Source organism: Proteiniphilum sp. X52 (assembly GCF_003712195.1).
Taxonomy (GTDB): Bacteria; Bacteroidota; Bacteroidia; order Bacteroidales; family Dysgonomonadaceae; genus Proteiniphilum.
The window spans coordinates 1-115,343 of the sequence record NZ_RDSD01000010.1 but is presented as its reverse complement, the minus strand read 5'-3'; the positions used below and the strand labels follow the sequence as shown (position 1 = coordinate 115,343).

The 115,343-nt window shown below is 44.3% G+C and carries 105 protein-coding genes, 5 tRNA genes and 6 pseudogenes (1 of these 116 running past the window's edge); 56 read left to right on the top strand and 60 right to left on the bottom strand.

Features of this window, described 5'->3' with window-relative positions; genetic code table 11:
* From D7D25_RS09885 to D7D25_RS09875, 3 genes are all read right to left on the bottom strand, one after another.
* A protein-coding gene (locus D7D25_RS09885) for a ligase-associated DNA damage response exonuclease (RefSeq protein ID WP_221407992.1) crosses the window boundary here: on the bottom strand, window positions 1–74 show its 5' end (the start). 964 nt of this gene lie to the left of the window's left edge; only the first 74 of its 1,038 coding nucleotides appear in the window; its start codon is at window positions 72–74; its stop codon lies beyond the left edge, outside the window.
* Window positions 75–342: 268 nt separating this feature from the next.
* Window positions 343–415 (bottom strand) — tRNA-Lys (locus D7D25_RS09880).
* Between the two features lie 177 nt (window positions 416–592).
* On the bottom strand, window positions 593–859 hold the full coding sequence (locus tag D7D25_RS09875; RefSeq protein WP_122968790.1) for an HU family DNA-binding protein: 267 nt from the start codon (window positions 857–859) through the stop codon (window positions 593–595).
* 196 nt (window positions 860–1,055) lie between these two features.
* On the opposite strand from D7D25_RS09875, the gene D7D25_RS09870 reads away from it, so the two are divergent.
* From D7D25_RS09870 to D7D25_RS09830, 9 genes are all read left to right on the top strand, one after another.
* The gene (locus D7D25_RS09870; protein WP_122968813.1) at window positions 1,056–1,742 is read left to right on the top strand and encodes a rhomboid family intramembrane serine protease; all 687 of its coding nucleotides are present in this window, start codon (window positions 1,056–1,058) and stop codon (window positions 1,740–1,742) included.
* Window positions 1,726–2,613 (top strand): rhomboid family intramembrane serine protease, encoded by an 888-nt coding sequence (locus D7D25_RS09865; protein WP_122968789.1) that lies wholly within the window; start codon window positions 1,726–1,728, stop codon window positions 2,611–2,613. Before D7D25_RS09870 ends, D7D25_RS09865 begins: the two co-directional genes overlap by 17 nt.
* Window positions 2,597–3,718: an endonuclease/exonuclease/phosphatase family protein gene (locus D7D25_RS09860; RefSeq protein ID WP_122968788.1), complete on the top strand. Its 1,122-nt coding sequence runs from the start codon at window positions 2,597–2,599 to the stop codon at window positions 3,716–3,718. The genes D7D25_RS09865 and D7D25_RS09860 overlap by 17 nt, the downstream gene beginning before the upstream one ends.
* A 106-nt stretch (window positions 3,719–3,824) precedes the next feature.
* Complete coding sequence (gene queD / locus D7D25_RS09855) at window positions 3,825–4,190, top strand: 6-carboxytetrahydropterin synthase QueD (protein ID WP_122968787.1); 366 nt, start codon at window positions 3,825–3,827, stop codon at window positions 4,188–4,190.
* On the top strand, window positions 4,171–4,752 hold the full coding sequence (locus tag D7D25_RS09850; RefSeq protein ID WP_122968786.1) for a 7-carboxy-7-deazaguanine synthase QueE: 582 nt from the start codon (window positions 4,171–4,173) through the stop codon (window positions 4,750–4,752). Before queD ends, D7D25_RS09850 begins: the two co-directional genes overlap by 20 nt.
* A 1-nt stretch (window position 4,753) precedes the next feature.
* Window positions 4,754–5,668 (top strand): ribonuclease Z, encoded by a 915-nt coding sequence (locus D7D25_RS09845; protein WP_122968785.1) that lies wholly within the window; start codon window positions 4,754–4,756, stop codon window positions 5,666–5,668.
* Between the two features lie 332 nt (window positions 5,669–6,000).
* The gene (locus D7D25_RS09840) at window positions 6,001–6,882 is read left to right on the top strand and encodes a carbohydrate kinase (RefSeq protein ID WP_122968812.1); all 882 of its coding nucleotides are present in this window, start codon (window positions 6,001–6,003) and stop codon (window positions 6,880–6,882) included.
* A gap of 125 nt (window positions 6,883–7,007) precedes the next feature.
* Window positions 7,008–7,448: a T9SS type A sorting domain-containing protein gene (locus D7D25_RS09835; protein WP_122968784.1), complete on the top strand. Its 441-nt coding sequence runs from the start codon at window positions 7,008–7,010 to the stop codon at window positions 7,446–7,448.
* Between the two features lie 125 nt (window positions 7,449–7,573).
* Window positions 7,574–8,575 (top strand): aspartate-semialdehyde dehydrogenase, encoded by a 1,002-nt coding sequence (locus D7D25_RS09830; RefSeq protein WP_122968783.1) that lies wholly within the window; start codon window positions 7,574–7,576, stop codon window positions 8,573–8,575.
* A 52-nt stretch (window positions 8,576–8,627) separates the two neighbouring features.
* Here the strand turns inward: D7D25_RS09830 and D7D25_RS09825 are convergent, their stop codons facing one another.
* Complete coding sequence (locus tag D7D25_RS09825; RefSeq protein WP_122968782.1) at window positions 8,628–9,419, bottom strand: metal ABC transporter ATP-binding protein; 792 nt, start codon at window positions 9,417–9,419, stop codon at window positions 8,628–8,630.
* Window positions 9,412–10,338, bottom strand: coding sequence for a metal ABC transporter solute-binding protein, Zn/Mn family (locus tag D7D25_RS09820; protein WP_122968781.1), 927 nt, complete (start codon window positions 10,336–10,338; stop codon window positions 9,412–9,414). The genes D7D25_RS09825 and D7D25_RS09820 overlap by 8 nt, the downstream gene beginning before the upstream one ends.
* Window positions 10,339–10,483: 145 nt before the next feature.
* Between D7D25_RS09820 and mnmD the strand changes: the two genes are divergently transcribed.
* From mnmD to D7D25_RS18285, 5 genes are all read left to right on the top strand, one after another.
* Window positions 10,484–11,149 carry a tRNA (5-methylaminomethyl-2-thiouridine)(34)-methyltransferase MnmD gene (mnmD, locus tag D7D25_RS09815; protein ID WP_122968780.1) on the top strand — a complete coding sequence of 222 codons (666 nt, stop codon included), beginning with the start codon at window positions 10,484–10,486 and terminating at the stop codon, window positions 11,147–11,149.
* Between the two features lie 136 nt (window positions 11,150–11,285).
* Entirely contained in the window at window positions 11,286–11,924 is a 639-nt protein-coding gene (locus D7D25_RS09810) for a hypothetical protein (protein ID WP_122968779.1), read from the top strand.
* Window positions 11,925–12,284: 360 nt separating this feature from the next.
* Window positions 12,285–13,889: a ribosomal protection-like ABC-F family protein gene (abc-f, locus tag D7D25_RS09805; protein WP_122968778.1), complete on the top strand. Its 1,605-nt coding sequence runs from the start codon at window positions 12,285–12,287 to the stop codon at window positions 13,887–13,889.
* Between the two features lie 120 nt (window positions 13,890–14,009).
* On the top strand, window positions 14,010–14,450 hold the full coding sequence (locus D7D25_RS09800) for an SRPBCC domain-containing protein (protein WP_122968777.1): 441 nt from the start codon (window positions 14,010–14,012) through the stop codon (window positions 14,448–14,450).
* A 103-nt stretch (window positions 14,451–14,553) separates the two neighbouring features.
* A complete protein-coding gene (locus D7D25_RS18285; RefSeq protein ID WP_019540137.1) occupies window positions 14,554–14,775 on the top strand; it encodes a hypothetical protein in 222 nt (73 codons plus the stop codon).
* 223 nt (window positions 14,776–14,998) lie between these two features.
* Here D7D25_RS18285 and catB read toward each other — a convergent pair.
* Window positions 14,999–15,606, bottom strand: a pseudogene (gene catB, locus D7D25_RS09790) (type B chloramphenicol O-acetyltransferase).
* A 295-nt stretch (window positions 15,607–15,901) separates the two neighbouring features.
* On the opposite strand from catB, the gene D7D25_RS09785 reads away from it, so the two are divergent.
* From D7D25_RS09785 to D7D25_RS09760, 6 genes are all read left to right on the top strand, one after another.
* Complete coding sequence (locus D7D25_RS09785; RefSeq protein ID WP_122968776.1) at window positions 15,902–16,957, top strand: NAD(P)-dependent alcohol dehydrogenase; 1,056 nt, start codon at window positions 15,902–15,904, stop codon at window positions 16,955–16,957.
* A 77-nt stretch (window positions 16,958–17,034) separates the two neighbouring features.
* The gene (locus D7D25_RS09780; protein ID WP_026327420.1) at window positions 17,035–17,598 is read left to right on the top strand and encodes an AraC family transcriptional regulator; all 564 of its coding nucleotides are present in this window, start codon (window positions 17,035–17,037) and stop codon (window positions 17,596–17,598) included.
* A gap of 57 nt (window positions 17,599–17,655) precedes the next feature.
* Window positions 17,656–18,087: a DUF3795 domain-containing protein gene (locus tag D7D25_RS18820; RefSeq protein WP_081624377.1), complete on the top strand. Its 432-nt coding sequence runs from the start codon at window positions 17,656–17,658 to the stop codon at window positions 18,085–18,087.
* A 72-nt stretch (window positions 18,088–18,159) separates the two neighbouring features.
* The gene (locus tag D7D25_RS09770; protein ID WP_122968775.1) at window positions 18,160–18,663 is read left to right on the top strand and encodes a GNAT family N-acetyltransferase; all 504 of its coding nucleotides are present in this window, start codon (window positions 18,160–18,162) and stop codon (window positions 18,661–18,663) included.
* A gap of 173 nt (window positions 18,664–18,836) precedes the next feature.
* A complete protein-coding gene (locus tag D7D25_RS09765; RefSeq protein ID WP_122968774.1) occupies window positions 18,837–19,640 on the top strand; it encodes a DNA alkylation repair protein in 804 nt (267 codons plus the stop codon).
* 163 nt (window positions 19,641–19,803) lie between these two features.
* Window positions 19,804–22,221, top strand: coding sequence for a heavy metal translocating P-type ATPase (locus D7D25_RS09760; protein WP_122968773.1), 2,418 nt, complete (start codon window positions 19,804–19,806; stop codon window positions 22,219–22,221).
* Window positions 22,222–22,477: 256 nt separating this feature from the next.
* Here the strand turns inward: D7D25_RS09760 and D7D25_RS09755 are convergent, their stop codons facing one another.
* The gene (locus D7D25_RS09755) at window positions 22,478–23,026 is read right to left on the bottom strand and encodes a DUF1697 domain-containing protein (RefSeq protein WP_122968772.1); all 549 of its coding nucleotides are present in this window, start codon (window positions 23,024–23,026) and stop codon (window positions 22,478–22,480) included.
* 517 nt (window positions 23,027–23,543) lie between these two features.
* On the opposite strand from D7D25_RS09755, the pseudogene D7D25_RS18815 reads away from it, so the two are divergent.
* The 8 genes and pseudogenes from D7D25_RS18815 to D7D25_RS09710 all read left to right on the top strand — a co-directional run.
* Window positions 23,544–23,639 (top strand): annotated as a pseudogene (locus tag D7D25_RS18815) (MIT C-terminal domain-containing protein); the annotation flags it as partial.
* A 191-nt stretch (window positions 23,640–23,830) separates the two neighbouring features.
* Window positions 23,831–24,268: a DUF6769 family protein gene (locus D7D25_RS09740; RefSeq protein ID WP_122968770.1), complete on the top strand. Its 438-nt coding sequence runs from the start codon at window positions 23,831–23,833 to the stop codon at window positions 24,266–24,268.
* A 104-nt stretch (window positions 24,269–24,372) separates the two neighbouring features.
* Window positions 24,373–25,572 carry an efflux RND transporter periplasmic adaptor subunit gene (locus D7D25_RS09735; protein ID WP_122968769.1) on the top strand — a complete coding sequence of 400 codons (1,200 nt, stop codon included), beginning with the start codon at window positions 24,373–24,375 and terminating at the stop codon, window positions 25,570–25,572.
* An 18-nt stretch (window positions 25,573–25,590) separates the two neighbouring features.
* Window positions 25,591–28,707, top strand: a complete 3,117-nt coding sequence (locus D7D25_RS09730; RefSeq protein ID WP_122968768.1) for an efflux RND transporter permease subunit — start codon at window positions 25,591–25,593, stop codon at window positions 28,705–28,707.
* A gap of 103 nt (window positions 28,708–28,810) precedes the next feature.
* Window positions 28,811–29,989 carry a TolC family protein gene (locus tag D7D25_RS09725; protein WP_122968767.1) on the top strand — a complete coding sequence of 393 codons (1,179 nt, stop codon included), beginning with the start codon at window positions 28,811–28,813 and terminating at the stop codon, window positions 29,987–29,989.
* Window positions 29,990–30,267: 278 nt separating this feature from the next.
* Window positions 30,268–30,642 carry a DUF3127 domain-containing protein gene (locus D7D25_RS09720; RefSeq protein WP_122968766.1) on the top strand — a complete coding sequence of 125 codons (375 nt, stop codon included), beginning with the start codon at window positions 30,268–30,270 and terminating at the stop codon, window positions 30,640–30,642.
* Window positions 30,643–30,658: 16 nt separating this feature from the next.
* Window positions 30,659–31,081 (top strand): DDE-type integrase/transposase/recombinase, encoded by a 423-nt coding sequence (locus D7D25_RS09715; RefSeq protein WP_158602590.1) that lies wholly within the window; start codon window positions 30,659–30,661, stop codon window positions 31,079–31,081.
* Between the two features lie 97 nt (window positions 31,082–31,178).
* The gene (locus D7D25_RS09710) at window positions 31,179–31,703 is read left to right on the top strand and encodes a PH domain-containing protein (protein ID WP_122968764.1); all 525 of its coding nucleotides are present in this window, start codon (window positions 31,179–31,181) and stop codon (window positions 31,701–31,703) included.
* Window positions 31,704–32,086: 383 nt separating this feature from the next.
* Here D7D25_RS09710 and D7D25_RS09705 read toward each other — a convergent pair.
* A tRNA-Ser gene (locus D7D25_RS09705) sits at window positions 32,087–32,173 on the bottom strand.
* Between the two features lie 135 nt (window positions 32,174–32,308).
* Window positions 32,309–34,375 carry a hypothetical protein gene (locus D7D25_RS09700; protein ID WP_122968763.1) on the bottom strand — a complete coding sequence of 689 codons (2,067 nt, stop codon included), beginning with the start codon at window positions 34,373–34,375 and terminating at the stop codon, window positions 32,309–32,311.
* 229 nt (window positions 34,376–34,604) lie between these two features.
* Between D7D25_RS09700 and D7D25_RS09695 the strand changes: the two genes are divergently transcribed.
* Window positions 34,605–35,975 (top strand): dipeptidase, encoded by a 1,371-nt coding sequence (locus D7D25_RS09695; protein ID WP_122968810.1) that lies wholly within the window; start codon window positions 34,605–34,607, stop codon window positions 35,973–35,975.
* A gap of 135 nt (window positions 35,976–36,110) precedes the next feature.
* Here D7D25_RS09695 and D7D25_RS09690 read toward each other — a convergent pair whose 3' ends face one another.
* From D7D25_RS09690 to D7D25_RS09660, 7 genes are all read right to left on the bottom strand, one after another.
* Entirely contained in the window at window positions 36,111–37,310 is a 1,200-nt protein-coding gene (locus D7D25_RS09690; protein ID WP_122968762.1) for a hypothetical protein, read from the bottom strand.
* Window positions 37,311–37,359: 49 nt separating this feature from the next.
* Window positions 37,360–38,439: a butyrate kinase gene (gene buk / locus D7D25_RS09685; RefSeq protein ID WP_122968761.1), complete on the bottom strand. Its 1,080-nt coding sequence runs from the start codon at window positions 38,437–38,439 to the stop codon at window positions 37,360–37,362.
* Between the two features lie 104 nt (window positions 38,440–38,543).
* The gene (locus D7D25_RS09680; RefSeq protein ID WP_122968760.1) at window positions 38,544–39,443 is read right to left on the bottom strand and encodes a bifunctional enoyl-CoA hydratase/phosphate acetyltransferase; all 900 of its coding nucleotides are present in this window, start codon (window positions 39,441–39,443) and stop codon (window positions 38,544–38,546) included.
* Window positions 39,444–40,047: 604 nt separating this feature from the next.
* Complete coding sequence (locus tag D7D25_RS09675) at window positions 40,048–41,016, bottom strand: IS5 family transposase (RefSeq protein ID WP_122968759.1); 969 nt, start codon at window positions 41,014–41,016, stop codon at window positions 40,048–40,050.
* A 112-nt stretch (window positions 41,017–41,128) separates the two neighbouring features.
* Window positions 41,129–41,740: a hypothetical protein gene (locus D7D25_RS09670; RefSeq protein WP_122968758.1), complete on the bottom strand. Its 612-nt coding sequence runs from the start codon at window positions 41,738–41,740 to the stop codon at window positions 41,129–41,131.
* On the bottom strand, window positions 41,737–42,150 hold the full coding sequence (locus tag D7D25_RS09665) for a hypothetical protein (protein ID WP_122968757.1): 414 nt from the start codon (window positions 42,148–42,150) through the stop codon (window positions 41,737–41,739). Before D7D25_RS09665 ends, D7D25_RS09670 begins: the two co-directional genes overlap by 4 nt.
* Before the next feature lie 86 nt (window positions 42,151–42,236).
* Entirely contained in the window at window positions 42,237–43,919 is a 1,683-nt protein-coding gene (locus tag D7D25_RS09660) for a hypothetical protein (protein ID WP_122968756.1), read from the bottom strand.
* A gap of 313 nt (window positions 43,920–44,232) precedes the next feature.
* On the opposite strand from D7D25_RS09660, the gene D7D25_RS09655 reads away from it, so the two are divergent.
* From D7D25_RS09655 to D7D25_RS18530, 3 genes are all read left to right on the top strand, one after another.
* Window positions 44,233–44,799 (top strand): ORF6N domain-containing protein, encoded by a 567-nt coding sequence (locus D7D25_RS09655; protein WP_122968755.1) that lies wholly within the window; start codon window positions 44,233–44,235, stop codon window positions 44,797–44,799.
* A 302-nt stretch (window positions 44,800–45,101) separates the two neighbouring features.
* A complete protein-coding gene (locus tag D7D25_RS09650; protein ID WP_122968754.1) occupies window positions 45,102–45,866 on the top strand; it encodes a type IV toxin-antitoxin system AbiEi family antitoxin in 765 nt (254 codons plus the stop codon).
* 68 nt (window positions 45,867–45,934) lie between these two features.
* The gene (locus D7D25_RS18530; protein WP_122968753.1) at window positions 45,935–46,342 is read left to right on the top strand and encodes a hypothetical protein; all 408 of its coding nucleotides are present in this window, start codon (window positions 45,935–45,937) and stop codon (window positions 46,340–46,342) included.
* Between the two features lie 92 nt (window positions 46,343–46,434).
* Here D7D25_RS18530 and D7D25_RS18525 read toward each other — a convergent pair.
* Window positions 46,435–46,671, bottom strand: a pseudogene (locus D7D25_RS18525) (DUF6266 family protein); the annotation flags it as partial.
* Window positions 46,672–46,969: 298 nt separating this feature from the next.
* Window positions 46,970–48,049, bottom strand: coding sequence for a Fic family protein (locus tag D7D25_RS09640; protein WP_122968752.1), 1,080 nt, complete (start codon window positions 48,047–48,049; stop codon window positions 46,970–46,972).
* A gap of 157 nt (window positions 48,050–48,206) precedes the next feature.
* On the opposite strand from D7D25_RS09640, the pseudogene D7D25_RS09635 reads away from it, so the two are divergent.
* Window positions 48,207–48,521 (top strand): annotated as a pseudogene (locus tag D7D25_RS09635) (DDE-type integrase/transposase/recombinase); the annotation flags it as partial.
* On the opposite strand, the gene D7D25_RS09630 reads toward D7D25_RS09635, so the two are convergent.
* Together D7D25_RS09630 and D7D25_RS09625 are read right to left on the bottom strand one after the other, a co-directional pair.
* Window positions 48,518–49,447, bottom strand: a complete 930-nt coding sequence (locus D7D25_RS09630; protein ID WP_122968750.1) for an alpha/beta hydrolase-fold protein — start codon at window positions 49,445–49,447, stop codon at window positions 48,518–48,520. The pseudogene D7D25_RS09635 and the gene D7D25_RS09630 overlap by 4 nt on opposite strands.
* 183 nt (window positions 49,448–49,630) lie before the next feature.
* Window positions 49,631–50,842, bottom strand: coding sequence for a transposase (locus D7D25_RS09625; protein ID WP_122968809.1), 1,212 nt, complete (start codon window positions 50,840–50,842; stop codon window positions 49,631–49,633).
* A 104-nt stretch (window positions 50,843–50,946) separates the two neighbouring features.
* On the opposite strand from D7D25_RS09625, the gene D7D25_RS09620 reads away from it, so the two are divergent.
* From D7D25_RS09620 to D7D25_RS09610, 3 genes are all read left to right on the top strand, one after another.
* The gene (locus D7D25_RS09620; protein WP_370453851.1) at window positions 50,947–51,915 is read left to right on the top strand and encodes a tyrosine-type recombinase/integrase; all 969 of its coding nucleotides are present in this window, start codon (window positions 50,947–50,949) and stop codon (window positions 51,913–51,915) included.
* A gap of 267 nt (window positions 51,916–52,182) precedes the next feature.
* Window positions 52,183–52,875: a hypothetical protein gene (locus D7D25_RS09615; RefSeq protein WP_122968748.1), complete on the top strand. Its 693-nt coding sequence runs from the start codon at window positions 52,183–52,185 to the stop codon at window positions 52,873–52,875.
* 75 nt (window positions 52,876–52,950) lie between these two features.
* Entirely contained in the window at window positions 52,951–54,009 is a 1,059-nt protein-coding gene (locus tag D7D25_RS09610) for an ImmA/IrrE family metallo-endopeptidase (RefSeq protein WP_122968747.1), read from the top strand.
* A gap of 258 nt (window positions 54,010–54,267) precedes the next feature.
* Here D7D25_RS09610 and D7D25_RS09605 read toward each other — a convergent pair.
* The 4 genes and pseudogenes from D7D25_RS09605 to D7D25_RS09585 form a co-directional block, all read right to left on the bottom strand.
* Window positions 54,268–55,296: pseudogene (locus D7D25_RS09605) on the bottom strand (IS481 family transposase); the annotation flags it as partial.
* A 332-nt stretch (window positions 55,297–55,628) separates the two neighbouring features.
* Window positions 55,629–56,009: a hypothetical protein gene (locus D7D25_RS09600; protein ID WP_122968746.1), complete on the bottom strand. Its 381-nt coding sequence runs from the start codon at window positions 56,007–56,009 to the stop codon at window positions 55,629–55,631.
* 78 nt (window positions 56,010–56,087) lie between these two features.
* Window positions 56,088–57,146, bottom strand: coding sequence for an RNA-binding domain-containing protein (locus D7D25_RS09595; RefSeq protein ID WP_255417254.1), 1,059 nt, complete (start codon window positions 57,144–57,146; stop codon window positions 56,088–56,090).
* A gap of 338 nt (window positions 57,147–57,484) precedes the next feature.
* Window positions 57,485–57,557: transfer RNA gene (locus D7D25_RS09585), tRNA-Gly, on the bottom strand.
* Window positions 57,558–57,641: 84 nt separating this feature from the next.
* Between D7D25_RS09585 and D7D25_RS09580 the strand changes: the two genes are divergently transcribed.
* A tRNA-Pro gene (locus tag D7D25_RS09580) sits at window positions 57,642–57,715 on the top strand.
* A gap of 98 nt (window positions 57,716–57,813) precedes the next feature.
* On the opposite strand, the gene D7D25_RS09575 is transcribed toward D7D25_RS09580, so the two are convergent.
* The 11 genes from D7D25_RS09575 to D7D25_RS09525 all read right to left on the bottom strand — a co-directional run bounded on the left by D7D25_RS09575 (window position 57,814) and on the right by D7D25_RS09525 (window position 66,839).
* On the bottom strand, window positions 57,814–58,119 hold the full coding sequence (locus tag D7D25_RS09575) for a transcriptional regulator (protein WP_122968743.1): 306 nt from the start codon (window positions 58,117–58,119) through the stop codon (window positions 57,814–57,816).
* The gene (locus D7D25_RS09570; RefSeq protein WP_122968742.1) at window positions 58,112–58,693 is read right to left on the bottom strand and encodes a hypothetical protein; all 582 of its coding nucleotides are present in this window, start codon (window positions 58,691–58,693) and stop codon (window positions 58,112–58,114) included. Before D7D25_RS09570 ends, D7D25_RS09575 begins: the two co-directional genes overlap by 8 nt.
* Before the next feature lie 478 nt (window positions 58,694–59,171).
* Window positions 59,172–59,645 (bottom strand): Lrp/AsnC family transcriptional regulator, encoded by a 474-nt coding sequence (locus D7D25_RS09565; protein ID WP_122968741.1) that lies wholly within the window; start codon window positions 59,643–59,645, stop codon window positions 59,172–59,174.
* 124 nt (window positions 59,646–59,769) lie between these two features.
* On the bottom strand, window positions 59,770–60,462 hold the full coding sequence (locus tag D7D25_RS09560) for a 2-C-methyl-D-erythritol 4-phosphate cytidylyltransferase (protein WP_122968740.1): 693 nt from the start codon (window positions 60,460–60,462) through the stop codon (window positions 59,770–59,772).
* Window positions 60,459–60,650 carry an exodeoxyribonuclease VII small subunit gene (xseB, locus tag D7D25_RS09555; RefSeq protein ID WP_122968739.1) on the bottom strand — a complete coding sequence of 64 codons (192 nt, stop codon included), beginning with the start codon at window positions 60,648–60,650 and terminating at the stop codon, window positions 60,459–60,461. The genes D7D25_RS09560 and xseB overlap by 4 nt, the downstream gene beginning before the upstream one ends.
* Before the next feature lie 90 nt (window positions 60,651–60,740).
* On the bottom strand, window positions 60,741–62,009 hold the full coding sequence (gene xseA, locus D7D25_RS09550; RefSeq protein ID WP_122968808.1) for an exodeoxyribonuclease VII large subunit: 1,269 nt from the start codon (window positions 62,007–62,009) through the stop codon (window positions 60,741–60,743).
* A gap of 2 nt (window positions 62,010–62,011) precedes the next feature.
* Complete coding sequence (locus D7D25_RS09545; protein ID WP_122968738.1) at window positions 62,012–63,661, bottom strand: S8 family serine peptidase; 1,650 nt, start codon at window positions 63,659–63,661, stop codon at window positions 62,012–62,014.
* Entirely contained in the window at window positions 63,658–63,885 is a 228-nt protein-coding gene (locus D7D25_RS09540) for an LPXTG cell wall anchor domain-containing protein (RefSeq protein WP_122968737.1), read from the bottom strand. The genes D7D25_RS09545 and D7D25_RS09540 overlap by 4 nt, the downstream gene beginning before the upstream one ends.
* Complete coding sequence (locus tag D7D25_RS09535) at window positions 63,866–64,369, bottom strand: flavodoxin domain-containing protein (protein WP_122968736.1); 504 nt, start codon at window positions 64,367–64,369, stop codon at window positions 63,866–63,868. Before D7D25_RS09535 ends, D7D25_RS09540 begins: the two co-directional genes overlap by 20 nt.
* A gap of 6 nt (window positions 64,370–64,375) precedes the next feature.
* Window positions 64,376–65,839, bottom strand: coding sequence for an aminoacyl-histidine dipeptidase (locus tag D7D25_RS09530; protein ID WP_122968735.1), 1,464 nt, complete (start codon window positions 65,837–65,839; stop codon window positions 64,376–64,378).
* A 4-nt stretch (window positions 65,840–65,843) separates the two neighbouring features.
* Entirely contained in the window at window positions 65,844–66,839 is a 996-nt protein-coding gene (locus D7D25_RS09525) for a lysylphosphatidylglycerol synthase transmembrane domain-containing protein (protein ID WP_148038901.1), read from the bottom strand.
* 172 nt (window positions 66,840–67,011) lie between these two features.
* Here D7D25_RS09525 and rsmA point away from each other — a divergent pair, with 172 nt between their 5' ends.
* Both rsmA and corA read left to right on the top strand, forming a co-directional pair.
* Entirely contained in the window at window positions 67,012–67,812 is an 801-nt protein-coding gene (gene rsmA / locus D7D25_RS09520) for a 16S rRNA (adenine(1518)-N(6)/adenine(1519)-N(6))-dimethyltransferase RsmA (protein WP_122968807.1), read from the top strand.
* Between the two features lie 44 nt (window positions 67,813–67,856).
* A complete protein-coding gene (gene corA / locus D7D25_RS09515; protein WP_122968733.1) occupies window positions 67,857–68,801 on the top strand; it encodes a magnesium/cobalt transporter CorA in 945 nt (314 codons plus the stop codon).
* 197 nt (window positions 68,802–68,998) lie between these two features.
* On the opposite strand, the gene D7D25_RS09505 is transcribed toward corA, so the two are convergent.
* From D7D25_RS09505 to trpS, 3 genes are all read right to left on the bottom strand, one after another.
* A complete protein-coding gene (locus D7D25_RS09505; protein ID WP_122968732.1) occupies window positions 68,999–69,931 on the bottom strand; it encodes a GNAT family N-acetyltransferase in 933 nt (310 codons plus the stop codon).
* A 209-nt stretch (window positions 69,932–70,140) separates the two neighbouring features.
* The gene (locus tag D7D25_RS09500; RefSeq protein WP_122968731.1) at window positions 70,141–71,037 is read right to left on the bottom strand and encodes a DUF2156 domain-containing protein; all 897 of its coding nucleotides are present in this window, start codon (window positions 71,035–71,037) and stop codon (window positions 70,141–70,143) included.
* A gap of 213 nt (window positions 71,038–71,250) precedes the next feature.
* Window positions 71,251–72,240 (bottom strand): tryptophan--tRNA ligase, encoded by a 990-nt coding sequence (gene trpS, locus D7D25_RS09495; RefSeq protein ID WP_122968730.1) that lies wholly within the window; start codon window positions 72,238–72,240, stop codon window positions 71,251–71,253.
* Window positions 72,241–72,604: 364 nt separating this feature from the next.
* On the opposite strand from trpS, the gene D7D25_RS09490 reads away from it, so the two are divergent.
* The 5 genes from D7D25_RS09490 (at window position 72,605) to priA (ending at window position 79,154) form a co-directional block, all read left to right on the top strand.
* Window positions 72,605–73,279 (top strand): succinate dehydrogenase/fumarate reductase cytochrome b subunit, encoded by a 675-nt coding sequence (locus D7D25_RS09490; protein WP_122968729.1) that lies wholly within the window; start codon window positions 72,605–72,607, stop codon window positions 73,277–73,279.
* 19 nt (window positions 73,280–73,298) lie between these two features.
* Window positions 73,299–75,242, top strand: coding sequence for a fumarate reductase/succinate dehydrogenase flavoprotein subunit (locus D7D25_RS09485; RefSeq protein ID WP_122968728.1), 1,944 nt, complete (start codon window positions 73,299–73,301; stop codon window positions 75,240–75,242).
* Window positions 75,243–75,286: 44 nt separating this feature from the next.
* Window positions 75,287–76,042, top strand: a complete 756-nt coding sequence (locus tag D7D25_RS09480) for a succinate dehydrogenase/fumarate reductase iron-sulfur subunit (RefSeq protein ID WP_122968727.1) — start codon at window positions 75,287–75,289, stop codon at window positions 76,040–76,042.
* A gap of 247 nt (window positions 76,043–76,289) precedes the next feature.
* The gene (locus tag D7D25_RS09475) at window positions 76,290–76,916 is read left to right on the top strand and encodes a porin family protein (protein ID WP_122968726.1); all 627 of its coding nucleotides are present in this window, start codon (window positions 76,290–76,292) and stop codon (window positions 76,914–76,916) included.
* 3 nt (window positions 76,917–76,919) lie between these two features.
* On the top strand, window positions 76,920–79,154 hold the full coding sequence (gene priA / locus D7D25_RS09470; protein WP_122968725.1) for a primosomal protein N': 2,235 nt from the start codon (window positions 76,920–76,922) through the stop codon (window positions 79,152–79,154).
* 73 nt (window positions 79,155–79,227) lie between these two features.
* On the opposite strand, the gene D7D25_RS09465 is transcribed toward priA, so the two are convergent.
* Both D7D25_RS09465 and D7D25_RS09460 read right to left on the bottom strand, forming a co-directional pair.
* Window positions 79,228–80,796, bottom strand: a complete 1,569-nt coding sequence (locus D7D25_RS09465) for an Rne/Rng family ribonuclease (RefSeq protein WP_122968724.1) — start codon at window positions 80,794–80,796, stop codon at window positions 79,228–79,230.
* Window positions 80,797–81,088: 292 nt separating this feature from the next.
* Entirely contained in the window at window positions 81,089–81,370 is a 282-nt protein-coding gene (locus D7D25_RS09460; RefSeq protein WP_019538449.1) for an HU family DNA-binding protein, read from the bottom strand.
* A gap of 307 nt (window positions 81,371–81,677) precedes the next feature.
* Here D7D25_RS09460 and mutY point away from each other — a divergent pair, with 307 nt between their 5' ends.
* From mutY to D7D25_RS09435, 4 genes are all read left to right on the top strand, one after another.
* Complete coding sequence (gene mutY, locus D7D25_RS09450) at window positions 81,678–82,748, top strand: A/G-specific adenine glycosylase (RefSeq protein WP_122968722.1); 1,071 nt, start codon at window positions 81,678–81,680, stop codon at window positions 82,746–82,748.
* 82 nt (window positions 82,749–82,830) lie between these two features.
* A complete protein-coding gene (locus D7D25_RS09445) occupies window positions 82,831–83,289 on the top strand; it encodes a single-stranded DNA-binding protein (protein WP_122968721.1) in 459 nt (152 codons plus the stop codon).
* Window positions 83,290–83,386: 97 nt separating this feature from the next.
* On the top strand, window positions 83,387–84,718 hold the full coding sequence (gldE, locus tag D7D25_RS09440) for a gliding motility-associated protein GldE (protein WP_158602588.1): 1,332 nt from the start codon (window positions 83,387–83,389) through the stop codon (window positions 84,716–84,718).
* Window positions 84,718–85,368 carry a 4'-phosphopantetheinyl transferase superfamily protein gene (locus D7D25_RS09435; protein ID WP_122968719.1) on the top strand — a complete coding sequence of 217 codons (651 nt, stop codon included), beginning with the start codon at window positions 84,718–84,720 and terminating at the stop codon, window positions 85,366–85,368. Before gldE ends, D7D25_RS09435 begins: the two co-directional genes overlap by 1 nt.
* A gap of 107 nt (window positions 85,369–85,475) precedes the next feature.
* Here the strand turns inward: D7D25_RS09435 and tsf are convergent, their stop codons facing one another.
* The 4 genes from tsf to rplM form a co-directional block, all read right to left on the bottom strand.
* Window positions 85,476–86,297 (bottom strand): translation elongation factor Ts, encoded by an 822-nt coding sequence (gene tsf, locus D7D25_RS09430; RefSeq protein WP_122968718.1) that lies wholly within the window; start codon window positions 86,295–86,297, stop codon window positions 85,476–85,478.
* Window positions 86,298–86,327: 30 nt separating this feature from the next.
* Window positions 86,328–87,185: a 30S ribosomal protein S2 gene (rpsB, locus tag D7D25_RS09425; RefSeq protein ID WP_122968717.1), complete on the bottom strand. Its 858-nt coding sequence runs from the start codon at window positions 87,183–87,185 to the stop codon at window positions 86,328–86,330.
* 198 nt (window positions 87,186–87,383) lie between these two features.
* Window positions 87,384–87,770: a 30S ribosomal protein S9 gene (gene rpsI / locus D7D25_RS09420; protein WP_122968716.1), complete on the bottom strand. Its 387-nt coding sequence runs from the start codon at window positions 87,768–87,770 to the stop codon at window positions 87,384–87,386.
* A 1-nt stretch (window position 87,771) separates the two neighbouring features.
* Window positions 87,772–88,227: a 50S ribosomal protein L13 gene (gene rplM, locus D7D25_RS09415; protein WP_122968715.1), complete on the bottom strand. Its 456-nt coding sequence runs from the start codon at window positions 88,225–88,227 to the stop codon at window positions 87,772–87,774.
* Between the two features lie 356 nt (window positions 88,228–88,583).
* Here rplM and D7D25_RS09410 point away from each other — a divergent pair.
* Window positions 88,584–88,657, top strand: a tRNA-Arg gene (locus D7D25_RS09410).
* 172 nt (window positions 88,658–88,829) lie between these two features.
* Here the strand turns inward: D7D25_RS09410 and D7D25_RS09405 are convergent.
* The 5 genes from D7D25_RS09405 to recJ all read right to left on the bottom strand — a co-directional run bounded on the left by D7D25_RS09405 (window position 88,830) and on the right by recJ (window position 96,450).
* Window positions 88,830–90,275: an aldo/keto reductase gene (locus D7D25_RS09405; RefSeq protein WP_122968714.1), complete on the bottom strand. Its 1,446-nt coding sequence runs from the start codon at window positions 90,273–90,275 to the stop codon at window positions 88,830–88,832.
* Between the two features lie 10 nt (window positions 90,276–90,285).
* On the bottom strand, window positions 90,286–91,827 hold the full coding sequence (locus D7D25_RS09400) for a 4Fe-4S binding protein (protein ID WP_122968713.1): 1,542 nt from the start codon (window positions 91,825–91,827) through the stop codon (window positions 90,286–90,288).
* 327 nt (window positions 91,828–92,154) lie between these two features.
* Entirely contained in the window at window positions 92,155–92,727 is a 573-nt protein-coding gene (locus D7D25_RS09395) for an AAA family ATPase (RefSeq protein ID WP_122968712.1), read from the bottom strand.
* Window positions 92,728–92,764: 37 nt separating this feature from the next.
* Window positions 92,765–94,714, bottom strand: coding sequence for an ATP-dependent DNA helicase RecQ (locus D7D25_RS09390; RefSeq protein ID WP_122968711.1), 1,950 nt, complete (start codon window positions 94,712–94,714; stop codon window positions 92,765–92,767).
* A 20-nt stretch (window positions 94,715–94,734) separates the two neighbouring features.
* On the bottom strand, window positions 94,735–96,450 hold the full coding sequence (gene recJ, locus D7D25_RS09385) for a single-stranded-DNA-specific exonuclease RecJ (protein ID WP_122968710.1): 1,716 nt from the start codon (window positions 96,448–96,450) through the stop codon (window positions 94,735–94,737).
* A 328-nt stretch (window positions 96,451–96,778) separates the two neighbouring features.
* Between recJ and mnmA the strand changes: the two genes are divergently transcribed.
* From mnmA to hflX, 3 genes are all read left to right on the top strand, one after another.
* On the top strand, window positions 96,779–97,843 hold the full coding sequence (gene mnmA / locus D7D25_RS09380) for a tRNA 2-thiouridine(34) synthase MnmA (protein WP_122968709.1): 1,065 nt from the start codon (window positions 96,779–96,781) through the stop codon (window positions 97,841–97,843).
* A 211-nt stretch (window positions 97,844–98,054) separates the two neighbouring features.
* Entirely contained in the window at window positions 98,055–98,555 is a 501-nt protein-coding gene (locus D7D25_RS09375; protein ID WP_122968708.1) for an outer membrane beta-barrel protein, read from the top strand.
* Window positions 98,556–98,740: 185 nt separating this feature from the next.
* Window positions 98,741–99,964 carry a GTPase HflX gene (gene hflX / locus D7D25_RS09370; protein WP_122968707.1) on the top strand — a complete coding sequence of 408 codons (1,224 nt, stop codon included), beginning with the start codon at window positions 98,741–98,743 and terminating at the stop codon, window positions 99,962–99,964.
* Window positions 99,965–100,034: 70 nt separating this feature from the next.
* Here hflX and D7D25_RS09365 read toward each other — a convergent pair whose 3' ends face one another.
* Window positions 100,035–101,498, bottom strand: a complete 1,464-nt coding sequence (locus D7D25_RS09365) for a hypothetical protein (protein ID WP_122968706.1) — start codon at window positions 101,496–101,498, stop codon at window positions 100,035–100,037.
* Between D7D25_RS09365 and D7D25_RS09360 the strand changes: the two genes are divergently transcribed.
* Window positions 101,472–101,786 (top strand): hypothetical protein, encoded by a 315-nt coding sequence (locus D7D25_RS09360; protein ID WP_158602587.1) that lies wholly within the window; start codon window positions 101,472–101,474, stop codon window positions 101,784–101,786. The genes D7D25_RS09365 and D7D25_RS09360 overlap by 27 nt on opposite strands.
* Window positions 101,787–101,829: 43 nt before the next feature.
* Here D7D25_RS09360 and D7D25_RS09355 read toward each other — a convergent pair whose 3' ends face one another.
* The 9 genes from D7D25_RS09355 to D7D25_RS09315 form a co-directional block, all read right to left on the bottom strand.
* On the bottom strand, window positions 101,830–102,300 hold the full coding sequence (locus tag D7D25_RS09355) for a CYTH domain-containing protein (protein WP_122968704.1): 471 nt from the start codon (window positions 102,298–102,300) through the stop codon (window positions 101,830–101,832).
* Between the two features lie 13 nt (window positions 102,301–102,313).
* Entirely contained in the window at window positions 102,314–102,958 is a 645-nt protein-coding gene (locus D7D25_RS09350; RefSeq protein ID WP_122968703.1) for a hypothetical protein, read from the bottom strand.
* Between the two features lie 406 nt (window positions 102,959–103,364).
* A complete protein-coding gene (gene creD, locus D7D25_RS09345) occupies window positions 103,365–104,804 on the bottom strand; it encodes a cell envelope integrity protein CreD (protein WP_122968806.1) in 1,440 nt (479 codons plus the stop codon).
* Between the two features lie 162 nt (window positions 104,805–104,966).
* On the bottom strand, window positions 104,967–106,346 hold the full coding sequence (locus D7D25_RS09340; protein WP_122968702.1) for an aspartate kinase: 1,380 nt from the start codon (window positions 106,344–106,346) through the stop codon (window positions 104,967–104,969).
* Between the two features lie 210 nt (window positions 106,347–106,556).
* On the bottom strand, window positions 106,557–107,138 hold the full coding sequence (locus D7D25_RS09335) for a Maf family nucleotide pyrophosphatase (protein WP_122968701.1): 582 nt from the start codon (window positions 107,136–107,138) through the stop codon (window positions 106,557–106,559).
* A gap of 31 nt (window positions 107,139–107,169) precedes the next feature.
* The gene (locus D7D25_RS09330; RefSeq protein WP_122968700.1) at window positions 107,170–107,568 is read right to left on the bottom strand and encodes an RNA-binding S4 domain-containing protein; all 399 of its coding nucleotides are present in this window, start codon (window positions 107,566–107,568) and stop codon (window positions 107,170–107,172) included.
* A gap of 87 nt (window positions 107,569–107,655) precedes the next feature.
* Entirely contained in the window at window positions 107,656–108,216 is a 561-nt protein-coding gene (gene pth, locus D7D25_RS09325) for an aminoacyl-tRNA hydrolase (protein WP_122968699.1), read from the bottom strand.
* A 14-nt stretch (window positions 108,217–108,230) separates the two neighbouring features.
* A complete protein-coding gene (locus D7D25_RS09320; protein ID WP_122968698.1) occupies window positions 108,231–108,809 on the bottom strand; it encodes a 50S ribosomal protein L25/general stress protein Ctc in 579 nt (192 codons plus the stop codon).
* 140 nt (window positions 108,810–108,949) lie between these two features.
* Window positions 108,950–110,863, bottom strand: coding sequence for a beta-N-acetylhexosaminidase (locus D7D25_RS09315; RefSeq protein ID WP_122968697.1), 1,914 nt, complete (start codon window positions 110,861–110,863; stop codon window positions 108,950–108,952).
* Window positions 110,864–111,387: 524 nt separating this feature from the next.
* On the opposite strand from D7D25_RS09315, the pseudogene D7D25_RS18810 reads away from it, so the two are divergent.
* The 3 genes and pseudogenes from D7D25_RS18810 to nusB form a co-directional block, all read left to right on the top strand.
* Window positions 111,388–111,618 (top strand): annotated as a pseudogene (locus tag D7D25_RS18810) (hypothetical protein); the annotation flags it as partial.
* A gap of 158 nt (window positions 111,619–111,776) precedes the next feature.
* Entirely contained in the window at window positions 111,777–112,679 is a 903-nt protein-coding gene (locus D7D25_RS09305; protein ID WP_122968696.1) for a glycerophosphodiester phosphodiesterase family protein, read from the top strand.
* 237 nt (window positions 112,680–112,916) lie between these two features.
* Window positions 112,917–113,843 (top strand): transcription antitermination factor NusB, encoded by a 927-nt coding sequence (gene nusB, locus D7D25_RS09300; RefSeq protein WP_122968695.1) that lies wholly within the window; start codon window positions 112,917–112,919, stop codon window positions 113,841–113,843.
* A 44-nt stretch (window positions 113,844–113,887) separates the two neighbouring features.
* On the opposite strand, the gene D7D25_RS09295 is transcribed toward nusB, so the two are convergent.
* Window positions 113,888–114,922: a helix-turn-helix domain-containing protein gene (locus D7D25_RS09295; RefSeq protein ID WP_122968694.1), complete on the bottom strand. Its 1,035-nt coding sequence runs from the start codon at window positions 114,920–114,922 to the stop codon at window positions 113,888–113,890.
* Between the last annotated feature and the right edge of the window lie 421 nt (window positions 114,923–115,343).

Below are 115,343 nucleotides of genomic sequence, written 5' to 3'. Positions count from 1 at the left end.
TCTACCGGCCTCCAGGGGTCAATGTAAAAATTACCCGCTTCACAATAGATGCCTTCCGGAAGAAATGTAATCATAGAGATATTATAACAAAAATGAGTCCACATCAAATCCCATCATATTTTGACCGGCAAAGGTGGATACCTTATAGACAAATGGGGTTGGCAAAATGTTCTATGGGGTGAGTAACAGACTCCCTGTTTTTAAGGTTTGTTGTGTTCATAGGGTTTTCCAGTTTAACTTTATACCCAACACCCACGAAAAAATAGGAGAACGGCTGCGATTTATAGAGACCTACATAAAAAGAAAAACGCCTAAATATCTATATTTAAGCGTTCGATGAAGTGACCCCGGAGGGGCTCGAACCCTCGACCCATTGATTAAGAGTCAATTGCTCTACCAACTGAGCTACGGAGTCATTTTTTTGGGAGGACAAAGGTAGGAATTTTTTCTTTTGCACAAACAACCTTTGGCGGAAATTTCGCAATTTCTTCCCCAAGGACTGCTCCATAGTATGATACTTGACAATCCGACCCCTAAAAAAGGAACAAATCCGTCAATTTGTTCCTTTTTTATTCTGCAATCAACCAATATCTTAGAGATTGGACAGCTCTGAACCAGCTTTGAATTTAGCTGTTTTTTTAGCCGGAATATTGATCGATTTTTTAGTACGAGGATTGATACCTTTTCTGGCACTTCTTTCAGAAACAGAGAATGTTCCGAATCCCACCAATACTACTTTACCGCCCGCTTTGACTTCTCCGGAGATAGTGTCAAGGGTAGCATCCAACGCTTTTTTTGCGTCCACTTTGCTAAGGCCCGATTTATCGGCGATAGCGCTAATTAGTTCTGATTTGTTCATAAGAAAACGTAAATAAAGAATTAAACATACACTAAGTCAAGGCTGAGCCTCATTTTGGCGTCAAATATAAGTGATAAATCGAAAACAATCAAGAAAAAAGGTAAAAAGTATTTGTTTTTAGTGAAAAAAATCCTTTTGTGGGGTAAAATTCCGCATTCTCAACGAAATAATGCGTAATTTTGCGCTTCAACAATTGATGACAAAGATGAATAACGCAAGAAATAGCTTTGCCGGGGTATTACCCATGGTGACAAAGAATATTATCATAATAAACGGGATTATTTGGCTGGCACAGTTCGTATTGTTCAGAAGAGCGAATATCGATCTGTCGCAGCAGTTCGGATTGCATTTTGTAGCTTCGGAACATTTTCGGATCTACCAGCTTGTGACCTATATGTTCCTGCATGATCCCTACTCCATCTCCCATGTCTTTTTTAATATGTTCGCCGTTTTTATGTTCGGCAGGACGCTGGAGCAGGTATGGGGATCGAAACGATTCCTCACCTACTACCTCGTGACCGGTGTCGGCGCAGGATTAATTCAGATGCTCGTCGTCTTTTTAAGAGTGGGGACAGTCTTGCCCGCGGAGATGTTTTCGATGGTGAATAGTGTTACCGTAGGCGCTTCGGGGGCTGTCTTCGGAATACTATTGGCCTTCGGGATGTTATTCCCCAATTCGCAACTATTCATCATCCCTTTTCCCTTTCCCATCAAAGCAAAGTGGTTTGTGACAGGGTATGGCTTGTTGGAACTGTTCTTCGGCGTTGCCAACCGTACGGGCGACAATGTAGCCCACTTTGCCCATCTGGGAGGAATGTTGTTCGGAATTTTCATGATCTTATATTGGAGAAAAAAGGACCGGAAATATGGCGGATTTTATTGAAAGGTTAAAACAGAGGTATAAGACGGGCAGCGTAATGACGAGGCTTATCTTTATCAACGTATTCGTTTTTATCATACTGAAGATTGTCACTGTCATTTTCACCCTGTTCAATATTTATGCTCTCGACCTGATAACTTTCCTTGGAGTGCCGTCTCATATACCATTATTGCTGGATAGAATATGGACGCCTGTCACCTATATGTTCGTGCATGAAGGCTTTCTCCATCTTCTTTTCAATATGCTCTGGCTCTATTGGTTCGGACAGATCTTCATGCAGTATTTCACGGGGCGGACACTCGGCAGTCTATACGTTTTAGGTGGATTGGCCGGCGCAATACTCTATGTGATTGCTTTCAACACCATCCCCTATTATACGGGAATGGAGAGGGGGTGGATGATCGGTGCATCGGCAGCGGTGATGGCCATCGTCATGGGTGCCGCTTTCTATCGTCCCGATGTGCAGTTGAACCTTCTGTTTGTAGGGACTGTGAAAATTGTCTATATTGCCATTTTCGCTTTCCTACTCGACTTCCTCTCACTGGGAAATCCCATGAATCCCGGTGGACACGTGGCACATATAGGCGGCGCATTGTTGGGCTATTTTTTCGCCATTCAGTATAAGAACGGAAACGACATTACCCGCTGGATGAGTAAAGTTATCGATTGGTTTGTCGGCCTGTTGAAGCCACGCAGACACCCTTCAAAAATGAAAGTGAAGCATGCGCGGCAGGAAACCGATTGGGAGTACAACAAACGTAAACATACAGAACAGGAAGAAATCGATGCTATCCTGGATAAGTTGAAACAATCGGGATACAGCAGTTTATCATCAGAAGAAAAAAGGAAACTTTTTGATGCGAGCAAGAAATAAAAAACTGAGATTTGCAGATATGATCAAATGGCTCATCTTCGCCACCAACGTAGTGGCGATCATTCTGCTTTTCTGCTCATTCCTATCCTGGCGGGTATCTCCCTTGAAAACCAACCTGTTCTCATATATAGGATTAGGATTTGGAGTGATCTTGATTGTCAATATGGGTTATCTGTTTTTCTGGATATTGTTTTCAAAATGGAAACTCGCCCTAATCTCCCTGTCGGCATTACTTCTCTGTTACAAACCTATCACCACATTTTTCCCGCTGCACTTCGTCACTAAAAAGGAACCGGAAGGGAGCATCAAACTACTCACCTATAATGTACAGGGATTTCCCCATGAAAGAGATAAAGATGCGTCCCAACATCCGATACTCGACTATATCGTCGAAACGGATGCGGATATTGTCTGCCTGCAGGAATATTTAGTCAGCAAAACAGGACAGTCTTTTTTTTCGCAAAGTGATGTGAACAAAATTCTCGAGCGATACCCCTATCGTTCGATTACCGGTTTGGAATCTTCCGGAAAATATCATATCTTCGGGCTGGCATGCTTCTCAAAATATCCGATTGAGGACACGCATGAGGTGGTGTTTGAGTCATCCTACAACGGAGCAGCAGTTTACACTATCAATATTGATGGAGAAAGATACACTGTAGCCAATATTCATCTGGAATCGAATAATATCAAGCCGGAAGACAAGAAGCTGTATAACGATTTTCTTCAGAATGCCGATTCGGTACGGCTTGAGCAGGTAACCAGCAATATCCGCACCCGGTTGGGAACTGCCTACCGGATACGGGCGCGGCAGGTTGAAAAAATGAAACAGTATATCGACAGGCAAGATACGCGCGGAACTATTATCTGCGGTGATTTTAATGATACACCTATATCATACGCCTATCACAGGATGAAGAAAGGATTAAGGGACGCATACGTCTCTACCGCTTTCGGGCCGGGTATCACCTATCACGAAGATCTTTTCCTTTTCCGTATCGATCATATTATGCACAGCGACAATATAAAGGCCTATCGGGCAAGAAGGGATAAAATAAAATATTCAGACCATTATCCGCTTAGAACCTATCTGAAATTGGAGTAAGAAAAGAATGATGTTCTAAGTTCCAAGTTCTCAGTTCTAAGTTCTCAGTTCCAAGTTCTCAGTTCTAAGTTCTCAGTTCTAATCAACCAATCAATAAATCAAAACGATGTACAAGATAAGTAAAGAATTTTCTTTTTCGGCGGCGCATTCCCTTTTCGGGATGCCCGACGATCATCCTTGCAGCCGGCTGCACGGGCACAATTATGTGGTGACCGTTCATCTCCGGTCAAAAGAGTTGAACAAACAAGGTTTTGTCCGCGATTATACCGAATTGAAAATAGTAAAGAAGTATATCGATAGCCGGTTAGACCACCGGAATCTCAATGATATCCTCTCACCGCTCAATTCATCTGCCGAGAACCTGGCAAAAATGTTGTACGACGAGTTCAAGCCCCAAATTCCGGAGCTTTACGCCGTAGAAGTAAGCGAGACTCCCAAAACATCCGCGATCTATGAACCTGAATGTGAATGAAATATTTTACTCACTCCAAGGTGAAGGCGGACGATCGGGGCAACCCTCCATCTTTATCCGGTTGGCCAAGTGTAACCTGAGCTGCAGCTTCTGCGATACCGATTTTGAACGGGGCGTGAAATTGACAACAGATGAGCTCCTCAGAGAAATTGAACAGTATGGTTGCAAATGGATTATCTGGACCGGTGGTGAACCTACGCTTCAACTCAATGATGCTGTTGTAGCTCTCTTTAAGGAAAAAGGATACCTCCAGGCCATAGAAACCAATGGCACCAGAAGAGTGCCTGAAGGGATCGACTACATCACCTGCAGCCCGAAGCAACAATTCGAGAAGGTCAGGGAATTGATCCCGGAAGTGGACGAATTGCGTTTTCCCATCCAGAAAGGGGATCCTCTGCCGGATATCTCTATCCTCCCCAAAGCAAGGTATCACTTTTTAAGTCCCATTTTCGACAATCACTGCATCATCCGGGAAAATATAGATTATTGCGTTTCGCTTGTGAAGGAAAATCCAATGTGGGCACTCAGCCTTCAGATACATAAACTCATCGGCATCCGTTAACATGAACAAATTCCAGGTAACTATATTAGGTTGCGGCTCTGCCATACCCACCACGATGCACAATCCGCCCTCGCAATTAGTGGTGCTGAATGAAAAATTATTTATGATCGATTGTGGAGAGGGAACACAGCTCCAGATGAGAAAATTCAAGGCTCGGATCAGTAAACTTCACAGCCTGTTCATTTCCCACCTGCATGGCGACCATATTTTCGGATTACCCGGACTACTTTCCACACTCAGCATGCTGGGCAGGACAGGTGACCTGCATATCTACGCACATAAAGAGATCAACTTAATGATAAAGCCGTTTTTGCTCTATATGGGAAAACACATGTCATTCAAGATAAAACTGTTTCCACTCAATCCTGAACGGCAGGAACTACTGTTCGAAAACAAGTCGATCAGGATATTTTCTTTCCCGCTAAAACATCGCATTGCCACAAACGGGTTTCTTTTCGAGGAGAAAGAATCATCCCGGCATATTATCCGCGAGATGATGGACCATTACCAAATCCCCCTGAAACAAATCCCGGAAATTAAAGAGGGTGCCGATTTTATCACGCCTGACGGTACTATCATCCGGAACAACATACTTACATCGCCGGGTAATCCCCCGCGCAGGTACGCTTACTGTTCCGATACCGCCTACGCACCCCAAATTGTCCCCTATATTAAAAATGTGGATCTGCTATATCACGAAGCTACCTTTGCCGAAAGCGAACTGGCACGTGCCAGCGAAACTTACCACTCAACGGCACGCCAGGCCGCGGAAATAGCGAGAGCAGCCCATGCAAGGCAATTGGTGATCGGCCATTACTCTTCCCGCTATAATGAGCTGGGAACCCTTTTGAAAGAGGCTGTCGCCGTGTTCCCCAACACTGAGCTCGCCACAGAAGGAAAAGTTTTTGACTTATAACAATTTATTTTTATAAATTTGTATCCCAACATACCAGGAGCAGTGTGAAACCAGCATATATGTCATTTTGTTTTAATCTGCCAATTATATGCATAAATTTAATAGCATAATTTCAGTTCTGTTTGTCCTGCTACTTTTACCTTCTTGCCAGGATAACACCGGAAAAAGGTATAGCACAGGTTTCTCTCAATGCATGATGGACGATGTATGGAGGCAAGCAATGATGGGTTTCCAACTCATTGAAAATCAATCTTCTTTTTGAGGGAAATTTGGGTAAAAAAGACTTTTCGGAGCAGACTCAACTTTTAATTTTTAATTATAATTGTGACAGTATGAACAAAACAATCGTAGGCCTCGGAGAAATATTGTGGGATGTATTTCCGGGACGGAAGATATTGGGCGGAGCACCCGCTAATTTCGCGTATCATGTTTCGCAGTTCGGATTTAATGGTTACGCTCTCAGCGCTGTGGGAAATGATCTCTTAGGAAAGGAAATACTCAATTCCCTGGAAGAGAAGAATCTGAACCATCTGATTGAAACTACCGATTATCCCACGGGAACAGTACAGGTTACCCTGAGTGGCGCAGGTATCCCTCAGTATGAGATCTGCGAGAACGTGGCATGGGACAATATCCCCTTTACCCGACGCGCCGAGAATCTGGCAAAGAGCACTGCCGCGGTTTGCTTCGGTTCCCTGGCTCAACGCAACAAAACATCGCGGGAGACCATAAGAAAATTCCTGAAAACCGTTCCTGACGGTTGCATAAAAATCTTCGACATCAATCTGCGTCAGCATTTCTACACCAAAAACATCATCGAGGAATCCTTAAAGATATCGAATGTGTTGAAGATAAACGACGATGAGATAAAAGTGGTAGCCGACCTGTACGGTTGGAAAGAGATGAATGAGCAGGAGCTATGCATGCAGTTGCTAAGGCGGTTTGCTCTCGATATTGTCATCCTCACCAAAGGTACTGAAGGTAGTTTCGTCTTCAATAACGAAGAAACATCCTATCAACCCACACCTAAAGTGCAGGTGGCCGACACGGTAGGTGCGGGCGACTCCTTCACCGCAGCGTTTGTGGCGGCATTTATTCATGGCAGGCCGATAGCCGAAGCTCACCGGTTCGCCGTCGAAGTCTCGGCGTATGTATGCCAACAACACGGTGCCATGCCTAAATTGGCCGACGCTCATATTGAATATTTTCGTTAAGCCACAGGAGGTGAGCGAGTTTACCTCCTGCCCTTGCTAAAAACTCGCGTGTTATAAAGATAAACAGATCAAAACATGTGAGGTTTTACATTTTTTTATATTTTTGCAGGACAAATGGGATCCTAATGAAAAGATGTTATTCCTTCCTTTTGATGATATACCTGATCTCGGGAACCGGTTTACCCTTGTCCGCACAGGGGAATTCAGGCGGGCCTGGCATGGAGGGACTGCAAAACAGACTTGTCTCCCCGGATACGGTGAAAACGCAAAACAGGGAAGGGTTTCAAAATACCGGAAAACTCCAGGATACTACGCGAATACAAAACCGACAGGGGTCTCAAAATAGGGAAGACCCGCAAGATAAAACTACAATCAAACTGACAGGGAACCAACTTCTCATTGAGAATCTTCCAGAAGATGGAGTGCTCGAAATATACAATATCATGGGAGTAAAAGTATATCACCGCCTGGTAAAAGCAGGCACCAACCAATATATTCTGTCCCTGTCAAGAGGCTATTATATCATAAAAATCGGTAAAATCACCCGGAAAGTCGCTGTCAAGTGAATTTTCACTATCGTTAAATATCTTCATTTTGCTGCATTTACATGCTTTTTTATATCTTTGTGGTTCAGATATTATAAAAGTGTGTTTTAGGTTTTGTGCTTTACTCTTTAAAAATTTACAACCATATGAAGATTGCTATTGTAGGTACCAGTGGAGCTGTAGGCCAGGAATTACTCCGCGTACTGGATGAAAGAAATTTCCCGTTGGACGAACTCCTGTTATTCGGTTCGTCGAGAAGTGCCGGAACATCCTATAACTTCAGAGGCAAACAGGTCGAAGTAAAAGAATTGCGACACAACGACGATTTCAAGGATGTCGATATCGCATTCGTCTCTGCAGGGGGAGGTACTTCACTGGAATTTGCCGAGACCATCACCAAACACGGAGCCATCATGATCGACAACTCCAGCGCATTCCGCATGCAGGATGATGTGCCTTTGGTCGTTCCGGAAGTGAATGCGGAGGATGCGCTGAGCAGGCCTCGCGGTATCATCGCCAATCCCAACTGTACTACCGCCCAATTGGTAGTGGCACTACAGGCAATTGAAGAGATCGCTCATATCAAAAGCGTGCATGTGGCCACTTACCAGGCCGCTTCGGGAGCCGGCGCGGCAGCCATGCGGGAACTGGAAGAGCAGCACAAGCAATTGGTGAACGGTGAAAAACCCACTGTTTCCAAGTTCGCCTATCAACTTGCGTACAATCTGATTCCGCAGGTAGATGTCTTTACCGATAATGGATACACAAAAGAGGAGATGAAGATGTACAATGAAACACGCAAGATCATGCACTCCAACATAGAAGTAAGTGCAACTTGCGTGCGGGTGCCGGTAATGCGCGCACATTCAGAGGCTATCTGGATCGAAACCGAACGCCCCGTCTCTGTGGAAGAAGCGCGGGAAGCATTCAACAAAGCCAAAGGGATAGCGGTAATCGACAACCCGTCTGCCAGGGAATACCCTATGCCGCTGGGACTCTCCGGAAAAGACCCTGTGTATGTGGGACGTATCCGCAAGGATCTTGCCAATGAGAATGGATTGACTTTCTGGACCGTATCGGATCAGATCCGTAAAGGAGCGGCCCTGAATGCTGTCCAGATAGCGGAATACCTCATCGGCCAGAGATGATACCCGGCAGCCTGCTTCACAGCATGGTTAACCCCCTTCGCATCTCCCATCCCTATGGATGTAGATGTGACCCGCCGTCCTGATGGTCATGCTCCAGCAGCACACGGTGGGGCAGGGACCCATGACCGAGGATCTCGATGGGACACGACTCATATGCATTCAGCAGCCATTCCTGCGATATATCGGTACCCGGATGATAATGCAATCCCTGATTCACACAGGCGATATTCTTCACAAGGGAGATAATCGTCCCCACATCATGTGAAACCAACACAATGGCAATCTCTTTATTGATATCGCCCAGCAATTTATAAAAATTGGTCTCAAACAGTTTATCCACATAGGTGCTCGGCTCATCCAGAATGATCAGTTTCGGATTGTCGACAATGGCCCTTCCCAGCAACACACGTTGCAACTGGCCCCCCGAAAGATCTCCGATCGCGCGCGGCAGCAATTCTTCTATTCCAAGCCTCTGGGCCACCTCTTTCACCTTTTGCCTGTCTGCTGAAGAATACCGCTTGAAAATATTTTTTCCGGGGGTTAAACCTGACAGGATCACCTCCGAGACGGAGATGGGGAATTTTTTATCAATCCGGTTTATCTGAGGGAGATAACCAATATTAATGGAGGCTGTTTTTTCACCCTTATCGTAGAAAGTGACGGAACCCAACTGAGGTTTTATCAATCCGAGAATAGTTCTCAAAAGGGTAGTCTTCCCTCCTCCATTCGGTCCGATAATACCGAGGAAATCATCTTGATATATGCTAAGATTGATATCCTTCAGCACATTCGGTTTGTTGTCGTAACCCACTGTAAGGTTTGTTATGTCGATCAGTTTATTCATTTTGGGCTAAAATGGCGGCAATCCTCAGCAATTCTTCATCCCACTCATACCTGAGCAGGTCGATCTCAACCACCTCCGCGCCGATCTCCTGAGCAATCACGGATGCATTCTTCGTGTCAAAACCACGCTCTATAAAAATAGTGTTGATCTTTTCCTTTCGGGCGACGTCCACAATTTCTCTGATCTGCGAAGGAGAAGGGCTTTTCCCCTCGAACTCAATACTTATCTGATGCAGGCCATAATCGCGCGCAAAATAGCCCAAGGCGGGATGATAAATGATAAATGACTTTGAGGGGGCGTCTTTCAGCAAATCACGGATCAGGCTGTCTGTCCGTTCTATTTTTACCGACAATACATCAAAATTGGCACGGAATGTATCTTCATTATCCGGATCTAATTTCACGACCGCATCCAGCATATTCCGGATCAAAACTTTTACGGCACGGGGTGACGACCACACATGCGGATCCACACCACTATGGGCATGCACATGTGCCGTGATGTCTCCATGATGGTGGTCATGATCGCGCGCGTGGTCTTGTTCCTGATCATGGCTGTGGTCATGCCCCTCCATCCTCTCAATACCTTCCGAACAATTTACGATAGCCACATTCGGGTTATTTTCCGCGAGGCGTTTGCTCCAGGCATTCTCAAAACCGAGATCACCCACCATAAAATAGATATCGCTCTTCGCCATATCAACCATTACTGAAGGGGCCGGCTCATATGTCTCAGGGCTTGATCCGGGAGGCACGAGCGTATTGATTGCAAACGCGCCGCCTACGATCCGATCGAGGAAGTAACGTTGAGGTTCAATAGTCACCGTCAGCATCCGCTTTCCTTCATTATTATTCCTGGTTCCGGAACCGCATGCCAAAGTCAGTGCCGATAGCAAGATGATATACAGATATTTTTGCATGTGATAATTTTATACTACAAATATAATGAAAGCCGAGAGAAAAGCCAAGCTTGCTTGAGCTTGTCCGAGGCGCATCTTATATTCTACAAAAGTACATGAAATTTTCCTATTTTTGTTAGTGATTCTAACAGAAAGCCCGATAGTTATGCAACATATATTAGAAACAACGGAAGACGGATCGCATACACTGTATGTCCCGGAATTGGATGAGCACTACCACTCCACACACGGCGCCATTCAGGAGTCGCTTCATGTCTATCTGGAAGCGGGATTGCGCCATTGCGATAAATCGGAGATCAACTTATTGGAAATCGGTTTCGGTACGGGGTTGAATGCATTTCTCACCTTGCTCGATACTGAAAAATCGGGTAAAACAGTAAAATATACTACTCTTGAACGATATCCGGTATCGATCACCGAGGCGAAGATGTTCAACTATAGTAAATTGCTGGATCCCTCGCAGGAAGTGAAGTTTATACAACTTCACTCTTCTCCCTGGGAAGAGTGGGTAGAGATAACTCCCGACTTTCATCTGAAGAAGTTGCAAATGGATATCAAAGGATTGGACAAGTTTCAACAGGGAACAGCTTTCGATGTGATTTACTACGATGCCTTTGCCCCTGAAAAACAACCCGGCATGTGGACCCAAGAGATATTCAGCCAATTGTATACCCTCAGCAATCAGGGAGCGGTGCTCACCACCTACTGTGCAAAAGGTGCCGTAAGAAGGATACTCCAATCTGCCGGTTACCGGGTGGAACGTCTTCCCGGTCCTCCCGGCAAACGGGAAATACTACGGGCAGTGAAATAAAAATTTGAGAATTTGTATAAAATCACTACATTTGCGCGTATAAACAAACAGGAGTAGAAAAAGTATTCGGGCTAACATTGACCATAAAAAATAAGGGAAGAATACATTGACTTTTTAGACAAAAAACACCCATGAGATGCAGAAAATATTTTTAACGGGAAAAATTATATTTATGAAAAAGTTTTTGACTTTCAGTATGTTTTGCTTTCTAAGCATGAGTTTTTATGCTCAAAGTATTACTTTAACTTCCGGCTCACTTGATCCATTAAAAGGCGAGAAGGTGATTAAGTTTGAATTTACCTATGACGAAATGATAGTAGGTAAGTTAACCGAACAGGAGTATGTGGATAAAAAAGTGGCTGATTATAATAATAAAGAAGCCGGCAGAGGTGATGAATGGCATAAAAACTGGGTTGAAGACCGGGGGAACCGTTTTGAACCGAAGTTTCTCGAGTTATTCGACAAGTATATGGAAGATGTTGGGGTTGCTTCGGGCGACGAGGGAGCAAATTATGTTATCGTGTTCAACACTGAATTTACCGAGCCGGGATTTAATGTAGGAGTGGTGCGTCGTAATGCCTCTATTGATATGAGCGGTAAAATTCTTCATATAGAATCCGGGGATCATATTGCTTCAATTAAAATCAAGAATGCTTCAGCGAATAGTTTTTCGGGAATGGACTTTGATACGGGCTATCGCATTCAGGAATCATATGCGAAAGCAGGAAGGGAATTTGCCAAATTCCTGATTAAGAAAGGGAAAATAGGCAATTAACCAAAATTCACTTCATACAAATCGCTCACGTGGCAATGTAATCCCCGTGAAGGGAGGAATGTTGGATTTAAATATCCGTATAAAACTATATATTTGCACATATAAAATAGTTGAATTATGGATACTAGTGAATAAAATTTTCAAAAAGAAAGGATATTGATCTAAAACAAAAAACTTATCTTTACAGCTCAAAACAATAAGCACCAATGAAATAAAATAATTTCTTTCAAACTTTTATAGAGACAAATCGTAAAACGGTTTGTTGGGTTATTCATCTACTAAGAGAACGTTTTCGTTAAGCTAAATGAGCAAAGTCAAACTTGTTTGAACTTTGCCATAGCGAGAAAACGACTAATTTTAATGAAAGAAATTATGCTTACTATTCAAAACCTGTCCTATACTCATCCCGACAAAACTCTGCTGTTCAGTAATATCAATCTAACGGTTAATCCCAATGAGAAAATCGCATTGATTGGAAACAACGGTGCGGGTAAAACCACATTGCTAAGAATCATTGCAGGAGAATTGCAACCCTCGGACGGAATACTGAAAACAGATACGAATCTCTATTATATCCCTCAAATTTTCGGGCAGTATGATCACCTGACAGTTGCCGAAGCATTGCAAATAGATCAAAAGTTAAAAGCTTTATATGAAATCCTGAACGGAAATATTTCAGAAAAAAACTATGATCTGCTTAACGACGACTGGACAATCGAAGAACGTTGTTCCACGGCATTGAACGAATGGCAATTGAACGGTCTGGATCTGTCACAAAAAATAGAAACATTAAGCGGAGGACAGAAAACAAAGATCTTTCTGGCAGGCATCTCCATTCATCAACCGGAACTGGTATTATTGGACGAGCCAAGCAATCATCTGGATAATTCAGCAAGGCACTGCCTGTATGATTTTATAGAAAACGCAAAATGCAGTTTGATCATCGTCAGCCACGACCGCAAATTACTAAACCATTTAAATATGGTTTGTGAACTGGACAAAAACGGAATAACCGTTTATGGTGGTAATTATGACTTTTACAAAGAGCAAAAACAGATAAAGGTCAACGCTTTGGCACAAGACATTCAAAGCAAGGAAAAAGCATTGAAAAAAGCCAGGGAAAAAGAACGTGAGACCATCGAGCGCAGGCAGAAACTGGATGCACGCGCAAAAAAGAACCTGTCGAAAGCAGGATTGCCCAAAATAGTAGCCAATACGTGGAGAAACAGTGCAGAAAAAAGTACTGCCAAAATAGAAGGTGCCCATTCTGAGAAAACAGGAAATATCTCACAGGAATTGCAGGAGTTGCGTTCTTCCCTGCCGGAGGCCGACAAAATGAAATTCGGATTTGACCATTCAGGTCTGCATCAAGGGAAAATACTTTTTACTGCCACCGATATCAATTTCAGCTATGGGAACGATAAGTATGTATGGAACGAACCTTTAAGTCTCCGGATTACGAGCGGTGAACGGATAGCCATAAAAGGAACAAATGGATCGGGGAAAACAACGTTAATCAAAATTATTCTCGGAAATCTCACACCACAAACCGGAATAGTATCTGTTACTGAAAGCAGGTCTGTTTATATTGATCAGGATTATTCCCTTATAAACAATAAACTAACAATTTACGAACAAACACAACAGTTTAATACATCCGCTCTGCATGAACATGAAGTAAAAATCAGGTTAAACCGTTTTTTGTTCACGAAAGAAGATTGGGATAAACCTTGTACCACATTGAGTGGTGGAGAAAGAATGCGGTTAATGTTATGCTGTTTAAGCATTGCCGATCAATCACCGGATATTATTGTATTGGATGAGCCGACCAACAACCTTGATATACAGAACATCGAGATACTGACTCAGGCCATCAATGAATACCAGGGAACACTACTCGTTATCTCCCACGATGAGACATTTCTGGAACAAATAAACATTCAAAGGATAATCAGCGTTAATTAGAAAATAAATCGAAGGAAACTGATAGGTTACGGGTTGATAAATCGATGATAACCTTTTCGAAAAAACATAAAAAATAGCATATTTACTCCTACTATCATTCACAATTCTACTATAACGATTATGGCAAAAGAAATCAGGACAGAAATAACTATTCAGGCAAAACGCGAAAAAGTGTGGGCAATCCTCACCGATTTTGAGAATTATCCGAATTGGAATCCCTTTATCAACTTCATAGAGGGGAAAGCAGAAGAAGGGAATCAGATAACTGTCAGAATAACTCCTCCGGGCGGGAAAGCAATGACATTCAAACCGAAAATCGTCACAAGAAAGGAAAACCAGGAACTAAAATGGTTAGGAACAGTATTGTTCAAAGGATTATTCGACGGAGAACATAGGTTCGAGCTAAAAGACAACGCAGACGGGACGGTCACATTTGTCCAGAGCGAACAATTTAGAGGTATTTTCACTGGATTGTTTAACCCCGAAAAAACAATTAAGGGATTTAATGAAATGAACAATAAGCTGAAAGAACTCGCAGAGAAAGAGGAATATAATCGTTGACAAATGGCATAACAAGCATGCGATAAAGTCATTACTTTTGCCTAATTTAATTGGCAAGGGACCTATAGCTATCATTACTTACAATACAACGAGCGAAAACAGTATGGTAATAAAAATCGACAGTGAAATAGAATTAAGACAATTGGAACTAAGAGACTCGATTGATATTTTTGAAACCATTGACAGCCAGAGGGATTATTTAGGCAAGTGGCTTCCATTTGTAGCGTTCACCAAAGATCAGGTTTTAAATTTGAGGGCATCGAAAGAGACGGAGAATTACTCACCGGAAATATTTTTACGGACCTGGAAATTTACAGCAAATTAAAATCCGATAAATAACTTAAGAGACCACTCTAAGTATTTTTCAATCAAGATCAAATATTAAACCTGTCAGCAATATCAAATGAGCCTTAGAGCTATTGAAGTACGGCCATTGTAACATTTACCCATTGTTCAAAGAATACTTCTGGCAACATGATTTTAGTTGACTTTCCGGAAAAAGTCAACAAATCAATCGATTGAGAATAAAAGAGAAAATCGGAAATTGATTATTTTATTTTCCGATAAAACTCATAGAGCAAATCAATATTACCCGAACAGAGAATAGGTATAGCTTCCGCAAGTATACTTTCGTCCCACTCCCACCATCGGATTTCCAGTAAAATTCCTATATGGCGATTATCAAATCTTTTCTTAATTGGCCTTGCAGGATTTCCTCCGACTACAGTATAAGGATCCACATCCTTAGTAACTAAAGCGCGACTTCCAATTATTGCTCCGTCCCCAATTCTAACTCCGGGCAGGATCATCGCCTCACTACCAATCCAGACATCATTTCCCACAATAGTATCACCGGCTCTTTTATAACCGTCGCGACTCTTGCCAAAACTTTCCACTTCCGACATATAGAAAAACGGAAAACTTGAAATCCAGTCGTACCGATGTCCCTGATTACCGCACATGATAAAACTTACCCCACTCCCAATTGAACAGTAAGAGCCAATAATCAATTTATCAACATCATCCCTGTCGGGAAGTAAATAACGCGCACAATCATCAAATGAATGTCCGTGATAATAACCGGAATAATATTCGGGTTTTTAATCTGGTCTTTTATTAATTTGCCTCTGAAAGGGCTTTCGAAAAAATTTGCCATAATGTATAATTTTACGAACATATAAATGCAGAGATATCAGTTATTGCATGATACACTGTCAGTTCAATCCATACAAACATACAAAAATAAAACTGTCCACAACAATCTGCATGTTAAAGGAATGAAAGAATATAGCAGGAAAAACCTGCAACCGGGAATACTGATAAATTTGTCTATATACATATAATTTATGCGGATATTGTCTATTTTTGTATCAAGCGCAAGTTGATTATGTACGAAAAAAATTGCCTTTTGATATTGATTGCGGAGTAAGAACCCTATAAAAAATAATTATATGCAAACATTTTCAGTAAAAGCATTCGGGACAGAAGCTCCCGAAACGGACTTGGAACAGATGATTATCGACCGTCGTGAAGTAACGGCAAAAGATGTAGAGATCGACATCCTTTTTTGTGGCGTATGTCATTCCGATTTACACACTGCAAGGAATGAGTGGCACGGGACCATATATCCCAATGTCCCGGGACATGAGATCGTTGGACGAATTACAAAAGTCGGTGACAGTGTGAACAAATTCAAAATAGGCGATCTTGCCGCTGTCGGCTGTATGGTGGACAGTTGCCGGGAATGTGAACAGTGTAAACACGGAAGCGAGCAATATTGCGAAAACGGAAATATCCAAACATACAACGGACACGATGTACATCTTAACAAGCAGACATTCGGCGGCTATTCGGAACGTATAGTGGTAGATGAAGACTTCGTATTACGTGTACCCGAAAATTTGGATCTGGCTGCTACAGCACCATTGCTCTGCGCGGGAGTAACCACCTGGTCTCCCTTGAAACACTGGAAAATAGGATCCGGGCACAAAGTAGGTATTGTGGGTATCGGCGGATTGGGACATATGGGCGTCAAGCTGGCCAAAGCGATGGGAGCCCATGTGGTAGTTATTACCACTTCCCCATCAAAAGTGGAAGATGCAAAGCGATTGGGAGCTGATGAGGTCATTTTATCGACAGACAAGGAACAGATGAGAGCCAACTACAACACGCTGCACTTCATATTGGACTGCGTTTCGGCACAACACGATGTGAACGCCTATCTACGGCTACTTAAAGTGGACGGCACACTGGCATTGGTAGGAGCCCCCGAACACCCGTTGCCCATTGCAGCTTTCAGCCTGATCCCTGCACGGAAGAATTTTGCAGGATCAACTATCGGAAGCATCAAAGAGACACAGGAAATGCTCGATTTCTGCGGTGAACATAATATTACCGCCGATATCGAATTGATCAATATACAGGATATCAATACCGCTTATGAACGGTTGCTGAAAGGCGATGTAAAATATCGTTTTGTGATTGATATGACCTCCCTGAAAAATTAAGCCGGACTTATCCGGCTTAACCGCCGGTTTGCCTATGAGATTTATCATAAACAGATAATTATGAACGGGAAACGACTATGAGTTCACTTTTCATAAAAAATATGGTTTGTAACCGCTGTATCATGGTGGTTCAACAGGAATTGGAAAAACTGGGGTTAGACGTGAAAAACGTCACGCTGGGAGAAGTAACGCTCGCCAAAGAGCCTACCGCCGAAGAAAAGAAGCAGATAGAGTCCGTTTTAATCCCATTAGGCTTTGAAGTGATTGATGATAAAAAAAGCAGGATCATCGAAAAGATCAAAAACATCATCATAGATCTTGTCCATCATCATGATAACGATACCAGAACGAATCTGTCAGAATTGCTGAGTAGTGAATTGCATCACGATTACAACTATCTCTCGAACCTCTTTTCGGAAGTGGAAGGCACCACCATTGAAAAATATTTCATCGCCCAGAAAATTGAAAAAGTAAAAGAGCTGTTGGTGTACGATGAATTATCTTTGAGTGAGATTGCTTTCCGCCTCAACTATTCAAGTGTTGCTTACCTAAGCAACCAATTCAAGAAAGTAACCGGGCTGACGCCGAGCCATTTCAGGCAAATAGGCAAAGACAAAAGAAAACCGCTGGATGAGGTGTGATGATATAGGCGATACAGGTTAGATTGCCTATAGTTCATCAATAGAGTACGACCAACAATGGATAAAACTATGGAGAATCCGGTTTTTCACAAAGAGTTAACCGCCCCGTGCGGGATGAATTGTGGTGTCTGTATTGCTTATTTACGGGAGAAAAAACCTTGCCCGGGCTGTAGGAAAAGAACGGAGAATAAACCTAAGCATTGCATAACCTGTAAAATTGCAAACTGTGAATATTTAGAGGAAACCGAATCCAAATTTTGTTTTGAATGCAGGAAATTTCCTTGCCAAAGAATAAAACAATTAGATTTGAGATACAGAAAAAATTACCGTATAAGCCTGATTGAAAATCTAGGGCAGATACAGTCAAATGGCATTGAATATTTCTTACAGTTACAGACCTTGAGACATATCTGCCCGTCTTGTCAAAATATTTTGAGTGTTCACCGCAATTTTTGCCTGCATTGTAAAGTAACGATTAATCCTGTCTAAACAAAACTGTTTAAAATAAACAATCATAAATTCATCCACCTGAAATAATCACTACGTAAGAGTATCGCGCTTATGAGCAGAATCGTAATACGGAAAATCAGAAAGAACGAAATTGGGAAATTAGAGGATATGCTGTATGAAGCAATTTATCAGACAGATGAACTAAATCCAATTCCAAGAAGTGTTCTGAACATCCCTGAGATTAATGTATACATAAAAGACTTTGGGAAATTGAGTCATGATTACTGTTTAGTTGCAGACCTGGATGGAAAAATTATTGGAGCAGTTTGGGTTCGGGTAATATCAGGAGCAGTCAAGGGATACGGCTATATTGATGATAAAACACCCGAATTTGCCCTTTCGTTATTCAAAGAATACCGTAATAAAGGAATAGGAACGGAACTTATGAAGAAAATGATTGAACATTTACGGGAAAAAGGTTATAAACAAACTTCGCTAAGTGTACAGAAAGAAAACTATGCGGTGAAACTTTATAAAAAACTCGGTTTTGAAATTATTGCTGAAAATGATGAGGATTATTTAATGCTACTGCATTTAAAAACATCGAATATCTAAAAACGCACGAAATACAATTATCTTGACCTCAATTCTAAACCCGTCGAATTCAAGGGGTTTATAAAACAAGTAGGCTTAAACAGTTTTATAATGATCCCGAAACGCTGGTTAGAAAGTACCACAAGAACAGGGAACAGATAAGAGATTAGAACAAACATGGAAATAATATACAAATGACAACAACCAAAAGAAAAGGAGCCCGTTCAACAAAAGACATCCCGACAGATATTCTACAACAGTTAAACTCCGGGCAGATTGAAACTGCCAATCTGGTGGAATGGTTAGCCGTTGACCAAAAACTTTTACTGGAGAATTTACTCAATCAACATAAACGGATAGACTATCTCAATCCTGTTTTAGCAAGAATAGACCAACTGAAAAAGCAGACGGTCAACACTATAAATGAGGCTATTGGCACAGAACTTTTTCTACAGGCAACCCAAAATAACGACAATGAGTTCCTGGTAATCATGTCAAATCATCATGCCGACCTTATTCGTTGCTGGGCAACTTATACGATTGGAAAAAACGAAAATTTCAATATAAACGAAACGCTTGCACAAATACAGCCATTTGCGGCTGACAAACATTTTGGAGTAAGAGAAATTTGCTGGATGGCTGTCAGACCCAAGATTGTACAAAATCTTGAAAAAAGCATCGAAATCCTTTCCGGATGGACAACAAACCCGGATGAAAATATCAGAAGATTTACAACCGAATCGACACGTCCACGTGGAGTGTGGTGTGAACACATAGAAGTCCTGAAAATAAGTCCGGAACTTGGTTTATCAATACTCGAACCATTAAAATCTGACAAGGCTAAATATGTGCAGGTTAGCGTAGCCAACTGGCTGAATGATGCCAGTAAGACCCAACCTGAATTTGTCAGAGAACTCTGTAGGCGTTGGGAGACACAAAGCAATACGAAGGAAACGAGATACATCACGAAAAAAGCATTAAGGACGCTGAATAAATAAACATTACCTTGCGGAGAATAAACACAATATTCTTCGCATTTTTTGCATAAATAAAAAGATTACCCTTTACATCCGTAAATCTTACAAATCAATTCCACAATTACATAACATGCTCCAAATCTTTTGTGGCTAATTTTGCGTTATAAATTAAAACAACCAAGATATGGCAACCGATCATAAAGAAATAGTTTATCTTCCTTTGGAGAATGTAGAAAGTGAACACTGCGCATTGATTGTGGATAAAGGATTATCACAGGTCAAGGGTGTGGAGACCCATAAAGTGGAGCTCAATAATCGGCGGGCGGCGATTACTGTAAATAACAGCGAAACCGTGTCCGAAGCGGTGAAAGCAATCAAAAACCTTGGCTATGGCGTTACCACCGTAAAGCATGTTTTTCCGGTATTGGGCATGTCTTGTGCTTCCTGCGCAAGTAGCGCCGAAACGATCGTAACGCATCAGGCCGGGGTAGTCAATGCTTCCGTAAACTTCGGCACGGGCAACCTGACCGTTGAGTACCTACCCAATATGACCGATGCCGCAAAATTGCAAAAAGCCGTTCAATCTGTCGGTTATGACCTGTTGATAGAAGATGAGATCACGCGGCAGGAAACATTGGAGACGCTTCACGCCGGGAAATTCCAAAAGCTCAAGAAGAAAACCGTTTGGGCGATCATGCTGGCCATACCCGTGGTAGCCATCGGCATGTTCTTTATGGATATGCCCTATGCCAACGAGATCATGTGGCTTTTTACCACCCCCGTCGTGTGCTGGCTGGGAAAGGATTTTTATGTCAACGCATGGAAACAGGCCAAACACCGCTCCGCCAATATGGATACCCTGGTTGCTTTAAGCACAGGGATTGCCTATCTGTTCAGCGTTTTCAACATGCTATTCCCCGATTTCTGGCATCAAAGAGGATTGCATGCGCATGTATATTTTGAAGCTGCGGCGGTAATTATCACATTCATCCTGTTAGGCAGACTATTGGAAGAAAAGGCCAAGGGCAATACATCCACAGCCATCAGAAAACTGATGGGTTTACAACCCAAAACCGTCACAGTAATACGACCCGACGGAACCGAAGAACAGGTCGCCATTGAAAATGTAAAAGTGGATGATACCATTGTGGTCAAACCCGGGGAAAAAATCGCGGTGGATGGCGTCGTAACGTCAGGCAATTCTTATGTGGATGAGAGCATGCTCAGCGGTGAACCTGTCCCTGTATTGAAAGAGAAAGATGAAAAAGTATTTGCAGGCACGATCAATCAAAAAGGAAGTTTCCGGTTCAGAGCGGTGAAAGTCGGTAAGGAAACAATGCTTGCCCAAATCATTAAAATGGTGCAGGACGCGCAGGGCAGCAAAGCGCCCGTCCAGAAACTGGTAGACAAGATTGCGGGGATTTTCGTGCCCATAGTCGTGGGCATAGCCATCCTCTCTTTTATCCTATGGGTGAGTTTGGGTGGAGATAACAGTGTAGTGCAGGGATTGCTGGCAGCCGTCACGGTACTGGTAATTGCTTGTCCCTGTGCGTTGGGATTGGCTACGCCCACGGCCATCATGGTGGGAGTAGGCAAAGGGGCTGAAAACGGCATTTTGATTAAAGATGCCGAAAGCCTTGAACTGGCAAAGAAAGTAAATGCCGTCGTACTGGATAAAACCGGGACCATCACCGAAGGCAAACCGCAGGTGACCGATATCCAATGGCTGGACAATGATGATTCCACCAAAGATATTCTGTCCGGCATCGAAAAACAATCCGAACATCCATTGGCAGAAGCGGTGGTAAAACACCTGGAAGGAGTCGCCACCGCACCTTTGACAAAGTTCGGCAGTATCACCGGAAAAGGGGTTAAAGCCAATCACAATAATGAAACCTATTTCACCGGTAATCGGAAACTCCTGACGGAAAACAATATCGCTATTGCCGATAAATTATTAAAATATGCCGATGAATGGGGCAACCAGGCCAAGACAGTTGTCTGGTTCGCAAATAGCGAACAGGCCCTTTCGGTGATTGCGATTTCCGACAAGATAAAAGAAACATCCATAGAAGCCATCCGGCAGCTGCAGGGCATGGGCATCGACCTATATATGCTTACCGGCGACAATGAGGCCACGGCGAAAGCGGTTGCGCGGCAGACAGGCATCCATCATTGCAAGGCAGAAGTATTGCCTGAGCACAAAGCCGATTTTGTAAAAGAGCTGCAGCAACAGGGCAAGACAGTAGCCATGGTCGGCGATGGGATCAACGATAGCACAGCGCTCGCCACCTCGGATGTAAGTATCGCCATGGGGAAAGGGAGTGATATCGCGATGGATGTGGCCAAAATGACGATCATCTCAGCAGACCTCACCAAGATACCGCAGGCCATACGGCTGTCCAAACAAACCGTGGCAACCATCAAACAAAACCTGTTCTGGGCATTCATTTATAATCTTATAGGCATTCCCGTGGCAGCAGGTATTCTCTACCCCATTAACGGGTTCCTGTTAAATCCGATGATCGCAGGAGCAGCCATGGCATTGAGCAGTGTGAGTGTGGTAAGCAACAGTTTACGGTTAAAACGTAAAAAAATATGAGTCATAAATGATAAATTCGCCGTACCATCAACATCTCAAAAACTCATGACGTATAAGCGTGAAATAAGACTATTCTGAAAGATAAGAGTTTTGCATTTGTTGAAAGAGTTGTAAAGCTATATAAGCACTTGAGCTCCGATAAAGATGAACATATAACAGGCAAGCAATTATTAAGGAGTGGATATCAATAGGGGCTTTAATTCGGGAAGCTCAAAATGCAGAAAGAGGGCCGATTTATGTTTCATACGGAATATTCTCACATTTTTTTCAAGATCTTCTCAAACGTATTCAGATTACGGGAAGTGAAAGCTTCTTTTAAAGTTTTCCGTCCTAATATTTTGCCGAATTCAGACTCCAATGTGTTTCCTTTGGGCACTCTCCAATAGAAATTGTTGGCTGCTATCAAGCCTCTTTCTTCTTCCGTTTTTTTCGACTTTTCAAATTCTTCCATTAGCGTTTTTTCAATGCCTGCAATGCCTGCAAAGCCATAAATGTGAAAATCGGGATTGGCATCGAATGGATTTTCAGTAAAAATGGTTTCAACCTCGGTTTTGTCTTTTATGAAAAGAAAAGCATCATAATGGAAGTGTGTGGACATCGCTTTTTCCAACAGTGCTTTTAATTCATCTTTTTTCTTATCGGATGAGAACAGGATATTGCCTGATGCCAGGATGGAGGAGACGTTTTTCATTCCCGTTTTTTCAAATACGGAACAGACTTCTGCCATTTTCATATTCGTTCCTTTTACATTTACCCCACGCAAGAAGGCACAGAAAGTGGGTTTATTTTCAGTAGATTTTTTCATTATTTAAAATTTAATCCCGCTTCTTCCCGCCATGTCCAGTACTCGCAGGTCGTTTTATCGTCAAGCCCGATCATCGCGCTGTACACTTTTCGGCAGGGGCTGCCATATATGTCAACTTTTTTACTGGCGCAACTTGAACAAATAACATTTCCTATGGTTGTGTTGTTCAAAGAAATGAAAAAAAATTTGGGTATTAGCGATTTTTTGAAGTAAGAGAAACAGTCCATATTTCAGTTATTCTTATATCCTTAAATCGGGAGAACAGTATATATCGGCAATGTTTCTACCACTTCTTTACCGTACATTCCTTCATCATTGATATACCTTTTCAGGATAAATATTCTCACAGTAATCATTAAATTTTATTTGATACAAATCGCGAAATTACTGGATGTGGATGTGAAAGACTTAATCTATTCAACCAAATAACGATGTCAAACAGGCCAACAACTCCATATTCCGCCTCATTCACTGCCGGGAGCCTTCTGTATAAAGAAACTACGGTTTCCACGATCGGGAAATACTTACCGATACAGGTTGGGAAATTTTCTTGGGACGTGGGTTGGATATATTCGAGAAAAGATCAGGCTATACCATCGAAGACTACGTGTAGGAAAAACGACGCTGTAAAGATTTCAACGTGACCTATATTCCAAAAGGAAAGGGTAATGAGTGAGAGAACTGTTTAGCGCGTATACTCGAATTGGCATTATTGATACGATAGTACACATCCCATTGAAATTCTAACCACTTACTTGGAGAAAAGGAAATAAACCCGTAATTTTGTCGCAAAACAGGATTGGGTTGAAGAAGAAGATTGCCATATCATCCATTGCGGTTGCTGTACTTATCGTGCTGGTGGCGGGAACGATACCGCATCATCATCACGATAACGGGGCAATCTGTTTTCACATGACGCATCATCAGGACGCCTCGGAAGATGGTCAACCACCGGCCCAAAGCGGCCACAGCTGTCATCACGATCCGACCTGCATCGCTGAAACAACCTATTATACAAATCCCGATGGCAAGATAAAAATCAAGGCGCCTTCATTGGATAATGGCGATAATCCGGGGCATATTGAGCTTTTGCCTTTGCTTTATCTTGTCACGGACTTCCTGGTAAACCCCGCTTATGACACCTACACGAAACCTAAACAGGGGGAATACATCCTATCTTACAAATCAGCCGAAGTAAGCCGGTTCCATGGCTTGCGTGCTCCGCCTTTCATCCTTTCCTGAATTAACCTTCACCATTCTGTCACACAGGATAGACGGCTATACTCGAAATAGCTGTCCGAACAATATTTACCATTCATCATAACGGAGCAATAACTATTATCAAAATGAAGACTTATATTGTAGGCTTATTGATCGCAATGGCCTTGCTTATCCCGGGTTGCCATTCCGGAAATAAGCACGAATCATCTTCGGATGCAAAAGATGCACACGAACATCGGCATGACCATGACCACAGTCACTCCCACGATCATGACCATGATCATTCCTCCGGAGATACAGATGCGATCCTCTTCACCCGGCGACAGGCCGAAATGACAGGTTTGGAAGTAGAACAAGTGGCACCAGCCCCTTTCAGCTATGTGATCAAGACCAGCGGGCGAATTCAGGCGGCACAGGGCGACGAAGTGATTATCGCGGCGACGTCCAACGGAATTGTGTCGTTTACCAATCCCTCTCTCACCGACGGCGGCGCTGTCAGATCAGGTCAATCCATCGTCACCATATCTGCAAAAGATCTTCTGGAAGGAGATCCGTCGACCAAAGCTAAAATAGAATTCGAAACTGCCGAAAAAGAGTTCCAACGGGCGGAGCTGCTGGTCAAAGACCAAATCATTTCTGCCAAAGAATTTGAACAAACCCGTCTCCGCTACGAAACCGCCAAGACAACCTATAATGCGCAGGCATCCAATATGACCGCCCACGGCGTGAAGGTCACCTCCCCCATCAACGGATACATAAAGAACAGAATGGTGTCACAGGGAGAATATGTAGCAGTAGGCCAACCTGTCGCGACCGTCTCCCAAAACCGACGGTTACAATTGCGGGCCGAACTGTCGGAAAAGCATCACAAGTCGCTCAAAAACATTACCTCTGCCAATTTCAAGCCGGCTTACGACAACCAGGTTTACAAACTTTCCGATTTGAACGGTCGGCTGTTGTCATTCGGCAGATCAGCAGACGGACAATCATTCTTTATTCCCGTCACATTTGAATTCGATAACGTGGGCGATATTTTGCCGGGCGCTTTCACCGAAGTTTTTCTGTTGGCCCATCCGCAAAACGATGTAATATCGGTACCCGCATCATCCCTCACTGAAGAGCAGGGGCTTTATTTCGTCTATCTGCAACTGGGTGAGGAGCATTACAAAAAACAGGAGGTTACCCCTGGACAAAGCGACGGAGAGAGAGTACAAATCCTTTCAGGCCTGGCAGCGGGAGACAAGGTGGTTACCAAAGGTGTATATCAGGTGAAGCTGGCGGCTATTTCGTCCGCGATGCCGGAAGGTCATACCCATAATCACTAACCGCAAAGACGAAGTGCCATGCTGAATAAAATAATAAGATTCTCGTTAAACAACCGGATGGTGGTGCTGGTCGCCGCGGTTTTGCTTATGGTCGCGGGATTATACACGGCCGGCAATATGGAGGTGGATGTGTTTCCCGATTTGAATGCGCCCACCGTCGTGGTGATGACCGAAGCACAGGGAATGGCTCCCGAAGAGGTAGAGCGGCTGGTGACCTTCCCGGTTGAGACTGCCTTGAACGGCGCGGCCAACGTACGCCGTGTGCGTTCCTCCTCGACTACAGGATTTTCCATCGTATGGGTCGAATTCGACTGGGGAACGGATATTTACCTCGCACGGCAAATTGTATCAGAAAAGCTCTCCGCCGTGAGCGACGCGCTTCCGGATTATGTCGGGAACCCCACCTTAGGACCTCAGTCCTCCATTCTGGGTGAACTGATTACCATCGGGTTGACGTCCGACTCCACTTCTCTCCGGGATCTGCGCACATTGGCCGACTGGACAATTCGACCACGTCTGTTATCCACCGGCGGAGTGGCACAAGTTACCGTGATCGGTGGTGAAATCAAAGAGTACCAGATATTGTTGAGCCCTGAAAGGATGAAGCATTACAACGTCAGTCTGGATGAAGTGATGAGTGTGGTAAAAGAGATGAACCAGAATGCTTCGGGAGGAGTATTGTATGAATACGGAAACGAGTATATCATCCGTGGTGTCCTTTCCACGAATCAGGTAGACGCGTTGGCGAAATCGGTGGTGAAAAGTGTGGACGATATGCCCATCTTGATTGAAAATATAGCCGATGTGGCGATAGGCGACAAAGCTCCAAAGCTGGGAGTAGCCTCCGAAAAGGGGAAACCGGCCGTTCTGGTAACGGTCACCAAACAGCCCGCCACAAGTACGATCGATCTGACAGGAAAGATAGACCAATCGTTAGCGGATATTCAACGAACGCTTCCGGCCGACGTGAAAGTGAGCACCGACATTTACCGTCAGTCGCGCTTTATAGAGGGCTCCATCAGCAATATCCAAAGAGCATTGTTGGAAGGAGGCATTTTTGTAGTGATCATCCTCTTCATTTTCCTGATGAACATACGGACAACAGTTATTTCACTTGTCACCATCCCACTCTCATTGGTATCGGCCATTTTAGCACTGCAGTGTATGGGTCTGACCATCAACACCATGAGTTTGGGTGGTATGGCCATCGCAATCGGTTCATTGGTGGATGACGCGATCGTGGATGTGGAGAATGTATTCAAACGACTGCGGGAGAACCGGCTAAAAGCGGAGGAGGAGCGAAAAAGCGTGTTGGCGGTTGTATACGACGCGTCGAAAGAAGTACGCATGCCCATTCTTTATTCCACTTTTATCATCATCACCAGTTTTGTCCCCCTGTTCTTCCTCTCGGGAATTGAAGGACGCATGCTGGTACCCCTCGGGATTGCATTTATCGCGGCACTCACCGCGTCCACTATCGTGGCATTGACACTCACACCGGTATTGTGCAGTTACTTGTTGGGAAAATCAAGAAAGGGAGACGATGCTCCTGAAAAAGAGGCTTTCGTCGCCAGAAAACTAAAGGGAATTTACCGGCATGCATTGAGGTGGGCGCTCAACCATAAAAAATGGGTACTGGGCGGAACCGCCGTCACCGTAGTGGTAGCGATTATCCTGTTCTTCACACTCGGCCGCAGCTTTCTTCCTCCGTTCAACGAAGGGTCATTCACCATCAGCGTCAGCACCATGCCCGGCATATCCTTGGAAGAATCGGACAAATTGGGAAGAATAGCGGAAGAGCTGCTGCTTTCGATACCGGAGATACAAACGACAGGGCGCAAGACCGGACGCGCCGAACTGGATGAACATGCTTTGGGTGTGAACCTGTCGGAGATTGAAGCGCCATTTATTTTGGGTAAACGCTCCAAGGACCGGCTATTGGAAGAAGTACGGGAGAAAATGAAATTACTTCCGGGCGTAAATATCGAAATAGGGCAACCCATATCGCACCGTATTGACCACATGCTTTCGGGAACCAAGGCAAATATCGCCATCAAACTGTTCGGCACCGACCTTAACCGGATGTACGCCATCGGTAACCGGATCAAAGCTTCTATCGAGGATGTGGAAGGGATTGCCGACCTGAACGTGGAGCAACAAATCGAACGGCCACAGTTGAAAATAGAACCCAAACGGGAGCTATTGGCAAAATATGGTATCCCGTTACCTGAATTCGGAGAAATCATCAACGTGATGCTGGCGGGAAAAGTCGTTTCGCAGGTCTATGAAGGGAACAATTCGTTCGATCTCACATTGAAAGTGAACGATGAAAGCCGCTCGACCATGGAGCGGATCAGGAATATGATGGTGGATGCCAATGGACGGAAAGTGCCGCTGGAGAATATTGCCGAAGTCACCTCTTCCTCCGGCCCCAACACCATTCACCGTGAGAACGTAGCCCGCAAGCTGGTCGTTTCGGCAAATGTCGCCGGACGTGATTTAAGGGGAGTTGTCAACGATATCCAAAAAAGAGTCCGCGACGAAATAGATTTGCCCGAAGGCTATCATATCGAATATGGCGGACAATTCGAAAGTGAACAGGCGGCATCCCGCATGTTGTTCATCACCTCCATCTTCTCCATTATGGTGATCTTCCTTTTGCTCTTTGCCCAATTCAAGAGTGTGAAACAATCGACGGTGATACTGCTGAATCTCCCGTTGGCGTTGATAGGGGGCGTATTCGTTATATTCTTCACCAACGGGGAGCTCAGTATTCCCGCCATCATCGGCTTTATCTCGCTCTTTGGGATTGCCACCCGCAACGGGATGTTGCTTATCACCCGTTATAACGATTTACAAAGTGAAGGTCATTCAAAATTCGAGAGCATCATACAAGGTTCGTCAGACCGGTTAAATCCCATTCTGATGACTGCATTGACCTCCGCTTTGGCGCTTATCCCTCTTGTGTTGGGTGGAGACCTTCCGGGCAACGAAATACAAAGCCCCATGGCCAAGGTCATATTAGGCGGGTTACTGACCTCCACCTTTCTGAACGGTTTTATCATTCCGGTCATGTATCTGATAAGCGAAAGGGAAGTGGTTGAAAAAGAGGTTTTACAAGATAATGAGAATTAACAGTCCCCACAAAATATCGTCAGCCGGATAATTCGGTGGCAATCGGAAATCTTGTAAAAAGTGGATAAGATAAAAAACAGAGAAAACAACTAACAGCATTCAAATGAAGACAATCATGGCAACCCTGTGGATACTGTTTACAGGTATCACCCTGAATGCGCAGACAACGATTAATTCCGTATTGGCTTCGATAGAAGAAAACAATACAACATTGAAGGCGCTGCGTGAAAGTGTGGAAGCACAAAAGTTGGAAAATAAGACAGGCATATATCTTGAAAACCCGGAGGTCGGGTTCAATTATCTTTGGGGAAATCCCGCGGATATGGGCAACCGTGCCGATTTCAGTATCATGCAAAAATTCGACCTGGCCACTATCACGGGGATGAAAAGCAAAGCAGCCGACAAACAGAATCTGTTGGTCGAATGGCAGTACAAAGCCGACCGCATGAACATCCTTTTGGAAGCGAAACAGTACTGCATCGACCTGATTTATTACAACGCGCTGAAAAAAGAGCTGGATCAGCGTTTGCAACATGCCCGGACAATTGCCGCGGGTTACGAGGATCGCCTGAACTCCGGTGATGTCAGCCGTCTGGAATATAACAAGGTACGACTCAATCTCACCATTGCGCAAGGAGAGATATCCCGTATCGAGGTCGAGCGTACCGCCTTGCTGGAACAATTGAAAAGGCTGAATGGAGGGACAGACATCCTGCTGGAAGATTGGCGGTACGAGGACATCTCGCTTCCACTGCACTTTGACGACTGGTTTGCACAAACAGCACAATACAATCCGGTCTTAGCCTATGCCAGACAGGAAATAGAAGTAAGCAAACAACGACTCTCACTGAGCAAAACAATGAACTTGCCCACCCTCTCTGCCGGATACATGAGTGAAAAAGTTGTCGGGGAACACTTCCAGGGTTTTTCTCTTGGCATCTCCATCCCTTTGTGGGAAAACAAGAACCGGATAAAACAAGCCAAAGCATCGGTAAAAGCAGCCGAGTCGCGGGAAACAGACACCCGCAAACAATTTTACAATCAACTGCAGATACTCTATAATCGTACCGCCGGGTTGAAAATAGCGGCTGAAAAATACCGCCAATCGTTGATCACGGCAAACAACACCGATCTCCTGAAAAAAGCCCTGGATGCAGGAGAAATATCGCTGTTGGAATATATGGTAGAAATGGGTTTGTACTACGAAACAATCAACCGCGCATTGGAGGCTGAGAGGGATTACCAAAAAGCGTTCGCGGAATTATCGGCGGTAGAGCTGTAGTTCCATGTCGACATAATCCGACGATCGGGCTCCCGGTAGCGGTGCTCCGCGCGAACAACATGATTTCACTGGGGGTATCTTTCGCGTCACAGTTGCCGGACTTTTACTTTTAATTTGGCAATTACCCTTTTTCATACTATTTTCGCATGGCAAAAACGTTCCCGACCTACGTCTTTGGAGCCATAATCAACGTGTTCATCAAGCTCAATGAGCAGAGGATAAGCTTGCTTGTACTCTGCCATGGCGGGAATTGATCTAATTTATTGAACGAAAAAATCATGCAACTGACGGCGAAATTAATTCAACTTCTTCCGCTTCAATCCGGAACAGGAAGAAACGGCGAGTGGAGAAAACAAGATATTATTGTCGAGACCCAAGACCAATATCCTAAAAAGGTATGCATTTCTTTATGGGGAAATAAATTCCAACATGTCTCACTCAACCCGGGAGAACTGTATACTATCGACTTTGATGTGGAAAGCAGGGAATTCAACGGAAGATGGTACACTGATGTAAAAGCATGGAGAATAGAGGCCCAGAACCCACAAAACTACACCCCGGCTCGCTCACCGAAAGACGGGTATGAAGATATGCCACCTCCCGAAAATCCCTTTAGCGGGGCAAATGAGGAGGTTGACGACCTGCCATTTTAACCAAGAAAAGGTATATATGTATCTGATGGCGGTCATAGACCTGCACAGTCGTTACGTGCTTCATTGGTCGCTTTCCAACTCGATGAGCGCCGAATGGTGTGCCGATGTTTTGCAAGAGACCATCGACAAATATGGAAAACCTGAAGTTTTCAACACCGACCAAGGCTGCCAATTCACGAGCGACACATTTATCAAAGTACTAACCGACAACGAAATAAAAATTTCAATGGACGCCAAAGGGCGCGCTCTCGACAATGTTTTCATAGAACGTCTGTGGCGCAGCGTAAAATATGGGCACATTTATTTGAATGTTTACGAAGATGGCATACCTTTGTGGAAAGGTTTGGACAGATACTCCCGGTTTTATAACCAAGAGCGTCCCCATCAATCCTTAGCCTACAAAACTCCTGCTAATTGCTATTTTGCAAATGCGGCTTAAGAATTTAGAAAAACTATCTTAACATATAGATAAAACAGTCCAACTAAGTGGGGGTACTATATTAGGGAAATACTAACAATTCATTTGGAGGGTTACTATGGGCTTAGAAAATAATTGTATTTCAATTCCATTTCATTGGAGTAGTAGTGTATGGGCTGTAACCATTGTGACTTTAGTTTTTATAGCAGGAGGAGCTTTTTACGTATTATCAATTAAATGGCCTACAGCGATGTTGTGGTTGAAATACTTGATGATGATTGTTTTTCTAATTACTGTTATTATAGGAATGATATATGCTCCAATACGATTAGAAGCGACTGATAAAAAAATAACACTAAAAATGGTATTTAGTTCGCGAGAAATACCATTAAGTGAGGTAACAAAAGTGATTCGAATATCCAAGTCTGACATAGATAGTTCTATACGTACTTTTGGGAGTGGTGGTTTATTTGGTTATTTAGGTAGATTCAAAAATGATAAACTAGGCAGTTATAATATGTACGCAACAGAGTTGAATAACTTAGTTCTTGTTTGCACTACAAACAAGAAGTATGTTTTCAGTTGTTCTCGTTCTAATGAATTTATCGAATACGTAAATTTGAAGATAAAAAACAACAATTAATGAGTTTATTTTGAATTTTGAATAAAATCATATAAATTTATTTTTAGAATTTTAACTACCATATGGTATCTTGGATATTGTCTAATTGAAAGTTTGCTTGTAGGATTTCTGTGGAGCGACCTTTCAAACGATTTTTTTCATTATCCCATGATTTTGGATTAATGGCAACTCCTCTTGGCTACAATTGTTTTTTTGTAACTTTTTTTGCAGCCATATTGTAGCCAATTAAGAGTATTTTGAGATAACTTCGAGGTCCTAATGCTACTCTAAGTAATTAGTGTCATTAAAAAGAATAAGTGTCGTAACTCGTTAGAATTACGACACTTATCCGTATCTGTTTGCATTGTTAAAAGCTCTTTTCAGAGCACTTCAAATGTTTCCTGCGGAAAGAAAGGGATTCGAACCCTTGGTACCCGTGAGAGTACAACGGTTTTCGAGACCGCCCCGATCGACCACTCCGGCATCTTTCCTGATCGGATGCAAAATTACGCTATTTTCCCGTAAAACAGTGCATAATCTTTCAATAAATTAGCATTCTCACACAACAGCGTAATCCAGGCAATCCCGGATCACACATATTTAACTTGAAGAAACAGCCCTATTTATTATTTCTTTAACACCTGCAATGCCTCATCAGTCGCGGCAAGCAGCGGCTCAATGGAAATAGGTGAACCCACCGCGCGTTCCATCCAAATCTGGGGAATGACACACCCCTGCGTATACATGCGATCCATCTCGTCGGCAAGATTCTTACCCCGAACCTGCCGCTCAATCTGGAAAGCGATCAGATGTCCCATCGGATAATTGGGCAGATAGAGCGGATAGTCGATCATATGCGAATAGATACCCAGCAATGTCTCATCCTCTCCTCCCAATATACCGGCATAATAGCTGTTCCACACCTCTTTGGCGGCACTGATCACCGCCTCTTTCAGCTGTTCCGCCGTAGCATCGGGGTTAGCATACAGCCACTCCCACACCTGTATATCCACCAGTGAGACGCCCATGATCTCGTAACAAGACCAGAAATTGTCCAACGCCAGCCAATATTCATCTTCGGGGTTCGGATTCTTCAATCCCAGCAATTCCAGATCCCTTTTCTGGAAAAGGAATGCCGCTGCCTCGGTAAAGGCGGTATTGGGAACGCCGTTCAACATGTAATAATCCACATCGTTCATGGTAATGATCTGTTCCACATTATGACCGAACTCATGCACGGCAATATTGTACCCTTTGTAATCCAACCCTTCCGCCCCGACCCGGGTACGCAAACGGGCTACATCATTCCGCATGGCAGCTCCCCAGGCATGGCCGGCACCACGGGAAGCATCCACCGTAACAAGTGAGGTAATCTCTCTGGCTTTAGCTGGCTTCCATCCTAACTTTATCAAAATATTGGGAAGGTCTTCTTCAAGTGCTTCCGCAGTGGGATACTTCCGCGAAGTGATGGCTGTCAGGTCTTCTTCAGGAATCCCTCCTCCCGATTTGAAGCCGTTGTACCAGATATCGAACGGTTCAAGCTCCCTCTCCAAACGCGACTCAATAAAGGATGCCACCTCTTTCACCTGCGGAGAAGAAAGCAACCCCCGGAATAATTTTTCCACGTCTTTTTGAGGGACTTCCATTGTACCATCGAAGGCGCGGACAAGCTGAGTGGGATAATCGGGAGAATAGGTGTCCAACTGGCGCATCGCATGAAAATTTTTCAAAAACACCTCGTATCTCCGGATATCCTCAGGTTTGGAGGCAACAGATTCTCCATTCTTGTCAAACAACGCATTGGTTATCGGATCCCATGAATAGTTCTCACTGTTGATCACCTGTAAAGGAATAGATTGGTCAATAATCCGTTGCATCACCTTGTAAACCATCCGCTGTTTTTCCAATCCCTTTTGGTTGTCAGCATAGTTCGATTTCAGTTCGTCGCGCAAGCCCCAATGGGAAATTAGTTTCATGTTATCCGGGAACAGTTGTTCCCCGGCCTCATTTCGTAGATTTCCCATATAAATGTTATAATCGGAGATATAAGCATCGGCCTCGGTAACCGTTCTGGAAATATCCTGTAAAATAGCTGCCGGCACCCGCGATGTGAATCTGTCTCCCATCCTGGCATAGGCCCACTCTTTCCGCGACCATCCCGCGCCCAGTTCAGTTTTTTCTTCCAGAGTATAGAAAGGAAAATTCAGCGCGCTAAGAAACGCGATTTTATTGTCATACAAATCATCGGTCAAATGGGCAGGGACATCGTAACCCCCGAACATCATGTCCACTGGCGTGATCTCAGGCCCTTCGAGTTGCAAAGGAGCTTTGAGCATCACATCTATCTTGTGGAAGTAACCGTAAATCACCTCGAAGTTACGTTCCAACGTATTGAACAGCTTGGAGAGTCGCGCCGTATCGCTCATAAACGAATTCTTACAAAATTCCGCAAAATCATCCACGGTGCCATCCTGTCCGCCCCATTGCCCTGCTACCTGCCGCACACCCCGCTCTATGCGGAATGCGTGAGATTCCCCGAGAGAGTCTTTGAGGTGATTGATCACCGCCTCGACTTTGGCCTGGGGGATAAAATCAGTTGTCTGCATCCTGTTTTTGTTGTTTTGAAAGGAACTGTCACATGCCACTAATCCGACAAGAAAAATAAAAAAGGTAAACGATAAGCATTTCTTCATGACGCTGTTTTTAGTTTAAAACATAAAGACTCTTGATATTGTAGATATTTCACAAAGATATAAAAATCAATTAAAAAGATCAGCAACCGGCCCAATGTTCCGGAATTTTTTTATAGTTTTACACCACAACATTATCAACCACCTTACAGTGCCGCCGCGAAATAGAGGAGGGGGATATGCAAGGAAATCTATAAGGCTATTTATTACTAAACTATAAAATAAAAATATGATGAACGAAATCAACAAGTACGTAGAAACACACAAACAACGTTTTTTGGATGAACTCTTCGAACTGATCCGCATCCCTTCCATTTCATCCATCCCGGCCCATAAACCCGATATGTACCGCGCTGCCGAAAAATGGAAAGAAATCCTGCTGGCAGCCGGCGCCGACAAGGCGGAGGTGATGGAGACCGACGGGAATCCGGTAACCTATGGAGAAAAGATCATCGATAAGAAAGCGCCAACCGTATTGGTGTATGGGCATATGGACGTGATGCCGGTCGATCCGGTCGACCTCTGGAAAACGGATCCTTTTGAGCCGGTGGTGAAAGATGGCAAGATATGGGCACGCGGCGCCGATGACGACAAAGGACAATCGTTCATGCACGCCAAAGCGTTCGAGTACCTGGTACAATCCGGTAAACTGGGATGCAACGTGAAATTCCTTATCGAAGGGGAAGAAGAGGTGGGATCGCCCAACCTTCCGAAGTTCTGCAAAAAACACAAGAAAATGCTGCAGGCCGATGTGATCCTTGTCTCTGACACCTCGATGATCGCCCGCGACGTGCCCTCCATCACCACCGGGCTGCGCGGCTTGGCTTACTGGCAGGTTGAAGTAACGGGGCCTGCAGCCGACCTCCATTCGGGACTGTTCGGCGGGGCGGTGGCCAATCCCATCAACGTGCTCTCAAAAATGATTGCCCAAACCATGGATGATGAGGGACGTATCCTCATTCCGGGCTTCTATGACGATGTGGCGGAGGTCTCCAGGAAAGAGCGGGCCATGATGGCCAAAGCACCTTTCTCCATTCAGGAATACAAAAAAGCTGTCGGCGTAAAAGAACTGTCCGGGGAAAAGGGCTATACCACCAACGAGCGTACCGGCATCCGACCGACTTTCGACGTATGCGGGATTTGGGGTGGCTACACCGGCGAAGGGGCGAAAACGGTGCTGCCTTCCAAAGCCTATGCCAAGATCAGCAGCCGCCTGGTACCCAATCAGGATCACAAGAAAATAGAAAAACTGTTCGTGAAATATTTTGAGTCTATCGCCCCGAAATCGGTAAAGGTAAAGGTCGAATACCTGCACGGGGGCCCATCCTACGTATGTCCCATCGATCTTCCCGCATACAAAGCGGCAGAGAAAGCATTGAAAGATGTCTACGGAAAGGATCCCGTCCCCGTCCGTTCCGGCGGCAGTATACCTATCATTGCCACTTTCGAAGAAATACTGGGAGTTAAGTCGGTACTGATGGGATTCGGACTGGGGTCGGACGCTATCCACTCACCCAATGAGAATTTCCCGTTGGAACAGTTCTATAACGGTATCAGGACTCTTCCCCTGTTTTACCACTATTTGGCGGAGGAAAAAGGATGAATTGGTTGAGGTGAAAATTTGATGAGGGGATGAGGGGATGAGGGGATAATTTACTGATGTGCCAATATTTATCCAAGAATGGTAAGCATGCGGAAGGTCTGGCTTACCATTGGTTATTGGTAATCTGTAATCGGATTATTGCTGTTTTCTCCAAACACTCACATAAGCGATATAACCGGTAGTTCTGGTAACGGGAGTCAACGACAGGTAGCCGGAAAGTATCTTTCCGTTCTCTACCCTTAAAGGGGACTCCCGTCGCATTTTCTCATGGAAGGATAAAGCGCCTTCCGGCTTCTTGAAATAATCCACCACCAATTGGCCCTCCGCATCGGGGTAGATGTATCGCTCATGGAAGATGTGTGCCACCATCCCCATATTCATCCGCATATTGATCTCCACACAGGGTTGGATACAATAACCCGCGGATGTTTCGCATACCATCATGTCTACTCCCGCGTAGCCTGTATAAAGCGGGAAGCGGTTCGGCAACTTCTCAGACAGTGAGCTTCTGAGCCTGTGTAACAAGTCTATCGAAACAAAGCTGGCAAGCTTTTCCTGAATCCGGGTATCGCCAAGCAGCTCATTGCCCCTATATGCGCCGGAAGAGGCTGTACTGAACATGGAATAGCCCGCAAAACGCACCCGCCCTTCCTGCAGGTAAAATTCCATCGCGAAATCCCGCACCTTGGCCAATACCGGCTCTGCCACCACTCCGCCCTGCTCCCGGACGACCCGCCGGCACCAGTCTCGCTGCTTATCCGTGATCTCTCCCAATATCCATATCAGCCCTTTACCGCTGGCCGAAAGGGGCATTTTCAACACTTTATTTCCGGATATGGACTGCAACCACCCGTACAACTCTTCCGTATCTGTGAAAAAACGGGACTCTCCGCAAAAACTTTCCTCTTCAGCTCTCAACTCTTGCAATATTTCCACGGCACACCGCCGGTTGGAATATCTTCTTAAACACGCTAATTCTTCGGGTGAAGGCAACAGTCGCTGTGATACTCCCTCTGATATCAGTTTTCTCCTCAATGCAGGGTTCCATCCCCAGGGAACAATCTCCAGGTGAGGGTATGACGCGATATCGGAAAATGAGACAAGCGACGCCTCTACAGGCAGGATCTTTTTTACAGCCTCCAGGAATGAGCGGTTCAACTCTCCCCCGGTAACCACTTTGGTATCACAATTATTCTTTCCGGCAACATCCTTCCCGCCATACCAAATAGGTAAAACAGCCAATTCCTCCGCCATCCGGATTGCGGATGCAGGCGGAGTATAATTGGGCGTAAAATTGGCCAGGGCGAGATCATTCTCGGGATTAAAAAGATACATCGACTAAAACATTTGTTCAGTGCCGGATGAGAGGGTTCTGGATAAAAACCTACTTGTACTCTTTTATCTCAATGTCCCCGTTAAGTGCAAGCAGAGCGTTCTCGGCCAGGGCACCCATCTCATCCTGTCCCGGATAAACATGTACGGGCGCTATCCGATAAACCCGCTCAATGACAAGATTACAGAACCATTTACTGTTGGCAATTCCCCCGGTGATCAGGATCGCATCGACTTCACCTTTCAATACGGTGGACATGGCTCCTATCTCTTTCGCCACCTGGTAGGCCATTGCCTCCAGCACCTCTTTGCATTTTTCATCGCCATCTTTCGCTTCCCGTTCAGCCAAATAGGCGTCATTTGTTCCCAGGTATGCCATCATCCCACCTTTACCGATGATCATCGAGTACATCTCTTCGTGACTGTATTGACCACTAAATGCGGCTTTCAATAAAGCTCCCACAGGCAGTGAGCCCGAGCGTTCGGGAGAAAAAGGCCCATCGCCATCCAGTCCCTGGTTTACATCCACAACTCTTCCCTTGCGATGCGCGCCGACCGTAATACCTCCCCCCAAATGGGCTATGATCAAGTTCATATCCTCATATTTTTTCATGATGGAGTTAGCGTGCGAGCGAGCAACCGCTTTCTGATTGAGCGCGTGGAAAATAGAATTCCTCTCAAAGTCGGGATGTCCAGAATACCTGGCGAGCGGATCCAGCTCATCCACTACTACGGGATCGGCAATAAAAGCCTCGGCAGAGGGGAGTAACTTTGCAATGTCCGCAGCGATCAATCCACCAAGGTTGCTGGCGTGTTCACCGCGTTTGCATTCCAGCAGGTCTTTTTTCATTACATCGTTTACCCGGTAAACGCCCGAACCGATGGGCCTCACCAATCCCCCGCGGCCAATCACCGCGTCAATGGTCTCCAGCGGTATTTCGGCATTCTTCAGTTCTTCATAAATCACCTCTTTACGGTGTTCGAATTGGTCTGTGATGCGTTTGAATTTGCCCAACACTTCCTGAGAATGTTTGATGGTCTTCAGAAAAATCACCTTTTCCTGTTGAAAGATAGCGATCTTTGTAGAAGTGGAACCCGGGTTAATCACTAAAATACGCGTATTGATTCCCATTTGAATATCTTGTTTTATCAGTTTAAAGTCATTTTGTTGATCTGCGGACGACTAAAACCAAGCGTCTACCTTTAGAAACCACAGCACACGGTAAACTTGGTCTGTTAAGCAATCAGTGTGGCCAGAGCGATTGAGAGCAATTTGCTCCTTTCATCATCGGACCGTGAAGTCAGCACCACAGGTACTGAAGCGCCCATCACCACGGCTGCCGAGGAAGCCCCTCCCAGAAAGTTGAGCGCCTTGTAAAACATGTTTCCCGCTTCTATGTCGGGGGCGAGGATGACATCGCAGTGGCCTGCTACCTCCCCGCCTATTCCTTTATGCCGTGCCGCATCCGCATTTACCGCGATATCAATGGCGAGGGGACCATCGACAACACATCCATTCAACAAACCCTTTTCGTTCATCTCTTTCAACCGCGCGGCATGGACCGTTGCTTCCATCTTTGGATTCACGGTTTCGACCGCGGCTGCCACCGCTACCTTGGGATTCTCAATCCCGATCCCATGGCATGCCTTCACCGCATTATGGATGATCTGCACTTTTGCCTCCAGATCGGGAGCGATATTCATCGCCACATCCGTCACACAAAATATCTTATGGTAATAGGGCGACTCAAAGAAGGCCACATGGCTCAGCAACTGATCGGTACGCAGACCCGAATCCTTATCCAAGACCGCCTTCAGGAGATCGCCGGTATTGACGAAACCTTTCATGATGATATCCGCTTCCCCGCTTTTTACTTTTGCCACGGCTATCCGGGCGGAGACAGCTGCTCCCTCCCGATTATCGATCACCTCGATATCATCCAGCACAAAACCGATCGATCGCGCTATAAGCCCGATCTTCTCTTCATCACCCACCAGCAGGGGAATGACGATCTCCTCCTTCATGGCTTCTTGCAAAGCTTTCAAAACATGTTCGTCTTCAGCGGCGGCAACAACCATCCTCCGTAGAGGCCGGTTCTTCGCTTTCCGGAGCAGCTCAGTCAAATCACGAATCATACCAACTGTTATTTTGCACTATTTTACTTGCAAATAAACAAAAAAATACCAGAATATTCAACTATAATTCCAGATTTCTTTGACAAAAAATAAATAGAAAAAACCTAAATCCTTCTTCAAACAGGACTGACGGTAGGATCCGGCGCACTATCGAAACGAGGGTGGTATCAAGAGTTCCGGGGGATGTTGAAAGGAACACAAAACGGCACACGGATTTCACCGCCGGGGAGATAGGTGTTAACCAGTAGTCTTCTATGATTTCTACTATACAGAAATTTTTTCTACAGATTCTTTGATGGTCAATTTTACTTCGGCCCAAATAACCGGTATATACATTTTAGGCATGGGATCGTTTTCGGCATCGGCGAAGTAAACTAAACTGCGAATTATATTGTAAATGGAATTTGTATTGTATTTTGTCAGAGAACTTTTTCAGGGAAATTTCAGCTGATTTATAAAATTTATTGTGCGAAAATTACAGCTTCGACTTTTCGGAGTGGACTCATTTCCATATAATTTTTAAAAGGCAGCATGTAGAAATGAGAGGACTTTGTTGCAACGGTAGTCAAGACGGTATTTTTCTTTTCTGCCGTTACGCAGTTAATTAAGATACTTTGTAAGCATCGGGCATACCTGTCCCGATGAATTTGTTTAACACCAAACATTTCAGTTTGACTTCGGTTGTCTGATTTTTCAGTGTTCGGGCATCTAATTCTCCGCCGAAAATCGTCTTATACCGGAACATGGCTACTTCGTTGAGACTTCGTCGGTGGTAGCCGTTTTCCTGTTTCCAACGCCTGGAGCCGTGTTTGTTTATCTCTTCCACGGCTCTATTGCGCTGAATCAGATAATCGGGCAAAGGTGTCTTTTTGCTACCCTTTTGTATTACCGCATTTTTGGGAGGCGGGATAATCTGAAGAATGTCGCTTCCCAAAACTTCCCTGAATCCGAACTTGTCGTATGCCCCGTCCCCGGCAAATCGTTTGATATTATTCGTCTTATCCCTCAACATATTAGCTCCTACCGAAGCGTCATCTTCATCGTTGCCGGTTAATTCTACCGACAGGATTTCCTGCGTATCCAAATCAACGCACAGGTGAAGTTTTTGCCACGTGCGACGCTTGGAATAGCCGTGTTTACGCACTTTCCATTCGCCTTCCCCATACACTTTCAATCCGGTGGAATCTATCCCCACTGCTAATTTCTCGCCTCTTGCCAACCTGTCCCCGATTTCTACGGGAAGGCTGTTCTGTCGGCGGCAAAGCGTGCTGTAATCCGGTACGGGCAAATGACTTTTACCCATCAGCGTAAATAAACTTTCAACAAAACCCGTACTCTGGCGCAGTCTCAACCCATGATTGATTTTCAACAACAGGCAGCATTGGATAATACTGTCGCAATAAGTCTGTTCTCCAACTATCTTTTGCTTTTGGGAAGCTTTTTCCCATTCATCCAGTACCGAATCATTTATCCATAAAGTCAGACGTCCCCTGTTGCATAAACTTCGATTGTATTCTTTCCAATTTCTTATTTTGTATGTATCTTTGTGCGGGGTTGTTGGTAAGGTACTCATATGTATCTACATTTTTAGTTTGCAAATACAAAAATATACCAATAACCCCTACTTTTTTATACCGTTGCAACAAAGTCAAATGAGAGTGTTACCATTTCACTAAACATTTGTCTTAAAAGAGAATACCGAAGTTTAATCCTACGGAGGAATTGTGTTGCAACCGACTATATTTCCATGGATGCTCCAAGTATCTATTTGTTAACCGATGATAATGATAAGAAACAGCTAACAATATACGGGTTTCTCCCACAAGTGGATAAGAGAATCCCAGATCAAGCGATGTATTTACTCCCCCTTTGGCCTGGTAAAAGATGAGCCTGTCATATTTTTCAGGGATTCTCTTTTCGCCGAAAATCCCATATCCTACCCGGCCTTTGACGTAAGGAGCGATCTTGCCACGTGAGGAGAACGTATATTTCGCATGTGCAAAAGGTACCCAAAAAGAGCGCCGTCCCGTATCCTTATACAAAAGCTCCTTCTCATCGAGAAGCAGGTGGGCCTCGTCGTAATTCTCGTAACTTACACCGGCACCCAGGGTTATTTGACTGTCTATTCTATAGCCCCCCGAAAGAGATAAAAGGTATAAACTGGTTGATTTTGCAATACCTGCAGTCACACCCGATTCCAGCTGTACCTCATATTTATTGAGATTCTGTGACAATGCGCTGAATGAAAAAGCTATTATAAAAGCTGTAAATAATAATATTGTTCGTTTTGAATTCATAATGATCCTGAAAAAAAGCCTTTAAGTTCATATGTGTCGTTTGCGTAAAAGATGACTGTTCCGCCACTTCTGACCTGAAAACTACCCAGATATTTCCCGGAGGGATGGAAATAGAGGATACGCCCCTCCCGCCTATCATAGGTATATTCATATCTGGTCAACACTTCAAGCAAAGTATCTCCCGATATGTCGAAGAGCACTTCGTGAACATATCCGTTTGTAAAGATCAGTTTCTCTACATAATGGATCTTCCCATCTGCAGAATCGTCCACTTTCACCCATATCGTATTGTCCAGATCATGATTTTGGGGAATTTCCTCTTCCGAACAAGAGACAATGAGTAGCAGTAGCGATAAAGTCCAAAAAAGATAGTGGTATTTCTTCATTTTTAAATTATTATCCGTTTTCATTTCTATATAATTTTTTTAATTATATAAATATAACCTTGTTCGACCATTCCTAGTCGAACAAGATACGAAGTTATTCCAAGACGTTTTTAGTTCCATTGAATATTTTTATTAACGGGTATGATACATATATCAAATAAGCCGAACCTTTCAGTTTCCAGATAAACCTTGTTGCTCATTACATACGATATAGGACTTCTTCCAAAGTAGTGGACAAAATTATTCCCCCCATCTATATCTTTATTTGTAATGTCTATATTTACTTTGGAAGTATTACTTACTGTATTTTGAACTTCCCAACTGTTCGTGATGTTTATGCTTGATTCACCTCCTGACCCATTTGTTACTGGAAAGGTTGTTTTTGATCCACTAGAAGTTGATCCGCCATTCTTTATCACAGTAGTACTAGTTACTTGTACTTCTCTCTTGACATTGGCATTACTTCCTGCAGCTGCTACAAAAATTGTTCTTTTGTATGATTCTTCAAAGGGGTTCCATGAGGAAAGGCGAGCGTCAGTACCATTTTCATGCGGATAATACCATTTTGAGCCCAATTCCCCCTCTACAATCCAATATTTATATTCTCGTCTATGAAACCATGTCTTATGTTTGAATTCTCCCCTTATCGTTACAGAAAAAATATCTTGGGGTCGCATGGAAAGAATTAATAGCTGTACACGATCGCCCGTGACCACATTTATCTTAAAAGTAAAATTTCCTTCAGTCCATAAGTGTGAGAGTATATCTGCAAATGAGGGAGCTCCACCATTACTCTTATATACCCATTGTTGGAGAAATGGAGATTGGAAACTCGGCTCTTTGAACTTGTTAATATAAGAATATAATTTCGGGTCTATCTTCATACGGAAAATAACATCACTCACGCGATGGTCAAGGACTACATTGTCAGAATTTATATCCTCAACCTTATTAAGATTGAAATACATAGTCGGCCTAAGTACTCCATTTCCAGCTCCAGCTTTGTTAAAAGCACTTAACGTTCCTTCAGGGAATGCACTTGTATATACCCAATTATTTCTAGGATTTACATGCTCAGATAACTGTTCCGGCAAATAAATAGGTTCTACTTTCCTACCTCTGGTGGAAACTTGGGACACGTTTGTCTTTTGAGGATCATAGGCTTCGTCTACAAAATCGTACTCTAGATTTGCTCCTGCAGAGCGAGTGGTTAGGTTTTTAATTTTTCTCCTCGGACTTTCATTTACCACTAAAGTATGGAACATTGGTAACTCGTTAATTGTCTCTTCGGTTATTGAATCCACAACAATACCATTCCAATAGAATTTTCCTGCATTAAAAACAGGTATATCACTATCATTAATGTCCAGGTTGTAAATTGACAGGCTTTCATCGAACAACGTAAGGTCAGGAATAAAAATATTTAACAATGGTGCAGCTTTTTCTATATCTGCCAACTGATCTTTATATCCTGCGTAGCTTTGCAATACTTCAACAAATGTTTTATTTCCAGTTACGATTTCATTCTTTGTAAGTGGATAAAATACGTTATAGTCATTATCCTTTGTTTGAAGAGCCTGGTTCTTTAGAAAAGCCCTTAGTGTAGGTTCTTCATAAGTTGCTTTGGATAAGACTTCGGAAAAAAGCTTTTCCGCCTCTTTCTGGGTTAAAGCTTTATTTTCGCTCCCGGAAAAACTGCCAGTATTTAGTTCTGGTACAAATTCTTCATTTGAACAGGAATAGGCCTGTATCAAAATAAAAGAAAAAAACAATAATTTAATAAGATTTTTCATACTTCTGATTTTTAATTTTTTGCACCTCGCTCTATATTCTTAACGAGTCCCGATAAAATAAAATAAATATTTATAAGCACATTAACCACAGTTTTCGATATTGCGCACTATAAAAATCTGTTGATTAATTCATTTTTTACCGATGCGAAATTATTGTATTAGCCCGTAATAACCGAGCACTTTAATTGTATTTAATTGTATTTAATTGTATTTTTTTACTTTTGTATCGGACAAGCTTATCAGATTGGTGATATATTATACCGAAGGATTTATAGAAGGGGGAAAAGAGAATTTGATTATAATTTAATAGCTCATGGAATTAGCAATAATACAGAGTAAGATATACGATATAAGGGGCGTAAAGGTCATGCTGGATTTTGATTTGGCAGAGATGTACGGTGTGGAGACAAGGGTTATGAATCAAACCGTAAAAAGGAATTTAAAGCGTTTCCCCGAAGATTTCATGTTCCAACTGACAGAGACTGAATGGAAAGGCATCTCATCACAATTTGTGATGACATCCAGAGCCAAGCGTCCTAAATCGGCAATCCCTTTTGTTTTTACTGAACAGGGCGTGGCTATGCTATCAGGTCTTCTCAACAGTGATGTGGCAATAGAGGCAAATATAAGAATCATGCGTGCGTTCATGTTTGTGCGAAATATGCTGACCAATTCACCAATGGATGAACTGTCGGAACTAAAAAAAGAGGTAAGCGAACTCAAGGAATATATGGAAGAGGTATTCACCGACTACAATGATATCAACGAAGATACGAGGATGCAATTAGAACTTATCAATGAGTCATTGGCTGAACTGCAAGCGCAAAAGAAACTATCCGGCAAACTACGTAATCCGATAGGATTTGTAAAACCAAGATAAAAGAGAATTTGATTATAATTAAATAGCTCATGGAATTAGCCATAATACAGAGTAAGATATACAATATAAGGAGCGTAAAGGAAGACATGATTGTTTGAGATCACAAATTGTGATCTTGAACAAAGGGCATGGATGATAATCCATGCCGACGGAGAGGATCTTCATCCATTTTTATTTGAGTTTGCGAATTGCGAAGCAAATCAGCAAAGTCGAGAGTATGCCAACCATCAGGCCGATGGAGAATAATCATAAAGATTCTGAAACAAACGCATATAGTTTATTATTTTTAGTATATTTGCAGTATGACTACAACAGGACAAACAAAAATAAACTCATTACTGCAGAAATTTCCACCCGGGGCATTGTACTTTGGCTCGTGGCTAAATCAAAATGGAATATCCTATTCTCTGCAGAGACATTACCGTAATTCGCAATGGCTTACGGCAATAGATGACGCTGTGATGTACAGGACAGGTGAAAAACCTACCTTGTTTAGTGCTTTGTCGTGCTACAACAGCCAATTAGGTAAGAAACTCCACATAGGAGCGGTACCAGCTTTAGAAATGCGGGGATTGGCCCATTACGTTCCACTTGGCCGGCAAACGATAGTAATATATAGCCCCCGGGGTGCATGGTTTCCAAAATGGTTTTCGGAATATGACTGGGGTGTTGATATACTGAAGAAATCCTCGGAATATAGCGAGGAAGGAATATCAACAGTCAATGAAAACAATTTCGAGGTAGCGGTTTCTCTGCCTGAAAGGGCATTTCTGGAAAGTTTAGACCTTGCTCCCAAGTATTACAATCTTACCGATTTGTACCAGATCATGGAAATGCTTAATGGATTGAGGCCAAAATTACTGCAGCAATTATTAGAGGAAAATAAATCTGTAAAAGTGAAACGGCTATTTCTTTATATGGCAGAAAAAGCCGGGCATTCGTGGTTCCATGAATTGAATTTGGACAGGATAGACTTGGGCAAAGGGAAACGTTCCAACGCGAAAAATGGCGTTTATGATCCAAAATATCAGATAACCTTACCGAGAGATTTAGTCTATTATGAATAGAATGTACCGGCAACAGGTTGAATTGCTTTTAAGGATTATCCCGACTTTAGAGGAAGAGTAGAGCTTTGATGTTCGACTTCATCACTAACTTTGACCAGATTAAAAGAGGTTTTCTCTATTGCCTTCTGGGTGGCGACCGGCCCATTATTGAGTCGCTCAAACCAAATAGAGTAGATCATCAGGAAACGCTTGTGAAACAATTTTCGGAAATGACTAAAATTCCATTTTCGTATAATGAATATGAGGAAACTCGGGAGAAATTGATTGATTTCATTAATTCAAATTTGAGCCTACAGGACAAGGAATTTTTAATTGCTTTCGAGGCCGGGGAAGAACTGTCCCGACATACTGAATATGAGGAATATTTACATTTTCCATCTGTACAATGGAAAATGCAGAATATTAGCAAATTGAAAAAAATCAATCCCACTAAAGTAAGAAAGGGTGTTGAAAAATCAGAAGGCTTTTTACTGTGAAGTAAAAAGGAGAAAAGAGTAGACAGCAAACAACACCCCAAAACATCATCAATATAAAACAAGACTGTATATCTACGTCTTAACACATAATCGGGAACCTCACCATCTATCGCATTGTTGACATTATAAGACATCGCTGCATTGAACGCTGTCTACCTGTTGACGTAGCTTTTGAACCCTATCCGCAGGAAAGGTGTGAGCGGTTTTAGAAACTCGATCATGATGGAGAATTTTGTCCGCTGCTTCACTTGCCCGGGTGTCGGGGGATTCCTCACGCTGGAAGGAAGGCTTCGCATGTAATGGATGCCTTTCCACGTTCCTCCGACAACAGTATTGTTTTTACTTGTTCAAAAATAAGAAAAAAACCGTACAGCAAAGATTGAGAAAAAATATGGCAGGATTTATCAAGCAGATGGTGAGATTGGTTCTACATTCAGCAACATCGATTTTGTAATATTTATCGTCGGAAGATTGCATCCTCAGTTGACTACAAATAGTCGACTGAAAATAGAACTGACGGGGATTGATGGAGTTAACCTGAGAGGGATAGAAATGTAAAGGTTGTTTTTGCGGTGGCAATGGAACTGAAAATGCAGCAAGAGTCTTATGCTCTCCGGGCAATATTTATTATTCCAAAATCTTCAACAGCCTTTCATTCAAATACAATTTCTCTTTTCCGACTTTTACCGATTTCAAAAATCCATTTTCTTCTAACGTTATTAAATAATTTCCGACTGTTTTGGCGTTTCCGATGTTTTCATCAATTAGATGCTGCCGTTTGGTGTATGGCAACCGGAATAAAATTTCAACCAAATCTTTGGAATAGATTTTTGGCAATTTTGTTTTTATTTCTTCAGCGGTTTTGTCTATTGATTCTGTTATGTTGTTTAGCCGTTCCAAACCTCTTGCAGAAGTCTGCTCTATCATATCCAACATGAACAGGATGTATTCTTCCCACTCATTTTTTTCAGTTACACCACGTAGTCTTTGGTAATATTCCGTCTTATTTTTGATGATGTACCCACTCAAATAAATGGCCGGAGTGTCTAATAACCCCGAAAGTTTGAGGTAGAGCAATAACAAAATCCGTCCTGTTCGTCCGTTACCGTCGGCAAATGGGTGAATGGCTTCAAATTGATAGTGCATCAACGCCATTTTGATAAGGGGGTCTATGCTTTCATCCTCATTGATAAACTTTTCCAGATTTGCCAATTTCTCCCGGATAACGGTTTCTCCACTTGGCGGGGTATAAATCACCTCGCCTTGTGTATTACTCAACGTTGTGCCCGGAGTAACCCGGATAGAGGCGTTGTTTTGTTTGATACACTGCACAATTCTTATGCAAAGGTTGGTGGTGATAAAAGGCTTGGTCTTTAGTTGTTCTAACCCAGACCAAAGTGCTTCCTTGTAACTTAACACCTCTTTCGTAGCAGAATTTTGCACTTTTCTGTCGGCTACAAGGGATTTGTAAAGTTCGTCATTGGTTGTAATGATATTTTCCACTTCGGAACTCGCCTTTGCTTCCTGCAGGTAGATCGTGTCCAGAAACAGGGTAGGATTGGGCAAATTCAACAAAGTACCGTTGAGTTGTGCCAGGGCCCTACCGGCGGAAATGGTTTTGCGAAGTATCTTTTTCGTTTCAATATCTGCCTTTGGCGGTAGCAATGGCAGGTCATTATATGGTTTCTTACGATCAAATTTGCTCATATCTTTCAAGTGTAAGTTTTACTCTCGTTTTTAACACAAGGGCAAAAATACAAAAAAATTACTCTCGTTCGCATAATGAGGGTAAAAATTACTCTCCTTTTTTCGGCATATTTTCTTGATTTTACTTAGTTGTTAGCTTTTTGACAGTTGCGATTTTACCTGTTGCAAAATTATCGGATGGGGATGGTATTACCTTTCCACCATTATGGATGATTACAGCCGCTACATCGCGCATTGGAAACTGTGCGAAATCGTGAATGCAGAGGATGTCAAACGAACGGTTGACAGGGCGATGAAAGTGGTAGGCCTGACAAACAAACGACCGCCAAAACTACTGTCTGACAATGGACCTTGCCATGTGTCGAAAGATCTGGTACTATCGCTGGTATCGATCATGAAATATCCGGAAAGGAATTCTATATCTTCTCATCTTTTGAGAGAAGAGAAGCATTCAACAAAATCTCTTAATTAATGACAGTTTTTGATTTTTTCTTCCAATCTTTCTCGAATTTCAACTTCTTTCTCCACTGATAGCTCCTGATCTTCTGATAAGTTAGATAAAGCCTTATCGTAAAACTCTCTTGCTTCAATTTTTCTTCGCATATGCCACAAAGCATCCCCTTTAAGTTCAAGATGTCCCCAAGATCTTGGATAAACCCTTAAATACTCATTTTGCTCTTCCAGAATATTACCCCATTCCCACTCATCAAAAATGAAACCAAGTCCAAGTCCAAAACCAACAGTAGGTGTTGAGCTATGACTAAACCCTTCTAAATCATTAAATTTAAATCGGATATTATTGTCTTTCTCCAATATTGTTTTTGCTTTAAAGACAAAATCCCGTACTGAGACTTCAACCCATCGCCTGTCGCCGATTGCAAGATACAAATTACCCGAGATACTTTTGTCTTTTGATTTCCTTTCCATCAACTCGAGAATTTCACAATTATTTGGCCAATATGTTGGACTAATGGCTATACAGGAATTAAAAATATCATTCTTCTGGAGAAACAAATGCGTGGCAAAATAACCTCCGAAAGAATAGAAAGCAATAGTAATATTGGAAGATATACTGTATTCTTTCGATAAATAGGGAATTAGTTCTTCTGTGATAAATTTTGAAAGATAGTCTTTTTCAGTTAATTCTTTCTCCCTATTTTCGGGAATAATACCGACCAGAACACTTTCCGGAATTTCTTTAGCCAATATTAAATCATCAGCAGCCAGTAAGATAGTTTCATTCAGCCAATGTGCATCCAAATATATAATACAATTAGGTTTATCATCTTCAATAACTCCCTTGAATTTTGTTATGATAACTTTCCTGATTGATTCAAAAATCCTGGAATCAATGGACAATGTATCAGACTTGGTCAATACTGAATAGTTTTGAGCCATTAAATTATTTTCTGATAAAAATAAAAATAAACACTTTTAACAATACTTTCAAGGTTGGGAATGCAACAATATACAGAACCACATTAAACGCTCTTATACGTTTTCAGTATTACAGAAAAATCAAAAGTAAAACAGCCAAACAGCTGTTTATTGACAATAGTTCGTTAAAAATATAGTTTGGAGTCAAGCAGCACTTGCTGCAAACTCAATGAGTTCCTTGACAAGTTTATCATTTAATCTTCTGTTCGGTTTAATGCCGGACACGCAAATAAATCGTTCAAGCAAGTAGGCGTTGTGTATCATCGTTTTACATGATGCCATCGAAAAAGGAATACCTCTTTCCCTTGCCAGCACCTTTGCCAGGTTGACCGAGGTAAGAGATGCATTAAAGTTGAACGATAGCTTTGCCACGTCCCTTGCCTGCGATTGCATCAGTCCTGTGAAGCCTTTGGCATCCCTGAAGCAAAACTCGATCTGAAAACGGGTGCGGTAAAATTCTATAACATCTTTTCCACTCATCTCAGGATTGGTAGAGAAGAACAGTTTGGGATTTTTCCCATCCTTGGAATACCAGATGACAAGCCTGACCATCTGTTTAAGTGATTTGGAATAGGCTATCAAGGTGTAGAGATCACCGTTATCAATATTGATCTTTTGCACTCTGGTTGTATCCAGGTTGGCCATGTCAATCTTTCCGTCGTAGAGTTTAGGCCTGCCTTTCTTGCCTGTCGGTTTCTGCAGTGTTGGATAATAAAGTGCGACGTCATCCCTGAAACGGCTGACCAGATCAAACTTCATCTCTTGCAGACCCGTAACGAAGTTGTTCTTTGCGAAGTAGGCATCAGCAACCACGTGACGGCTTGCCCGATGGAGTTTCTCCTGCATCGATTTAAGGACCAAAAGGTACCAGTCAATCAGGTTGGCATCACGACTCTCCAGGGTTTGACGGTCCGGAGTCTGAACGGCCTGTAGATTGATGCAATCCTTGTTATCGACGTCTATAAGGCCCACTCCCAGGATTTCCAATCCTCTTTTCGCCTGACCGGCTGCACCCGACCAGAAGTAACCAATCCAAGGGGTATTCTTTCCTGATTTGGATATATAACTGGGATCAATGGCAATAGCCTTGCGATCTCCGGTTAATACCCTATCAGACAAAGACAAGTTAAACTCCAGCCAATCAAAATCCTTCGAGAAGTTCTGGCGAAATCGCTGTTCACACGACTTGCCATATCTTCCCAATTGTAGGAAATTAATCCTGCCGGGAATGACCAGATACAAAATAAGCGTCTCCATAAGGAATGATTTGAAACTTTTGTTTAACTTCGTAGTTAGTTCACCTGGAACATCACTACAGATACCTTTATATTGGTTAAGTATGCTGGTTCTATCCATCTTTATTAGGCTTTGATCAGCTATAAAGATACTGAGAATCAGATACTTAACCATCTTTTTTATGTTAAACTATGTTATGTAAATCATTGAATTTTAATTAGTTAATTGAATATTTACCGAAGTATTGTATTGAAGAATGCATAAATAAAAAACATAAGACAAAAGGTAAAGATGTTTTAAACGTCATCGCTGATATTAAATTTGACGATATCACGGTGAAATTTTTATCTGACTGCGAAGACTTTTGGAGTGAGACCGGTATAGAATACGCTACTATCGGAATTTATATGAGAACACTTAGGGCAATAATAAATAACGGTGAAGATCCTTATCTAACCGGAAATCGTTATCCATTTGGAGAGGGTAAAAATAAATATTCTATTCCGAAAGGAGGAAGAAAATCTATCGCTTTAGACATTGAGGATATTTGGAAAATAGAGGACTTTGAAACTGACAATCAAGGGTTGATACTTGCAAGGGATATTTTCGTATTCATGTTCTATTGTAACGGACTAAATTTCGGTGATCTATGCAGGTTACAATACAAAGATATCGACGGAGCATCCCAAGAGATTGTATTTCATCGTAAGAAAACGAGAGATACAAAAAAGAAAAAAAATCCAGAGCCTATTTGTGCTCCTATACTACCTCCAATGGTGGAGATAATTAACCGACACGGCAATAAAGAACAGGATGGATATATCTTTCCATTCCTTAATGGCATTGAAAGAATTGACAAGAACGAGAGAACGATAAAAGATGCTATTCAACTGGCATTAAATCCGATAAATAATTCATTAAAAGTGATAGCGGCACAATTAGGAATAGACCGGAATTTATCGACCGCCTATACCCGTAACAGCTATGTAACCTACCTTACGAGTGAAATGTATATCAGTGAGATTTTCGTTAAACAAATGGTTGGTCATAGCACGGGAAAGAATGTAACAGCCGGTTATAACAATCCATCTCCTAAAAAAAGGAGAGAGGTGAATTCTAAGCTATTAAATCCCAACAAAAAATATATTACACGCCTATTAGCCACAAGCAAATATTCATGTACACTCCAATAATATCGAAAATAATACGAATTTCTATAGGCTGCCTAATCCTATAAATGTGATGAAATAGGAGATCTCCCCTCATAAGAATTGATTCCGGCAAAACCCAATCACATAATAATCAGCAAATTGGAAAAAACTTTCCAACAAACGCACAAAATTGTTGATAAATTATATAGTGCTATATACAATTATTTTAAAAAAATATATACATTTGCAGTATTACCAGAAAAAATCATTCCAAAGGGTGATACATATTGGTAAAAAAATAAACCTCTGTTGGAAGCAGGGTTTATTTTAATAGATATGAATGCAGGAGAGCATTCACAAAATAATTTTTACATGTTAGATATTGCACCGACAAAAGTAAGAAATAATTTTCTAAAACGGAGAATTATTTCTAAAAAAGAAGCTTTAAATGATTTAAAAGAGGTTTTACCTCTTTTATTTCAAAGCTTTAACGAAGGAGTTAAATTGTTTAATGACAGGATATCTCACTATCCTATGAGTTGCCGTGACCGACTTCTCGAGACATCAGTCTTCCGGAGTTGCGTTATTGAAAGATTTGAAGAGAATTTTGCCGAAGCTTTAAAGATCGGGAAATACAAAAGAGTGGTTATAAGGAAGAATAACTGTCAGATATTATTTAAGAAATTAAATAACTATAATCTTCCGATGAATATTGTAACCAGGCTAACTGAATCGATTTACAATCAAGTGCAAGAGCCTCTATTTAATGAGGATTTTGGAATAACAGAACCAATTATATTCTTCGGTTACAGAAAGAATAGATTTGGGGAAATGTGTGCCCCAAAATTAATCTATATTGATAACAATCGTGTTCAATGGTCAATCGAAGAGTCAGAGATACAAAAATCTCAACCTATGATAATAGGTAAAAGGCCTATAACGCCAGAGAGAGGAGCTCTCGTAAAACCAAAAGAATCAGTAAAGCGAAAAAAGACATCATAATATACGTTTAATCAGAATGCTCTCCAGCTTCATATTTATACATGATTTAAACTAAAAACAAGAAGGAACAAAAAAATGGAATCGAGGCACTTTCAATTAACAATTGCTCGAGAATACAGAGGGATGACTCAAGGGGAATTAGCAGGTAAAATTGAAGGATTGTCACAGTCAAACCTCTCCAAATTTGAGAAAGGGTTTAACACCATCTCAGATAACGTGCTCGAGAAAATTGCAAAGGCACTAAACTTCCCATACAGTTTCTTTGATGAAAAAATATATAATATTTCTGAGAATGTAAATTTCAGGAAGAAAAGTATGGGAAAGAAAGACAAATCTAAGATTGAATACTCCTATAGACTCATTGGATATATCGTAGATAAATTGTCTGATAGCGTAGAGTTTCCTGACTTCACACTTAAAACTATTGATTTGGAACAAGGTTACTCCATTAAGGATGCTGCACGGTATATACGTAAGAATTTAGGTCTAATGGAAAACCGTACACCAGTGAGGAGAATATGTGGATTATTAGAAGAATCTGGAATAATTATCATTGAAACAGATTTAGATAATGACAAATTTGACGGGGTATCATTTATTTCTGACAAAGGATATCCAATTATTGTAATAAGTAAATACGCAAGTAATGATAGAAAGCGGTTTACGATTGCTCATGAACTTGGCCATCTGATAATGCATAGTGAGAAAGACTTTATAATCTATAATTATAGGGATAAAGAAAAAGAAGCAAATGAATTTGCTTCCGAATTCCTAATGCCTAGTGAAGGTATATACAATGATCTTTTAAACCTAAAATTAAGTTCTTTAGCTGAACTCAAAAGGTATTGGCTAACCTCTATGGCATCAATCGTTAGGAGAGCGTATGACTTAAAGGCTATTAACGATGATAAATATAAATATTTCAATGTGGAATTAAGCAGAAAAGGGTATCGAAAAGAAGAACCGATTCATGTATTTATAGATAAACCAACTGTCTTTAAAGACGCTTACGATATCCATATAAAAGAACTTGATTATAGTAATGAAGAATTATCAGATGCTTTCAGTCTACCTATAGACATAATAGAGAGATTCTGTAAGATAAATAATTCAAACTTACGTATTGTTGGATAAATAGGAATTTAGGAGGGTTTGCAAACCCTCCTAAATTGTAAAAGTTTAGACTTGATTGACAGTAGGGCGATTTTGTTATATTCTATATGATGGGTTTTCTAAGCCATAATTTCTTGGAATAGGAAGATAATTAGAGGGGGATTTTAGTCCCCCTTGACCATTCCAGTCAGTCAGATTATCGCTGGCAGGTTGCTCCCCAGCAGAGCCTGTTTCCTTTTCACCTGACGGGAGCAAAGATACAACATTTTGGTAATGATCGGATAACATTTTCTCTTTTGCAAGATGAATGCTGTCTAACCATGTCTGCATTGGAGTTTTACCATAACAATGTTTACCGCTATGAGGTCTTTCATTGTTATAGTATTCCAACCAGACATCCACATCGGTTTGAAGTTCTTCCAGACTGTTATAAATCTTTTTACGGAATGCCGTGGCATAGAACTCATCCTGCATGGTCCTGTGGAACCGTTCGCAAATACCATTGGTTTGGGGACTCTTGGCTTTGGTCTTACTGTGTTCTATGTCTTCAAGAGCCAGATACAACTGATATTCGTGATGTTCCCTGGCACCACAGTATTCTGTACCCCTGTCGGTCAAAACACGCAGTAAAGGAACACCATACTGGTCATATAAGGGGACAACCCTGTCGTTGAGCATATCAGCAGCAACGAGTGCTATTTTGCGGTCATAGAGTTTGACGGTGGCTACTTTGGAATAGGTGTCGATAAAGGTTTGCTGGAAGATCTTGCCGACACCTTTGATATGGCCGACATAGTAGGTGTCCTGGGCGCCAAGATAACCGGGATGATGGGTCTCTATCTCCCCGTGGGCTACTTTTTCCTCCTTGGCTTTCTCCAGGGCTGCCACCTGTGATTCGGTAAGGATTAGTCCCTCCTGTGCAACCTTGCTCTCAAGGGCTTTCAATCGCTTTTGAAATGTTTCCAGATCATGCCGTAGCCATACACAACGAACTCCGCAGGGTGAAATAAACATGCCCTCTTTTTTCAATTCATTCGATGCCCGGGTTTGTCCGAAAGCCGGATGTTCCATGGCAAAGGAAACAACCCTCTCTTCAATATGGGCTTCTATACGGTTCTTGATATTGGGCTTTTTACGACTCATCTCCCGCAGGGCTTCTTCTCCTCCTTCCGAGAATAAATCCTTATAACGATAAAATGTATCCCTGCTATATCTTAAATACTTGCAGGCTAATGATACATTGCCTAATTCTTCGGCCAAGTTCAATAAACCCAACCTACTTTTAATTACTTTTGTTTCTACATTCATTTCTGACAGTTTTAAAGGGTTAAACTTGATTTTGTTTTTAGCATTACAAATTTAATTTGTTTGCCCTTTAACTGTCAGATTAAATCGAAACTAATTCACTTAAAGAAATATCCAATATGTATGGTAAGCAAGGTACTGATTATCAAAACATAGATAGATTTTCTTTCCTTAAAACGCTTAAACCCTTTCCTAGTTCTTTCTCTTGTTTATCCCTAGTTTATTCCTTATTTATCTCTACTTTGTCCCTAATCCAAACATATTAAAACACTCTTTATCAAGTCATAACGATTTTTTATTCCTTAAACAGCTATTTTTTATCCCTAATTTATCCCTTAATCTTTCTTTTTTACCCATTTAGGAACTTTGCGACTCCCAATATTTTTAATAGTATCGTTTCTCATATCTTGTAAGATATTTTCAATTCTCTTTTTACGTTGTTTTTCATCCAAATAATCAGGCATCTTATCCATTAGCAATTCATCTATTTCTTTTCTGGTAGCGTAGCCATGTATATCGATATGCCTTAGAATAAATGATTTGAGTAGTTCCGTATCTAATCCCTTATTACGTGTGTACTGAGCCTTTTTGTCGGTTATCCTGGCTATCTGTGAGGAGATAAAGTAGTTTGGCTTCCTTCCTTCTATAAATCCTTTTTGTTTTAATCTCTGGGCTGCTTTATCATTGATAGGAAGTGACTTTTGCACTTTATCCAAAAGCACGGCATCGGTCAGGTCGATGTCGCCTTTTTTCTCGATCAGGAGCTTTGAGTAATTCTCATCAATGGCATGGCCTTATATTTCAAGCACTACCTCATCCATAGTTGACTTTGAATAGTCCGGCAAAGGGAAAAATCGTTGCATCTGGCTTTTATACATCTTATGGATACCGTATCCCATGCTGTCGATCATCTTTAAGGTAACCATCGCATCGGCCAACCATCGATTCCTATATCTCTGTGGAGTCTTGTTTCCCGTGGTATAATCCTCTGCACTTCCCTCAAAGAAATTTCCGGCATTGGAGAATATCAGTTTTCCTGTCTGTTCAGTTACGATGATACGGGAGAAGTAGCTATAGTTTTGATGTGCAATGGTATTATTCAATGCTTCAAGTATAACTTCAGGGTCATACTTCTGTACCTCAACGGCAATGAGCTGATTACTCGGGAAGAATTTATATTTGACATTCCGTATTTGTTTCAAAACATCATTCACGGAAATGAGGAAAGGTATTTCAAAATGCTCGTATGCTTTTTCTTCTGTATCGAGTTTCCAGGTAATTTGCGCCACGCTAGGCAGAATATAATGTGAGGATTCGGGTTTTCCCAAAAGAATAATAGCGGTGTTGGTGATTTTGCCATTGAGGGTAATTTTCGCCTTGTCGAGAAAGGTTTCATCCGACCAGTAGTCTATATCATCGAAGAAAGGTTTTCCGGTCATCTTTTCCTTGAATTTTTCTCTTGCAAGGGAAATTGCTTCCCTATCGAGATCCTTGATTGTGGCGTTCTCAATTATCTTGGCCGACCAGTCGTCTTGCGAGTTATAAATTGCCTTGATGTATTGGGGATATTTTCTTAATTCAGTCAGGCTTGATCCGAAACGGATATACGGAGTATTCTTAAAGTGAGTGGGTTCACCAACGGCTGCCGGTATTTTAAACACTTCGAGGTAATGCCCTTCATAAACACAAGGAAAAAACTCGAACTTGATGGAAGGGGTGAGTAATCGCCGGATCCATAGTTCCAGTTCTGAATTACCTTCTTTTCTTTTTTGAAACCTGAAAGAAGTGCCCTGCACCGCATGAGTTTTATCATCTATACCAAATACAATATAGCCCAATGGTTTGTTATGAATACAGGCCGCTTGGAGATGGCGGAAATATACTGTCCAATTCTTTCATTGGTAACCGCATTTCCAGATTTGAATTCCACCCATTCGTTCTCTTTGGGTAAAGCTCGTAATTCATCGACCAGTCTTATTAATTCCGTATTATTCATACACTAAATGATCGTTCTTTGAATAGTAAAATTTCCACCTTTACTAATTTCATTTTGCTCTCCTTGCAAATTTAGGTATATTTTCCCGATTTGTATGTTTACTTGAATAGCTCTTATCTACAGCCATTTAATCGGTTGAAGCAATAACCAAAAAGCACCTGCCGAAACAAATCGATAGGTGCTTGATACTGATTGAGCGGCAAACGAGGCTCGAACTCGCGACCCTCAGCTTGGGAAGCTGATGCTCTACCAACTGAGCTATTGCCGCATTGCAGATGCAAAAATAATCATTTTCCATAAAATTCCTCTCGGAATAGGAAAAAATTATTTACCTTTGCAGCCGTAAATTGATCGGGATGTAGCACAGTTGGCTAGCGCGCCACGTTCGGGACGTGGAGGTCGGGTGTTCGAGTCACCTCATCCCGACATTTTTTGCCTCAAACCCGCTATAGGACTACCGGCAAAGGCGTAGCCGAGCGCCAACCAGATGGTCAGAGTTAATCGATTCATTATTATCTATTTAATTATTTATCCGGTTGTTGATTTTCGATAGTAAGATATCCTTTCAGCGCCTCCACGTATTTCTCAAACGCCGCGATTCCCACGGGCGTCATCTTGCACACGGTGCGGGTCCGTTTTCCTTGAAATCCCCTTTCCACTTCAATGTAACCCGCTTCGCTCAGCTTGTCGATCTGCACACTCAGGTTACCCGACGTGGCGTTGGTTCGCTCTTTGAGATACACAAAATCGGCTTCTTCCACCGACAACAGTATCGACATGACTGCCAGTCGAAGTTCGGAGTGGAGGAGCGGGTCGAGTTCCTTAAACATTTTTTCGCCCTTTCCAATTCAGAATATGCCCGGGTATGACCATCATTACCAAAAAGATAAGTGCGAAAACGAGAATGGAGTCGTAACCTTTCACAATGAGGCAGAGGAAGGAGAACAGCATCCCCGCAAATCCCGAAAAGATTATCGGCTTAAACCGGATAATCATTCCCGTGATGGCCGTTCCCGTACCCATCATCAGCACAATGATAAATAAAATGGGCAGATTCCACACGAATACGGCGGATGTGGACACGGCAAGCCCCGCTATTCCGAAAGCAATCCACACGTAACCGATGATTCTGTCGATATAGGTCTTTACTCCCTTTTCCTGTTTTCTAATAATCAGCATCATGGTGGGAAACCCGATAACAGGTATCAGGAACCATAGATAATTCCAATAGGGATTGCCCGTGCTTGAAAACAAATACCAAACCAATAGGGATACCGCCACGGTGGTATATCCCCAGGTGAGGAAAGGCAAGCCGTTGCCTTTCTCCAATTTACGCTGCGTGTTTTGAATCATTCGAGCGATGAGTTCCAGACTCTCCTTCTCGTTTAATTGTTTCTCTTCCATTGTCTTTGTTTTTAATATTATAAATCGGTTTATATTGTAAACCATAATTGACACTGCAAATATAAATCAGTTTATTTTATAAACCAAATAAAATTGCAAAAAAAATCACTATTGTTCGACAAATACACGTAAAAAACTGAAAACCAGATAATTATAAACAGCAAGCCCTCGTTTTAAAATTAGACCGTATTAAGAAATTGTTCATCAAGTAGTTATAAAGCTTTAATATTTTTTATCGGACAACAATGAAAAAAATGAGTACACTTTAAAACTCCTTGCGAAGAAAATGACATTTTGATTATCAGGAAGTTGAGATATTAAAAACTCCACATTTTGACTTTTTCAATCGGACTCAAAAATGAATGAAACAACAAAAACGGGGAGGATTGAAAGATGATTTCAATCAAATGATCCAATGCCTTTCGGGTCTGATGATACGGGTTAAGGAGTGAGAAAAACGGATTGCGGTGGTGAAATCTTATTCTCCATTCGCATCCTTCATAATCGGAATTCCGCGCTTCACGCTCTGGCTGAGTGAGATCATCGTCTCTGTGGCCACCACACCCGGTATTTCCTGGATGCGGTTATTGAGGAGATCCATCAGATGCTCATTGTCGCGCGCGAATATCTTCACCAGAAGGGTATAGGGGCCGGTGGTAAAATGGCATTCGGTCACTTCGGGGATCTTATCGAACTCGGGAATCACATTTTTATACATCGATCCTTTTTCGAGTTTTACCCCGATATAAGCGCTGGAGGCGTAGCCAAGCACTTTTGGGTTTACATGGTATCCGGAACCGGTAATCACATCGTTTTCGATCATCCGTTGCACCCGTTGATGGATGGCGGCACGCGACACACCGCACTGCTCCGCCACATCTCTGAAAGGAATCCGGGCATTTTGGGAAATGATCTCCAGAATCTGCCGATCTAACTTATCTATTTTTTCCATAGGTGTCTGCTTTTGATTGATCCTTCAAAAGTAATAAATTTCTATGATATTTTGACAAAATGGAATGATATTTTTTGAATTAGCCCAATTCTCTATACCAATTACCGAATAAAACACCGAATATCTATCGATTTGCCATCAATTGACAGTAATAACCTGCAAGTGCCATATCGAAAGGAGTGGTGATTTTGATGTTGGTCTCCTCCCCTTCCACCAGTTGAATTCTCATACCCCATTTCTCCGCCACCGATGCATCATCCGTAAAAGAAGGATCAAAAGCGGTCTTGTAAGCTTTTTTCAATTCCCCTGCCGGAAAGACCTGTGGTGTCTGAACGAGTTTGAACTGTTTCCGGTCGACCATCCGGCTTCCCGTTTCAGTGAGTTGACGCACACTGTTCACCTCATCCACCACCGGGATCACCCCACACTGGTTTTCGAAGGCCGCTTCAAAACATCGGCCTATCAGTCCGGACGTCACAAAAGGACGCGCGCCGTCATGGACTCCCACCGTCTCATCTGCCGAAATTTCTTCCAACCCGTTTCGCACCGAATGAAATCGCGTATCTCCACCAGCCACGATTGTATGCGGGAGGGAGAATCGATGTTCCTCGCACAATCGCGACCACAACAATCGCGCTTCCTCCGGGAGCACCACGACAATACGCATCCCGTAGTCATACTCATAAAAAGCCCGGATAGCACGCATCAGCATGGGTTCACCCCCGATGGATTGGAACTGTTTAGGCAATTCCCCTCCCACCCGACGTCCTTTTCCTCCGGCCACGATAATCACGCTTCGTTTCTTTTCACGTATCATGCGATATCATCCAAAATTTTCTGTAGTTCTATATCGGTTTTGGTCAGCTTTTCCTTGCAAAAAGCGATCAGTTCCGACGCCCTTTTTACTTTCTCGGTAAGGGCATCCACATCCAATTCACCCGACTCAATGGCAAAGACAATTGCTTCGAGTTCTTTTTTGGCTTCCGTATAAGTGATTTTTTTCATGCTCTCATTAAAATATTACTATTCTCAAATTGATTTGTGCCTCTCTTTCTCAATCCCGCGTAATCTCATCCAATCCTCTCCCAATCTCATTCAATCTTTCTCAAGAGGCTTGCGGGGAACAACCTGCGTGATAACAGAGGTGGAAACACCATCCCTGAAACGGGTTTCAATAATATCATCCGCAGAGAGGTCATGCAACGAAGTCACAATTCTCCCCTCCTTGAGTGTGAGGGTATAGCCGCGTTTGAGGATATTCACCGGAGAGACCATCCGAATGAATTGCCCCCTGTTTTCCAACAGGTGGGCTTGATGCTGCAACAAATGCTTCACTCCATATTTCATCTTACCCGAAAGCTGTTGTGTTGCAGCCATCTCTCGCTGTATCATAAGGGAGGATTGGTGCACTAATTCTTTGGACAACGAAAAAAGATCGGTTTGTTCTTTCAACAGCCGCGATTGACTTTCAGCCACCACCCTCTCTTCCAGGCTTATAATCTCGGTCGCCGTCCGGGTGAGGCGGGCAATGAAAAACTCGGCTACCGCTGTGGGTGTCTTCGCGCGGGTATGTGCCACGATATCCAGTACGGTCACATCCCTTTCATGGCCGATACCGCTAATGACCGGAAGCGGGAATTGCGCCACATTCGTTGCCAGCAGGTAGGAGTCGAAGCAGTTCAGGTCCGACGATGCTCCCCCGCCCCGGATAATAGCCACGGCATCGAACAGTTCGCTGTATTGAAACACCTTATCCAATGCCGCAATAATGGAAGCTTCGCTCCTGTCGCCCTGCATGACCGCCGGAAATAATTTCGCATAGAAAACAAGTCCCCCGGGGTTGTTCGCCAACTGATCACAAAAATCCTCATAGCCGGCGGCAGTAGGCGACGAAATCACCGCAATCCGGTTGGCCAATTCCGGCAACTGCAGTTCCCTGTTAAGCGTTAAAACACCTTCTTCCTCGAGTTGTTTCAGGATGCGTTGCCTGTTACGGGCTATCTCCCCAAGGGTGAACGAGGGATCGATATCCACTACGGTAAGTGAATACCCATAGAGTTCATGGAACTCAACCGAGACACGTACCAATACATTGATCCCCGATGTGAACTGCTGTCCGGTCTGATTCTCGAAATAGGCAGACAACATCTGAAAAACGTTTGCCCAGATCACACCCCTTGCTTTTGCAATGATGGATTGCGTTACAGCATCTTTTTCTATGAATTCGAGATAACAATGCCCGTTGCGGTTACGACGCACATCGCTTGTCTCGGCCCGCATCCAGCAGGTTTCGGGCAGATGGTCGCGGATAGCATCCTTCACCTGACGGTTGAGTTCGGATAATGTAAGAGAAGATTGGTTCATCATCAGATCTCCACCTTATATAGACGTTGCTTGAACGGCTCCTCCGTCACAAAATAGAGGAACCGGTTATTCTTGCGGATAGTGTCCCGGAGTGGGACAAGGAGCGCATTCTCTTCACTGAATCTGTACGCGGAGATCAAAGAACCCGATTCATCGAGTACGCGGAACGAGTAAGAAGAGGGAGAGAACACCGGACAAGAAAGGCTCACCACATAATCGCCCGAGGATTGGGGACGAATATCCCATCCGTTGTCCGTCACTTTTTTGGGATAAATCTCCAGTTTACCCAATATCTCTTTCATCGCCTGATGAAAATCAGGAATACCGTATCCATATATGGAGTCGGGGGTGAGATACCGGTCGGACGATCGTTTCACGATATCTACCAACTGCGAGCGGTGCAGGGCAGGGTTCACCGACCATAGTGAGGTTATCAGCCCGGTCAGGAAAGGAGATGAGAGGGAGGTGCCGTTTGTGTGTACTATGGCCCCATCCCGGCCAATGGTAACGGTTTCTCTCCCCACGGAAACCAGATCCGGCTTGATACGGTAATCAGCCGTCAACCCGTGTGAACTGAAAGAGGCAATAACACTGTCCGTACCCACGGCTCCCACCGCGAGCACATTTTTCGCGTCCGCCGGCGGGGTGATTTTTTGCCATGACTTGTTTCCTTCGTTGCCGGCGCTCACCACTATCAATATTCCCTTTTCATAGGCCATATCGGCAGCCTGTGACATCATCGACACACTTCCATCCAGTTCGGCATGCGTATAGTTCAATAGGTTGTCGTCAAAAGAATTGTATCCCAGTGATGTATTGATAATATCCACCCCCAGGCTGTCCGCAAATTCAACAGCCCGCACCCAATAATCCTCTTCCACGGGAAACTCACTGGTGGTATCTTCGGATCGCAGGAGCCAATAGGTGGCTTGCGGTGCGGAACCCATCATTACTCCCGGCAGGTCGGTCGCCATGGTGGACAACACTTTGGTACCATGGTCACTGGAGGAAAATATACTTCCGGATGGCACAAAATCCATATATCCTCCCAGCCTGACCGATTCGAATCGGGGGATCACATCAAAATTGGTAAATCCCGCATCGATCACGCCCACCAGCATACCCTTGCCCCTGAATCCGGCATCCGCCATTATAACGGCATTGTGCATCCGAAACTGTGCATCGGTAAAACCGTATTCAGTATCAGCATCCAACAATTCATGACAACCTACCGGCACCAAACGGGGACGGGCTCTCTCCGCGGCAGGCAGTTTGTTTCCCCGCCAGATATATTTCACCGAATCGACAAACGGGAGGGACTCGATATTTCCGATCCCTACACTGTCGCCGACCTCCACAACAAGGGTACTAAACCACTTACTATGTGTGATAACCTTTCCACCGGCTTTTTCCACCAGTGTAAAATAGTCGGACGAGATAGGCAGGTCCGACCGATCAATCGTCACTTTTTCTTTCTTTTTCCTTTCAATTGCGCGTCCGGAGAGAAAGGTTTCAGGCTTATCGGGGGAATGGGGAATATCTCCTTTGTCTTTCAGATAGACACGGAATTTATAATATTGCGGATGGTACGACGTCTGCCCGGAAGCGGGGAGTGCAAGAATGGATAAAAAAAACAGGAACAAATACCTCATTGATTCAGATCTTTTTTGGAGGAGAGTCGATCTCTTATTTTTTGTCTCCTCTTAAGGATAAAGAAGAGCAGTATTGCCGTCAACAAACAGATCCCGATAATCCCGAAGTACTCGCTCCAGTTTCCGGACGCCTTATATCGGGGATAAGCCATCGCGGCCATAATGGCAAAATAGGCCAGCAAGACCAGAGGGAAGAGTATATGTCTATTGCTCTTTCGGCTCATTGACGGAGGACATTACATTGGCAAAACGTTCAATTTTCTCTTTCGAGATCGCAACGACCAGGTCTCCCTTCTCTATCATCCGGTTAATGACTACACGTTCCCAGAAACCCAGTTTCAATTTGTCGATCTCTCCACCGAAGGAATCGCGCACCACAGCTTTCCGGTTAAGTGTTTCCGGGAAAGCCTCGTCGAGTTGCTGTTGTGCCCTCTCACCTGAATAGACGCAGTTGATAAACAGGCCGAGTCGTTTTGTGGCAAGTAATTCGAGATTGTGGTGGCAAAAAGATGATATCTCTTGTTGTATCTTACCGCTATGGATGGATCCTCCCACGATGACGGCCTCATAGCCGGAGAGATCGGGCAGGAAATCCCTTCTGTTCAGGTTACAGATATCCACCTTGCCCTCTATCAGCCGAAACAACTCCCGGGCACATTTTTCCACCGTGCCGTGATGGGAAGCAAAGACAATCAGCGTGTTGTCCATGAGTGGCTATTTAAAATTCTCCAATGTTTCCACAAGATAATCGTAGCATTTTCCCACGGTAGATATCCGGACCGCCTCATCGGGCGAGTGTGCCCCCTTGATAGTCGGCCCGAAAGAGACAATATCCAACTTGCGCTCGACATTCGACTGGATGATACCGCATTCCAGTCCGGCGTGGATCACCACCACTTCAGGTCTTTCACCATATTTTTCCAGATAGATCTTCTCCATGTTGTGCAATAATTCGGAGGCCGCATTGGGCTGCCATCCCGGATAATCACCGTCGAACTCAACTTTTGCCCCCGCCAGATGGAAGAGGCTCTCTACCGAAGAACAGATCCACTCTTTGCGGCTTTCGGAGGAGCTCCGCACCAGCATTTTTATATCGACACTATCGCCGGAAGAACGCACAAGGGCAAGGTTCAGCGAACTCTCCACTACCCGGGGAAAGTCGGCCAGATAGCTGATCACACCATTAGGACAAGCCTCCACCGCATTGATAATATCATCCTGCACCTCTTCGGGGAAGAGGGTTTCAGGCATATCGGTCTTCTCGGCTTTGAATGAGATATTCTCTTCAATACCGGCAAAGTCTTCACGGAAGAGCGATTCATATTCACTCACCAGATCGACCAGATCGTCTGAGAGTTGTTCGGGAATGGTCAGTATCACGAATGATTCGCGCGGGATGGCGTTGCGCAGCGATCCACCCTGTATGCTGGCAATGCGTGCTTCGTAATTGGCCACGACATCTTTCAGGAACCGGTTCATCAGTTTGTTTGCGTTGGCACGTCCTAAATGTATCTGTATACCGGAGTGTCCCCCCTTCAATCCCTGCAAACTCACCTTATAGGCTACATCACCTTGGTCGATCTCTTTATCGGGCTGGAACCGGAAGGAGACATTGACATCCCTGCCGCCGGCACAACCTATACAAAGTTCACCATCCTCTTCGGTGTCGAGGTTGAGCATTATTGAACCTTCCAGGAATCCTTTCTCCAGGCCATTCGCGCCATCCATCCCGACCTCCTCGTCGACAGTAAAAAGGGCTTCAAGCCGGGGATGCCGTAGAGATTCATCTTCGAGCACAGCCATCATGACGGCGCAACCGATACCGTTGTCGGCACCTAACGTCGTGGAACGGGCTTTCACCCACTCTCCATCGATATATGTTTCGATGGGATCTGTAGCAAAATCATGCTCTATGCCGTTATTTTTCTGAGGGACCATGTCAAGGTGCGATTGCAGGATCACCCCTTTGCCACCTTCATACCCTTTTGAGGCCGGTTTTCTTATCACCACATTACCCACGCCATCCTGTTTTGTTTCCAGATTAAGCGATTTCCCAAAATCCACTATGAACCGGGTCACTTCTTCCATCTGTCCCGTAGGGCGGGGTATCTGTGTGAGTGAATGAAAATGTTTCCACACTCTCTGGGGATCTAAACTCAAAATTTCTGCTGCAGCCATATTATTATAATTTTTGTTCTCTTTTCACGTGCGGCATGGCAATTACACCGAAAAGGCCATAAAGGATCTGCCATACCGACTGAATTGTGAATACCGCGCCGGCAAAAGCAAGTGCTTCCTTCTCCGCCACTCCCAGAATGAGGAGTGAAGAGATCACCACAAAATGCCACGGCCCTATTCCTCCCTGCACCGGCACAGAAATACCGATATTGGTCATCGCGAACACAATCAAACCGGCCAGGGGTCCAAGGTCTTTCGTAAAAGCAAATGCGTAAAAGCAAATGTAAAAATACAAATAAAAACACAACCAGACTAAGATCGTATAAATTATTATCTGTTTTTTCTCCTTCATCTTGGAGATAAGCTTCAGATCATATTTGAGTGTGCTGAAAAATTTATAGATTTTCTCCATGAAAGGGGTTTTTCTGAAGAGGGTACACATTAATCCGATAACCAGTACCACTACCGCCAGGATCACATATATCCAGACGGATGAAAACATGTTTGTCAGGCCAACCGTAAACTGTGGATTATCACGAAGATAAGAGGCGAAAAAATCAATATAAAGCAGCACACTGACAAAAATGACAAGCAGTCCTGCCACAATATCCACCATCTTGTCCACCAAAAAGGTCTCAAGGGTTTTGGAGAACGGGATACTATCGTACCGGCTCACCACGCCGCAACGCCATATATCTCCGGCACGGGGAAGCACAAAATTGACCGCGTAATTTCCGAGCGTGGCATACACAATACTGGCTCGGGGGGGATGATACCCGAGTGAGTTCACAAACAACTCCCACCTCAGCCCTCTGAGAGTATTCCCTATGAGACCAAAAATAAGGGAGGCTAAAATTACACCGACATTGGCTGATTTGATGATATGCCACAACTCCCCCATATCGGTATTCCTGTACATCGCCCAAATAATAAGTAATCCGAGCGACAGGGAAAGGAAGGTCTTTAACAGACTCTTCACCGAATCCATATTTACTTTCACCTGCTATCGATTATTATCTTATACAATCACGATTATCTCCTCTTCTCAAAGGCAAACGGATAGAAACTGTTCAACAGCCGTATCTCTTTTTTTATGAACGCATTTGTCCTGTTTTACGTAATAAAATGTTACCTTTGCGACCGTAAAGATAAGGAATAATCACCATATGGCAATGTTTCCGGTAAAAGCAAAAAAAAACCTGGGACAGCATTTCCTTAACGACAAGGAAATCGCGTGCCGCATCGCGGCGACCCTCGATGAGTTCCCCTCGCTGCCGGTGCTTGAGGTGGGCCCGGGGACGGGTGTGCTCACCGAATTCCTGCTGGATGGCCGAAGAGACCTGACTGTGGTAGAGATTGACCGTGAATCGGTTGCCTACCTCAAAGAGCATTATCCGGCATTAAACGGGAAGATCCTGGAGCAGGATTTTTTGCGGATGGACCTCACGCAATGTTTTGAAGGTCCTTTCTGCATTATCGGCAATTATCCTTACCACATCTCATCGCAAATTTTTTTCAAAGTGCTCGACCACAAGGACTCCGTCCCCTGCTGTTCGGGTATGATTCAAAAGGAGGTTGCGGAACGCATGGTCGCCTCACCCGGCAGTAAGTCCTACGGTATTCTGACTGTTTTATTGCAGGCATGGTACGACGTAGAGTATCTTTTCACGGTGAATGAACAGGCGTTTATCCCTCCGCCCAAAGTCAAATCGGCAGTTGTACGGCTCACCCGCAATAAGCGAAAGCAACTCAACTGTAATGAGAAGTTATTCAAAATGGTAGTCAAGAGCGGTTTTAACCAGCGACGAAAGATGCTTCGCAACTCCGTCAAGTCATTACTGTCCGGAGAGGATCCTTTGCCCGACGACCCCATGCTTACGAAACGACCCGAGCAATTATCGATCGAGCAATTCGAAGAGCTGACCAATCTACTGGAACCGCTGGTCGGGCAAACTCAACCGGAAGAGAGATAAACCATTTTTGAACTAATTTTAATCACGATTAAAAAAGAGACACCATGGCGGAAGTAAAACTTTTTTATCATAAAGACGGTATCGTGAGATTGAGCCGTAGCCTCGATTTCCTAAAATCAAACCCCATCGGGAACTTCCTGTGGATCGACCTCAACGACGTGGACGAGGAGGTAGAGAACGAACTCGAAGATTTCCTCAAAATATATATTCAGGAAGAGGAAGAGATGATCGAGATCGAGATGTCGTCGCGTTACATCGAGACCAACGACACACTGGTGGTTAATTCTAACTTCCTGCTATCCAATTTTGAGACCGATCCCGTATCGTTCATCCTTAAAAACAATATCCTGGTGACTGTCCGCGGTGAAGAGCTGATCTCATTCCACGAAACGGTAAAAAAAATATCGGCCAACCCCAGGAACTATCCCACCGGGGCGCATGTCTTGGTGGCACTTCTGGAAACACGGGTGGAATATGATGCCGACATGATCGAGAACATGACCCAGAAGATCACCCAGTTAAGCAACTCTCTCACACTACAGGAAGCAGATGAGGAGCTGCTGTCCGAAATCAAGAATCTGCAGGAAAAGACGATGATGCTCCGCGAGAATATAATTGACAAACAACGGGTTGTATCAAGCATGTTACGCAGTGAGTTTATCCCTGCCGAGTTGCAACCCAAACTCACCATTATCATCAAGGACATCAACTCCCTGGTAGAGCACATCAAGTTCAGTTTCGACCGGCTGGATTACTTGCAGGACACCTTCCTCGGGTACGTGAATATCGAGCAGAACAAGATCATTAAGATATTCACCATCTTTAATGTCATCTTTCTGCCGCCAACCCTGGTTGCCAGTATTTACGGAATGAATTTCACCCATATGCCCGAGTATGAGTGGGCATTAGGTTATCCTTTTTCCATTGCAATGATGGTTCTTCCGGTAGTGGGGCTGCTGATTTTCTTCAAAAAGAAGAAGTGGTTGTGATTCAAAATTCAAGACTCAAGATTCAAGACTCAGGGACGCGGATATCTCGGAAAAAAGCTGTTTAAAAAAGTAACTTTACCAAGCATTCAATTTGTTGCGACGGTAATGCTTGTTTTGTATTCAATTGCATTGGTCTTGGGATTAATTTGAATTTGCTGATTCTCCTTATTTATATAGTGACATCTTTCTTGCTGAATTTATTCGAGCATAAAATGCATTTGCGGTTCCTTTTCAGGGAAGAGAGAGCTGAATGGTTCTCCCTTCTCGGAAATATGATATCCCAGAAGGAGTTGCGCCAACTCCCTTACGTCGGTCGCGAGTATAGGTTTCCGCGGCGGTTTTTTCTTGTCCACAGCTGCTTCTTCCCTGTCCCTCAACCCGGATCTGTCGACGGGCAACTTCCTCTCCACTTTTCCGTCCATGACCGTGAATAAGGCATTGTTATTTTCCAACAACTCATCATATACCCTTATCGAGAATGATTTTTGTTGATAACATGCGGCGAACAGGGACACCAATCTTTGGGCATCGATCACACGTGCCATGCCTGTCAAATTTCTTTTCGCCGGAAAATCATAAAGCGCCGCCTCCTCCACCATGGCACGGAAATCGTCGAATGATTTCTGGAGGGTCATGTCTTTTTGTCCGAATAAGGCGTTAAACTCTCTGAAGGCCGCATGCAGGTCGCCGTGACACTTTTCAAGCAGTAGCTTTAACGAAGGCAACGCTTCCGTTCCGGCATCAAAAGTCTGTGCAAACCCATACCGGTCATAGAATCCGACCAGCCACTCCTCCTGCGGGGCGAGCACCATCAGCGGCACATCCTTACGCTGTGCTTCTTCAAAACTTTTGATCAGCAGCTCCCGCACATATCCTTTTCTCCTGTATCCCGGGAGGGTAGAGACGCCGGAGAGGTAAATGACAGGGATCTCCCTCCCACAAAAGTTGAATCGGTAAGGCAACATTTGCAGGGAAGCCACCACTTTATCGCCCTCCATGCGCAGAAGGGTGGCTTCGTCACGGTATTTATGACGGAAGTAGACTTCCATGTAGTCGTCAGGATCACCGAAGACGGTTTTCCACATCTCCCGCACCTGTGGTCTTGTTGTCTCGTCGGCAAATTGTATCATCTACTCATGGTCCGCAGGTTGTGCGATTGCGGCTGAACGCCTATAGGTCTCCGCCTTCATCGCCTACATTTCAAATTTACATGCAAAACTTGAATCATTGAGTCCCCTCTGATAAGTCTTTTCTGCTAAAAAGTTCCCAAAACGCCTATTGATCTTCAGTGAGTTGTAAACCTCTGAAATTGGGTTTGGGGGTTTTCGGAGCAGACTCATCATTTAAATCTCGCGTTATATTTTTCGAGCAAGATATCGGGATGATAGGACTGCTTGGCACGACGGAGATTCTCCATCCCCATGTCCTCTTCCCTGTTCACATAGAAAAAATCCGACGCCTCATTTTCGATGAATTGCTGGTTGATGATAGTGTACGCACCATGAATAAAGGTAAACGCTTTCTCCACATGCACCACAAAAGTATCTTCAGTAAGCGGCTCGCCGATAGTAAAGGCGGCTATTTGGTTGTCGACACAAATCAATCCTCCCTTCAGGTTAAAATACTCAAAATTATCGAGCATCAGCGTAGTGGCACGATCATCATAGACCAGCGACGGGTCTTTTTCCTCTTTGTTCATTTCCATCCACTTGTCGAGCATATTCTTGCACTCTTCCACCAACGCCCGGTTTCCGGTAAGGGAATGGTACTTCCAGTCATTCTCCCGTTTGAACCGATTGATATGATTTCGTTTGCTTTGCAGTTTTTTTCCTTTGAGATGGATCAGTTTCTCGGTGGTGTAGATGTAATCGGAGACAGACCTGTTCAGCTGGTAGTCGAACCGGCCGGGCATCGCATCCTCAATTTCTTTTATCATTTCTTTGGTCAGCCCCCTCATCTGAAAAGGGGAGCTGAACGACGAATGGTTTTCCTGAATAAGGTCTACAGCCTCCTTCAAATTACCCGTCCCTACCGGTTTGAGATAAGAATTCCGGCCATTATTGTCTTTAAAGCGGATAAACAACCAATCGGGCGTTATAGCAAATTGTGTGTCGAATTTTCTTCCCCAGCAATACAAATTAGTAAAACAAAGATCTGATGCCCTGTAGTTTTGTTTCCGAAGGTAGGAATTGATGATATCTTTATCTTTTAATTCAATTGATTGAAATGTCAGCATAGAGACATACTTTTCTTTTTTGTATTATTTTAATGAACAACCGACGGGCTGAAAAGTTTAGATCATTTAACTTTCGCAAGCTGTACCTTATCATTGTATTAGTTATCGCTGATGATGGGTATCCGGGGAAACATCTAAAGGTCTCCGCTTTAGTGGCATACATTTCAAACTTACATGCGAAACTTGAACTATGTCACACTTATTTTTCCACTCTTAAAATGGTTTGAACCCCACAATTTCCCTTACTCCTTCTATGGTTTTGCGGGCGCTTTCCCTTGCTCTTTCCGCCCCCTGAAGGGTTACTTTATGCAAATAAGCGTCGTCTTTTTCTATCTCTTGTATCCGCTCTCGTATAGGGGTGGTTACTTTAATGATATCTTCGGCCAGTTGTTTTTTCAGATCACCGTAACGGATCGCGCATGTGTTCCACTGCAATTCATAATGTTGCACCACCTCGGGGGCAGACACCACCCGCAGCAGAGTGAAAAGATTTTCGATATAGTCGGGTTTTACGGAGTTGGGTTCGGTCGGGCCGGCGTCGGTAAGCGCTTTTTTCACCTTCTTTTCGATCTCTTTCGGGCTATCATCCAGGTAAATGGCATTTCCCTCCGATTTCCCCATCTTTCCGCTACCGTCCAATCCGGGGATTTTCACCAGTGCTTCCCCGAAGTTATAAGCCACCGGCTCTTTGAAATACTCCACTCCGTAGAAATGGTTAAAGCGGCGGGCAAAACGGCGGGTCATTTCGAGGTGCTGCTCCTGATCTTTCCCCACGGGCACTTTATCAGCGCGGTGAATAAGTATATCGGCCGCCATTAGCGTGGGATAGGTAAGTAGTCCCGCGTTCACGTTCTCCGGCTGCTTGCGGGCTTTTTCCTTAAATGAAGAGGTTTTGGAGAGTTCACCCAGGTAAGCATGCATATTGAGGTAGAGATACAACTCTGCTGTTTCGGGCAGGTCGCTTTGCACATAAATCACCGATTTCTCAGGATCAATTCCGGCAGCAAGGTAATCCACCAGCACGTTCTTCACATTCTCATGCAGCATTTTCGGATCGGGATGCGTGGTGAGGGAATGTATGTCGGCTATGAAGAAATAACACTTGTTCTCCTCCTGCATCCTGATAAAGTTGCGCAACGCGCCGTAATAATTTCCCAAATGCAGTTTCCCGGTAGAACGAATACCACTTAATACTATATCCATAATCAGTCACAATTCTTTTCAACGCGCAAAGATAACCTTTTTTTTCAAACCGGGGATCGATCCCACCGGTCACATTTGCATCGCGCATATAGACAGTTGACTACAGTTTTCAGAGAGGAAACCCATTCACAGGCAGACGACGAAAAAGCCCAAGCCGTTACACGTTAATCGAGAAATTGCTTCCCCACCGCTCTTTTCAAGATCTACTGCGAAAAATCAATTAAAGAAAAATTTCCTCAAATAGTTCTGGGTAAACAGATAAAAAGTTGTACTTTTGTGGTGCTAAAAGAAAATACATTATCGGCACTAGCAAAACCAGGACGTAAAAAATAAAAAATCAAAATAATTTAAAAAAGAGAAGTTTATGAGTTGGCTAATCAAATCATCTATCGGGCGGAAGTTTGTCCAAAGTATTTCCGGCCTTTTTCTGATTCTGTTTCTTCTGTTCCACATGTCGATGAACCTGGTACTCATCTTCAGCTACGACTCCTACAATTTCATCGCCAACGAGGTGCTTGGCGCGAACTGGTGGGCGGTCGCCGCGACAGGTGTGCTGGCACTGGGGTTTGTCTTCCACATTTTGTACGGGGTGTTCCTGACGTTGCAGAACAGAAAAGCCAGGGGAAAAGACAGGTATGCTTCCGCCAGCAAAACCAAAACCACCTGGTCGTCGCAAAACATGTTTGTGTTGGGGCTATTTATACTCTTGTTCCTGGGCCTGCACCTCTACCAGATGTGGTATCAGATGCAGTTCAAAGAACTCCTTGGAATTGAAGGGTTTCGACACGACAGTGCGCAATTGACAGCGGAAGTTTTCTCCAGCCTCTGGGTCGTGATTGTCTATGAACTAGCCTTCCTCTCCTTATGGTTTCACCTCACACACGGCTTCTGGAGCGCCCTCCATACCGTCGGCTGGAACAATACTGTCTGGATGAAACGGATCAAAGTGATCGGCAACGTTTTCTCAACCATTGTCTGCCTGGGATTCGCCATTGTGCCCATAGCCGTATATCTCGGATACTCCAACCTATTAGGATAACAAAAAGCAATTGAATATTATGAACAAGATAAATTCCAAAATACCCGAAGGGCCTCTCGCCGAAAAATGGACCAATTACAAGAATCATCAAAAGTTGGTGAATCCGGCCAATAAACGCCGCCTCGATATTATTGTGGTAGGCACGGGGCTGGCCGGCGCGTCGGCGGCGGCGTCATTAGGTGAACTCGGTTTCAACGTGCTGAATTTCTGTATTCAGGATTCTCCCCGCCGCGCGCACTCAATCGCCGCGCAGGGAGGCATTAATGCCGCAAAAAACTATCCGAACGACGGCGACTCGGTCTACCGGTTGTTCTATGATACGATCAAGGGGGGCGACTACCGTGCCCGTGAGGCCAACGTATATCGTCTGGCGGAGGTATCCAACAGCATTATCGACCAGTGTGTGGCGCAGGGTGTTCCCTTCGCGCGCGAATACGGAGGCCTGCTCGACAACCGCTCCTTCGGGGGGGCACAGGTATCCCGCACATTTTACGCCCGCGGACAGACAGGACAGCAATTGCTGCTGGGCGCCTACTCGGCATTGAGTCGCGCGGTACACCGCAAACAAGTAAAGCTCTACACCCGTTACGAGATGGTGGATTTGGTCATCATCGACGGTCGCGCGCGGGGTATTATCGCCCGCAACTTGGTCACCGGGAAACTGGAACGTTTTGCCGCCCATGCCGTGGTAATCGCCACAGGAGGGTATGGCAACACATTCTTTTTGTCCACCAACGCGATGACCTCCAACGGTTCGGCCGCATGGCAATGCTACAAGCGGGGAGCTTACTTCGCCAACCCCTGTATGGCACAGATCCACCCGACCTGTATTCCGGTACACGGGGAGTTCCAGTCGAAACTGACCCTGATGTCGGAATCGCTGCGCAACGACGGGCGCATCTGGGTTCCCAAAAAACTGGAAGACGCCCAAGCCATCCGCGAGGGGAAACTCAAACCGACCGATATCAGGGAAGAAGATCGCGACTACTATCTGGAGCGCCGTTACCCCGCATTCGGAAACCTTGTTCCCCGTGACGTGGCATCGCGTGCCGCCAAAGAACGCTGTGACGCGGGTTACGGTGTAGGCAACACCGGATTGGCCGTCTACCTCGATTTCGCCGACGCCATCCACCGACTCGGCAGGGATGTGGTGGAAGCCCGCTACGGCAACCTGTTCCAGATGTATGAAAAGATCGTGGACGACAATCCCTATGAAACGCCCATGATGATCTATCCCGCCATCCACTATACCATGGGCGGTATCTGGGTGGATTACGAACTGATGACCTCTATCCCCGGGTTGTTTGCCATCGGCGAAGCCAACTTCTCCGACCACGGTGCCAACCGCCTGGGAGCATCCGCACTGATGCAGGGGCTGGCCGACGGTTATTTCGTGCTCCCCTACACCATCCAAAACTATCTGGCCGACCAGATCAACGTGCCGCGCTTCAAGACCGATGCGCCGGAATTTGACACGGTCGAAAAAGAGATCAACGACAGGATCGACCGCCTGATGAGCATCAGGGGGAAACACTCGGTGGATCATATCCACAAGGAGTTGGGCCATGTCATGTGGGACTTTGTCGGTATGGGACGCGATGCGGAAGGGTTGAGGACAGCCATCGAGAAGTTGAAAGAAGTAAAAAAGGATTTCTGGACCAACTTACGCATACCGGGCAACAAAGAGACACTCAATGTGGAACTCGAAAAGGCGTTGCGTCTGGCCGACTTTATCGAGATCGGCGAACTGATGGCACACGATGCTCTCGACCGCGAAGAATCCTGTGGAGGACACTTCCGCTTAGAGCATCAAACACCCGAAGGTGAAGCATTGCGCCATGACGATCAGTTCTCTTATGTTTCCTGCTGGGAATACCGGGGAGAGGATCAAGATCCGGTGATGTACAAGGAACCGCTTAATTACGAGTTTGTGGTTCGCCAGCAAAGGAACTACAAATCTTAAACTGTGGATCAATAACGGGTAAACTTTAAAACAACAAAACGATCATGGATAAAGATATCAACATAAAAGTAAAAGTTTGGCGCCAGAACGGACCGAAAGATAAGGGGCACTTCGAAACTTACCCATTGGAAAACATCTCGCAGGGAAGCTCATTTTTGGAGATGCTCGATATCCTGAATGAACAACTGATCAATGAAGGAAAAGAGCCGGTGGTTTTCGATCACGACTGTCGCGAAGGTATCTGCGGTATGTGCAGCCTCTATATCAACGGTCACCCCCACGGGCCCGACCAGGGTATAACCACCTGCCAGCTGCATATGCGGCGGTTCAACGACGGCGACACCATCACCGTTGAGCCGTGGCGTTCCGCGGGGTTCCCCATCATCAAAGACCTGATGGTGGACCGAACGGCTTTTGACAAGATCATGCAGGCAGGTGGTTATGTTTCGGTCAATACCGGCGGTGTCCCCGATGCGAATGCCATCCCTATCCCGCGCCACGACGCCGAAATGGCGATGGATGCCGCGGCTTGCATCGGTTGTGGCGCCTGTGTGGCAGCCTGCAAGAACGGATCGGCCATGCTTTTCGTATCAGCCAAGGTGAGCCAGTTGGCGTTACTGCCCCAAGGACGTGTGGAAAGGAAACAACGTGCCAAAGCGATGGTGGCCAAGATGGACGAACTGGGCTTCGGAAACTGCACCAATACCGGCGCGTGCGAGGTGGAATGTCCGAAGAACATCTCCATTACCAATATCGCGCGGTTGAACCGCGAGTTTCTGAAAGCAAAATTTGCGGACTAGGTGAGATCTGGCAGCAAGCAAGCGCGAACCAGGTGAAATTGTTTTGCCGAAGAGTAGCGGATTGCGCGAAGTAAAAAGCGTTTTTCTCCCGCGAGGGGGCATAAACGCTTTTCTTATATAATTTTTGCGCTTTTTAACCATTCATTCCCGTTCTTTTTTGTTTAATTTGTGGGTTGTCATCAAGTATGGTTTGATATGCCTATTTTAAGACAATCTCCGAAGAAAAATTTTCACTAAAAAGAGTATTATGAAAACAAAAAAATTATTCCTAAGCAGCCTTATCCTGTTCCTGGTAATAGGGCCGGCTGCCAATGCACAATTACGCTTCGGGTTAAGAGGCGAAGTAGGATTAAACACGCCCTCTTTTTCAGAAGATGTGATAAAAGTGGAAAACCTCAACTCGTTCAAATTGGGTCCCACGGCCGAATTTACATTTCCTATCGTCAATTTGGGAATTGAGGGATCGCTTTTATACAGCAATGACAGGATGAATGTAAAAAGCGTTTCGGAAGAGGGAGCCCAAAGCGTGGCACAAAAAGTGTCGAATCATTATCTGGATATTCCGGTGAATGTGAAATATAAGTTCGGACTATTACTGCCGGTAAAAGTCTTTATCGCCGGTGGACCCTATGCCCGTTTCCTTGTAGCGAGCGATGAATTCACGTGGGAAATGATAAAAGGCAAAGTGGAGGCGAAAAACTTTGAAGCTGGCATCAATCTGGGTGCGGGCGCCGAAGTATTCAGCCGGTTGGCGATAGGGGTGAACTACGGCATCAGGATGACCGACAACTATTCGGTGGACGAACCGAAGTGGACAGATGCTTTCAACGGAAAAAAAGGGACCTGGTCACTGACGGCAGCCGTATATTTTTAAGGCATGTATGCCGATGTAATATTACCGCTTCCGCTCTCCGGCCTGTTCACCTACGCCGTTCCCTCTGACATGCGACACAAGATCGGGAGGGGATTCAGGGTGGTTGTACCTTTCGGAAGACGAAAATATTACACCGCCATCGTGGCAAAAGTGCACCGGCAATTACCCGGAAACTTCACTATCAAGAAGATCCATTCCCTTATTGATTCCATGCCTGTTGTAACCGACCAGCAATTGGAGTTGTGGGAGTGGATCTCCTTTTATTATCTCTCCTCACAAGGGGATGTGTGTAAAGCGGCGATCCCCTCCCCGATGATGCCGGAAGATTTACAAAAGGGTTATTTCCGGAAAAGCGAAGAGCAGTTCCGGCTGAGCCCCGCATTCGAGGATACCGATGTGGCTGCCATCCTGAAAAGATCTCCCAAACAGCAATTACTACTGGATGAGATTATCCGGTTCCTCACCGAAAACGGGAGAGAAAGCATCAGCCGGAGCGAGGCCAAAGGGTTGAATGGATACACACCCGTGGTACTGAACGGTTTAATTAAAAAAGAGATATTAATTTCTTTTACAGTAGAAAGAAGCCGCCTTCAACGGAAAGCCGCGCTTACCCGCGGCCCCTATCCCCTAAGCGAAGAACAGCGGAAAGCCTTGAATGCCATCCAGGAGGGTTTTTCTGATAAGCAGACTGTTCTTTTACACGGTGCCACCTCCAGCGGAAAGACAGAGATCTATATCCACCTTATCGATCAACTGCTTAGGGACGGGAAACAGACACTTTACCTCCTGCCGGAGATTGCCCTGACCACACAGCTGACCCACCGCTTGCAAAGTGTTTTCGGCGATAAGATAGGTATTTACCACTCCGGGATTAACGACCAGGAACGAACGGAGATATGGCAGAAGATGTTGTCCGAAACACCTTATGAGATCGTATTGGGTGTACGCTCCTCCCTTTTCCTGCCGTTCCGACGGTTAGGACTGGTGATTGTGGATGAAGAACACGAAACAAGCTATAAGCAACAGGAGCCTTCCCCACGCTATCACGCGCGCGATACGGCCATTATGCTGGCACATATGTCGAATGCCAAAACATTGTTGGGGTCAGCCACTCCCTCTGTGGAATCTTATTATAACGCGCAGGCGGGAAAATATGGATTGGTAACGCTGAACGAACGCTTTGGCAAGACAGAGTTACCGCAAATCAGGCTGCAAAACACCAGGGATCTGCGCCGGCGGAAGAAAATGAAGAGCATCCTTGCCCCTGCATTAATAGAGGAGATCAACCAGGCGCTCGAAAACGGGGAGCAGGCTATCCTCTTTCGCAACCGTCGTGGCTTTGCCCCGGTGATTGAATGTGCGGCATGCGCCTGGATCCCAAAATGCCCTCACTGCGATGTCACACTCACCTATCACAAGAGGGAGGACAGGCTTATATGCCACTATTGCAACAGTGCTTACCCTTTACCCTCAACATGTCCTTCTTGTCATGGCGAGGGACTGAAATCTTTAGGAGCAGGCACGGAACGGTTGGAAGAGGAAGTCTCTCAACTCTTTCCCGGCGCAGTGGTAGGGCGTATGGACAGGGATACCGCCGGTGGAAAGGATTCATTCGAACGTATTATCAACGATTTCCAGGAGAACCGTATCCAAATACTGGTAGGCACCCAAATGCTTTCGAAAGGGTTGGATTTCGGCAATGTGCGGGTGGTGGGCATTATCGCTGCGGACACCTTGTTAAACTATCCCGATTTCCGTTCCCATGAGCGGGGTTTCCAACTGATCACCCAGGCAGCAGGCCGTGCCGGACGCAGGGACAAACAGGGGACGGTTATCATTCAAACCTCTGATCCGGAACAACCCATTTACAGGCAGATCAGCCGGAACGATTATCAGGGTTTTTACCATTCCCAGATCACAGAGCGAAAACTGTTCAAATATCCCCCGTTCACCCGACTGATCTCAATCGTACTGAAACACAAAGATGAACAAAAGGTAGAGTGCGCCGCAGCTTCTCTTTTCGGGCTGTTGAAACAATCATTCAAGGGTAGCGTACTAGGGCCCAACAAGCCTGTGATCAACCGTATTCAACAACAGCATATACGGGAAATTTTACTGAAACTCGACCACTATTCTTCCGCGAAGGCCAGGGAAAGGATAAAATCAGCCGAGTCGCTTCTGCGGGAAAACAGCGATTTCAAGCAGATCCGTTTATATTACAATGTAGACTGGGTGTAGAAAACGCAAAAAACCGGCACTCACTGTGGAATACCGGTTTTTATTTTGCTTTTCGTCCCGTTGGTAGGGGACATTATTTCATTTCAATTTCTTCTTTCAGATCTATTTCGTTTCCTTCCCTGTCATAAAATTCATATTGCAGGAAGCCGAGTTTCTGGTCGGGGATGATTTTCATACCTACATTGAATTTTTTTCTCCATTTGTACTTCAACGAAAAGAGACCCTGCTGAACATAAGCTGCCACATAAGGATGTATATGCAGACTGAATTTCTTCACTTTTAGCTTGGTGACTAAATAATCGATCTTTCCCTCCAAGGTATCTGTGAAAAGAATCGACGACTTTATCTTTCCTTTACCAAAGCAGGTGGGGCAAACCTCGCTTGTGGCAACTTCCATTTCGGGGCGGACACGCTGACGCGTGATCTGCATTAACCCGAACTTGCTCAATGGTAAAATATTGTGCTTGGCCCTGTCTTTTGCCATCAACTCCTGCATCCTGGCGAGCAGCTTATTGCGATGCTCCCCTTTATTCATGTCGATGAAGTCGATAACAATGATACCGCCCATATCGCGCAAACGCAACTGGCGGGCAATCTCTTCGGCGGCGGCCACATTCACTTCATAAGCGCTGTCTTCCTGACCGAGTTTCGATTTATTGCGATTCCCGCTGTTCACATCTATCACATGTAACGCCTCGGTATGCTCAATAATAAGATAAGCGCCATTTTTAAACGTGACAGTTTTTCCAAAGAGCGATTTAATCTGTTTGGTAATACCGAAATTATCCAAAATGGGAAGTGTGCCTTTGTATTCCTTGACCACGTTCTTACGGTCGGGGGCTATCACTCCCACATAATCGGCAATCTGCCGGGCCACTTCCCGGTCATTGACATGGATCTGTTCGAAAGAGGGGTTAAAAATATCGCGTAACAGCGCCACGGTGCGTCCCGTTTCCTCATAAATCAACGAGGGCGCCTTGGCTTTCTGTATCTTACCGATATTGTCTTCCCATCTTTTGACCAGTACTTTCAGCTCCGCATCCAGGTCGGCCACCCGTTTACCCTCGGCGTTGGTGCGTATGATCACTCCGAAATTTTTCGGTTTGATGCTCTGCATCAACTGTCGTAGTCGGGCACGCTCCTCGCGCGATTTAATTTTTTGCGATACCGACACCCGGTTGATAAATGGAATCAACACCATGAATCGTCCCGCGAAAGAGATTTCGGCCGTCAATCTCGGACCCTTCGTTGAAATAGGTTCTTTGGCGACTTGCACCAGTATTTCCTGTCCTACTTTCAATATATCCGCGATAGACCCTTCTTTCTCGATCTCGGGCTGCAACTTCATCTTCTGGAGCTGCGGTAACTTCTTCTTGTCTTCAACCAGTTTCTGAAAATAGAGAACCGAGTTGAATTCAACCCCTAAATCCAAGTAGTGAAGAAAAGCGTCCTTTTTATGTCCCACATTCACAAATGCAGCGTTGAGGGCGGGCATCAGTTTCTTAACTTTGCCCACGTAGATGTTTCCAACCGCAAATGAACCCTCCAGGCTCTCCTGTTGCAATTCTACCAGTTTCTTATCTTCGAGAACCGCAATGGTAATTTCTTTGGATTGAACATCCACAACAAGTTCGCTTGTCACAATTGTTCGTTTTAAAAATTAATTTTCAATATTTTAGGTTTCTGTCCTCACAACAGAAAGGAGGTTCTCGCCAGAACCATCACCCTGTTTATACACAAAGAACAAACTTAATAGCCGATTGGTTCTTTTAAGTTTGTTCCTCTATTGCTGGGTAAAAAAAGTTTTTCGGCGTTATTTCTTCTTCTTATGCCTATTCTTTCTAAGTCTTTTTTTACGCTTGTGTACAGACATTTTATGCCTTTTTCTTTTTTTTCCGCTTGGCATATGCTATTTCTCCTTATTTATTTATATGTTATTTATCACCTTTTACTTGGCCTACGAATGTTTTGGCGGGCTTGAAGGCGGGAATATTGTGTTCGGGGATGATGATGGTCGTATTTTTGGAAATATTACGGGCCGTTTTCTGTGCTCTTTTCTTCACGATGAAACTTCCGAAACCTCTCAGGTATACGTTTTCGTTATTTGCCAAAGAGTCTTTTACCACTTCCATGAAAGACTCCACCGTTGCCAATACCGATGCTTTATCTACGCCGGTTTTTTTTGCAATTTCATTTACAATGTCTGCTTTAGTCATTTTATCTATATTTTAATATTAATAATAATACCTTCGGTTATTAATTAGTAAAATTTTGGATTGCAAATATATAGCTTTTTTTTCAACACGAAAAATAAATGACAGGAATTTTTTCGAATTTCCCTTTTTTTTAGGATCAAGGGCCAAGAACTTCACTGATGCACTGATATATCGATGTGATAATCGGATAATTTCAGCAGGACTAAGAAGTTGGAAGTCCAAGAAGCGGAGAATGATCATTTAGATCCCACTTTCCCACTTTTTTCATTAGCTTTGCCGGCACAAAGAAGGACTTAATGGAGAAGAAATGAAAGAGAAAGATAATAATTCAATAATTACCTCACTTTTACTAAAATGGTACGGTGAAAAAGGACGGGATCTGCCATGGCGCGAAACTACCGATCCCTATAAAATATGGATATCTGAAATCATTTTACAGCAAACAAGGGTCGTGCAGGGGAGAGATTACTATTTCCGGTTCATTGAGAGATTTCCCAACGTGGAATCACTTGCCGTTGCCCAAGAAGATGAAGTGTTGAAACTATGGCAAGGGCTCGGTTATTATACCCGGGCAAGGAATATACATGCGGCGGCAAAACAGGTGATGACCACCTTTAACGGCATATTTCCATCTACCTATCCTGACATTATTTCGTTGAGGGGCGTAGGTGAATACACGGCGGCAGCCATCGCGTCGATCGCATTCAATGAGCCGTATGCCGTAGTGGACGGCAATGTATTCAGGGTAATCTCCCGACTGTTCGGCATCGCGTTATCCATACACACTTCTGAAGGGAAAAAAATAATCAGGGAGATGGCTCAGTCGCTGCTTGGCTTGCAAGATCCCGGAAAATATAATCAGGCTGTGATGGATTTCGGCGCTTTGGTCTGTACCCCTGCTCAACCCAGATGCATCGATTGTGTGCTTCAGGATCACTGCATAGCTTTTGCCGAAAACCGGGTGGGCGAGCTTCCGGTGAACGACCGGAAAATCTTCGTCAGGAACCGATATTTCCACTATTTTCATATTCAACACAATGATGACACGTTTCTGCAAAAACGTAACGGTTCGGATATCTGGAGAAACCTTTTCGAATTCCCTCTGATCGAAACCCCCACACCATTGGATTTTACAGAATTGGAAAAAACGGAATCCTTCAGGGAACTTTTCAACGGAATATCCTCTTTATCTGTGGACCACCGGCTGACCATCAAGCATCAGCTTACCCATCAGACCATCCATACCCGTTTTTACCGGATAGTTATTCCCGGTGAGATTCCATACAACCCCCCGAAAGAAATCTTTAAAATTGAAAATGAACAACTTCCGGATTATCCGGTATCGAGGTTAACCCACAAATATCTCGAAATAATTTAGCCGTTCATGGTTGCCAATTACAAATAAATGCTTAATTTTGTTTTCACAGTGAGAGCTATTCTAAAACCAAAAAATTTTAATTATGTCGGTAAACAAAGTAATCTTAGTGGGAAATGTAGGAAGAGACCCGGAAATGAAGTATTTTGACAATGATGTTGCAAAAGCAAACTTCTCGCTCGCAACCAGTGAAAGAGGTTACACAACTTCTGGCGGCACGCAGGTGCCTGAACGTACGGAATGGCATAACATTGTATGTTGGAGAGGATTGGCGCAAATTGCTGAAAAATTCGTGAAGAAAGGCACATTGGTGTATGTGGAAGGAAAGATCCGTTCCCGCTCTTACGACGATCAGAACGGAGTGAAAAGGTATATCACCGAAGTCGTGGCCGACAACCTGGAACTCCTGGGTCGCAGAGGAGGTGGTGACGAGGGATTTGGAAATAGGGAACATGAAAATGGCAATAATTATTCCTCGCCGTCAGGTACTGCTCCCCGTGACATACCGGACGAAATCTCAGAGGCAGATGATTTGCCATTTTAAATAAAACATTGTAATTTTGTGGAGAATGTTTTATCGCTTCCCTGCTGGGAATCAAGCGCTAAAGCATTCTCTCTTTGTTTCACTAAAAAATTACCACTTGGACCCTGACCCATTATCGTTATTAAATATATACCTGACGGCAAATCTGCATCTATTGCCCGATTATCTCATTGGGGCACTGCTTCTCCTGCTTATTATCTCAAATGCGATTGTTTCGGGTGCTGAAGTGGCTTTCACCCTACTCGAAAAGAGATTTGCCGACAACCTCCATACCTCTGGAGAGCCGAAAAAGATCCGTATTTCAAATCTGCTCAAGAAACCGGAAAAATTACTGGCATCCCTTGTAGTGGCTCAATTATTCCTCCAAGTAAGCATTACCGTACTGGTTATTTACTTGCTGAACCGCTCATCCCTTTTTGGGGGAAACAACATAAATATCTCTGTGCCAGGAATGATTGTCACTATCTTTGTCATTCTGTTACTGACCAATATACTCCCGCGACTCTATGCATCGCGATATCCACTGAAGTTCGCCGTGAACAACAGTTCGTTTATCCGTCTGACAAACATACTGATGGCCCCCTTTTCGTCCTTGCTTGCAAAAAATGCGGCTACGTTTAGCCGTCCGGCATCTTCATGGCAACCCGAGATGTCGGCAAACGATCTCTCCAAGGCTCTTGAGATCAGGTCTAACGAGATTACCCATGAACAAGAGAAAGAGATGCTCGAGGGTATCATCCGTTTCAAAGACAAACTGGTAGACGATGTGTTAGTCTCCAGAAGTGATATGGTGGCCATTGAATTGCAAAAACCCTTCACCGAAGTGATTGACTTTATCGTGGATGCCGGTTTTTCACGTATTCCCGTATTTGAGGAAAATGCTGATAATATCAAAGGGATCCTCTATGTAAAAGATCTGCTACCCCACCTAGGGAAAGCGCCCACTTTTAAATGGCAGACGCTGATCCGACCGGCTTATTTCGTGCCGAGGACAAAACGTATCGACGACCTGCTGGAAGAATTCCGCACCCAGAAGATCCATATGGCTATTGTCGTGGATGAATATGGAGGCACATCGGGATTGGTCACCATGGAAGATATCCTTGAGGAAATTGTCGGCGATATCAGTGATGAATATGACGAGGAGCTGCCTTTTTACACGATCCAGGCCGATGGTTCTTACATCTTTGAAGGAAAAACCCAGTTAGAGGATTTTATCAAGATCACCCGGCTACCCGCAAAAGATTTCGAGAAGATGTCTGAAGAGGTGGATACCCTTGCCGGGCTGTTGTTGGAGTTGAAAGGTGATTTCCCAAAGCGTAAGGAGAGTTTTGTCTATAAAAAACATACTTTCCAGGCAGAGGATCTGAGTAAAAAAAGGATCACCAAGGTGCGCTATATCCCTCCAAGAGTAAATCGTGAGGAATAATGCTGATCAGAAGAGAACATACCGACAGCGAGGGATTGCTGGGAATCTGGAAAATGGATGAATCGCGTGAGGAACTCTTAGGGCTTCTTCCGGGACATATGCGCTTCGACGCGGTTGAACATGTGAAAACTATCCGTTCCGAAAGACGTACCATTGAGTGGCTCTCCACCCGTATTCTGTTATTCATGCTGTTGCACGAGGAAAAAACCATCCTTAATCGCGCGGACGGCAAACCCTATTTGCAAGACGGAACATACCATATCAGCATCTCCCACACAAAAGATTATGCTGCCATTTATCTGCATGAAACCTGCCCGGTAGGGATCGATATCGAGATCCGGTCGGAGCGGGTAAGAAAAGTAGCCCACAAATTCATCGGGGATAACGAGTATATCGATCCTTCACAGAAGACAGTACATCAACTATTGCATTGGTCGGCAAAAGAGAGCATGTTCAAACTGATGGAAGAAAACGAAATCCATTTCAAGCACCATCTCCACATCCAGCCATTCATTCCCGCATCCAAAGGAATCATAACAGCCGCGGAAACCAGAACCGACCATAACCGCACTTTCAATATACACTATGAAGTACATCCCGACCATGTGCTTACGTGGGTCGTTGGTTGGTGTGATGATTTGTTGGTGTGATGATTTGTTGGTTCAAGGATGTGCAGATTCGCTAATTATTGGCAATTACCAAAAACGCCCCGAAAAAACTTCCGGGGCGCTTCTGTATTTAATCACAAAAATATTTCTCACACGTTCAACGATACACGTTTGAATGTAGTCACAGATAACTCTTTGTCGCTTTCTTTCAGAAACTGCTCAATGGTCTTCTTGGCGTCTTTCACATATTCCTGTTGAAGAAGAGTCGATTCCTTGTAGAACTTCTGCAATGCTCCTTCCGCAATCCTGTCGAGCAGGTTTTCCGGTTTACCGGCCTCGCGTGCTTTGTCGCGTGCGATTTCCAATTCCTTTTCCTTCACTTCGGCCGGAATACCTTCGGGTGTGACGGAAATCGGATTCATGGCAGCGACCTGCATTGCCACATCTTTCGCTACGTGCTCATCCACATCAGCCTTATTAAAACCGACGATGGTGGCCAGCTTGTTACCCATATGGATATAAGAGGTAACATAGGGAGCGGTAATGTATTCGTAGAAACCCAATTCCATTTTTTCACCCGTGGCCCCGATCTTATCGGTAATCAGTTGTGCCACCGTGCCGTTAGGAAGCTCGACTGCAAGTAGTTGTTCAAGACTCTCCGGTTTGCGGGCGATGGCCGCATCAAGGATCTGCTGTGTCAAAGCGATGAATTCCTCATTCTTTGCCACAAAGTCTGTCTCGCACTGCAATGCGACTACCGCGGCAAAATCACCTTCTGTCTTTGCCAAGACGCAACCTTCGGATGCTTCGCGATCTTCACGTTTTGCAGCCACAGCCTGTCCTTTTTTACGGATTATTTCCATGGCTCCATCGAAATCTCCGTTCGCCTCATTCAGCGCATTTTTGCAATCCATCATCCCCGCACCGGTCATTTTGCGTAGATGCTGGATATCTGCCATTGTTACTGCCATATTCTATATACTTATATTTTTATTATAATCTTATTCGTCCACTTCCACGTCCTTTGCGAACTTGCTCACTACGGCAGCTTTCATCGCTTCGGTATCTTCTTTCTTCACGCGCTCTTTCTTGGCTGCTTTCGATTTGCGTTCCCGGCGTTGCGGAGCCTCTTCGTCCTGCTCCTCGGCAGCGGCGGCGTCGGCTTTCTCCACTTTACGCTCATCCAATCCCTCTTTAATGGAATCACAAAGGAAACCGAGGATCAGGTCAACCGCTTTGGCGGCATCGTCGTTAGCAGGTATGACAAAATCGATATTGGAAGGATCGGAATTGGTATCTACAATGCCAAATACAGGAATACCGAGACGTTCAGCTTCTTTCACCGCAATCTGCTCTTTCATGACATCCACAACAAAAATTGCAGAAGGAAGACGGGTAAGATCCTGAATGGAGCCCAGCATCTTCTCGAGCTTAGCGCGTTGACGGGTAATTTGCAGTTTCTCACGTTTAGAGAGCGTATCGAAGGTGCCATCTTTGATCATCTTATCGATGCCACCCATTTTCTTCACTGCCTTGCGAATAGTGGGAAAATTGGTGAGCATACCACCCGGCCAGCGTTCGATCACATAAGGCATATTCACGCTTTGCGCTTTTTCTTCCACCACAGGTTTCGCCTGCTTTTTAGTGGCGACAAAGAGTATTTTCTTACCTGCTTTGGCAATCTGTCTTAAAGCGGCGGCGGCTTCTTCTGCCTTAGCGATAGTTTTGTACAGGTCAATAATATGGATTCCGTTACGCTCCATAAAGATATAAGGAGCCATTGCGGGATTCCATTTTCTTTTTAAGTGACCGAAATGCGCTCCGGCCTCAAGAAGTTGGTCAAATTCTAATTTTGCCATTTTTGATTTTTAATTTATTCGTTTACATTCTTTTTCTAAACCGAATCGTAAGGTAAATTACCCCAATTCTTCATTGATGTCGGATAACGTCCTTACGATTTAGATACTAAACGTTATAGCCGCTAAGCGGCCCTTATCAGCTCAACCGGAAGAGCGCTGCCGGTAACCGGCAATCTTCCTGATCGTACAGCCAGCGTATTAACGCTTGGAGAACTGGAATCTTTTCCTGGCTTTGGGCTGTCCCGGCTTCTTTCTTTCCACCACGCGGGGGTCACGGGTCATGAATCCCGCGGCTCTCAAGGCGGGTTTATCTTCGGCATTGATTTTCACCAACGCACGGGCAATACCTAATCGGGCTGCTTCCGATTGTCCTTTGTAACCACCGCCGTCGAGGTTGATCCTGATGTCGTATTTATCCGATACGTTCAGGGTGTTGAGCGGCTGTTTCACGATGAATTGAAGGATAGAAGAGGGGAAATAGTTCTCCAGATCGCGTTTATTGATGACAATCTTACCGGTACCTTCTGTGACAAAAACACGCGCTACGGCTGCTTTGCGTCTTCCTAATGCATTTACTGCTTCCATATTATTTAAGCGTATTAATATCTAATTTCTTGGGTTTCTGGGCCTGATGGGGATGTTGGTCTCCTGCGTAAACATACATGTTCTTGATGATAGCATCGCCTAATTTATTTTTCGGCAGCATCCCTTTTACCACTTTTCTGAAAAGTCTGTCGGGACCTTTTGCCATCAAATCGGCAGGAGTATATTCGCGTTGCCCGCCGGGATAACCCGAATAACGCAAATAAATGCGATCTGTCCATTTGTTACCCGAAAGGGCAACCTTGTCGGCATTCAGGATGATGACATTGTCACCACAATCCACATGCGGGGTAAAGCTTGCCTTGTACTTTCCTCTCAGCAGTTTGGCTACTTTGGAACAGAGGCGGCCCAACGGTTGTCCGGTGGCATCAATTTCAACCCATTCTTTCTGTGCCGTTTCCTTGTTTACAGAAATAGTTTTATAACTTAGTGTATCCACTTTTGTTGATTTTAATTAGTAAATTACTGTGAAGTTGACCCCACAGCTCCTTATCTTGCCCGGCTAAGGTGGGTTTCGGCAAATAAAAAGCTATGAATCAAACTCTTAATTGATAAAAACTAATAATCGGACTGCAAAGTTACAATAATTCAGAAAATTAACAAACTATTCATACGATTATTTTATTGTTTTATTTCCATAAATGAAACCTTTGAGGATTAAAATAATCCTGGAGATTTCATTTGTTTCCGCCATGGCGGAGTCTCCGTAGGCGTCTATGTCTATGCCCATGTAACAATTCATCAAATTATTTTGCGGTTTGACAAAAATAGTGTATTTTTGTACCCGCAAATGAGGGCTCCGTAGCTTAACTGAATAGAGCATCTGACTACGGATCAGAAGGTTACAGGTTTGAATCCTGTCGGAGTCACGCTAACAATCAAGCACTTATCGATGAATTTCGGTAAGTGTTTTTCTTTTGGGAAAACGACGTCCAAAACGTCTCATTATCCAGATCACAAATTTTGAGGTTAACCATAGCCTTTTTATTTATATTCTCATAATAGAGAATTTTCAGGCTGTTTTTAGAAACTGTTTTGAAATTATCTCTTAATTGCCAATTGCTCGTTGCTGAACTCCACTCCTTGTTTTAATTGTTCAGTGTATACATCAATCCGCCGCATCTCGTTGGGGATGTCAATGGTTTGCGGACAGTGGGGTTTGCAGATTTCGCATCCGATGCAGTGGTTGGCCTGACGAAATTTGGGTATGTTGCGGTCGTAACCCACAAGGAAATCGCGGCGGGCTTTACGGTAATTTTCATCGTTGGAGCTTTTGAGCCGTTTGCCCGCACTGATGATGCGGTTGTAATGCCCGAAAACCCCCGGGATATCCACCCCGTACGGGCACGGCATGCAATATTGGCATTCGGTGCACTGCACATAATCGGCGTTGAGCATGATTTCCGCCACCTTTTCCAACGCGCCGTTTTCTTCGGCGTTTACCGGCACGAGGGGCGAATAGGTGCGCACGTTTTCCTGCAAATGCTCCATATATACCATGCCGCTGAGTACGGTGAGCACGCTTTCGGGCGTGCCTGCGTAACGGAAAGCCCACGAAGCGGCGCTGTCTTGCGGACGCATTTCCTGCAGAATGTGCAACGCTTCGGAACCCAAGCGTGAGAGCCGTCCGCCCAAGAGCGGTTCCATAATCACGGCGGGAATGTCGCGTTTTTCCAACTCGCCCAATAGGTATTCGGCGTTGATGTTCCAGCCCGACGCATGTTTCCAATCGATGTAATTCAACTGAATCTGCGCAAAATCCCACCGCACGTGTCCTGCGTCTTGTTCGGCCAACAGGAAATCGAACACTTCCTGTTCGCCGTGAAACGACCATCCGAGGTTGCGGATACGGCCCAACGCACGCTCTTTGATGAGGAAATCGAGCATCCCGTTGTCGTAAAACCGTTCGCGAAGCGGTGCCATTCCGCCGATACCCACGCCGTGAAGCAGGTAGTAATCAATGTAATCGACCTGCAAATTGCGGAACGACTGCTCGTACATGGCGCGCGAACCTTCAAAACTGCGCAGTTGCGGGTCATCGCGGTGGGTGGACATTTTGGTGGCGATAAAAAACTTGTCGCGCGGGTGGCGTTTGAGCGCGATTCCGGTAGCCGTTTCCGACCAGCCGCGCACATACACCGGCGCCGTGTCGAAATAATTGACGCCGTGCGCGATGGCGTAATCCACTAATTCGTTCACTGCATCCTGGTCTATTTCTTCGCCCGAACCATCGGCTTTTTGACGCAGGGGCCAGCGCATGCAGCCGTAGCCGAGTAACGACACGCGGTCGCCCGTGGTGGGCGAGACGCGGTAGGTCATTTTATCCGTAGGAACTTCGGCGAGGGCTGTTCCTCCGGAAGCGCCCCCGCCGCCTGAAGGTTTGCACCCCGACAGCGCGGCCGTGGTGGCAACCGAGCCGGCACCCAAGGTTTTCAGGAAGCTTCGGCGGCCCATTTTATCGCTGTTGCTTTTCTTTTTTTCCATCATAAAAGTCGGATTAAATTTGGTGATGCCTTACGTTTCCTTCCACATAAATGGCGCTGTACGGGCGTGCGGGACAGAGGTTTTCGCACGCGCCGCAGCCGATGCACAGCTCCTTGTCCACGACGGGCACTTTGAGCGAATCGCTGTAACCCGGGTCACGGTCAACCAATGTGATGGCGCCCGTGGGGCAATGCCGCTGGCAATTGTGGCATTGCACCCCATCGGTGTTCACCACGCAACGGTCGCTCACCCACACGGCCAGTCCGATGGCGATGGCGGATTTGTCGGCTGCCGAAATCGGTTTAATGGCCCCGGTGGGGCACACGTGCGAGCATTCCACGCACTCGGGACGGCAATAGCCGCGCTCGTACGACATTTCGGGTTGCATCAACGTGGCCAGTTTGTTGGAAGGACGTAAAATATTGTTGGGACAAGCCGATACGCACAATTGGCATGCCGTGCAGTGCTGTTTCATATGGCGGGCGCCCATTGAGCCGGGCGGTACGATGGGAGTTTGTCGGGCAATGTTCTTTTTGTCCATGATTTCGGCCAATCCGCCATCGCCACGCACTTCAACGGCCTGCTCCTGCGCTTTCAGCACGGTGCCCGCCGCCAAAAACGTAATGGCGGAAAGGGCATTGCGCCGCGACATGGTGTTTTGACTATCCGTGTTTACCGTTGCAGAAACAGGGGTTTGACCGGACGATGGTTTTTCCCCCCTTTTCCGGCCCCATTTTACAGGGGCATAATTCATCGCGCCGAACTTGCACCGCTCAATACAATTGAAACAGGTTACGCAACGGCTGTGGTCGATGGTCATTGTTTTCACATCGATGCATGACGATTTGCAGCGGCGTTCGCAGGCGTTGCACCGGGTGCATTTTTCGGTATCGAAAGCCATTCTGAACAGCGAAAACCGCGACAGGAAACCGAGCATGGTTCCCACCGGGCAAACCGTGTTGCAATATGCGCGTCCGTTCCGCCAAGCCAAAAAACCGACCACGCCGAACATCACAACGGCCATGCCGAAGGTAATCCACCCTTTTATCCACACATCGGTGGAGTAAAAGACATAACTGTCCACACGTTCGGAAAACCACGCCAACAGGTTGTTTGCCAGTCGATAAACGGGTGACAGGAAGTTAGATGCCATACGCCCGTAAACGCCGTACGGGTCGAGCAACGAAACAGCAACGTTCACGCCGGCCACCAACATCACAACAAACAGCGCCAACACGCCGTATCGCAACCACGACATTGCCGGCGAGTAGCGGAAACGGTTTTTCTTTCCCTTGCGCCGCGCCGACAGGTTGGATACGCCGTCCTGAAACACGCCAAGCGGACAAATTACCGAGCAGTAAATCCGTCCGAAAAGCAAGGTCAATGCCACGAGCAGCAAAACGACCGCGACGTTTACGGCTAAAACGGCGGGAATGAATTGCAGTTTTGCCATCCAGCCAAATCCTCTGTGCAGTGTTCCCGTGAAATCGAGAAACAACAATGTAACGCCGGCAAAGAACACCGTGGCGAGTATCCGTCTGACTATCTTCAACATATGTCATTGATGTTTAGGGTTTGACATTGGGGTGCCCGATGTTTCTACATCCCAAATGAGTTGAGTCTTCATTCGGTTATAAATTTTATATTCGCAAAGATGCGATTAATCCATCGATAAGTTGTAACACATATTACGGTTTTACTTACCAATATTACGGATTATCGGGCATCCACCGGCAAGAATCCGCCCCAGTCAATGTTCAATTCCCCGTGTTTGCCGGTTGTGCCGAACCATTCGGCTTTGGGCTGAACGTAGCCGGTGATGCGTGTGGGCATGATTTTTTTATCGCATCACGACGTATGGCCATTGTGCGCGTTCGCATTTTTATTTATCGTTTTCTTTGATAAATTCCGAGATGAAATCGGCTCTTTCCCTCACGGATTTTTTTGGTATTTCGATAATATTGTATCCGTAACTTTCGTAGGTTCCGCACATTTTTTCAAATGTCAAAACGGCTTCTTTCCATTCTTGTTTTCGTTCGTTATCGGTTTGGTAAATTTCCCGCCAAGGGGGAAGCATGAAAACATTTTCATTGTATTTCCAATTTTCCGCATAAGATTTCATTCGTTCGCTTATTTCCGATTGAATTAATTCCGCGTAACAAATTGCATCTAAAAATCCACGATCGAAAAAAACAGGTTTTTTATCATTCAAGTTTTTTTCAATTTGCTCAAAACTATTTATCGAACGTTCAAACATCATTTCCTTATACAAATTCTTGTCTTTCCAGGGTAGCGCTTTTCCATTCTTTGCTTGTTGTTCTTTTATCAATTCACGAGCAATTTCAGGAACTATTTGAAAATTTCTATTCTTCAATTCCTCTAACAAAGTGGTTTTCCCCACTCCCGGGCCACCTGTGATGACATAAAAATTATTATTTTCTTTCAATTCAATCATATCCAATCCTTGATCGTTTTAATATAACGCACACGCCTTATTCTTTTTGGTTTTCCACTTTCTTTACGGAAGTCACCACATCGTCTGTCAAGGTAAACTCTCCCGCATCGATCAAAAATCGGAGTACCGGAATGACTCTCTCCCGGTTTTCGTCCGAATTTTCGTTTTCATCCAAAACAGCATCAATAAGCTCATTGAACCGCAAAGATACCTGTCGTTGTAAAGTATCCCTCAACTTGTCCGCGATCTGACGGAACAGGTAGTTGGGCAGGCCGGCCGCACTCTTCTTCAGACAAACATCGCAGTGGCCGCAATCTTTCGCGGAAAGTTCTCCGAAATAGATCAGCAACATCCTGCTACGGCATATATCCGTAGACTCGGCGTAATCGATCATAGAGAAAATTCGTTTCTCAAAACGTTTTTTTCGCTCTTCATAAACTGTTCGGGGGATGGTGACGAAATGATTCTCCTCACGTGAAGTGGTAAACACCACAAAGGGTGTTTTCTTCTGTGGTATATAGCGGATATATTTTGCGCGGGAAAGAGCGACGAGCATTTCACACACCTCCCGGCGGCTTTTTCCAATTTTCAAGGCAAGCAACGACTCGTCAATATAGACATCATCCGAAAAAACACCTGTGTAGTTACGTAGGATAGCATGCGAAAGGGCATCCATTTCTTTGTCCAGATGCAGCGAATAGATCTCGTCGCGGTAGACCAGGAATCGCACCCGGGAACGCACATCTATCTCTTCCGTATATTCGATATAACCGGCCAGTTCCAGTATTTTCAGCGCATGATGGGTTTGCAGGAAAGGGAGTTTGTATGGCTGGCAAAACTCCGGAAGAGTGAAATCATATGCATTATTGTACCCGGCCCCGACGGCTATCTGGTAATAATTTCCCAATGCTTCATACACCCGCAGTATAAAATCCCGGGGAGGAAACGAGTCTGCAATCCGCTTTTTCAACTTGGCGCTATCGGCCTTCTCATATAGAATAATGGCGTACGAACGTTCCCCGTCGCGGCCTGCGCGGCCTGCTTCCTGAAAATACTCTTCGAGCGAATTGGGTAAGTCCAAATGCACCACCACCCGCACATCGGGCTTATCGATCCCCATTCCGAAAGCATTGGTGGCTACCATCACCCTGCACTCATTCATCTTCCAGGCGTTCTGCCGGAACACCTTATTCTCATAAGAAAGGCCGGCATGGAAGAAATCGGCCGGAATACCCGCTTTGCGGAGTGATTGGGCAACCTCCGCCGTCTTTTGCCGGCTCCTCACATACACGATGGCCGATCCGGGAACCGATTGAAGAATATGTAACAATCCCCTCGTTTTGTCCTCCACAGTCCGTACCACATACGAAAGATTCTCTCGTTCAAAACTTACACGGAATACATTTTTTTCCTTGAAGAGCAGCTTCTCCTGAATATCATCTACCACCTCCTTGGTAGCCGTAGCGGTAAGTGCCAGCAAGGGAACACCTTCCAATAAATTACGGATCTCCGCGATTTTCAGGTAGGAGGGACGGAAATCATACCCCCATTGTGAGATACAATGGGATTCATCCACCACTAAAAGGCAGACATCCATGGCCCGCAGCTTTGCAATAAAAATCTCGGAAGAAAGACGCTCGGGGGAGACATAGAGAAATTTATAATCTCCGAAAATACAGTTCTCGAGGGTGGTAATAATATCTTCACGCGACATTCCGGAATAGACGGCTGCCGCCTTGATGCCCCGCTCACGGAGATTGTCCACCTGATCTTTCATCAAGGCTATCAATGGCGTGACGACCAGACAAATCCCTTTCATTGCCATCACCGGCACCTGAAAGGTTAATGATTTACCGCCGCCGGTGGGCATTAACCCCAAAGTGTCCCGTCCTTCCCATACCGACTGGATAATTTCTTCCTGCAAAGGCCGAAATGAGGAATACCCCCAGTTTTCACGCAGTATGTTATGAAATAGATCCGGTTGCATACGCAAACACCCTGTGCTGTTTACCCTTTTATGTCCTTTATGATAAGCTGAGTAAAAGATTTGCTGCCATGCCTGTTTTCTTCGATTGTGTAACAAATGTCGACCGGCAGGCCTGCTTTGATACGTTGAAAGAAATCATGCTGGCTAAAAGCAATACCGGAAAAGGGCCTGTCAGTGGTTTTATCCACGACCTCCAGCTTAATATGACGGCTCTCTCTCCCTACAAGCCTGCTGTTTCCGGTATCATACACCCCTCTGGTAAGAAATATAGGATTTTCATTTTCCGGCCCGAAAGGATTGAACAAATCGAGGCCGGTGCTCATCGCCGGACTGATTTGTGAGAGTGATATCTCCGCATCGACCGTAATCTGTGGCAACATCATTCGCGCCTCGACACCATCAAAAGAGAGCATATTAAACCGCTCGGTAAATGCCTGCAGGCTCTCTTCCCGCAACGTCAACCCCGCGGCATAGGTATGGCCTCCAAAATTTTCCAGGATATCACGACACGATTCAATCGCTTTATAGACATCAAATCCGGGTACGGAACGGGCTGATCCGGAAATCATCCCGCCCGATTTGGTGAGAACGACCGCCGGCCGGTAATATTTCTCGGTTAACCGCGAAGCCACAATACCCACAATTCCCTTGTGCCACGTTTCATTATAGATTACAATACTCTTCTGCTGAATCATATCGATATGGTTATCGATATATGCTATGGCCTCGTCGGTGATCTTCTTATCCAGTTCACGCCGGTCTTCGTTATATTTATCAATATGCTTGCTTTTCTCCCTGGCAGAAGTCATATCATTCTCAATCATCAGATCGACCGCCTCTTTCCCGTTCATCATCCGGCCCGAGGCATTGATACGGGGTCCTATCTTAAAGACGATATCGTTGACAGTGATCTGCTTTCGCTGTAGCCCACATATCTCGATGATACCCCGTAATCCGAAGCTGGGATTAGAGTTGAGTTGCTTTAGTCCATGGTGCATCAGGATGCGGTTCTCACCCGTAAGCGGGACAATATCGGACGCGATACTTACTGCCACCAGATCGAGCAGCGGTTCGATATCAGAAAAAGGATAGCCGTTCCGCTGTGAGAAAGCGTGTACTAATTTAAAACCGACACCGCAACCCGACAGGTCGTCGTAGGGATAGATGGAATCGAGCCGCTTGGCATCGACAACAGCTACGGCATCCGGAAGATGATCATCCGGCATATGATGATCACAAATAATAAAATCAATGCCTTTTTCTTTGGCATAGGCAACCTTGCTTACCGCCTTAATGCCACAATCAAGAGAGACAATGAGCTTTACGCCTGTCTCCACGGCATAATCGATTCCTTGGAACGAAATGCCATACCCTTCATCGTACCGGTCTGGAATATAATAATCAATATTACTTGTAATTCCCCGAAAGAATTTGTACACCAACGAAACAGCGGTTGTACCATCCACATCATAATCTCCATAAATAAGAATTCGCTCCTTATTACCCAGAGCCTGTTCAATCCGCCGGATGGCCACATCCATATCAGGTAACAGAAAAGGGTCATGCAAATCCTTGAGCTTTGGATGCAAAAAAGCGATTGCTTTCTCTTTTGTCTCTATACCTCTTTTGATAAGCAATTCAGCAAGAACGGGATGCAAGTTTAATTCTTTCGCTAGTTCATTTTTTTTATTTTTTTGGTCGTTTGTAAGGGTTGAATAATTCCATTTGTAAGTCATTTATATCGTTTTTTTCTTTTTCTCTCTCAAATCCCGAATCGGCTTCGGGGACGCTGCAATTGGATGATAAAAAAGTCCCGCGGCAAAAGATCTCAGTAATGGATTAATGATATACCATTCCGAAGTTGTAAAGGTAATACTATTTTTTCTTTTCCGCTTACTTCATACGATTAAAATTATTTATTTAAAAGGTATCGTATGGAACTCGCTTTTAATCATTTTCTTACGCTAGAATGGTTATCATTCTCGTTTCCAACAGCAAATAAACAGCCCATTTTCCCCGATTCGATTCTTATTTGTACCTTTGCGTATTAAATTCGATGCAAGAATGGAAATTGCAGCACTGGTATCAGGCGGGGTGGACAGCTCGGTTGTAGTACATCAGCTAAAAGAGATGGGGTACAATCCCACCATCTATTATATAAAAATAGGGATGGAAGACAAGGACGGCTATATCGATTGCCCGTCGGAGGAAGACATTGAGATCGTGTCGTTCATCGCAAGAAAATATGGTTGTCGTTTTGAGATCGTTTCGTTGCACGAGGAATATTGGGACAGTGTGGTTCGCTATACCATCGACTCGGTAAAGCGGGGGTTGACTCCCAATCCCGATATGATGTGCAATAAACTGATCAAATTCGGTGTTTTTGAACAGAAATGGGGTCATCAGTTCGATAAGATAGCGACCGGTCACTATGCCACCACCACGGAACAAGATGGATTGGTTTGGCTCTCCACCGCGAAAGATCGGGTGAAGGATCAGACCTACTTTCTGGGACAGATAAGCTATCTGCAGGTTTCAAAACTGATGTTCCCGATCGGCAATCTGCTTAAGTCGGAAGTGCGCGCCATTGCCGCCCGCGAAAAATTGCCTTCGGCCCAACGCAAAGACAGCCAGGGAATTTGCTTCCTGGGGAAAGTCAACTACAATGAATTTATAGAGCGTTACTTAGGTAGAAAAGAAGGGCTTATCGTAGAATTGGAGACAGGGAATATTCTGGGAAAACATCATGGGTTCTGGTTCCACACCATCGGCCAGCGTAAAGGGCTCGGATTGAGCGGTGGCCCCTGGTTCGTTATCAAGAAGGATATACAGCGCAATATTGTCTATGTCTCCAAAGGCTATGACACAAAACATCAGTACGGAGAACTCATCAACCTGCAGGGATTTGAATTTATCACCAAAGATGTTTGGGGTGATTTTGATGATGACAAAGAGATTACCTTCAAAATAAGACATACGCCCGATTTCACAACGGGGAGAATTTCAAGAGTCGGCGACATGTATCGCATCCATTCCTCCGAACCGGTACAGGGGATCGCCGCCGGCCAGTTCGGGGTAATATACGACAAAGAGAAAAGACTTTGCCTGGGAAGCGGGATGATTTACTAATGGGAATAATGGGACAATGGGAATAATGGGAATAATGTGAATAATGTGAATAATGTGCCAATGGGAATAATGGGACAATGAAATTGGATGATATAATGATTTCATTAGCACATCGACACATTGATAAATTAGCACATTAGTCTCGTCTTGGCTGCCAATTCTTGTCTCAGAAAGTCTTTATTCTTTATTCTTTATTCTTTGTTCTTAAAATATGAGACGAATATTTATTTTAATTTTCCTTTCTCACCTGTTTTTCATTCCAAAAATACAGGCACAATTCGAAGGCACCTTCGGATTAGGCGCACACGCAGGATATGGAGCGGAAATCAACAGCATAGGAGGGGGTATACATGCCCATTATTATTATACAAATAATATACGCTTCACCCCATCATTCACCTATTTCCTGGAACGGAAAGGAGAGGGTATGTGGATGACGGATGCCGACGCGCATTATATTTTTCCGGTTTCTTACTCGGCTTCATTATATCCGATTGCCGGTCTTCATTACTCTCAATGGAAGTATAATGCTTCAAAGGAGAGCGACCTTGCCCATGGGAGTCGGAAAAAACACCGTTTGGGCGCCAACCTTGGCCTGGGAGTACAACATGATATCGCTTACAGGGTAAGGGCCAACTTCGAACTAAAATACCAGTTCATTCCGGATTATTCCCAAGTGGTTTTCAGTGCAGGAATTGGATTCTGGTTTTAGTATTGAAAGAGGAAAAGTGAGAAAGTGGGAAAGTGGAAAAGAGGACAAGAGGGAGAGTAGAAAAATGGAAAAGAGGGAGAGTGGGAGAATGGATTTAATTGAAATTAGGGATAGAGCATAAAAGAGAAGAAATGAGATTGAGAATTCACAATTGACGTAAGCCAAATACTGAATCTGACAAAAAAATGAAAGATTTCATTACTAACGAAATAAAAAAAGAAAATGCCGTACTGGTAGGGCTTATCACACCTGATCAGAACGAAGAGAGGGTGAATGAATACCTCGACGAACTGGCCTTTCTGGCGGAGACAGCCGGACTTATCCCTGTGAAACGTTTTGTGCAGCGCTTAGAAATACCCAATACAGTAACGTTTGTGGGAAAAGGGAAGTTGGAAGAGATCGAAAACTACGTGAAAGAGGATGAGAATGAGATTGGTGTGGTTATCTTCGATGATGAATTGTCGGCCCGTCAACTTCGCAATATCGAGAAGGAGCTTGAAATACGCATCATGGATCGTACCAGCCTGATTCTCGACATATTCGCCATGCGCGCCCAGACGGCGCATGCCAAGGCGCAGGTAGAACTGGCTCAGTACCAGTATCTGTTACCGCGGCTTACGCGTATGTGGACGCATCTCGAACGGCAACGGGGTGGCGGCGGCACCATCATGCGCGGCCCGGGGGAAACGCAGTTGGAGACCGACCGCCGTATCATCCTCGATAAGATCTCCCGCCTGAAAGAGGAACTGAAAGAGATCGACAAGCAGAAAACTGTCCAGCGCAAGAACCGGGGAAAATTAGTGCGTGTGGCGCTCGTGGGATATACCAACGTGGGGAAATCCACCCTGATGACACTCCTGAGCAAGAGTGAGGTGTTTGCCGAAAATAAACTTTTTGCCACACTCGACACTACCGTACGCAAGGTAACCATCGAGAACCTGCCGTTCCTGCTGACCGACACGGTCGGTTTTATCCGCAAGCTCCCCACCCACCTGATCGAGTCGTTCAAGTCGACACTCGACGAGGTGCGCGAAGCCGATATCCTGGTTCATGTGGTGGATATTTCCCATCCCGCTTTTGAGGAACAGATAGAGGTGGTGGAAAAGACCCTGTTTGACATTGATGAGACCGAAAAGCCCACTCTCCTGGTCTTTAACAAAATCGATGCATTTTCACATGTGGTAAAGGATGAAGACGACCTCACACCCAAGAAACGCGAAAATTACACACTTGAGGAATTGAAACAGACCTGGATGCACAAGATGAAGGAGAACTGTATCTTTATTTCTGCCAGGGAGAAAACAAATATCGACGCCCTGAAGGAAATCATCTACGACAAGGTGAAAGAGATCCATATCACCCGTTTTCCCTATAACGATTTCCTGTACCAGAATTACGAGGAAGAATAGGGAAAAAAGGATTTATTTATCGCTGAAGGAAATGAGAGTTGTGGACAGGAATGTAAAAGGTTCTCAGGGACTAAGCCAGTTTTTCCAGGCCGACAATTCCCGCCTGGGTAAAAGCCACCCTGAAACGCTTGTAATCAACCTGGTCCTCGAATTGGAGCTGCATAAGAATATTTAAATAATACACTTTTTCTCCATAAATTTCCACAGATTGACCTTCCTCATCCAGGTAATATATTGCCTCATCCGGATTATCCGTTTTTTGCATAAAACGGGAGAAGTGAAAACGCATAATATCGTGTATGCCTGCCATGGGGTAATCACTGTTTCTGTTTATTTCCACGCGATCTAAGAAGACCTGCTTACGATAAAGGATAATTTTCTCGTCGGTAATACGGTTTTCCGCCTCGACCAAAGGGCTCCGGCTTCTCAGATTCATCACTTCCCGCGGCACTTTCTCCTCGGAAATGAAATCCATACCTTCCTTGATCCATCCTATGGTGGCATCCTTCATTCCTATCTCGGTCTTATTGTCGAAATACCGGTTTAGCCGTTTATGGGCGAAATAATAACGCATCAACTCCTTGATACGATCCTTCAGGATGTAACTTATAACCAGCGCAATAAACAACGGCATCGTAAAGTTGCCGTATTTCATTTGAAACGAAAAAGCCACTGCCGTGGCAAAAACCATAGAGAGTCCGGCAGCCATGCTGTAATAAATCTGTTCCACAAGCACGCCGTCTTTCTTTTTACGCGCGCGTAAAAAAAGATCACTTTCGACATATTTCTTCAATATGCTTCTTCGAAAAATAAATTCCCTGTTCTTTGCCGGATTATCCTTATCCACACTGACATATCCCTTCTCTTTTCGATATGCCGCTTCCTCATGCCAGAGCGAGGAGAGAAGGGCGGTCGATTTCTCATATTTCCTGCTTTTCTTGGAGTGCAGAAATCCAACAAGATAAGCGGTCCTCTGGTCTACCAGGTTGCTGATGTATTCATCTGCAAAGAAATAGTAATTAAGGTATTCGGAAGAAATGGTCGCTACATTGATAATTCGTCTCAGATTCCTGAACTTTGCAAGTATATCCCTGATACTCTCCACATAAGAGGTGATCAGATATTCCATATCATCTTTGATATGATTATTCAACAGATGTGCCACCTCGTTACGGATAGCGCTTTTAAAGATCGCGGTAAACATCTTTATCTGTGACTCATACTCCCTGATAGCCGTGCGTGTCGGCTCGCTGGCTGTTTTATGGAAAACTCTTTCCAGATTCTTCAAAGGAACTGCGTCGCCTCCGGAAATCTCCCGCAACAGGAAAACCGGCGTTATCAACCGGATATAGCTCTTCACATCGCGGTAAAAATGACGTTTATCATAAGTGAGTGAATTGATGTCCAGGCTATTCGGCACGAACATCCAGGTGTTGATAGAGAAATTACTTTGCTCGCGTTTACGGCGAACCAGAAACCCCACCTTGAACTCAATGGAAAACTTATCATGTACCTTCGCTGCAATATCAATCATTTTATATCCTTCTCCTTTTTTTCGTATCGGCAAACCACTCACACCCGGAAGAACAGTCCGTGGGGATATCCCCACCATCTGGGTACCGTTTCACCCCATACCATAATTACCACCCAACTCATCATCACCTCCTCCATCACCACCATTATCATCACCACCCTCATCACCATCACCATTATCATCACCATTATCATCACCACCCTCATCATCACCATTATGCCGAACCTGAAAATATCGCTCCAACCATACTGTCTGTTATATATAACAACGCAGCCGGCTTACGGTTGAACGGGAATACATAAACATGCTCGATCAGGTGATACAATTTTCACTACCATGTAGTGTAAGGATTTTTCATCAACATCGAATTATAAAACCGGGCGTCGCCGGTTACTTCTTCTCCCAGCCATTCCGGCCTTTCAAAATGCTCATCCTCACGGGATAACTCCACTTCTGCCACAACCAGACCTTGATTTTTGCCATAAAACTCGTCTACCTCGAAAATAAACTTACCCGCCTTTACCTCGTAGCGGGTTTTATCGATCACTCCCGGTTCGCAGATCCGCAGCAATTCTTCCACTTCCGCCACCGGAATCTCTTTTTCCCATTCATAACGGGATGCTCCGCTTGCGCTGGCAACACCTTTTATGGTGATATAGCCCTTGTCGCCCTTAACACGTACGCGGACAGTGCGTTCCGGGACAGAAGAGAGATATCCCTGGGTAATGCGTGTTTGCTTGATGGCTTCGTCTTTGAAAGCATCGGAATTGACCAGAAACTTCCTTTCTATTTCTTGTGCCATGATTTTCATACAATTAATTTGCCAATGGTTTGTTTATCATTCCTATCACCCGCTTGATCGCTTGCAGGTAATTGATATTCTCCACACCTTCCAGGCCGACTTGCTGAATAGTCTTCCTGATGTCTCCCACTTCGGTGGACTCGGAGCCGATGGTTTTCACCATAGCGCCGTTGATATATACCTCACCGGTTTCACAGATCGTATCGTTCACCATATATCCGTAACGCACTTTCTCCACTGTCACGGCCTGCAGGTCGGGATGCGCCTCGATCATACCCAGAAATTCTTCCAGCGTATAGGCCTCTTTCGCAAGCACGGGTAAATCAGCCACTTTAAAAGCGGGGAATACCTCTTCGTTCAGCACCTGGGCCGATATGGGAAACTCGCCCTTCATCAGCGGATTCCACTGTTCCAATCCATCCACGGTCTGAATATGGGTTTTTATATCCATTTTCCCGTCGCGGATCTTCGTGTTGTTCACGTCGTTCGTGCGGCTTACTATATAGGTCTCCGTGCTGCGGCGCTCCCACACTTTCTCGGGCACGGGAACCGAGAGACGTGCCATCCGTTTTTCCGCTTCACAAAAACAACGTCCGAATGAACGGAATTCAAATCTTGGTTTCGAGATTGCTCCGATCTCCATTTTTTCTTTGCTCATATACGCTTTGACATTTTATTTATTGCAAATCCGATAAAACCCTGCGAAAGACCGGAATGAACAAACCCTATTGGCATGCCATGTTCCGCTCTTCGGTCCGGCTTACATATAAAAACAGTTTTCTCATTAAAATGTGATGGCCTTTCACTAAAATAAAACCGCCCCATGTGACAATTTTTCTGCAATGTTACGAAACTTTTCAGTCCCGCACCCCTATATCAGGGAAAATTGGTGACACAACATCAAAAGGGATAAGATTGAAACGCGTGGTTAACTGCTATAGCATAACACGAATTATCAGTATTTTAAAAATACCGATGCGTAGTTGTCAATCATAAAAAAACAACTCTACATGGTGAATGTAGAGTTGATGTGAAGGTATATACTTTGAGATCTCTGATAAAAATCACATCCTTATCTTCCTCGCATAATACATGATTACCGCCAGAATGGCGAATAATCCTAAGCTTCCCACTAACAGGGAGTAGCTTTCCATCCGGATCAACAGGAAGACAAAAACATAGAGAAAAGCCAACAACCCACCGATCAACAATCCCTGTTTCCGATTCTTAAGGATGGCGCCCATATGAAGTGTGATCATAAAAATAGTCATGAGAGCCGCCACGGCGTAAGCCGGATTAAATCCCCATATTTCAGAGATGGAGAGGAGCAGCGCATAAAAGAGCACCAATGCCAACCCGACAAGCAAATAGTGAAACGGATTGACCGGATTCTTCTTGATCAGTTCAATAAAAAGCACCACCACAAATGTAAGCAAAATGATCAGTATGCCATATTTCACACTCCGTAAATTCTGCTGGTACTGATCTACTGATTGGATGAATTTCACCCCGAAGAGCGACGAGGCCACCAGATTAATTGTCGAACCGTCATCGGCGCGGACCACCTGTCCATAACTGCGATTAAGATCCAATATCTTCCAATTGGCGGAGAACCCCTCATCTCCAATCTCATGGTTAGAAGGCAGGAAATCACCTCCGAAACTCGGTGCCGACCAATCCGATTGAAAGGCTGCTGTCGTCACTTTCCCCACCGGCACAATATACAATCCCGTCGACCCGTTCAGATACAACGTTACTGAAAAGGGTGCATTTCCATCCCTCATTGCAGTCATGGCCGACGAATCGGGACGGGCATTCAGCCCCGCCGCGAAGATCCCGGAAAAAACATTCGGTGCCGCCACCGATTTTTCTGTGTCGGGAATATATATATTCATGTCCGGATTCGGGCCGGTAAATAAATTTTCCACCGGAATTCCGGGTTCCATAAGGAAGGTCTCCCCGGCAAGTTGGAATGAGACTACCTCACGAACACCTCTCAGATCGGTTATTCCCATGATAACACGGGCTTTATCAAACTGTATATCTTCTTCTTTAATACCGGCCTTCTCAATCTCACTCATATCAAAAGCGCCCTTCAAAGTGATCTCGGATTTATAGACCGACGCATCATAAATGCCGCGCTTACGTTTTTCCACCGCCGCCTTAGCTTGTATATCCAGCGTTTCAGGAAACAAGAGGATATCCCTGAGAACTATTTCACGCTTGTCGTTCACCATCCGCTCCTGACTATACGGAATAGCGACACACGGCCCGGCCAGGATCTGCTCACCACTCCATTTAGAAGTAATATCTTGAATTACACTGGATTTCGTGATTTTTCGCTCATTGATAAGCCCGCGGATCATTCCTAACGGGATCAACAACAAAAGAGTTAAGAATCCAATTATCACCAGCTTGATACTTGCAGAATAGCGTTCAATAAAACTCCTTTTATTTCCGCTCCCTTCCGACGGCAGCGGTGTCATTTGATTGGAAGAATCCATTGTTTCCAAATTGCCAATTATCATTTACAAATTATTATTTACCAATTACCAGCGGCGTTGAGCCCTTCCGGGTCTCCCGAGTCTTCCGGTCTCCCTTCCCCCTTCGCCACCTTCTCACCGTTCCTCCTTATTCAAAAAAACAGAGGTGAATGCCATACACAATCACTTGCACAACGCTTCGTTCAGCGCGATCACCGCATCTTCATACCGTTCACGTTGGATCACGAACTGCATGTTGACCTGCATCAGCGACTGGGCAAAACTTTCCACGTTGATTCCTTTCTCATACAATGCTTTCGTGGCCCTGTAAAGGAATCCGGGGAGCGCGATATTGGAACCCATGGCACAAATGATGGCCATCGGCTCTGCGCTGACCTGATAAAACTGCTTCTGAAGGACTTTGACCAATTCCCTGCTCTTCTCATGATCCCACACCACCATTGTGATAGAGTTCGCGTTGGTCGATTTCAGGATATAGCTCACCTCATGCTTCACAAAATATTGCATGAGATGGCCGTCGAAACCCACTTCACCCACCATCATCGGGTCGTGCACTTCAATGGCAAGCACTTTTCGCGAACCGGAAACGATTTCCACACGGGGTTCGGGTGAAATATAATCACGCGATATAAGCGTTCCGGGATGGTTGGGCTCGAAGGTGTTTTTTATACGGATATTGATCCCTGCCAGTTCCAAAGGTTTCGCCGCCTTGGGGTGGATCGCTTCCATACCGATATCCGCCAACTGGTCCGCAATGATGTAATTGGTATGTCCCACGGGAATACTGTTCTCCACGCCCACAATCTTGGGATCAGCGCTCGAAAGGTGATATTCCTTGTGAATAACCGCCTCATCTGCTTTTACCTCGACAGCGATCTTGCTGAAAGTCACTTCGCTGTAACCCCGGTCAAAAGCACGCATAATACCTTCCGTCCCTTTGGTGTATCCTGTAGCAATGCAGAGCACACTACCGAAATCTATGTCACTGAACTCTTTATGGATCCGTTGATCGATGGTCAGCGATTCATTGTCATTAAACCCGCAAAGATCCACAAAACGGGCATTGATACCGTTGTTATTGAGAATATTGACGGAATTCCATCCCGAATGAGCTTCGCCGATGGATGCCAGGATTTCACGCGCGGCCAGATGTATCGCTTTCGGATCCACATAACCCGACGCCAACACTTTCGCGAGGCTGTAAAGCACCGTTTTGGCCTGATCCACCCGAAAACGAATGAAGTCGCGCGCCTCTTTCAGGTCGAGCCCGTAATCGGCAAAACCGTCATTGATCAGGAGTAAACGCTGACAAAACGCATCCAGCGCGCTACTATAATCCTCTCCATTCAAGAATTTATTGTAAATGCCCGGCTCTCCGGTCTTCTTGTGCTCCAGCAACCAATTGGTCACGTTATTATAGGCCGAAACCACAAAGATGCGGTTATACAACTCATCTCCCTTGCGGTCCCCCTTAATAATGTTTTGAAGCACATCCTGAAACTGGGACATGGAAGTACCCCCGATTTTTTCTACTGTCAGCATATTTAATATTATGAATCAAAAAGAGTCAGGAGCCAAGTGCCAAGACGACTTGTCAAATCGAGGATTTACTGATTGGCAGATTACACCTGCAATAATCACCCATTATTAAATCAACACATCATCTCATTAGCCTGTTAACCCATTAGCCCCCGCGCCGCAAAGATACATTTTTTATTTTCCTCCTGCTAACAGACAGGAAAAAAGTGGTTTCTAAAACCGTCTCAATTCGCGGTATACCTTGAAAATGGGCAATCCCATCACATTGAAATAGGAACCCTCTATTCCCTTTACACCCACATAACCGATCCATTCCTGTACACCATAGGCTCCGGCCTTGTCCGACGGATCGTATTTCTCCACGTAATAATCGATCTCATCGTCCGTCAGCAGCCCGAATGTGACATGGGCGGTATCGGAGAAACAGACCTGCTTCTGTCTTGATGTCAGGCAAACGCCCGTGACCACACGGTGCGTCTCACCGGACAGCTCTTTCAACATCCGCTTTGCATCCTCTTTATCCAATGGCTTACCCAAAATACGGTCATGTAACAGTACGACGGTATCAGCCGTAAGAAGCAATGTGTCATCCCGCAGCAGTGAAATATAAGCCGATGCTTTCTTCTTTGCCAGGAACTCCGGGATTTCCTCATGAGGGAGATCGTCGGGATACGACTCGTCAATATCCGGTAAAGCCAGTACCTCATATTCCACGTCGATTCCGGAAAGCAACTCTCTTCTCCGGGGCGAATTAGACGCGAGGATGAGGTGATATTTATTTGAAAAAAAAGTCATAACCGCTACATCTTTATAAGTTGAACCTGATTTAAAAATCGGATTCGTCAAAATCGAATGAGCCGGTAAATTGCTCCAAGTCACGCCGCTCTTTCTTGGTGGGCCGTCCGGCCCCCCTTTGTCTGTCGACAAATCCGCTGATCCGGTTCAACTCCAGCAATTCGTATTGATCGGGAAGGGTCACGTTTTCCATGAACTCGCCCACTTTGGACGCACCCATGCGTTTGTCGGTCAATGCCAGCACTTTGAATGAAAAAGTGACTGGCGGTTTTCTCACTTCAATGATCTCACCGGCCCTGATATTCCTTGAAGGTTTCACAGCGACCTTCCCGATCATCACCCGCCCTTTCTTGCAGGCTTCGGAGGCGGCCGTACGTGTCTTAAAGATACGCACCGCCCACAACCATTTATCTATCCTTATTTCATCCATTTCCTTCAGATTAGTGGATCAACAGAACAAAGGCTATCATCAGACGGGGGAAATCCACCACAGCAAGCCTGTCGATACGGGCAGGACCTATCGGTTATTGTACTGATTCATTGTAACCTGAATACCCGCAAGACAAAAGCTGCGGATCATATCCACTGCCATATCGATCCGTTCGGGCAACAGTCTCTGTTCTTCTTCCGAAAACCGGTCCAGCACATAATTAATCTGTCCTCCCCGCGGAAAATCATCTCCGATGCCGAACCTGAGCCGCGGATAATCCTGCCCTATCAGATCCTGGATATGCTTTAAACCATTATGACCGGCATCACTCCCCTTCGATTTCATTCGTAATGTGCCGAAAGGCAAAGCCAGATCATCCACCACTACCAGCAGATTCTGGGTTTCGATCTTTTCCTTCTGCAACCAGTAGCGGATAGCGTTCCCGCTCAGATTCATAAAAGTAGAAGGTTTGAGCAGGATAAGCGATTTGCTTCTAAGCCGCATCTGAGCGACAAAACCGTATCGCCTGTCCTCAAAAACAACATTGGACGCTTTAGCAAAAGCGTCCAATACCATAAATCCAATATTGTGGCGGGTTTGCTCATAATCGGGTCCGATATTTCCCAATCCCGCAATCAAATATTTCATTTCACACTCTCTTTTTACTCGGCCTTTGCCGCTGCCCCTCTGGCCGCACGTGTCAGCTGCACACGGCATACGACGGCATTCTTGGAGTTCAATATTTCCACATCGTCGAAATTCAACTGCCCCACCTGGATAGATTTGCCCAATTCCAGTTTTTCCACGTTCACCACCAATTCTTCGGGCAATTTGGATGGCAATGCTTTCACTTTCAATTTACGCATATCGAGCGACAACTTACCACCAGCTCTCACGCCGGCAGCCAGACCATCCAGACGCACAGGAATTTCAATCACCACAGGTGCGTTTTCAACCACGTGCAGGAAGTCGATATGAAGAATGGTGTCTTTGACCGGATGAAATTGCAACTCTTTTACGATGGCTTGTAATTTCTTTTCTCCAAGGTCGAGATTTACCAGAAAGACTTCCGGGGTGTAAATCAATTTACGCACGTCGCCCTGCTTGACCACGAAGTTCACATTGCCTTCGCCATGTCCTCCGTATACAACACACGGGATCAGCCCCTCACTGCGATATGCTCTGGCCGCTTTTTTCCCGAAATCGTCTCTGATCTCGCCTTTTAATTCAAATGTTTTCATTTTTACAATTTGTTGTGTTACTCAAAATAAAGTGCTTTCTTTATTTCCCATCACACGGGAGCTTTCAAAAAAGCGGCGCAAAGGTAATGATTTTCTTTTTATTAAACAACGACTTAATACTTATTATCAATTGGGCTTATCTATCCGGCTCTTTTCTTGAGTTCTTCCGCGGGAATACTCATCAGCCGCCCGACAGGCTTGCCGTCACGATAGGAAATGATTCTCAGCATATAAGCATCTTTGGGAACCCGCAACGGCTCCTTATAGAGCGGATAGAAATTGTCGGGAGTAGAGGCATCGAAACTGGTATAAATGTCCAACCCGTCGATCTCCGTGGTGAGCGTCACGACAAGCTCCTCCCCTTCCTTTGTGACTGTGACAATGGGATCGTACATCGCCGGGGAATATTTAGTCTGTGCATAATCCAAGCGCACAAAATGATCTTCCGTCTTGGAGGTGAAACGGGTCCAATCCTTTTTTTCCTTTGGAGACCAGAGCGATTCAGCCACGGCAAACCCGCGCGGCCAAACCATATATTCCGCCTGACGGATATTATAGACCTGCTCTGTCCACAAATTCGCCTGTCCACCTAATATATACTCCGCATTGGCGCCTTCGGGTATAGGGTCGAATCGATAGGTTTGATTCAATCGCAGCGTGCTATACACAATTGGCTCAGTAGAACGATCACCCTGCATATAATCGATATATACATAATTCGTCGGACTCATCACCACATAATGTCCCGACCTGGAGGCTTCGATCCCATGCTCAATGCCGCGCCAGCTCATCAATGCCGTGGTGGGTGTAATGCCACCTTCAAGGATTTCGTCCCAGCCCATCATTTTTTTCCCTTTGGAAAGGATGATCTGTTCCACCCGTTTGCCGAAGTAGGATTGTACGCCGGCCATATCTTCTATTCCTTCACGGGTCATTAACTGCTTCACGGCCGGACTCTTTTCCCAAAAAGTGTAAGGAGCTTCATCACCTCCTGTATGAATATATTCAAACGGGAAAAGCTCCGCCACCTCCGTGATCACCTTGTCCATGAATTCATATACGTTTTCATTGGCGGGGCAAAGCGTATTCTCATACATGGCCGCAGGCCGTCCTCCGGTATTCCAGTCGAGAAAAGGAGCTCCGGTACGCACGAAATGGTGTCCGCTTTCGGGGAAGCAGGCCAGCTCGGGATATGCGGCCAATACCGCCGAACTGTGCCCCGGCACATCGATCTCCGGCATCACCTGCACATTGCGTTCCATCGCATACGCGATCACCTCGCTGATCTCCTTCTGGGTATAAAAACCACCGTAGTTTTTCGGAGCATCCCGATCGGGATCGGAAAGACTACCGAACCACCCTGTCTGTTCGGTACGCCATGCGCCCACCTCGGTCAACTTCGGCAGACTTTTTATCTCAATGCGCCACCCCTCGTCATCAGTAAGGTGCCAGTGAAATATATTGTATTTGTATTTCACCATGTTGTCGATAAATCGTTTTACCTCGTCCACCGTGAAGAAATGGCGCGACACATCAAGCATCAATCCGCGCCACTCTACCCGGGGATAATCCACAATCTCCACCACAGGTATCTGCCAGGAAACATGCTCCTCTCTTTTATCGCTTTCAATTTGGGGAGGCAAAAGCTGTAAAAGCGTCTGCACCCCGTAGAGCAGACCGGCCGGCTGGTTTGCCTTTATAACCACTTTCTGAGGCGTCACCTGCAGCCTGTAACCTTCACTGCCAATCTCTTTATCGGCCTCTCGATTCAATATAAGTTCAATACCGGCATTAGTGGCAGAAGCGGCAGAGGTGGTCAACTCCACTTTCCTGCCGGGCGCCGTGGAAAGCTTTTCTTTCAGCAACCTGTTTATATAAGCAGTCCCTTTATCCGCGGGACTTGAAATGACTATTTTATCGGGCAATAGATAGTACCCGCCTTTTTTGAGAAGCGAAACAGGTTCGGGGATAATGGAGATATTCCGCTCCTGTTGCTGTGCTATACCCGATATAACGGTCAACATAAGCGTAAGTATAAATATTCCTCTCTTCATAATGATAGTTTACTTTTCTTGGTTAGTGTATCTATTTCTTTAGAACCAAAAATCAAGACTGAATTAAATTGAAGATTTGAGAATTTTGGATTTCAAACTTCAAATTTCGGATTTGACTACGTTGATTTTGGCTCCGCCGAACATTGTTTCAATTCAAGATTTGGCATGTAATTAGAAACTGTTTTGAATTTTACGAGTAATTATTTTACGCTTATTTTTCCACTCTTTCATATTGTTTTTTGCCCTTTTTCGCGCCTTTGAACTTTCATTTCGTTTAAGTGGCCCGCCACATTTCAATCAATGAAAATCCAAATCCATCAAAAAAAATGGATGAAAAACAATGGATGAAAAAATTCAAAACAGCTTCTTAATAGTTTCACAAATCTACGAAAATAGTTTGGAATAGATTACTGAAACTGATTTGATTTTATAAAAAAATTAGAATTGAAATCTTTAATTATCTCGGTTTTAATCGTAATTTTGCACATAAGGGATAATTTTTATCCGTTTTTAGCAATTACAAACAAGTAATTGGCGAGTTCGTGAATTACTATAATAACGAACGTTATCACGAATCACTCGACAACCTTCCACCTGCCGATATTTATATGGGCAGAGAAGAGAAAATTTTAAAAATCAGAAAACAAATAAAAAAAGAGTCTATGCTTTTAAGGAGAAAAACTTACGAACAGTTCAAAATGCCACAAGCACGCAACACTAATATTTTTCTTTTCGAACGCCCTCTCACAAAATAACGAGGGTTTTGAAAAGAAAAATATCCTAAAAAGAGTATTTTACAAATAAATGAACTATACTTGCAATTGTAAACTTTAGATTGAAGACGTACAAAACTATCCTTCCATTCTGGGGAGAAAAACTAATCTGGAAAAATAAGATATTAAACTAAGAAAAAATGATTATTAGAAAAATATATATACTACTACTCCTTCTTTTTGTTTTACAGCTTACCATAGCCCAGAACCGCGCCACAGAGATAAGAGACAGATTGATGAACAGAGACCAAAGCTCTGTGCTGGTAGTTGCTCATCGTGGCGATTGGCGCTATGCTCCTGAGAATTCTCTTCCTGCAATCGAAAATGCCATCAGAATGGGTGTAGACATTGTTGAACTCGATGTGCAACGCACGAAAGACGGCCATATTATCCTCATGCACGATGCAACGCTGAACAGAACAACAACGGGAAAAGGCTTGGTTGCAGATTGGACACTGGATTCTATTCGTACTTTAAGGCTTAAAAACGGGATCAATATTAGAACAAAAGAAATTGTACCAACACTTGAAGAGGCCCTATACCAGACGAAAGGGAAGATACTTATTAATCTCGATAAAGCTGATCGTTATTTTGATGAGATATATCCACTTCTGAAGAAAACAGGAACTACAAAGCAAGTGATAATGAAAGGAAATAAGTCCGCACAGGAAGTCAAACAACAATTCGGGAAATATATTGAAGAGGTGACCTATATACCGATTGTTAATCTTGATAATGAAAATTCAGAAGAACAGATAAACCTTTTTGTGCAAGATATGAATCCGGTAGCTTTTGAGCTTCTTTACGAAAACGACACTAATCCATTACCGTTGAAAATTAAAGATAAGCTATACGGTAAATCCCTCATTTGGTACAATACACTTTGGGATACAATGGCAGGCGGTCATGACGATGATATGTCATTGGAGGATCCGGATAAAGGTTACGGCTACCTGATTGACACACTTGGAGCGCGTATCCTCCAGACAGATCGTCCCGGATACCTTATAGAATATCTAAGAAGCAAAAATTTACATGATTAATTCACGAAACATGGTCCTATTTTTATTACTCTCAATCTGTGGAGATAAAAGTTGGAACAATGTTTGTACCCCATATAGCAAACCGGCCGCATTTCTGCAAATTTTATGAATTTGTTCCAAATAACAGGCCGGCTTTCTTTCTGATTTCACCCGACAGACCTACTTTTCGCTCAACAGTGTGTTTAATACCGAAAAATTAGCTACTTTTGCAACTCTAAAACTAAGTTCATTGAGACAATGATTAACAGAAATTTAATTCGTATCAGGGTAGTACAATTGGTTTATGCTTGGTACCAAAATACGAATAAAGATTTACGTAACGCCGAAAAAGAATTATTATTCGGCCTGCAGAAATCATACGATCTTTATTATTTTCTACTTCTTCTGATGGTAGAGCTCACCGATTCGTATCAAAGCAGGGTGGAGACTAAACGGAATAAATTCTTGCCGACGGAGGAGGATCTACATCCCAACACCCATCTTATCGACAATAAGTTCATCGTGCAATTGCGCGGGAACAGGCAATTCCAAAGACAGCTTGCGGAACGTCCCATGTCGTGGGAGTCGAACGAAGCGTTCGTCAAAAAACTGTTAGACGACATTTTATCTTCTGACACTTACAAAGAATACGCCGCGATCGCTTCTCCCACCTACCAAGAAGACCAGGAGTTCTGGCGGAAAACATTCAAGCAGTTTATCTACCTGAACGAAGAACTGGATGATATCCTGGAGGATGAGTGCATATACTGGAATGACGATATTGAGATTGTACAGACCTTTGTAATGAAGACCATCAAGCGGTTTTCGGCAGAGAATGGCGACAATCAACCCCTGTTGCCGATGTTTAAAGATGAGGAAGACAAGGAGTATGCGCTGAAATTACTGCATAATTCCATATTGGATGAAAAGGAATACCGCAGACTCATTGAGAAACACACTGAGAAATGGGATTTCGACCGCATTGCGTTCATGGATCTTGTCATCATGCAGGTAGCTCTTTCCGAGATATTTACATTTGATTCTATCCCGACCAATGTTTCGCTTAACGAATATATCGAGATTGCCAAATCCTACAGTACCTCCAAAAGCGGCACCTTTATCAATGGAATTTTGGATGCGATTGTGCAGGAAATAAAAAAAGAAAATCGTATCTTTAAAAACTAATCAATGAACTTTCGGAGCGCTTTGCGGAAAATACCGACACTGGGTTAATTTTCGACTTTCTTTGCTTCCATATCATCTTGTATAAATTTCAATTCGTAATATTCATCTCCTTTTTTCGTAACAAGATTAAATGTGCAATCCACCTCTTTAAGAAAATTTCTTAATTTGTTAACTGTACTCGTCAAATTTTTGTCAACAGTGTAAGGATTATCAGGCCATAGGGTTTCTTTAAGTGTGTTTTTCTCGACTCTGTGTTCATCACTCCGGAGAAACATCAAAAGCATTTCCGAAGGTTTCTTAGTAACAGCGATAATTTCATTCTTGTCTCCGATTAACTCGCATTTTCCGATATCAAAAATAGTTATGCCCATATAATAACATCTTCCTCGTTTCACGATCTTATCGGGTTTTATCTTCCTTTTCTCTATGGTGAAATATGCGATCACTCCCAACATTAAAATTTCGATGAAGAGTAATACCGGCAATATACTTTTAGACATCAACTTAAATGGCAAAAAAGTTGAATAGTAAATAAATCCCTCATAGTCAATTTCATCAAAAACTCCACCTTTAATAACCGGTATTCGGTAATAGGTACTAAGCTTGGTAGTGTCACCACTTGTTTGTGTACGTTGATGATGGCGTATCAGGACAACAGAAGAACACATAAGTCCGTTTTCCTGCAGTTTGGAATCGAAAATTTGCTGTAACTCCTGCGGTTGAATATGTTTGCAAAGCGACAGATAGGTTTGTGAATTTTTAAATAGTTCCAGCCCCATATCTTCAATCACCTCAACTTCTTTTGCAATAGTGGTATCTTCGGTAACCACTCTTTGGGTTCTAATTGCTCCTTTTTCAAATGATTGATTATTATGTATTGCTACAAACTCTCCTTCCATATTGAGCTTGACTTGCTCTTGTATGGACTGGTTGAATATGGAGGATAATGTCTTTTGTAATTTGTACTCCGATGCTCTATATTCTGCAATTCCCAGAATAGTCAATAGAATAAAAACAGAAGACGCCGCAATGATAAAATACAAACTTAACTTTCTATATATTGAATCCGTAAAAATCATAACTGTTTACTTGCCCCTCAAAATTAAAAATAATCTATCAATACACAAAATTCAAAACAAAATCAGACGTAAATGAACAGATATGTGTTTTATTATCTGATAATTAAGAAAAATGAGTTATAAATGAGTCAAAAAGTTTCGAATTTATACTGCATTTTTCTTTTTTTGTATTGATAATTGGCAAAAGAAAATAAATGATGCATGGTTCGTTTTCAACCCATTTTTTACCGACCCTATTGCTTATATCTTTTGGGGGGATATTTTTGATCTCTTGTCGCGATTCCTCGGATAGAAAATATTTTAATGGAGACATTGTCTTTCTTGAAGATGATTTGCCCGTCGTAAAATTCAAATTAGAGCATTCATAGCATGAGAGCACCTTATTTTTTATTGTTGATGGGAGTATGCGGATTGATGCTTT

What these genes read in the sequence shown, in the direction of transcription:
- D7D25_RS09875 (WP_122968790.1), bottom strand. Translation starts at nt 859, where the DNA reads ATGAACAAATCAGAACTAATTAGCGCTATCGCCGATAAATCGGGCCTT.
- D7D25_RS09870 (WP_122968813.1), top strand. Translation starts at nt 1,056, where the DNA reads ATGACAAAGATGAATAACGCAAGAAATAGCTTTGCCGGGGTATTACCC.
- D7D25_RS09865 (WP_122968789.1), top strand. Translation starts at nt 1,726, where the DNA reads ATGGCGGATTTTATTGAAAGGTTAAAACAGAGGTATAAGACGGGCAGC.
- D7D25_RS09860 (WP_122968788.1), top strand. Translation starts at nt 2,597, where the DNA reads ATGCGAGCAAGAAATAAAAAACTGAGATTTGCAGATATGATCAAATGG.
- queD (WP_122968787.1), top strand. Translation starts at nt 3,825, where the DNA reads ATGTACAAGATAAGTAAAGAATTTTCTTTTTCGGCGGCGCATTCCCTT.
- D7D25_RS09850 (WP_122968786.1), top strand. Translation starts at nt 4,171, where the DNA reads ATGAACCTGAATGTGAATGAAATATTTTACTCACTCCAAGGTGAAGGC.
- D7D25_RS09845 (WP_122968785.1), top strand. Translation starts at nt 4,754, where the DNA reads ATGAACAAATTCCAGGTAACTATATTAGGTTGCGGCTCTGCCATACCC.
- D7D25_RS09840 (WP_122968812.1), top strand. Translation starts at nt 6,001, where the DNA reads ATGAACAAAACAATCGTAGGCCTCGGAGAAATATTGTGGGATGTATTT.
- D7D25_RS09835 (WP_122968784.1), top strand. Translation starts at nt 7,008, where the DNA reads ATGAAAAGATGTTATTCCTTCCTTTTGATGATATACCTGATCTCGGGA.
- D7D25_RS09830 (WP_122968783.1), top strand. Translation starts at nt 7,574, where the DNA reads ATGAAGATTGCTATTGTAGGTACCAGTGGAGCTGTAGGCCAGGAATTA.
- D7D25_RS09825 (WP_122968782.1), bottom strand. Translation starts at nt 9,419, where the DNA reads ATGAATAAACTGATCGACATAACAAACCTTACAGTGGGTTACGACAAC.
- D7D25_RS09820 (WP_122968781.1), bottom strand. Translation starts at nt 10,338, where the DNA reads ATGCAAAAATATCTGTATATCATCTTGCTATCGGCACTGACTTTGGCA.
- mnmD (WP_122968780.1), top strand. Translation starts at nt 10,484, where the DNA reads ATGCAACATATATTAGAAACAACGGAAGACGGATCGCATACACTGTAT.
- D7D25_RS09810 (WP_122968779.1), top strand. Translation starts at nt 11,286, where the DNA reads ATGCAGAAAATATTTTTAACGGGAAAAATTATATTTATGAAAAAGTTT.
- abc-f (WP_122968778.1), top strand. Translation starts at nt 12,285, where the DNA reads ATGAAAGAAATTATGCTTACTATTCAAAACCTGTCCTATACTCATCCC.
- D7D25_RS09800 (WP_122968777.1), top strand. Translation starts at nt 14,010, where the DNA reads ATGGCAAAAGAAATCAGGACAGAAATAACTATTCAGGCAAAACGCGAA.
- D7D25_RS18285 (WP_019540137.1), top strand. Translation starts at nt 14,554, where the DNA reads ATGGTAATAAAAATCGACAGTGAAATAGAATTAAGACAATTGGAACTA.
- D7D25_RS09785 (WP_122968776.1), top strand. Translation starts at nt 15,902, where the DNA reads ATGCAAACATTTTCAGTAAAAGCATTCGGGACAGAAGCTCCCGAAACG.
- D7D25_RS09780 (WP_026327420.1), top strand. Translation starts at nt 17,035, where the DNA reads ATGAGTTCACTTTTCATAAAAAATATGGTTTGTAACCGCTGTATCATG.
- D7D25_RS18820 (WP_081624377.1), top strand. Translation starts at nt 17,656, where the DNA reads ATGGATAAAACTATGGAGAATCCGGTTTTTCACAAAGAGTTAACCGCC.
- D7D25_RS09770 (WP_122968775.1), top strand. Translation starts at nt 18,160, where the DNA reads ATGAGCAGAATCGTAATACGGAAAATCAGAAAGAACGAAATTGGGAAA.
- D7D25_RS09765 (WP_122968774.1), top strand. Translation starts at nt 18,837, where the DNA reads ATGACAACAACCAAAAGAAAAGGAGCCCGTTCAACAAAAGACATCCCG.
- D7D25_RS09760 (WP_122968773.1), top strand. Translation starts at nt 19,804, where the DNA reads ATGGCAACCGATCATAAAGAAATAGTTTATCTTCCTTTGGAGAATGTA.
- D7D25_RS09755 (WP_122968772.1), bottom strand. Translation starts at nt 23,026, where the DNA reads ATGAAAAAATCTACTGAAAATAAACCCACTTTCTGTGCCTTCTTGCGT.
- D7D25_RS09735 (WP_122968769.1), top strand. Translation starts at nt 24,373, where the DNA reads ATGAAGACTTATATTGTAGGCTTATTGATCGCAATGGCCTTGCTTATC.
- D7D25_RS09730 (WP_122968768.1), top strand. Translation starts at nt 25,591, where the DNA reads ATGCTGAATAAAATAATAAGATTCTCGTTAAACAACCGGATGGTGGTG.
- D7D25_RS09725 (WP_122968767.1), top strand. Translation starts at nt 28,811, where the DNA reads ATGAAGACAATCATGGCAACCCTGTGGATACTGTTTACAGGTATCACC.
- D7D25_RS09720 (WP_122968766.1), top strand. Translation starts at nt 30,268, where the DNA reads ATGCAACTGACGGCGAAATTAATTCAACTTCTTCCGCTTCAATCCGGA.
- D7D25_RS09715 (WP_158602590.1), top strand. Translation starts at nt 30,659, where the DNA reads ATGTATCTGATGGCGGTCATAGACCTGCACAGTCGTTACGTGCTTCAT.
- D7D25_RS09710 (WP_122968764.1), top strand. Translation starts at nt 31,179, where the DNA reads ATGGGCTTAGAAAATAATTGTATTTCAATTCCATTTCATTGGAGTAGT.
- D7D25_RS09700 (WP_122968763.1), bottom strand. Translation starts at nt 34,375, where the DNA reads ATGAAGAAATGCTTATCGTTTACCTTTTTTATTTTTCTTGTCGGATTA.
- D7D25_RS09695 (WP_122968810.1), top strand. Translation starts at nt 34,605, where the DNA reads ATGAACGAAATCAACAAGTACGTAGAAACACACAAACAACGTTTTTTG.
- D7D25_RS09690 (WP_122968762.1), bottom strand. Translation starts at nt 37,310, where the DNA reads ATGTATCTTTTTAATCCCGAGAATGATCTCGCCCTGGCCAATTTTACG.
- buk (WP_122968761.1), bottom strand. Translation starts at nt 38,439, where the DNA reads ATGGGAATCAATACGCGTATTTTAGTGATTAACCCGGGTTCCACTTCT.
- D7D25_RS09680 (WP_122968760.1), bottom strand. Translation starts at nt 39,443, where the DNA reads ATGATTCGTGATTTGACTGAGCTGCTCCGGAAAGCGAAGAACCGGCCT.
- D7D25_RS09675 (WP_122968759.1), bottom strand. Translation starts at nt 41,016, where the DNA reads ATGAGTACCTTACCAACAACCCCGCACAAAGATACATACAAAATAAGA.
- D7D25_RS09670 (WP_122968758.1), bottom strand. Translation starts at nt 41,740, where the DNA reads ATGAATTCAAAACGAACAATATTATTATTTACAGCTTTTATAATAGCT.
- D7D25_RS09665 (WP_122968757.1), bottom strand. Translation starts at nt 42,150, where the DNA reads ATGAAAACGGATAATAATTTAAAAATGAAGAAATACCACTATCTTTTT.
- D7D25_RS09660 (WP_122968756.1), bottom strand. Translation starts at nt 43,919, where the DNA reads ATGAAAAATCTTATTAAATTATTGTTTTTTTCTTTTATTTTGATACAG.
- D7D25_RS09655 (WP_122968755.1), top strand. Translation starts at nt 44,233, where the DNA reads ATGGAATTAGCAATAATACAGAGTAAGATATACGATATAAGGGGCGTA.
- D7D25_RS09650 (WP_122968754.1), top strand. Translation starts at nt 45,102, where the DNA reads ATGACTACAACAGGACAAACAAAAATAAACTCATTACTGCAGAAATTT.
- D7D25_RS18530 (WP_122968753.1), top strand. Translation starts at nt 45,935, where the DNA reads ATGTTCGACTTCATCACTAACTTTGACCAGATTAAAAGAGGTTTTCTC.
- D7D25_RS09640 (WP_122968752.1), bottom strand. Translation starts at nt 48,049, where the DNA reads ATGAGCAAATTTGATCGTAAGAAACCATATAATGACCTGCCATTGCTA.
- D7D25_RS09630 (WP_122968750.1), bottom strand. Translation starts at nt 49,447, where the DNA reads ATGGCTCAAAACTATTCAGTATTGACCAAGTCTGATACATTGTCCATT.
- D7D25_RS09625 (WP_122968809.1), bottom strand. Translation starts at nt 50,842, where the DNA reads ATGGATAGAACCAGCATACTTAACCAATATAAAGGTATCTGTAGTGAT.
- D7D25_RS09610 (WP_122968747.1), top strand. Translation starts at nt 52,951, where the DNA reads ATGGAATCGAGGCACTTTCAATTAACAATTGCTCGAGAATACAGAGGG.
- D7D25_RS09575 (WP_122968743.1), bottom strand. Translation starts at nt 58,119, where the DNA reads ATGTTTAAGGAACTCGACCCGCTCCTCCACTCCGAACTTCGACTGGCA.
- D7D25_RS09570 (WP_122968742.1), bottom strand. Translation starts at nt 58,693, where the DNA reads ATGGAAGAGAAACAATTAAACGAGAAGGAGAGTCTGGAACTCATCGCT.
- D7D25_RS09565 (WP_122968741.1), bottom strand. Translation starts at nt 59,645, where the DNA reads ATGGAAAAAATAGATAAGTTAGATCGGCAGATTCTGGAGATCATTTCC.
- D7D25_RS09560 (WP_122968740.1), bottom strand. Translation starts at nt 60,462, where the DNA reads ATGATACGTGAAAAGAAACGAAGCGTGATTATCGTGGCCGGAGGAAAA.
- xseB (WP_122968739.1), bottom strand. Translation starts at nt 60,650, where the DNA reads ATGAAAAAAATCACTTATACGGAAGCCAAAAAAGAACTCGAAGCAATT.
- xseA (WP_122968808.1), bottom strand. Translation starts at nt 62,009, where the DNA reads ATGAACCAATCTTCTCTTACATTATCCGAACTCAACCGTCAGGTGAAG.
- D7D25_RS09545 (WP_122968738.1), bottom strand. Translation starts at nt 63,661, where the DNA reads ATGAGGTATTTGTTCCTGTTTTTTTTATCCATTCTTGCACTCCCCGCT.
- D7D25_RS09540 (WP_122968737.1), bottom strand. Translation starts at nt 63,885, where the DNA reads ATGAGCCGAAAGAGCAATAGACATATACTCTTCCCTCTGGTCTTGCTG.
- D7D25_RS09535 (WP_122968736.1), bottom strand. Translation starts at nt 64,369, where the DNA reads ATGGACAACACGCTGATTGTCTTTGCTTCCCATCACGGCACGGTGGAA.
- D7D25_RS09530 (WP_122968735.1), bottom strand. Translation starts at nt 65,839, where the DNA reads ATGGCTGCAGCAGAAATTTTGAGTTTAGATCCCCAGAGAGTGTGGAAA.
- rsmA (WP_122968807.1), top strand. Translation starts at nt 67,012, where the DNA reads ATGTTTCCGGTAAAAGCAAAAAAAAACCTGGGACAGCATTTCCTTAAC.
- corA (WP_122968733.1), top strand. Translation starts at nt 67,857, where the DNA reads ATGGCGGAAGTAAAACTTTTTTATCATAAAGACGGTATCGTGAGATTG.
- D7D25_RS09505 (WP_122968732.1), bottom strand. Translation starts at nt 69,931, where the DNA reads ATGATACAATTTGCCGACGAGACAACAAGACCACAGGTGCGGGAGATG.
- D7D25_RS09500 (WP_122968731.1), bottom strand. Translation starts at nt 71,037, where the DNA reads ATGCTGACATTTCAATCAATTGAATTAAAAGATAAAGATATCATCAAT.
- trpS (WP_122968730.1), bottom strand. Translation starts at nt 72,240, where the DNA reads ATGGATATAGTATTAAGTGGTATTCGTTCTACCGGGAAACTGCATTTG.
- D7D25_RS09490 (WP_122968729.1), top strand. Translation starts at nt 72,605, where the DNA reads ATGAGTTGGCTAATCAAATCATCTATCGGGCGGAAGTTTGTCCAAAGT.
- D7D25_RS09485 (WP_122968728.1), top strand. Translation starts at nt 73,299, where the DNA reads ATGAACAAGATAAATTCCAAAATACCCGAAGGGCCTCTCGCCGAAAAA.
- D7D25_RS09480 (WP_122968727.1), top strand. Translation starts at nt 75,287, where the DNA reads ATGGATAAAGATATCAACATAAAAGTAAAAGTTTGGCGCCAGAACGGA.
- D7D25_RS09475 (WP_122968726.1), top strand. Translation starts at nt 76,290, where the DNA reads ATGAAAACAAAAAAATTATTCCTAAGCAGCCTTATCCTGTTCCTGGTA.
- priA (WP_122968725.1), top strand. Translation starts at nt 76,920, where the DNA reads ATGTATGCCGATGTAATATTACCGCTTCCGCTCTCCGGCCTGTTCACC.
- D7D25_RS09460 (WP_019538449.1), bottom strand. Translation starts at nt 81,370, where the DNA reads ATGACTAAAGCAGACATTGTAAATGAAATTGCAAAAAAAACCGGCGTA.
- mutY (WP_122968722.1), top strand. Translation starts at nt 81,678, where the DNA reads ATGAAAGAGAAAGATAATAATTCAATAATTACCTCACTTTTACTAAAA.
- D7D25_RS09445 (WP_122968721.1), top strand. Translation starts at nt 82,831, where the DNA reads ATGTCGGTAAACAAAGTAATCTTAGTGGGAAATGTAGGAAGAGACCCG.
- D7D25_RS09435 (WP_122968719.1), top strand. Translation starts at nt 84,718, where the DNA reads ATGCTGATCAGAAGAGAACATACCGACAGCGAGGGATTGCTGGGAATC.
- tsf (WP_122968718.1), bottom strand. Translation starts at nt 86,297, where the DNA reads ATGGCAGTAACAATGGCAGATATCCAGCATCTACGCAAAATGACCGGT.
- rpsB (WP_122968717.1), bottom strand. Translation starts at nt 87,185, where the DNA reads ATGGCAAAATTAGAATTTGACCAACTTCTTGAGGCCGGAGCGCATTTC.
- rpsI (WP_122968716.1), bottom strand. Translation starts at nt 87,770, where the DNA reads ATGGAAGCAGTAAATGCATTAGGAAGACGCAAAGCAGCCGTAGCGCGT.
- D7D25_RS09405 (WP_122968714.1), bottom strand. Translation starts at nt 90,275, where the DNA reads ATGATGGAAAAAAAGAAAAGCAACAGCGATAAAATGGGCCGCCGAAGC.
- D7D25_RS09400 (WP_122968713.1), bottom strand. Translation starts at nt 91,827, where the DNA reads ATGTTGAAGATAGTCAGACGGATACTCGCCACGGTGTTCTTTGCCGGC.
- D7D25_RS09395 (WP_122968712.1), bottom strand. Translation starts at nt 92,727, where the DNA reads ATGATTGAATTGAAAGAAAATAATAATTTTTATGTCATCACAGGTGGC.
- D7D25_RS09390 (WP_122968711.1), bottom strand. Translation starts at nt 94,714, where the DNA reads ATGCAACCGGATCTATTTCATAACATACTGCGTGAAAACTGGGGGTAT.
- recJ (WP_122968710.1), bottom strand. Translation starts at nt 96,450, where the DNA reads ATGACTTACAAATGGAATTATTCAACCCTTACAAACGACCAAAAAAAT.
- mnmA (WP_122968709.1), top strand. Translation starts at nt 96,779, where the DNA reads ATGGAAATTGCAGCACTGGTATCAGGCGGGGTGGACAGCTCGGTTGTA.
- D7D25_RS09375 (WP_122968708.1), top strand. Translation starts at nt 98,055, where the DNA reads ATGAGACGAATATTTATTTTAATTTTCCTTTCTCACCTGTTTTTCATT.
- hflX (WP_122968707.1), top strand. Translation starts at nt 98,741, where the DNA reads ATGAAAGATTTCATTACTAACGAAATAAAAAAAGAAAATGCCGTACTG.
- D7D25_RS09360 (WP_158602587.1), top strand. Translation starts at nt 101,472, where the DNA reads ATGTACCTTCGCTGCAATATCAATCATTTTATATCCTTCTCCTTTTTT.
- D7D25_RS09365 (WP_122968706.1), bottom strand. Translation starts at nt 101,498, where the DNA reads ATGATTGATATTGCAGCGAAGGTACATGATAAGTTTTCCATTGAGTTC.
- D7D25_RS09355 (WP_122968704.1), bottom strand. Translation starts at nt 102,300, where the DNA reads ATGGCACAAGAAATAGAAAGGAAGTTTCTGGTCAATTCCGATGCTTTC.
- D7D25_RS09350 (WP_122968703.1), bottom strand. Translation starts at nt 102,958, where the DNA reads ATGAGCAAAGAAAAAATGGAGATCGGAGCAATCTCGAAACCAAGATTT.
- creD (WP_122968806.1), bottom strand. Translation starts at nt 104,804, where the DNA reads ATGGATTCTTCCAATCAAATGACACCGCTGCCGTCGGAAGGGAGCGGA.
- D7D25_RS09340 (WP_122968702.1), bottom strand. Translation starts at nt 106,346, where the DNA reads ATGCTGACAGTAGAAAAAATCGGGGGTACTTCCATGTCCCAGTTTCAG.
- D7D25_RS09335 (WP_122968701.1), bottom strand. Translation starts at nt 107,138, where the DNA reads ATGACTTTTTTTTCAAATAAATATCACCTCATCCTCGCGTCTAATTCG.
- D7D25_RS09330 (WP_122968700.1), bottom strand. Translation starts at nt 107,568, where the DNA reads ATGGATGAAATAAGGATAGATAAATGGTTGTGGGCGGTGCGTATCTTT.
- pth (WP_122968699.1), bottom strand. Translation starts at nt 108,216, where the DNA reads ATGAAATATTTGATTGCGGGATTGGGAAATATCGGACCCGATTATGAG.
- D7D25_RS09320 (WP_122968698.1), bottom strand. Translation starts at nt 108,809, where the DNA reads ATGAAAACATTTGAATTAAAAGGCGAGATCAGAGACGATTTCGGGAAA.
- D7D25_RS09315 (WP_122968697.1), bottom strand. Translation starts at nt 110,863, where the DNA reads ATGAAGAGAGGAATATTTATACTTACGCTTATGTTGACCGTTATATCG.
- D7D25_RS09305 (WP_122968696.1), top strand. Translation starts at nt 111,777, where the DNA reads ATGATTATTAGAAAAATATATATACTACTACTCCTTCTTTTTGTTTTA.
- nusB (WP_122968695.1), top strand. Translation starts at nt 112,917, where the DNA reads ATGATTAACAGAAATTTAATTCGTATCAGGGTAGTACAATTGGTTTAT.
- D7D25_RS09295 (WP_122968694.1), bottom strand. Translation starts at nt 114,922, where the DNA reads ATGATTTTTACGGATTCAATATATAGAAAGTTAAGTTTGTATTTTATC.